Annotated in this window: 115 protein-coding genes, 4 tRNA genes and 2 pseudogenes (2 of these 121 only partly in view); 22 read left to right on the top strand and 99 right to left on the bottom strand. The window is 70.3% G+C overall.

What is annotated here, in order from left to right; genetic code table 11:
* Positions 1-2 carry a 2-nt sliver of an AraC family transcriptional regulator gene (locus ACWC94_RS17270; protein WP_450797366.1) on the top strand. 919 nt of this gene lie to the left of the window's left edge, so just 2 of its 921 coding nucleotides fall inside the window; its start codon lies off the left edge, out of view; only part of the stop codon is in view: it crosses the left edge, with 2 bases visible at positions 1-2.
* Here ACWC94_RS17270 and ACWC94_RS17265 read toward each other — a convergent pair.
* The 6 genes from ACWC94_RS17265 to ACWC94_RS17240 all read right to left on the bottom strand — a co-directional run.
* On the bottom strand, positions 1-1,626 hold the 5' portion of the coding sequence (locus ACWC94_RS17265; protein ID WP_450797365.1) for a serine/threonine-protein kinase. The gene continues 12 nt to the left of window position 1, outside the view; only the first 1,626 of its 1,638 coding nucleotides appear in the window; its start codon is at positions 1,624-1,626; the stop codon falls past the left edge of the window. The two genes, ACWC94_RS17270 and ACWC94_RS17265, sit on opposite strands and share 14 nt — an antisense overlap.
* Before the next feature lie 79 nt (positions 1,627-1,705).
* Complete coding sequence (locus tag ACWC94_RS17260; protein ID WP_450797364.1) at positions 1,706-3,487, bottom strand: protein kinase domain-containing protein; 1,782 nt, start codon at positions 3,485-3,487, stop codon at positions 1,706-1,708.
* Between the two features lie 315 nt (positions 3,488-3,802).
* Positions 3,803-5,485, bottom strand: a complete 1,683-nt coding sequence (locus ACWC94_RS17255) for a protein kinase domain-containing protein (RefSeq protein WP_450797471.1) — start codon at positions 5,483-5,485, stop codon at positions 3,803-3,805.
* A gap of 127 nt (positions 5,486-5,612) precedes the next feature.
* Positions 5,613-8,561, bottom strand: a complete 2,949-nt coding sequence (locus ACWC94_RS17250; protein ID WP_450797363.1) for a protein kinase — start codon at positions 8,559-8,561, stop codon at positions 5,613-5,615.
* 133 nt (positions 8,562-8,694) lie between these two features.
* Entirely contained in the window at positions 8,695-10,800 is a 2,106-nt protein-coding gene (locus ACWC94_RS17245) for a serine/threonine-protein kinase (RefSeq protein ID WP_450797362.1), read from the bottom strand.
* 182 nt (positions 10,801-10,982) lie between these two features.
* Entirely contained in the window at positions 10,983-12,692 is a 1,710-nt protein-coding gene (locus ACWC94_RS17240; protein WP_450797361.1) for an FAD-dependent oxidoreductase, read from the bottom strand.
* 279 nt (positions 12,693-12,971) lie between these two features.
* On the opposite strand from ACWC94_RS17240, the gene ACWC94_RS17235 reads away from it, so the two are divergent.
* Entirely contained in the window at positions 12,972-14,180 is a 1,209-nt protein-coding gene (locus ACWC94_RS17235; RefSeq protein WP_450797360.1) for a nucleotide sugar dehydrogenase, read from the top strand.
* Between the two features lie 138 nt (positions 14,181-14,318).
* Complete coding sequence (locus ACWC94_RS17230; RefSeq protein WP_450797359.1) at positions 14,319-14,861, top strand: hypothetical protein; 543 nt, start codon at positions 14,319-14,321, stop codon at positions 14,859-14,861.
* Positions 14,862-14,930: 69 nt separating this feature from the next.
* Here ACWC94_RS17230 and ACWC94_RS17225 read toward each other — a convergent pair whose 3' ends face one another.
* The 4 genes from ACWC94_RS17225 to ACWC94_RS17210 form a co-directional block, all read right to left on the bottom strand.
* Positions 14,931-16,055 carry a GuaB3 family IMP dehydrogenase-related protein gene (locus tag ACWC94_RS17225; protein ID WP_351238991.1) on the bottom strand — a complete coding sequence of 375 codons (1,125 nt, stop codon included), beginning with the start codon at positions 16,053-16,055 and terminating at the stop codon, positions 14,931-14,933.
* A gap of 131 nt (positions 16,056-16,186) precedes the next feature.
* The gene (gene guaB / locus ACWC94_RS17220; RefSeq protein ID WP_450797358.1) at positions 16,187-17,695 is read right to left on the bottom strand and encodes an IMP dehydrogenase; all 1,509 of its coding nucleotides are present in this window, start codon (positions 17,693-17,695) and stop codon (positions 16,187-16,189) included.
* 163 nt (positions 17,696-17,858) lie between these two features.
* On the bottom strand, positions 17,859-18,446 hold the full coding sequence (locus ACWC94_RS17215; RefSeq protein WP_030641278.1) for a sigma-70 family RNA polymerase sigma factor: 588 nt from the start codon (positions 18,444-18,446) through the stop codon (positions 17,859-17,861).
* Positions 18,447-19,578: 1,132 nt separating this feature from the next.
* The gene (locus ACWC94_RS17210; RefSeq protein WP_003948568.1) at positions 19,579-20,190 is read right to left on the bottom strand and encodes a response regulator transcription factor; all 612 of its coding nucleotides are present in this window, start codon (positions 20,188-20,190) and stop codon (positions 19,579-19,581) included.
* 380 nt (positions 20,191-20,570) lie between these two features.
* Here ACWC94_RS17210 and ACWC94_RS17205 point away from each other — a divergent pair, with 380 nt between their 5' ends.
* Positions 20,571-20,900 (top strand): WhiB family transcriptional regulator, encoded by a 330-nt coding sequence (locus tag ACWC94_RS17205; RefSeq protein WP_191871889.1) that lies wholly within the window; start codon positions 20,571-20,573, stop codon positions 20,898-20,900.
* Positions 20,901-21,084: 184 nt separating this feature from the next.
* Here the strand turns inward: ACWC94_RS17205 and ACWC94_RS17200 are convergent, their stop codons facing one another.
* A complete protein-coding gene (locus ACWC94_RS17200) occupies positions 21,085-21,984 on the bottom strand; it encodes a LysR family transcriptional regulator (RefSeq protein ID WP_450797357.1) in 900 nt (299 codons plus the stop codon).
* 80 nt (positions 21,985-22,064) lie between these two features.
* On the opposite strand from ACWC94_RS17200, the gene ACWC94_RS17195 reads away from it, so the two are divergent.
* The 3 genes from ACWC94_RS17195 to ACWC94_RS17185 all read left to right on the top strand — a co-directional run bounded on the left by ACWC94_RS17195 (position 22,065) and on the right by ACWC94_RS17185 (position 24,363).
* Positions 22,065-22,733, top strand: coding sequence for an MOSC domain-containing protein (locus tag ACWC94_RS17195; RefSeq protein WP_450797356.1), 669 nt, complete (start codon positions 22,065-22,067; stop codon positions 22,731-22,733).
* Positions 22,734-22,806: 73 nt separating this feature from the next.
* Positions 22,807-23,580 carry an SDR family NAD(P)-dependent oxidoreductase gene (locus ACWC94_RS17190; protein WP_450797355.1) on the top strand — a complete coding sequence of 258 codons (774 nt, stop codon included), beginning with the start codon at positions 22,807-22,809 and terminating at the stop codon, positions 23,578-23,580.
* Between the two features lie 75 nt (positions 23,581-23,655).
* Positions 23,656-24,363 (top strand): ester cyclase, encoded by a 708-nt coding sequence (locus tag ACWC94_RS17185; protein WP_450797354.1) that lies wholly within the window; start codon positions 23,656-23,658, stop codon positions 24,361-24,363.
* Between the two features lie 57 nt (positions 24,364-24,420).
* Here the strand turns inward: ACWC94_RS17185 and groL are convergent, their stop codons facing one another.
* From groL to ACWC94_RS17165, 4 genes are all read right to left on the bottom strand, one after another.
* Positions 24,421-26,046, bottom strand: a complete 1,626-nt coding sequence (groL, locus tag ACWC94_RS17180; protein WP_363214327.1) for a chaperonin GroEL — start codon at positions 26,044-26,046, stop codon at positions 24,421-24,423.
* Positions 26,047-26,167: 121 nt separating this feature from the next.
* On the bottom strand, positions 26,168-26,476 hold the full coding sequence (gene groES / locus ACWC94_RS17175; RefSeq protein WP_020132158.1) for a co-chaperone GroES: 309 nt from the start codon (positions 26,474-26,476) through the stop codon (positions 26,168-26,170).
* Between the two features lie 283 nt (positions 26,477-26,759).
* The gene (locus tag ACWC94_RS17170; protein ID WP_450797353.1) at positions 26,760-27,566 is read right to left on the bottom strand and encodes a polysaccharide deacetylase family protein; all 807 of its coding nucleotides are present in this window, start codon (positions 27,564-27,566) and stop codon (positions 26,760-26,762) included.
* A gap of 635 nt (positions 27,567-28,201) precedes the next feature.
* Positions 28,202-29,113 carry a polysaccharide deacetylase family protein gene (locus ACWC94_RS17165; RefSeq protein ID WP_450797352.1) on the bottom strand — a complete coding sequence of 304 codons (912 nt, stop codon included), beginning with the start codon at positions 29,111-29,113 and terminating at the stop codon, positions 28,202-28,204.
* A gap of 90 nt (positions 29,114-29,203) precedes the next feature.
* On the opposite strand from ACWC94_RS17165, the gene ACWC94_RS17160 reads away from it, so the two are divergent.
* The gene (locus tag ACWC94_RS17160; RefSeq protein ID WP_450797351.1) at positions 29,204-30,409 is read left to right on the top strand and encodes a THUMP-like domain-containing protein; all 1,206 of its coding nucleotides are present in this window, start codon (positions 29,204-29,206) and stop codon (positions 30,407-30,409) included.
* On the opposite strand, the gene ACWC94_RS17155 is transcribed toward ACWC94_RS17160, so the two are convergent.
* From ACWC94_RS17155 to ACWC94_RS17140, 4 genes and pseudogenes are all read right to left on the bottom strand, one after another.
* Positions 30,406-31,689 carry an RNA polymerase sigma factor gene (locus ACWC94_RS17155; protein WP_450797350.1) on the bottom strand — a complete coding sequence of 428 codons (1,284 nt, stop codon included), beginning with the start codon at positions 31,687-31,689 and terminating at the stop codon, positions 30,406-30,408. The genes ACWC94_RS17160 and ACWC94_RS17155 overlap by 4 nt on opposite strands.
* Positions 31,690-31,735: 46 nt before the next feature.
* On the bottom strand, positions 31,736-32,092 hold the full coding sequence (locus tag ACWC94_RS17150; protein WP_450797349.1) for a YciI family protein: 357 nt from the start codon (positions 32,090-32,092) through the stop codon (positions 31,736-31,738).
* A gap of 122 nt (positions 32,093-32,214) precedes the next feature.
* Positions 32,215-33,261, bottom strand: a complete 1,047-nt coding sequence (locus ACWC94_RS17145; RefSeq protein WP_450797470.1) for an LCP family protein — start codon at positions 33,259-33,261, stop codon at positions 32,215-32,217.
* Between the two features lie 264 nt (positions 33,262-33,525).
* Positions 33,526-33,660, bottom strand: a pseudogene (locus ACWC94_RS17140) (LacI family transcriptional regulator); the annotation flags it as partial.
* Here ACWC94_RS17140 and ACWC94_RS17135 point away from each other — a divergent pair.
* Both ACWC94_RS17135 and ACWC94_RS17130 read left to right on the top strand, forming a co-directional pair.
* Positions 33,657-33,848 (top strand): annotated as a pseudogene (locus tag ACWC94_RS17135) (fibronectin type III-like domain-contianing protein); the annotation flags it as partial. The pseudogenes ACWC94_RS17140 and ACWC94_RS17135 overlap by 4 nt on opposite strands.
* Positions 33,849-34,010: 162 nt before the next feature.
* Entirely contained in the window at positions 34,011-34,892 is an 882-nt protein-coding gene (locus tag ACWC94_RS17130) for a COG4705 family protein (protein ID WP_450797348.1), read from the top strand.
* A gap of 42 nt (positions 34,893-34,934) precedes the next feature.
* Here the strand turns inward: ACWC94_RS17130 and ACWC94_RS17125 are convergent.
* The 5 genes from ACWC94_RS17125 to tsaB all read right to left on the bottom strand — a co-directional run bounded on the left by ACWC94_RS17125 (position 34,935) and on the right by tsaB (position 37,590).
* Positions 34,935-35,007 (bottom strand) — tRNA-Arg (locus ACWC94_RS17125).
* Between the two features lie 100 nt (positions 35,008-35,107).
* Entirely contained in the window at positions 35,108-35,365 is a 258-nt protein-coding gene (locus ACWC94_RS17120; RefSeq protein ID WP_450797347.1) for a hypothetical protein, read from the bottom strand.
* On the bottom strand, positions 35,362-36,450 hold the full coding sequence (tsaD, locus tag ACWC94_RS17115) for a tRNA (adenosine(37)-N6)-threonylcarbamoyltransferase complex transferase subunit TsaD (RefSeq protein ID WP_450797346.1): 1,089 nt from the start codon (positions 36,448-36,450) through the stop codon (positions 35,362-35,364). Before tsaD ends, ACWC94_RS17120 begins: the two co-directional genes overlap by 4 nt.
* Entirely contained in the window at positions 36,443-36,916 is a 474-nt protein-coding gene (gene rimI, locus ACWC94_RS17110; RefSeq protein ID WP_450797469.1) for a ribosomal protein S18-alanine N-acetyltransferase, read from the bottom strand. Before rimI ends, tsaD begins: the two co-directional genes overlap by 8 nt.
* A gap of 17 nt (positions 36,917-36,933) precedes the next feature.
* On the bottom strand, positions 36,934-37,590 hold the full coding sequence (gene tsaB, locus ACWC94_RS17105) for a tRNA (adenosine(37)-N6)-threonylcarbamoyltransferase complex dimerization subunit type 1 TsaB (protein ID WP_450797345.1): 657 nt from the start codon (positions 37,588-37,590) through the stop codon (positions 36,934-36,936).
* Positions 37,591-37,703: 113 nt separating this feature from the next.
* Here tsaB and ACWC94_RS17100 point away from each other — a divergent pair, with 113 nt between their 5' ends.
* The gene (locus tag ACWC94_RS17100; RefSeq protein ID WP_450797344.1) at positions 37,704-38,258 is read left to right on the top strand and encodes a hypothetical protein; all 555 of its coding nucleotides are present in this window, start codon (positions 37,704-37,706) and stop codon (positions 38,256-38,258) included.
* A gap of 329 nt (positions 38,259-38,587) precedes the next feature.
* On the opposite strand, the gene tsaE is transcribed toward ACWC94_RS17100, so the two are convergent.
* The 6 genes from tsaE to ACWC94_RS17070 all read right to left on the bottom strand — a co-directional run bounded on the left by tsaE (position 38,588) and on the right by ACWC94_RS17070 (position 44,821).
* Positions 38,588-39,100 carry a tRNA (adenosine(37)-N6)-threonylcarbamoyltransferase complex ATPase subunit type 1 TsaE gene (gene tsaE, locus ACWC94_RS17095; protein ID WP_450797343.1) on the bottom strand — a complete coding sequence of 171 codons (513 nt, stop codon included), beginning with the start codon at positions 39,098-39,100 and terminating at the stop codon, positions 38,588-38,590.
* A complete protein-coding gene (locus ACWC94_RS17090) occupies positions 39,066-40,325 on the bottom strand; it encodes an alpha/beta fold hydrolase (RefSeq protein ID WP_450797342.1) in 1,260 nt (419 codons plus the stop codon). The genes tsaE and ACWC94_RS17090 overlap by 35 nt, the downstream gene beginning before the upstream one ends.
* 132 nt (positions 40,326-40,457) lie before the next feature.
* The gene (gene alr / locus ACWC94_RS17085) at positions 40,458-41,624 is read right to left on the bottom strand and encodes an alanine racemase (protein WP_450797341.1); all 1,167 of its coding nucleotides are present in this window, start codon (positions 41,622-41,624) and stop codon (positions 40,458-40,460) included.
* 47 nt (positions 41,625-41,671) lie between these two features.
* Positions 41,672-42,586, bottom strand: coding sequence for a L,D-transpeptidase family protein (locus ACWC94_RS17080; protein WP_450797340.1), 915 nt, complete (start codon positions 42,584-42,586; stop codon positions 41,672-41,674).
* Between the two features lie 387 nt (positions 42,587-42,973).
* On the bottom strand, positions 42,974-44,404 hold the full coding sequence (locus ACWC94_RS17075; RefSeq protein ID WP_450797338.1) for an NAD(P)H-hydrate dehydratase: 1,431 nt from the start codon (positions 44,402-44,404) through the stop codon (positions 42,974-42,976).
* Between the two features lie 45 nt (positions 44,405-44,449).
* Positions 44,450-44,821 (bottom strand): holo-ACP synthase, encoded by a 372-nt coding sequence (locus tag ACWC94_RS17070; protein ID WP_450797336.1) that lies wholly within the window; start codon positions 44,819-44,821, stop codon positions 44,450-44,452.
* A 92-nt stretch (positions 44,822-44,913) separates the two neighbouring features.
* Here ACWC94_RS17070 and ACWC94_RS17065 point away from each other — a divergent pair, with 92 nt between their 5' ends.
* Entirely contained in the window at positions 44,914-45,693 is a 780-nt protein-coding gene (locus ACWC94_RS17065) for an SDR family NAD(P)-dependent oxidoreductase (protein ID WP_450797335.1), read from the top strand.
* Positions 45,694-45,702: 9 nt separating this feature from the next.
* Here ACWC94_RS17065 and glmS read toward each other — a convergent pair whose 3' ends face one another.
* Positions 45,703-47,550, bottom strand: a complete 1,848-nt coding sequence (gene glmS / locus ACWC94_RS17060; RefSeq protein ID WP_450797333.1) for a glutamine--fructose-6-phosphate transaminase (isomerizing) — start codon at positions 47,548-47,550, stop codon at positions 45,703-45,705.
* Between the two features lie 221 nt (positions 47,551-47,771).
* Between glmS and coaA the strand changes: the two genes are divergently transcribed.
* On the top strand, positions 47,772-48,740 hold the full coding sequence (gene coaA, locus ACWC94_RS17055; RefSeq protein ID WP_450797467.1) for a type I pantothenate kinase: 969 nt from the start codon (positions 47,772-47,774) through the stop codon (positions 48,738-48,740).
* A 91-nt stretch (positions 48,741-48,831) separates the two neighbouring features.
* On the opposite strand, the gene ACWC94_RS17050 is transcribed toward coaA, so the two are convergent.
* The 4 genes from ACWC94_RS17050 to rplM form a co-directional block, all read right to left on the bottom strand.
* Complete coding sequence (locus ACWC94_RS17050; protein ID WP_450797331.1) at positions 48,832-49,362, bottom strand: hypothetical protein; 531 nt, start codon at positions 49,360-49,362, stop codon at positions 48,832-48,834.
* Between the two features lie 110 nt (positions 49,363-49,472).
* On the bottom strand, positions 49,473-50,831 hold the full coding sequence (gene glmM, locus ACWC94_RS17045) for a phosphoglucosamine mutase (protein WP_450797330.1): 1,359 nt from the start codon (positions 50,829-50,831) through the stop codon (positions 49,473-49,475).
* A gap of 179 nt (positions 50,832-51,010) precedes the next feature.
* Positions 51,011-51,523, bottom strand: a complete 513-nt coding sequence (gene rpsI, locus ACWC94_RS17040) for a 30S ribosomal protein S9 (RefSeq protein ID WP_359047574.1) — start codon at positions 51,521-51,523, stop codon at positions 51,011-51,013.
* Between the two features lie 42 nt (positions 51,524-51,565).
* Positions 51,566-52,009: a 50S ribosomal protein L13 gene (gene rplM, locus ACWC94_RS17035; RefSeq protein WP_143627871.1), complete on the bottom strand. Its 444-nt coding sequence runs from the start codon at positions 52,007-52,009 to the stop codon at positions 51,566-51,568.
* Positions 52,010-52,307: 298 nt separating this feature from the next.
* Between rplM and ACWC94_RS17030 the strand changes: the two genes are divergently transcribed.
* Positions 52,308-53,183 (top strand): hypothetical protein, encoded by an 876-nt coding sequence (locus ACWC94_RS17030; protein WP_450797327.1) that lies wholly within the window; start codon positions 52,308-52,310, stop codon positions 53,181-53,183.
* A 1-nt stretch (position 53,184) separates the two neighbouring features.
* On the opposite strand, the gene truA is transcribed toward ACWC94_RS17030, so the two are convergent.
* The 31 genes from truA to rpsJ form a co-directional block, all read right to left on the bottom strand.
* A complete protein-coding gene (truA, locus tag ACWC94_RS17025) occupies positions 53,185-54,039 on the bottom strand; it encodes a tRNA pseudouridine(38-40) synthase TruA (RefSeq protein ID WP_450797325.1) in 855 nt (284 codons plus the stop codon).
* A 90-nt stretch (positions 54,040-54,129) separates the two neighbouring features.
* Complete coding sequence (gene rplQ, locus ACWC94_RS17020; protein ID WP_363214351.1) at positions 54,130-54,624, bottom strand: 50S ribosomal protein L17; 495 nt, start codon at positions 54,622-54,624, stop codon at positions 54,130-54,132.
* A 172-nt stretch (positions 54,625-54,796) separates the two neighbouring features.
* A complete protein-coding gene (locus tag ACWC94_RS17015; RefSeq protein ID WP_003966937.1) occupies positions 54,797-55,819 on the bottom strand; it encodes a DNA-directed RNA polymerase subunit alpha in 1,023 nt (340 codons plus the stop codon).
* A gap of 149 nt (positions 55,820-55,968) precedes the next feature.
* Positions 55,969-56,373, bottom strand: a complete 405-nt coding sequence (gene rpsK / locus ACWC94_RS17010; protein ID WP_003956432.1) for a 30S ribosomal protein S11 — start codon at positions 56,371-56,373, stop codon at positions 55,969-55,971.
* 66 nt (positions 56,374-56,439) lie between these two features.
* A complete protein-coding gene (rpsM, locus tag ACWC94_RS17005; protein WP_031167100.1) occupies positions 56,440-56,820 on the bottom strand; it encodes a 30S ribosomal protein S13 in 381 nt (126 codons plus the stop codon).
* A 194-nt stretch (positions 56,821-57,014) separates the two neighbouring features.
* A complete protein-coding gene (rpmJ, locus tag ACWC94_RS17000) occupies positions 57,015-57,128 on the bottom strand; it encodes a 50S ribosomal protein L36 (RefSeq protein WP_003998809.1) in 114 nt (37 codons plus the stop codon).
* A 59-nt stretch (positions 57,129-57,187) separates the two neighbouring features.
* Positions 57,188-57,409, bottom strand: a complete 222-nt coding sequence (gene infA, locus ACWC94_RS16995) for a translation initiation factor IF-1 (RefSeq protein ID WP_003948620.1) — start codon at positions 57,407-57,409, stop codon at positions 57,188-57,190.
* A 141-nt stretch (positions 57,410-57,550) separates the two neighbouring features.
* A complete protein-coding gene (gene map, locus ACWC94_RS16990; protein WP_351246458.1) occupies positions 57,551-58,387 on the bottom strand; it encodes a type I methionyl aminopeptidase in 837 nt (278 codons plus the stop codon).
* A 99-nt stretch (positions 58,388-58,486) separates the two neighbouring features.
* Positions 58,487-59,137 (bottom strand): adenylate kinase, encoded by a 651-nt coding sequence (locus ACWC94_RS16985; protein ID WP_450797323.1) that lies wholly within the window; start codon positions 59,135-59,137, stop codon positions 58,487-58,489.
* Entirely contained in the window at positions 59,137-60,450 is a 1,314-nt protein-coding gene (gene secY / locus ACWC94_RS16980) for a preprotein translocase subunit SecY (RefSeq protein ID WP_450797321.1), read from the bottom strand. Before secY ends, ACWC94_RS16985 begins: the two co-directional genes overlap by 1 nt.
* Positions 60,451-60,695: 245 nt before the next feature.
* The gene (rplO, locus tag ACWC94_RS16975; RefSeq protein WP_014674382.1) at positions 60,696-61,151 is read right to left on the bottom strand and encodes a 50S ribosomal protein L15; all 456 of its coding nucleotides are present in this window, start codon (positions 61,149-61,151) and stop codon (positions 60,696-60,698) included.
* A gap of 2 nt (positions 61,152-61,153) precedes the next feature.
* Positions 61,154-61,336 (bottom strand): 50S ribosomal protein L30, encoded by a 183-nt coding sequence (gene rpmD, locus ACWC94_RS16970; RefSeq protein ID WP_003998814.1) that lies wholly within the window; start codon positions 61,334-61,336, stop codon positions 61,154-61,156.
* 2 nt (positions 61,337-61,338) lie between these two features.
* Positions 61,339-61,944: a 30S ribosomal protein S5 gene (rpsE, locus tag ACWC94_RS16965; RefSeq protein ID WP_019753099.1), complete on the bottom strand. Its 606-nt coding sequence runs from the start codon at positions 61,942-61,944 to the stop codon at positions 61,339-61,341.
* 36 nt (positions 61,945-61,980) lie between these two features.
* Positions 61,981-62,364 (bottom strand): 50S ribosomal protein L18, encoded by a 384-nt coding sequence (gene rplR / locus ACWC94_RS16960; protein ID WP_014674380.1) that lies wholly within the window; start codon positions 62,362-62,364, stop codon positions 61,981-61,983.
* Between the two features lie 3 nt (positions 62,365-62,367).
* Complete coding sequence (rplF, locus tag ACWC94_RS16955; RefSeq protein WP_450797318.1) at positions 62,368-62,907, bottom strand: 50S ribosomal protein L6; 540 nt, start codon at positions 62,905-62,907, stop codon at positions 62,368-62,370.
* 24 nt (positions 62,908-62,931) lie between these two features.
* Positions 62,932-63,330, bottom strand: a complete 399-nt coding sequence (gene rpsH, locus ACWC94_RS16950; protein WP_116148541.1) for a 30S ribosomal protein S8 — start codon at positions 63,328-63,330, stop codon at positions 62,932-62,934.
* A 214-nt stretch (positions 63,331-63,544) separates the two neighbouring features.
* Positions 63,545-63,730, bottom strand: a complete 186-nt coding sequence (locus tag ACWC94_RS16945; RefSeq protein ID WP_003948630.1) for a type Z 30S ribosomal protein S14 — start codon at positions 63,728-63,730, stop codon at positions 63,545-63,547.
* A 5-nt stretch (positions 63,731-63,735) separates the two neighbouring features.
* Entirely contained in the window at positions 63,736-64,293 is a 558-nt protein-coding gene (rplE, locus tag ACWC94_RS16940; RefSeq protein ID WP_053661885.1) for a 50S ribosomal protein L5, read from the bottom strand.
* On the bottom strand, positions 64,293-64,616 hold the full coding sequence (rplX, locus tag ACWC94_RS16935) for a 50S ribosomal protein L24 (protein ID WP_055706473.1): 324 nt from the start codon (positions 64,614-64,616) through the stop codon (positions 64,293-64,295). The genes rplE and rplX overlap by 1 nt, the downstream gene beginning before the upstream one ends.
* A gap of 2 nt (positions 64,617-64,618) precedes the next feature.
* Positions 64,619-64,987, bottom strand: coding sequence for a 50S ribosomal protein L14 (gene rplN, locus ACWC94_RS16930; RefSeq protein WP_003998823.1), 369 nt, complete (start codon positions 64,985-64,987; stop codon positions 64,619-64,621).
* Positions 64,988-65,125: 138 nt separating this feature from the next.
* Positions 65,126-65,410 (bottom strand): 30S ribosomal protein S17, encoded by a 285-nt coding sequence (gene rpsQ, locus ACWC94_RS16925; protein ID WP_018543912.1) that lies wholly within the window; start codon positions 65,408-65,410, stop codon positions 65,126-65,128.
* Complete coding sequence (gene rpmC, locus ACWC94_RS16920; RefSeq protein ID WP_007494763.1) at positions 65,410-65,634, bottom strand: 50S ribosomal protein L29; 225 nt, start codon at positions 65,632-65,634, stop codon at positions 65,410-65,412. Before rpmC ends, rpsQ begins: the two co-directional genes overlap by 1 nt.
* The gene (gene rplP / locus ACWC94_RS16915) at positions 65,634-66,053 is read right to left on the bottom strand and encodes a 50S ribosomal protein L16 (RefSeq protein ID WP_009190136.1); all 420 of its coding nucleotides are present in this window, start codon (positions 66,051-66,053) and stop codon (positions 65,634-65,636) included. Before rplP ends, rpmC begins: the two co-directional genes overlap by 1 nt.
* A 5-nt stretch (positions 66,054-66,058) precedes the next feature.
* Positions 66,059-66,880: a 30S ribosomal protein S3 gene (gene rpsC / locus ACWC94_RS16910; protein WP_003998826.1), complete on the bottom strand. Its 822-nt coding sequence runs from the start codon at positions 66,878-66,880 to the stop codon at positions 66,059-66,061.
* Positions 66,880-67,227 carry a 50S ribosomal protein L22 gene (gene rplV / locus ACWC94_RS16905; protein ID WP_019329637.1) on the bottom strand — a complete coding sequence of 116 codons (348 nt, stop codon included), beginning with the start codon at positions 67,225-67,227 and terminating at the stop codon, positions 66,880-66,882. Before rplV ends, rpsC begins: the two co-directional genes overlap by 1 nt.
* A 43-nt stretch (positions 67,228-67,270) precedes the next feature.
* A complete protein-coding gene (rpsS, locus tag ACWC94_RS16900) occupies positions 67,271-67,552 on the bottom strand; it encodes a 30S ribosomal protein S19 (protein ID WP_023547380.1) in 282 nt (93 codons plus the stop codon).
* Between the two features lie 12 nt (positions 67,553-67,564).
* Complete coding sequence (rplB, locus tag ACWC94_RS16895) at positions 67,565-68,401, bottom strand: 50S ribosomal protein L2 (protein WP_069779215.1); 837 nt, start codon at positions 68,399-68,401, stop codon at positions 67,565-67,567.
* Between the two features lie 40 nt (positions 68,402-68,441).
* Positions 68,442-68,861: a 50S ribosomal protein L23 gene (rplW, locus tag ACWC94_RS16890; RefSeq protein WP_399412052.1), complete on the bottom strand. Its 420-nt coding sequence runs from the start codon at positions 68,859-68,861 to the stop codon at positions 68,442-68,444.
* The gene (gene rplD, locus ACWC94_RS16885; protein WP_450797315.1) at positions 68,861-69,511 is read right to left on the bottom strand and encodes a 50S ribosomal protein L4; all 651 of its coding nucleotides are present in this window, start codon (positions 69,509-69,511) and stop codon (positions 68,861-68,863) included. Before rplD ends, rplW begins: the two co-directional genes overlap by 1 nt.
* Before the next feature lie 8 nt (positions 69,512-69,519).
* Positions 69,520-70,164 (bottom strand): 50S ribosomal protein L3, encoded by a 645-nt coding sequence (rplC, locus tag ACWC94_RS16880; RefSeq protein WP_103781446.1) that lies wholly within the window; start codon positions 70,162-70,164, stop codon positions 69,520-69,522.
* A 16-nt stretch (positions 70,165-70,180) separates the two neighbouring features.
* On the bottom strand, positions 70,181-70,489 hold the full coding sequence (rpsJ, locus tag ACWC94_RS16875) for a 30S ribosomal protein S10 (RefSeq protein WP_003948644.1): 309 nt from the start codon (positions 70,487-70,489) through the stop codon (positions 70,181-70,183).
* Positions 70,490-71,938: 1,449 nt separating this feature from the next.
* On the opposite strand from rpsJ, the gene ACWC94_RS16870 reads away from it, so the two are divergent.
* Positions 71,939-72,313 (top strand): hypothetical protein, encoded by a 375-nt coding sequence (locus ACWC94_RS16870; RefSeq protein WP_450797313.1) that lies wholly within the window; start codon positions 71,939-71,941, stop codon positions 72,311-72,313.
* A gap of 98 nt (positions 72,314-72,411) precedes the next feature.
* On the opposite strand, the gene ACWC94_RS16865 is transcribed toward ACWC94_RS16870, so the two are convergent.
* The 9 genes from ACWC94_RS16865 to rpsL form a co-directional block, all read right to left on the bottom strand.
* Positions 72,412-73,062, bottom strand: coding sequence for a serine/arginine repetitive matrix protein 2 (locus ACWC94_RS16865; RefSeq protein WP_450797311.1), 651 nt, complete (start codon positions 73,060-73,062; stop codon positions 72,412-72,414).
* A 34-nt stretch (positions 73,063-73,096) separates the two neighbouring features.
* Entirely contained in the window at positions 73,097-73,618 is a 522-nt protein-coding gene (locus ACWC94_RS16860) for a hypothetical protein (protein WP_450797309.1), read from the bottom strand.
* Positions 73,618-74,112: a hypothetical protein gene (locus ACWC94_RS16855; protein ID WP_450797307.1), complete on the bottom strand. Its 495-nt coding sequence runs from the start codon at positions 74,110-74,112 to the stop codon at positions 73,618-73,620. The genes ACWC94_RS16860 and ACWC94_RS16855 overlap by 1 nt, the downstream gene beginning before the upstream one ends.
* Before the next feature lie 28 nt (positions 74,113-74,140).
* Positions 74,141-75,448, bottom strand: a complete 1,308-nt coding sequence (locus ACWC94_RS16850) for a hypothetical protein (protein ID WP_450797306.1) — start codon at positions 75,446-75,448, stop codon at positions 74,141-74,143.
* A 28-nt stretch (positions 75,449-75,476) separates the two neighbouring features.
* The gene (locus ACWC94_RS16845) at positions 75,477-75,863 is read right to left on the bottom strand and encodes a hypothetical protein (RefSeq protein WP_450797304.1); all 387 of its coding nucleotides are present in this window, start codon (positions 75,861-75,863) and stop codon (positions 75,477-75,479) included.
* 303 nt (positions 75,864-76,166) lie between these two features.
* Positions 76,167-77,360 (bottom strand): elongation factor Tu, encoded by a 1,194-nt coding sequence (gene tuf / locus ACWC94_RS16840; RefSeq protein WP_031167057.1) that lies wholly within the window; start codon positions 77,358-77,360, stop codon positions 76,167-76,169.
* 155 nt (positions 77,361-77,515) lie between these two features.
* Complete coding sequence (gene fusA, locus ACWC94_RS16835; protein ID WP_450797302.1) at positions 77,516-79,642, bottom strand: elongation factor G; 2,127 nt, start codon at positions 79,640-79,642, stop codon at positions 77,516-77,518.
* A 39-nt stretch (positions 79,643-79,681) separates the two neighbouring features.
* Positions 79,682-80,152, bottom strand: a complete 471-nt coding sequence (rpsG, locus tag ACWC94_RS16830) for a 30S ribosomal protein S7 (RefSeq protein ID WP_003998848.1) — start codon at positions 80,150-80,152, stop codon at positions 79,682-79,684.
* Positions 80,153-80,154: 2 nt separating this feature from the next.
* A complete protein-coding gene (rpsL, locus tag ACWC94_RS16825) occupies positions 80,155-80,526 on the bottom strand; it encodes a 30S ribosomal protein S12 (protein WP_003948652.1) in 372 nt (123 codons plus the stop codon).
* Between the two features lie 319 nt (positions 80,527-80,845).
* On the opposite strand from rpsL, the gene ACWC94_RS16820 reads away from it, so the two are divergent.
* Positions 80,846-81,292 (top strand): cold-shock protein, encoded by a 447-nt coding sequence (locus tag ACWC94_RS16820; RefSeq protein WP_450797301.1) that lies wholly within the window; start codon positions 80,846-80,848, stop codon positions 81,290-81,292.
* A 110-nt stretch (positions 81,293-81,402) separates the two neighbouring features.
* On the opposite strand, the gene ACWC94_RS16815 is transcribed toward ACWC94_RS16820, so the two are convergent.
* From ACWC94_RS16815 to ACWC94_RS16770, 10 genes are all read right to left on the bottom strand, one after another.
* The gene (locus ACWC94_RS16815) at positions 81,403-85,302 is read right to left on the bottom strand and encodes a DNA-directed RNA polymerase subunit beta' (RefSeq protein WP_450797300.1); all 3,900 of its coding nucleotides are present in this window, start codon (positions 85,300-85,302) and stop codon (positions 81,403-81,405) included.
* 97 nt (positions 85,303-85,399) lie between these two features.
* Positions 85,400-88,885 carry a DNA-directed RNA polymerase subunit beta gene (gene rpoB / locus ACWC94_RS16810; RefSeq protein WP_450797299.1) on the bottom strand — a complete coding sequence of 1,162 codons (3,486 nt, stop codon included), beginning with the start codon at positions 88,883-88,885 and terminating at the stop codon, positions 85,400-85,402.
* Between the two features lie 592 nt (positions 88,886-89,477).
* Positions 89,478-89,861 carry a 50S ribosomal protein L7/L12 gene (gene rplL / locus ACWC94_RS16805; RefSeq protein WP_388619578.1) on the bottom strand — a complete coding sequence of 128 codons (384 nt, stop codon included), beginning with the start codon at positions 89,859-89,861 and terminating at the stop codon, positions 89,478-89,480.
* Between the two features lie 111 nt (positions 89,862-89,972).
* Positions 89,973-90,503 carry a 50S ribosomal protein L10 gene (gene rplJ / locus ACWC94_RS16800; protein WP_069779227.1) on the bottom strand — a complete coding sequence of 177 codons (531 nt, stop codon included), beginning with the start codon at positions 90,501-90,503 and terminating at the stop codon, positions 89,973-89,975.
* A gap of 906 nt (positions 90,504-91,409) precedes the next feature.
* Positions 91,410-92,345 carry a hypothetical protein gene (locus tag ACWC94_RS16795; protein ID WP_450797296.1) on the bottom strand — a complete coding sequence of 312 codons (936 nt, stop codon included), beginning with the start codon at positions 92,343-92,345 and terminating at the stop codon, positions 91,410-91,412.
* Positions 92,346-92,523: 178 nt separating this feature from the next.
* Complete coding sequence (gene rplA / locus ACWC94_RS16790) at positions 92,524-93,249, bottom strand: 50S ribosomal protein L1 (protein WP_023547414.1); 726 nt, start codon at positions 93,247-93,249, stop codon at positions 92,524-92,526.
* 99 nt (positions 93,250-93,348) lie between these two features.
* Complete coding sequence (gene rplK / locus ACWC94_RS16785; protein ID WP_030345386.1) at positions 93,349-93,783, bottom strand: 50S ribosomal protein L11; 435 nt, start codon at positions 93,781-93,783, stop codon at positions 93,349-93,351.
* A gap of 170 nt (positions 93,784-93,953) precedes the next feature.
* Entirely contained in the window at positions 93,954-94,808 is an 855-nt protein-coding gene (nusG, locus tag ACWC94_RS16780) for a transcription termination/antitermination protein NusG (RefSeq protein ID WP_450797295.1), read from the bottom strand.
* An 80-nt stretch (positions 94,809-94,888) separates the two neighbouring features.
* The gene (gene secE, locus ACWC94_RS16775) at positions 94,889-95,176 is read right to left on the bottom strand and encodes a preprotein translocase subunit SecE (RefSeq protein ID WP_360093898.1); all 288 of its coding nucleotides are present in this window, start codon (positions 95,174-95,176) and stop codon (positions 94,889-94,891) included.
* A gap of 107 nt (positions 95,177-95,283) precedes the next feature.
* Positions 95,284-95,356: transfer RNA gene (locus ACWC94_RS16770), tRNA-Trp, on the bottom strand.
* Between the two features lie 501 nt (positions 95,357-95,857).
* Here ACWC94_RS16770 and ACWC94_RS16765 point away from each other — a divergent pair.
* Positions 95,858-97,084: a pyridoxal phosphate-dependent aminotransferase gene (locus tag ACWC94_RS16765; protein WP_450797294.1), complete on the top strand. Its 1,227-nt coding sequence runs from the start codon at positions 95,858-95,860 to the stop codon at positions 97,082-97,084.
* 134 nt (positions 97,085-97,218) lie between these two features.
* Positions 97,219-98,256 carry an adenosine deaminase gene (locus ACWC94_RS16760; protein WP_450797293.1) on the top strand — a complete coding sequence of 346 codons (1,038 nt, stop codon included), beginning with the start codon at positions 97,219-97,221 and terminating at the stop codon, positions 98,254-98,256.
* A gap of 118 nt (positions 98,257-98,374) precedes the next feature.
* Here ACWC94_RS16760 and ACWC94_RS16755 read toward each other — a convergent pair whose 3' ends face one another.
* Positions 98,375-98,986, bottom strand: coding sequence for a TetR/AcrR family transcriptional regulator (locus ACWC94_RS16755; RefSeq protein ID WP_450797292.1), 612 nt, complete (start codon positions 98,984-98,986; stop codon positions 98,375-98,377).
* A gap of 104 nt (positions 98,987-99,090) precedes the next feature.
* Between ACWC94_RS16755 and ACWC94_RS16750 the strand changes: the two genes are divergently transcribed.
* Positions 99,091-99,723 (top strand): NAD(P)-dependent oxidoreductase, encoded by a 633-nt coding sequence (locus ACWC94_RS16750; protein ID WP_450797291.1) that lies wholly within the window; start codon positions 99,091-99,093, stop codon positions 99,721-99,723.
* Positions 99,724-99,729: 6 nt separating this feature from the next.
* On the opposite strand, the gene ACWC94_RS16745 is transcribed toward ACWC94_RS16750, so the two are convergent.
* From ACWC94_RS16745 to ACWC94_RS16705, 9 genes are all read right to left on the bottom strand, one after another.
* Positions 99,730-100,785, bottom strand: a complete 1,056-nt coding sequence (locus tag ACWC94_RS16745) for a UDP-N-acetylmuramate dehydrogenase (protein WP_450797290.1) — start codon at positions 100,783-100,785, stop codon at positions 99,730-99,732.
* Positions 100,786-100,938: 153 nt separating this feature from the next.
* A complete protein-coding gene (locus ACWC94_RS16740) occupies positions 100,939-101,328 on the bottom strand; it encodes a DUF3291 domain-containing protein (RefSeq protein ID WP_450797289.1) in 390 nt (129 codons plus the stop codon).
* 567 nt (positions 101,329-101,895) lie between these two features.
* Entirely contained in the window at positions 101,896-103,407 is a 1,512-nt protein-coding gene (locus ACWC94_RS16735) for a DHA2 family efflux MFS transporter permease subunit (RefSeq protein ID WP_450797288.1), read from the bottom strand.
* A gap of 84 nt (positions 103,408-103,491) precedes the next feature.
* The gene (locus ACWC94_RS16730; RefSeq protein WP_450797287.1) at positions 103,492-104,061 is read right to left on the bottom strand and encodes a TetR/AcrR family transcriptional regulator; all 570 of its coding nucleotides are present in this window, start codon (positions 104,059-104,061) and stop codon (positions 103,492-103,494) included.
* A 140-nt stretch (positions 104,062-104,201) separates the two neighbouring features.
* Positions 104,202-104,630, bottom strand: a complete 429-nt coding sequence (locus tag ACWC94_RS16725) for a MaoC family dehydratase (RefSeq protein WP_450797286.1) — start codon at positions 104,628-104,630, stop codon at positions 104,202-104,204.
* A 7-nt stretch (positions 104,631-104,637) separates the two neighbouring features.
* Positions 104,638-105,090, bottom strand: coding sequence for an FAS1-like dehydratase domain-containing protein (locus tag ACWC94_RS16720; protein ID WP_450797285.1), 453 nt, complete (start codon positions 105,088-105,090; stop codon positions 104,638-104,640).
* A gap of 277 nt (positions 105,091-105,367) precedes the next feature.
* Positions 105,368-105,532, bottom strand: coding sequence for a 50S ribosomal protein L33 (gene rpmG / locus ACWC94_RS16715; RefSeq protein WP_003948671.1), 165 nt, complete (start codon positions 105,530-105,532; stop codon positions 105,368-105,370).
* Positions 105,533-105,622: 90 nt separating this feature from the next.
* A tRNA-Met gene (locus ACWC94_RS16710) sits at positions 105,623-105,695 on the bottom strand.
* 46 nt (positions 105,696-105,741) lie between these two features.
* A tRNA-Thr gene (locus ACWC94_RS16705) sits at positions 105,742-105,814 on the bottom strand.
* Between the two features lie 319 nt (positions 105,815-106,133).
* Here ACWC94_RS16705 and ACWC94_RS16700 point away from each other — a divergent pair.
* Positions 106,134-107,399, top strand: coding sequence for an amidohydrolase family protein (locus ACWC94_RS16700; protein WP_450797284.1), 1,266 nt, complete (start codon positions 106,134-106,136; stop codon positions 107,397-107,399).
* 377 nt (positions 107,400-107,776) lie between these two features.
* Positions 107,777-108,433, top strand: a complete 657-nt coding sequence (locus tag ACWC94_RS16695) for an SDR family oxidoreductase (RefSeq protein ID WP_450797283.1) — start codon at positions 107,777-107,779, stop codon at positions 108,431-108,433.
* Between the two features lie 100 nt (positions 108,434-108,533).
* On the opposite strand, the gene ACWC94_RS16690 is transcribed toward ACWC94_RS16695, so the two are convergent.
* The 3 genes from ACWC94_RS16690 to ACWC94_RS16680 are packed head-to-tail and all read right to left on the bottom strand — an operon-like array spanning position 108,534 to position 109,410.
* A complete protein-coding gene (locus tag ACWC94_RS16690; RefSeq protein ID WP_450797282.1) occupies positions 108,534-108,746 on the bottom strand; it encodes a hypothetical protein in 213 nt (70 codons plus the stop codon).
* Between the two features lie 41 nt (positions 108,747-108,787).
* Entirely contained in the window at positions 108,788-109,012 is a 225-nt protein-coding gene (locus ACWC94_RS16685) for a hypothetical protein (protein WP_031167006.1), read from the bottom strand.
* Between the two features lie 44 nt (positions 109,013-109,056).
* Entirely contained in the window at positions 109,057-109,410 is a 354-nt protein-coding gene (locus ACWC94_RS16680) for a DUF6233 domain-containing protein (RefSeq protein WP_450797281.1), read from the bottom strand.
* A 104-nt stretch (positions 109,411-109,514) separates the two neighbouring features.
* On the opposite strand from ACWC94_RS16680, the gene ACWC94_RS16675 reads away from it, so the two are divergent.
* Entirely contained in the window at positions 109,515-109,763 is a 249-nt protein-coding gene (locus ACWC94_RS16675; RefSeq protein ID WP_450797280.1) for a hypothetical protein, read from the top strand.
* 197 nt (positions 109,764-109,960) lie between these two features.
* Here the strand turns inward: ACWC94_RS16675 and ACWC94_RS16670 are convergent, their stop codons facing one another.
* Positions 109,961-110,401 (bottom strand): hypothetical protein, encoded by a 441-nt coding sequence (locus ACWC94_RS16670; RefSeq protein ID WP_450797279.1) that lies wholly within the window; start codon positions 110,399-110,401, stop codon positions 109,961-109,963.
* Positions 110,402-110,720 lie beyond the last annotated feature (319 nt).

Raw genomic sequence — 110,720 nt, 5'->3', positions numbered from 1 at the left:
GAGGTCCAGGTTGGCGATCGCCGCCCTGGCCACCTCCCGGCCGCGGGCCGTGAAGTCTCCCTGGCCCGGGTAGCCGATGGTGAGCGTGTACATGTCTCCGGCGCCGGTGCGGTAGTAGAAGATCTGGACCTCCCGCGGGCGCGGGCCGTCGCTGTCGTCGGTCCGGTAGCCGACGGTGTTCTTCGCGGCCTGCCCGCCGTGGTAGGTGGCCGTGTCGTCCGGGTGGGTGCGGGCGCCCTTGGGCATGTTCAGGGTGTACTCGCCCTCGGTCCGGAACTTCTCGTCGTCGGCGTACATCTGGGACCGTGCGCTGGTCTTGATGTCGTGCGCGGAGTCGTCCGCCTTCCGGGCCAGATGCAGTTGGACCCAGACGCTGCCGCTCGCGTCCTCGTACGTCACCCAGTTCTTGTCGGTGGCGTCCTTGTCGGGCCTGATCGGCTGGTACCCCGCGGGCACGGCGACGGTGGCACCGAGCTTCGCCTCCGGCTTCTTCGCCCAGCCGTCGGGCAGCGGGCCCGCGAAGGGGTCGGCGAGGACGACGTACGCCGCCACCGCCGCCGCGACCAGCACCGCGCCCGCGCCCAGCCACACCGTGCGGCGAAGACCCCGGGAACGGCCGACGGGAGACATGACCCGGCCGGGCTGCGTCGGCGCCGGGGGCGCCGGGGGCGCCGGGGGCCGTACCGCCTCCTCCAGCAGCGCCCGGACCCGGTCGGCCGGCGGCCGGTGGGCGGGCTCCTTGCGCAGCAGCCCGTCGATGACCTCGGCCAGCGGGCCGGAGGCCGCCGCAGGGGCGGCCGGGGTGGAGTTGAGGACCGACTGCAGGGTGGCCGGGGTGTTGCTGCGGCGGAACGGCGAGACGCCCTCGGTGGCCGTGTACAGCAGTACGCCGAGGGACCACAGGTCGCTCGCCGGGCCGGGCCGCTGCCCGAGCACCCGCTCCGGCGCGATGTACTCGGGCGAGCCGACGAAACCGCCGGTGTCCGTGAGCCGCGTGTCGCCCTCGACCTGCGCGATGCCGAAGTCGGTGAGCACCACCCGGTCGTACCTGCCGAGCAGGACGTTGTCGGGTTTGACGTCCCGGTGCAGGACACCCGCCGCGTGCGCCGCCTCCAGCGCGCCGAGCACCTGGAGGCCGATCCGGGCCGCCTCGCGCGCGTCCAGCGTCCCCTCCTGGAGGACGTCGCCGAGGGTACGGCCGCGCACCAGCTCCATCACGATCCAGGGCCGGCCGTCGACGACCGCGACGTCGTGGACGTTCACCACCGCCGGGTGGTCGAGGCGGGCCGCCGCGCGGGCCTCACGGCGCATGCGCTCGAAGGCGTTGGCGCGTTCCCGTTCGGGAAGGTCGTCCGGGAGCCGGGGCTCCTTGACGGCGACCTCCCGGTCCACCGTCTCGTCCTTGGCCCGCCACACCGTCCCCATCCCGCCGTGGCCCAGCTTGCCGAGGAGCCGGTACCGGCCGGCGATCAGGCGCCCGGCACCGGCCTCCTGCCGGGGCGGGACGGGGTGCGGCGGTACGTGCGGCGGTATGTGCGACTGCGGTGCTTGCGGCTGCTGCGGCGGTTGCAGAACAAAACTCGTTGTGTCGTCGGTACCGTGACCGACTCCCCCGTCACTGCTCATGAACCATCCATATCGCGCCACCGGCGCCCGCAGCCAGCGGGAACGCGAACCGGTCACACACCCGTGACCCAGCGGCCGGTCACGCACCCGCCCGGAAGGTGTCGACCGCCACGTCGAAGTACTCCCGCGCCTCCCGCACCTTGCCGACCGGCGCCGACACCCACACGTCGTACATCCGCCCGGCCTCCTCCCAGCACAGGTCGTAGGTGTGGCGCGGGCCCTCCGCCGCGCTGAAGCCGTCCCAGGTGAACTCCCACAGCGCGGCGGGGTGTCCGTTGTGCGCGGTGGGGGTGATCCGGCCGTCGCGGTAACCCGGGTTGGTGGCGGAGCCCTTGGCGGCCGACCGCTCCATCGCACCCTGGGGACCGCCCGGTTGGGGGACGGTCGCCTTGACGCCGAGGCGGAAGACCTGACCGGGCGAGAGGTAGAAGACGCGCTCGCCCTGCGGGCTGCGGGTGAAGTCCTGCGGTACGGCGAGGGAGAAGCCGGCCGGGTCCCGGGCGGTGCGGTAACCGGAGGGCGCGGTGTGCGAGGCGGGTCCGGTGGGTGCCGGGCGTGTTGTGGTGGGTGCCGGGCCGGCGGTGGAGGCCGGGGGCGTGTCCGGGCGTGTACCGGTCCCGGTCGCCGGGGACGTCGCCGTACCGCCGGGGCTGCCGCCCCCGCCGCCGTCCCGGTGCAGCAGCAGCGCCGCCGCCGACACACCGGCCCCGGCCAGCGCGGCGACCAGCAGGGCCGCGATCAGCACCCCGCGCGTGGACGTGCGGGGTGCGGGCTCGGCCGCCGCCCCGGACGCGGTGGGCGGCTGCGGTCCGTGGTGCGCGAGGGCCGGCTCGGTGGGCGAGTACGGGGCGGCGTCCTGCGGCGTACGGCCGCTGCCCGTGCCCCCGGACCTCGGCGCGCCGCCCCCCGTGACCCCGGGTCCCGGTGTACGGCTTCCCGTCGCGCCGGGCCACGGTGTCCGGCCCCCGCCGATCCGGTGGCCGCGCCCGGTGGCCGGGGTGCCGGACGGTCCCGGGGCCTCCGGGGTCCGGCCCGTCTCCAGGAACGTCCGCAGCATCCGCTCGGCCGCGGCGGCGCCGAGCCGCCGGTCGGGGTCGCGTTCCAGCAGCCCCCGTACGACCGGCAGCAGCGGCTCGGCCTCGGCGGGAGGCCGGATCTCGGCGGCGACGACGGCGTGCAGGATGCCGCCGAGCGAGTCGCGCCGGAACGGCGACTCGCCGCTGAGCACCGTGCACAGCAGCGCGCCCACCGACCACAGGTCGGACTCCGGCCCGGTGCGCACCCCCGACATCCGCTCCGGCGCGGTGTATTCGGGCGAGCCGACGAAGGAACCGGTCTCGGTGAGCGTGGTGGCGCCCTCGACCTGCGCGATCCCGAAGTCGGTCAGGACGACCCGCCCGGTGCCGGACTCGATCAGGACGTTCGCGGGCTTGATGTCCCGGTGCAGCACCCCTGCCTCGTGCGCGGTGTGCACCGCGCTGAGCAGGGCGATGCCGATCCGCGCGGCTTCCGCGGCGTCGACCGGGCCCTGGCGCGAGATCCGGTCGGCGAGCGATCCGCCGTCGACCAACTCCATGACCAGGTAGGGGCGTTCGTCCTGCTCGACCACGTCGTGCACGACGATGATGTGCGGATGCCGCAACTGGGCGACCGCCCGCGCCTCGCGGAAGGTACGCTCCCGGCGGCGCCGTGCGTCGTCCTCGGCGAGGGAGTCGTCCGGGAGGAGTTCCTTGACCGCGACACGCCGTCCCAGCACCTGGTCGACGGCCCGCCACACGACGCCCATGCCGCCACGCCCGATGCGTGCCTCCAGGCGGTAACGGTCCGCGATCACGCGGAAGACGTCCCCCTCGGTCCCCATGCGCCCCATCATGCCGCATCGGACGGACGCCTTCCGGGACGGTGATCGGCCAAGTATGCCGCCACCCCGGGACGGCCGGTGGCACAACGCCCGTATCGAGGAACACATTCGGCCGTTCCCACGGCAGGCCGGGCTCACTGGACGGCAGCGTTCACCAACTGGTCAGCCAGGCACGTGGACATCAGCGGTTGGGTCAAGGACACCGCTGCCGACGGTCACCATGTGGCCATTCGTCGGAATGCCAGGGCCACTCCCCGGATGGGCCGATACGCGACCGTGACCACAGTGACAGCGGAACCTTCTGTTCCACCCCGATCACCCCTCCTGGAACCCCCGCAGGATCCAGTCGAACTGCTTTCTGGTGGTGGCCCAGTCGTCGGCCGGCGAGGCCGCGTAGATGGCGTACTCGGTGCCGTCACTCTCCATGTACCCGACGTCGATCGCGTGGTAGGGCCCCGGGAAGTAGTGCGGCGGGTCCTTCGCCAGCGCGTCCCACGTGTACTCCCAGCGGGCGCCCGGCAGGTCGCGGAAAAGCTCCTCCTTGAAGCTCAGCCGCTTGTAGTCCACCAGGCGCCGTGAGACCCGCTGGTCCAGGTTGCTCATGTGCTCGTACGAGGTGCGGAAGTCCGGCGCGGTGTCGACGGCGACCCGCACGAGGTGCTTGCCCTTGTCGGGCGAGTAGTCGACCTGCCGGAGGCCGTCCTGGTCGATGGAGACGGACCGCTTCCACCCCTTGGGCAGGGAGACGCTGAAGCCCAGCGGGTCGTTGCGCCGCTCCCAACCGGCGGGTACGGCCCCCTGACCGCCCTTGCCGCTCGGCGTGGCACTGGCCCTGCCACTGTCACTCGGAGTCGACGCTGCGGAGGCGGAGTCGCCGGGGCCGCCCGTGCCGAACTGCTGCAGCGCGACCGCGACACCTCCGCCGACGATCGCGGCGAGGACGACCACCAGGGCGAGCGTGCGCAGCCTGCCGCGCTTGGGCGGCCGTACCGGCTGCGCCGGCTGCCCCTGCGGGGCGGGCGGGGATCCCGTGTCGTACGGACCGGCGACCCGCGTCGGCCCGGTCACCGGCGGATACGGCGTTCCGGTGGCCCTCTCCGCGCCGGTGCGCGTGGGGCCCGTCCGCGCCTCCGGCTGGAAGCGGCCGTGCTGCGTGGGCACGTACGCCTGCGCCGCGTTCGGCCGCCGCCCCTCCGCCGCCTCGGCGAGCATCTGCTCCGCCTCTTCCGCGCTCGGCCGCAGTTCCTGTTCCTTGCGCAGCAGGGAGGATATGACGGGGCCGAGCACACCGGCGTGGCGCGTCTCGTCGGCCTCCTCCTCGACGACCGCCTGCATGGTGCTCAGCGGTGAGGTGCGGCGGAACGGCGACCGGCCCTCGACCGCCGTGTACAGCGTCGCGCCGAGCGCCCACAGGTCCGAGGCCGGGCCGGGGTCGTGGCCGCGCACCCGCTCGGGCGCGAGATAGTCGACCGAGCCGACGACCTCTCCGGTGCGGGTGATGGTGGAGTCGCCCTCGATCTGGGCGATGCCGAAGTCGGTGAGCAGCACCCTGCCGTCACGGCCGAGGAGGACGTTGCCGGGCTTGACGTCCCGGTGCAGTACGCCGGCGGAGTGCGCGGCGCGCAGCGCCCGCAGCACCCACAGGCCGATGCGCGCGGCCTCCGGGGGGTCGAGGCGCCCCCGTTCCTTGACCGCGTCGGCCAGCGAGTTGCCCTCGACGAGCTCCATGACGATCCAGGGGCGGCCGTCGTGTTCGAGGACGTCGTGCACGGTGACGACCGCGGAGTGGTTGATGCGCGCGGCCGCGCGGGCCTCGGCCCGGGTACGGGCGAGCAGGACGGCCCGGTCGCCGTCCGAGACGTAGAGCGCGGCGGTCAACTCCTTGATGGCGACCGTCCGGTTCAGTACCTCGTCGTGGGCGCGCCACACCCGGCCCATGCCGCCGCTGCCGATGGAATCGGCAAGCCGGTAGCGGCCCGCTATGAGCAGGCCCTGCATCTGATTCACGTTGCCCCGCAATGCTCTTGACAGGGTCAGGTTAAGGACCGGCCCTCCGACAGGGAACCGGCGGGGTACCAAGGTGACAGCACTGTGACGGTTGCCGCCGCCCCCGTGTACAGGGCGCTCAACGCGTGTAGCGGTACGTCGCCGTGGCCTGCTCGTAGAACCGCGTCACCTCGTCCCGGTCGGCCTCCGGACCGCGGACCTGGACGAGGTGGTAGCGGCCGTTCAGCAGGATCGCCATGTTGCGCACGAACAGGTCGCGCCCCTGCCCGTCGGTCCAGGTGAACTGCCCCTCGGCCATGGCCCGTCCGCCCACCTCGATGGTGCGCAGCCCGGTGGCCGTGGCCCAGCTGGAGTCGCGGTACGGCTGGAGCTCGCTTTCCCTGTCCCGCTGGTAGCGCATCGGGTCACTGCCGTACGTGGCGGCGCTGTCCCGTCCGGGGACGACGATCAGCTCGAAGTTCCCGTGTGCGTAGACCACCTGGCCGCTGCCGTTCTTCGGGGTGCGGCCCCAGCCCTTGGCGACGGCCACCTGGAAGCCGTCGGGGTCCTTGCGCAGGGTGAAGCCGTCGGCGACGGCCGTGTCGCCGCCGGTCTGGGTCTCGGTGGCGGGCGCACTGCTCGTGGGCGTGCTCTGCCCGGAGGGGGGCTGCTGCCCGGAGGGGGGCTGCTGCCGGGTGTGCGACGGCGCGGGACCCGCCTCCCCCGCGGTCCCGGTGCGGTCGCTGCCCGCGGCTCCGTTCTCCCCCCGTCCGGGCATGAACAGCATCGCGTAGGCGATCGCCCCGGCCAGCAGGAGCAGGATCAGCAGGAGCAGCGTCCGGCCGAGGCCGCGCGGGGAACGCTCCGCCTCCCGGGCCCTGGCTCTCTTGTGCCGGCCGTGCGGATGGGGCTCGGGCAGTCCGGCGCGGCGTCGTCGCATCCGCACCAGCTCGCCGCGGCGCCTCACGATCGGCAGCCGGCTCGGATCGGCGGACGGTACGGGTACGACGTGGGTGCCGGCGTCCGGCTCGGGCGCGGAGCGCACCAGCGAGCGCAGCCAGCCGTTCAGATCCTCGAAGTCCAGCCGGTCGGTGGGGTCCTGGCGCAGCAGCGACTCCACGACCGGCCGCAGCGGACCGCACTCCTCGGCGAAGGCGGGCGGCTCGGCGCACACCAGCTGCACCAGCTCGGCCGTCGACTCCTCCGGGTAGGGGGCGTGTCCCTGCACGGCCCGGAACAACAACGCGCCCAGCGCCCACAGATCGGTCGCCGGCCCGATCGGCGCCGCCAGCTGCCAGTTCTCGTGCACGGGACCGGCCTGCTCCGGCGCCCACCGCTCGGTCACCGGCCCCACGACGGTCATCCGCACCTGCCGGGCCCGCTCGGCCGCCAACGCGGTGCCGGGCCCGCGCCGGACACCGGTCACGGCCGCCCCGGTGTCGTCCCAGCGGGGGCCGGCCTGGGCCTGCTGGGGAAGGAGCTGGTGGCCGGGCCCGGTGTCCCGGGAGGGCAGGTCGCCGGCCTGGCGTCCGGGAGTGGCGCCGGTCCACTGCTCCGGAACGGACATCTGCCCGGGGGCGGCCGGGCGCACGGGACCCTGATCAGCCGCGGTACGCCCGGCCCACTGCGGGCCGCCGCCCAGGCCCGTGGGGCCACCGGCGGCACCGGGGCGCCGACCGCCACCCGGATCCACGGAACCCCCGCCCTCGGCACCGGCGCGCGGTGAGACACCGGAGTCCGGGCGCTGCGAGCCGCCATGCGGGGCCGGGAAGCCGTCGGCACCGGCACGCGGTGACACGCCGGAACCCGGACGCTGCGAGCCGCCACCCGGGCCCGGGGAGCCGTCGGCGGTGACCGGGCGGGGTGCGGTGCCGGGCCAGGGTCCGCCCTGTACTCCGTAGGGGTCGGCGATGCGGCCGGGCGGTGTCGGGCCGCCGGGGTACTGCGCCTGCGCCGTGCCGTCGGTCCGGTCGGCACCGGCGCCGGCCTCGGCGGGCGGCCGGGCCCCGGGCAGGGCGGGGTGCCCGCTGTGCCGGGCCTCCTGCACCCGGGCGGCGGCACGGGCGCCCGCACGGTACGCGGCGATGGCACCGGCACGGGCCGCCCGGATGTCCGCGCCGTTCTCCAGCGGCCGTTGCCCCGCCGGGCCGGTCGCACCGGTGCCGCCGGTCCCCGCAGGAGCGCCGGGCACGCCGGTGCCGCCGGACATCCCGTTCGCCCCGGGCACCGGCAGCCCTCCGGCCGCCCGCGCCCGGATCGCGGCCCGGCGTGCGGCTTCGGGGTCGACGTCCGCGGCAGGAACCGCTCCCGCTCCGGCCGGACCACCACCCGGCCCGCCGCCGGGACCGGAGGAAGCGTCCGGCCCGGCGCCCGCCGCCCCGGCTCCGCCCACCGCCCCCGCCGCGCCCGGGGATCCCTCCGCCATGCCGTCCGGGGCGGGCACGGGGTCGTACCCGCACAACGCCTCCTCCGCGGCGCCGACGGCGAGGCCGGTCAGCATCACACGGCCGTCCTCGCAGACCAGTACCGTCCGCGCGGTGATGTTGCGGTGCACCCAGCCGTGGGCGTGCAGCACCCGCAGCGCCATGAGCACGTCGGCGGCGACCTCGGCCGCCCGGTACGGGGACAGCGGCTGCTCGGCGAGCAGCGCGGCCAGCGGGCGCGCGGCCACCAACTCGCTGACTATCCACAGCGACCCGCCCTCGGCGAACACGTCGAAGACCTGGTCGAGGCGCGGGTGGTCGGGGATGCGGGCCGCCGCCTGCACGGCCTCGACGGCGCGCCGTACGGCCGGGTCGGCGGGCCGCCGGGTGGCGGTCCGTGCGTCCGCCGTCCGACGGGCCCCGGCCCCGCGCTCCCGCGCGGTGAAGCCTTCGGGCAGTCCCTCCGCGTCGAGCACCTCGGCCTCGACGACCTCCGGCAACGGCACCTGCCTGACCAGCACTTCCTGACCGCTGTAGGTGTCGAAGGCGCGGGTCTCGGTGAGTTCGTACGCGTCGGCGGGCGGCAACGGCAGGCGGTAGCGGTCGGCGAGCACCCGACCCGCGTAGTCCTCCACTGCGCCTCCCCCGCCCGCCCGGCTGGTCATGTCCGTTCGCCTCGCGACCCGTTTCGCACACGCATCCGGCCGCATACGGTCCGCGACCATTCACGATACGTGCCGGAGGCAACCCGCACGGAGTGGATGACGGATTCTCACGCCGCAAAACGGCGCCCGGTGTCTACGACTTGGGCTCGAAGGACGACGTCAGCGTCTTCCACGTGTCCTTGCGCAGCGCGCTGTCCCACTGCGCGGCCTTCGCCGTGTACATCAGTCCGTAACCGAGATGGCCGTTGACCACGAACCCGCGGTCGATGGTGCGGTACTCGGTGCCGTCCTCGACGTAGGTGAACTCCCAGTCGGCCGTGTTCCAGCCGCGGTAGTCCACCTTCTCGATGCGGATCCGGTGGTACCGGGAGCGCTCCATGCCGCCTTCCTGGTTCCTCCAGTCGGCCACCGGGTCGTCCTTGGGGCTGCCGGTCCAGCCGACGAGCAGCTTCTGCCCGTCGGGACCGGTGTAGCGGTCACCGGCGTCACCGGTGGACTGGTACGACCATCCCTTGGGCAGGCCGATCGAGTACCCCTGACCGCCCTTGCGGGTCGACACGACCGGCGCGCTCCCGCCGCCCTTGGCACCGGACGAGCCGGACGCGTCGGCGGACGCGCTCGCGTCGACCGCGCGGTCCGACGCGGCACCGCCCGGCGACGGGGCCGCCCCGTCTGACCGCGGCCCGCGGTCCGTGCTCCCGCCGCTCTTGTCCTGCTTGGTGGACGCGCCGGCGCTTGCCGCCGCCCGGGCTCCACTGCTCTTGCCGCCCTTGCCGTCGTCGCCGGTCAGGGCGAAGGCCAGGACGGTGCCGAGCACCGCGAGGACGACCACCACGGCGATGATCACCAGCGTGCGCTTGGGCACCACGTCGGTCAGCGGCGCCCTCGGCACCGGCCGCGGCGGCAGGTCCAGGTCCGGCGGCGGCATCACGGGCCAGCCCGAACTCGGCTTGTTCGTGCTGGAGTTCGGTACACCGGTGGCACCCGAGGCGGGGCCGCCCTGCCGTCCGGCGGATCCGGCACCGGGCCCGGTGGAGCCGGGCCGCGCCCCGCCGGAGGACGCCGGACGCGCCCCGCCGGAGGACGCCGGTCGCGCCCCGCCGGGGGCGGCCGGGCGGGTCCCGCCGGCTGTGGCACCGCCCGCGCCCGCCGCCTCACCGGCACCCGGCGCGGCCGTGTCGCCGTCGCTCCTCGTCCGGCCCGACGCCGCGGCGGTGGCCGCCGCGCCGGCCGCCTTGCGGACCGACCGCAGCGCGCCGCGCAGCTTCTCCGCGGCCTCCTCGCCCCGCTTGCCCCCGCCCCGCCCGTCCTCGGCCGGGCCGGGCTGGGCCGGCAGCGGAACCACCCGCGTAGCGTCCATGGGCTCCGGCTCGGGCGCGTGGATCACCTTGTTGAGCATCGCCCGGGCGCCCGCGTCGTCGAGCCGCTTGGCCGGGTCCTTGACGAGCAGGCCGTAGAGGACGTCCCTGAGCGGGCCCGCGTTCTTGGGCTCCTCCAGGGGCTCGGTCATCACCGCGGTGAGCGTGGCGATCGCCGAGCCCTTGTCGTACGGGGGGACGCCCTCGACCGCCGCGTACAGCAGCCCGCCGAGCGACCACAGGTCGGCCGCCGGGCCCGGCTTGTGCCCGCGGGCGCGCTCCGGGGAGATGTAGGAGGGGGCGCCGACGAGCATGCCGGTGGAGGTGATGGACGGGTCACCCTCGACCTGCGCGATGCCGAAGTCGGTGAGGACCACCCGGCCGTCCTCGGCGATGAGCACGTTGGACGGCTTCACGTCCCGGTGCAGGATGCCCTCGCGGTGCGCGGAACGCAGCACGTCGAGGATGGCGAGGCCCACTTCGGCGGCGCGCTTCGGCTCCAGCAGGCCGTCCTCGCGGATGACCTCGGCGAGGGACTTGCCCTCCACCAACTCCATCACGATCCAGGGCCGGTCGTCCTCGTCGACCACGTCGTAGACCGTCACCGCGCTGTTGTTGCGGATCCGGGCGATCGCCTTGGCCTCGCGCAGGGTGCGCGTGATCAGGCGCCGCTTCTCCTCCTCGTCGATGTTCGACGGGAACCGCAGCTCCTTGACGGCGACCGTCCGGCCCAGGGTCTCGTCCTCGGCGCGCCACACCGTGCCCATGCCGCCCCGGCCCAGCACGTCTCCCAGCCGGTACCGCCCGGCGAGAAGACGACGCTCGCTCTTGTCCTGACGAGTCCCCTGACGAGATGTACCCGCCCGCTCCGCCTCCGACATGCGTCCCCTCATACAACCCGCCCTGACAGAGCCTCCATTGTCTCTCACTCGACAAGTGCTCCACGCCCAGGGGCCCCTTCGCCCAGGCGGGGCCAACGTGCCGGAAGCCGGGCGAAGTGCGCGTTCCCCCCACGGGAGTGACGGCCGTTCGGCTGTCGGCGGCACGGCTGACCGGCGTCTCCTCAGCCGAGCGGCACGATGTCGGGGGCTCCCAGCCTCGCCGCGTCCGCCGTCTGGTCGTCGGGCTGGAGCTGGGACTCCCGCTCGGCCTCCACCCGCTTGTCGTAGTGCTCGACCTCGCGCTCGATCTGGTCCTTGTCCCAGCCGAGGACCGGTGCCATCAGCTCGGCCGCCTCACGGGCGCTGCGGGTGCCCCGGTCGAAGGTCTCGATGGAGATGCGGGTGCGGCGGGTGAGGACGTCGTCCAGGTGCCGGGCGCCCTCGTGCGAGGCCGCGTACACCACCTCGGCGCGCAGATAGTCGTCGGCGGCGGCCAGGGGCTCGCCCAGGGCGGGGTCGGCGGCGATGAGGTCCAGGACCTCCTCGGCCAGGGAGCCGTACCGGTTCAGCAGGTGCTCCACGCGGGCCACGTGCAGTCCGGCGCGGGCGGCGATCCGTGCGCGCGCGTTCCACAGCGCGTAGTACCCCTCCGCGCCGAGGAGCGGGGTCTCCTCCGTCACACAGTCGGCGACCCGCATGTCCAGACCGTGCACGGCCTCGTCGACCGCGTCCTTCGCCATCACCCGGTAGGTGGTGTACTTGCCGCCCGCCACGACCACGAGTCCCGGCACCGGATGGGCGACCGTGTGCTCGCGGGACAGCTTGCTGGTGGCGTCGGACTCACCGGCGAGCAGCGGGCGCAGACCGGCGTACACGCCCTGTACGTCGTCGCGGCCGAGCGGCACCGCGAGGACCGAGTTGACGTGTTCCAGCAGGTAGTCGATGTCGGCGCTGGACGCCGCCGGGTGGGCCTTGTCGAGGTCCCAGTCGGTGTCGGTGGTGCCGATGATCCAGTGCCGGCCCCAGGGGATGACGAACAGGACGGACTTCTCGGTGCGCAGGATCAGGCCGGTGGTGGAGTGGATGCGGTCCTTGGGTACGACCAGGTGGATGCCCTTGGAGGCGCGGACGTGGAACTGGCCGCGCTCGCCCACCATGGCCTGCGTGTCGTCGGTCCACACCCCGGTCGCGTTGACGATCTGCTTGGCGCGGATCTCGTACTCCCCGCCGCCCTCCACGTCCTGCACCCGGGCGCCGACGACACGCTCGCCCTCGCGCAGGAACCCGGTGACGCGCGCGCGGTTGGCCGCCTTGGCGCCGTAGGCCGCCGCCGTGCGCACCAGGGTGGCCACGAAGCGGGCGTCGTCCATCTGGGCGTCGTAGTACTGCAGGGCGCCGACCAGGGCGTCCTTCTTCAGGCAGGGGGCGACGCGCAGGGCGTGACGGTGCGACAGATGGCGGTGCAGGGGCAGGCCCCGGCCGTGGCCGCGGGCCATGGACATCGCGTCGTACAGGGCCACGCCCGAGCCCGCGTACAGCCGCTCCCAGCCCTTGTGCTGCAGCGGATACAGGAACGGCACCGGTTTGACCAGGTGGGGGGCGAGCCGCTCCAGGAGCAGTCCGCGCTCCTTCAGGGCCTCGCGGACGAGCGCGAAGTCGAGCATCTCCAGATAGCGCAGTCCGCCGTGGATGAGTTTGCTGGACCGGCTGGAGGTCCCGGACGCCCAGTCGCGGGCCTCGACCAGACCGGTGGACAGGCCGCGCGTGACGGCGTCCAGCGCGGTCCCCGCGCCCACGACTCCGCTGCCTATCACCAGGACGTCCAGCTCGCGCTCCGCCATCGCCGCCAGGGCCTCGGCGCGCTGCGCCGGCCCCAGAGTCGCTGTCCTCACCGCTGCCTCCCGCTGTCGCACACTCGCTCGCGTCGGCCGCACCCGGTGGGCGAAGCCCGGTTCATCCCCTCCTCATGCCCAAATTCTGACCGGGTTGCCCTACTTCAGCCACCACGGGCTCCCAACCTGTGGACAACTTGCGCACAACCCTGGAAGACACACGGACACAATCAGACATAACGGTCATATATGTACCTAGTCTGACAGAGCACTCGCTCATCCTGTCGGCAGCGGTTGCGTACCTGTTCCGCTTCGGCTACTGGGAAGGACGGCCCACGCATGCCCTCAGACCTCGCCGTCATCGGACTCGGCCCCTACGGTTTGCCGCTCGCCCAGGCCGCCGTCGCCGCAGGCATCGCCACCATCGGCTACACGACCGGCCCCGAGGCGGGCTCGCTCAGCCCCGCCGAGCTGCGCCGGATGCACGCGGCGGGCTTCCGGCCCGGCACCGACCCGGCCCAGCTCGGCCGGGTGCGCACCGCGGTGATCTGTGCGTCGACCCCGCGCGGCACCGACGGCGGGCTCGATCTCGGCCAGGTGGAGGCGTCCGCCCGCACGCTCGCCGAACGGCTCCGCCCGCACACCACGGTCATCCTGGAGTCGCCCGTGCTGCCCGGAACGACGGAGGAGTTCCTGCGGCCCCTGCTGGAGAAGGGCTCCGGGCTGCGCGCCGGCCGCGACTTCCACCTCGCCTACTCCCCCAGCCGGGTCGAGCCCGGCAACCGCGAGCACACCCCCGCCAACACCCCCAAGGTCATCGGCGGCCTCACCCCCGCGTGCACCGAGTCGGCCGCCGCCTTCTACGGCCGGATCACCGACAAGGTGGTACGCGCGCGTGGGCTGCGCGAGGCCGAGACGGTGCAGCTGCTGGAGACCAATTTCCGGCACGTCAACATCGCGCTGGTCAACGAGATGGCCGTGCTCTGCCACGAGCTGGGCGTCGACCTGTGGGACGTGATCCGCTGCGCGGAGACCAAGCCGTTCGGTTTCCAGGCCTTCCGGCCCGGACCGGGCGTCGGCGGACACGGCGTCCCGCAGGACCTCACCGGCCACGCCACCCGCACCCTGCGCATGGTGGAGCTGGCCCAGCAGGTCAACAGCCGGATGCCGCGGTACGTCGTCCAGCGCGCCGCCACCCTCCTCAACGAGCACGGCAAGTCCGCCCGCGCCGCGCGCGTGCTGCTGCTCGGTGTCACCTACAAGCCCGATCTCGCCGACCAGCAGGGCACCCCGGCCCAGGAGATCGCGGTCCGGCTGATGGAGCTGGGCGCCTCCGTGAGCTACCACGACCCCTACGTGGCCTCCTGGAACGTCCTGGACCGCCCGGTCCCGCGCGCGGACGCGCTCTACGAAGCCGCCGCCGAGGCCGACCTGACGATCCTGCTGCAGCACCACCGGACGTACGACCTGCAGGGGCTGTCGGTGAAGGCCCAACTGCTGCTGGACACGCGCGGGGCCACGCCCACGGGCACGGCGCACCGGCTCTGAGCCTGGTCACGAACGGAAAACGGCCGGGGGCGCTGTCGTCCCCGGCTGTTAGTCTCCCCCGGACTCGGCGCACACGGATGCGCGAGGGTCTTCCGTTCCCATTCTTCAGTCGTGCTCCATCTCGGGGGGATTTCTGTCATGAGCCAGTCAGCTCCGCCGCCTCAGCCGCCGCAGTCCGGTCCGGTGGACGGCAACCCGTACGCCCAGACGGCACCGGCCGGTGCGCCGTACCCGCCCCAGCCGGGCGCCTTCGCGCCGCCGGCACCGCCCGCGCCGGGCCGGAACAACCTCGTCCTGGGCCTCGCCGCCGCGGTCGTCGCCGCGGTGGCCGCCGCCGCGCTCTACGGCGTCGTCATCGGCGCCACCAAGCACGAGATCGGCTACGCGGCCGTCGGCGTCGGGTTCGTCATCGGTCTCGCGGCCGGCAAGGCGGGCGGCCGCAACCCGGTCCTGCCCATCGCCGCCGTCGTCCTGGCCCTGGCCTCCGTGTACCTCGGCCAGCTGGTGGGCGAGGCCATGATCGGCGCCAAGCAGACCGGCCTGAGCTTCTCCCAGATCTTCTTCGACCACTTCGACGTGGTGCAGAAGGCCTGGAAGGAGGAGGCCGATCCGCTGACCTTCCTCTTCTTCGCCATCGCCGGCTTCGCCGCGTTCTCGGGTACCAAGAAGGCCGCCGCGTAACGCTCGCACGCAAAGCCGAAGGGCCCGTCCACCGGTGCGGTGGACGGGCCCTTCGGGTACGACGACGGGTCAGCGGCGGTGCTGGCTGTCCGCCACCGTCACCTCGACCCGCTGGAACTCCTTCAGCTCGCTGTAGCCGGTGGTGGCCATCGCGCGGCGCAGGGCACCGAAGAAGTTCATCGAGCCGTCGGGGGTGTGGGACGGGCCGGTGAGGATCTCCTCGATCGTGCCGACCGTGCCCAGGTCGACCTTCTTGCCGCGGGGCAGCTCCTCGTTGACCGCCTCCATGCCCCAGTGGTGGCCCTTGCCGGGCGCGTCCGTGCCGCGGGCCAGCGGGGAGCCCATCATCACCGCGTCGGCGCCGCAGGCGATCGCCTTGGGCAGGTCGCCGGACCAGCCGACACCGCCGTCCGCGATCACGTGCACGTACCGGCCGCCGGACTCGTCCATGTAGTCACGGCGGGCCGCGGCCACGTCGGCGACGGCGGTGGCCATCGGGACCTGGATGCCCAGGACGTTGCGCGTGGTGTGGGCGGCGCCGCCGCCGAAGCCGACCAGGACACCGGCCGCGCCGGTGCGCATCAGGTGCAGGGCGGCGGTGTAGGTGGCGCAGCCACCGACGATCACCGGGACGTCCAGCTCGTAGATGAACTGCTTCAGGTTCAGCGGCTCGCTCGAGTGGGAGACGTGCTCCGCCGAGACCGTCGTACCGCGGATGACGAAGATGTCCACGCCCGCGTCCACGACCGCCTTGGAGAACTGGGCGGTGCGCTGCGGGGAGAGCGCGGCAGCGGTGACCACGCCCGAGTCGCGCACCTCCTTGATGCGCGCGCCGATCAGCTCCTCCTTGATGGGCGCCGCGTAGATCTCCTGGAGGCGGCGGGTCGCCTGCTCGGCGGGCAGCCCGGCGATCTCGTCCAGCAGCGGCTGCGGGTCCTCGTGGCGCGTCCACAGGCCCTCGAGGTTGAGGACGCCGAGGCCGCCCAGCTCGCCGATGCGGATCGCGGTGGCCGGGGAGACGACGGAGTCCATGGGGGCAGCCAGGAAGGGCAGCTCGAAGCGGTAGGCGTCGATCTGCCAGGCGATCGAGACCTCCTTCGGGTCCCGCGTACGGCGGCTGGGGACGACGGCGATGTCGTCGAAGGCGTACGCCCGGCGGCCGCGCTTGCCGCGCCCGATCTCGATCTCAGTCACGTCTGTGGCCTTTCCCTGATGCGTTTCAGCGCCTTCCAGTATCGCCGACGGGTACGACAACGGCGGCCCCGGATACTCCGGGACCGCCGTTGCGTGACCTTCACGCGCGCGTGGGCGTCACTTTTCGCCGGTCACCTCTTGCTGCTGTAGTTCGGCGCCTCGACCGTCATCTGGATGTCGTGCGGGTGGCTCTCCTTCAGGCCCGCCGAGGTGATCCGCACGAAGCGGCCGTTCGCCTGCAGGTCGGGAACGGTCCTGCCGCCGACGTAGAACATCGACTGGCGCAGGCCGCCGACCAGCTGGTGGACGACGGAGGACAGCGGGCCGCGGTAGGGCACCTGGCCCTCGATGCCCTCGGGGATCAGCTGCTCGTCGGAGGCGACACCCTCCTGGAAGTAGCGGTCCTTGGAGAAGGACCTGCGCTCGCCGCGGGTCTGCATGGCGCCGAGCGAGCCCATGCCGCGGTACGACTTGAACTGCTTGCCGTTGATGAACAGCAGCTCGCCCGGGGACTCCTCGCAGCCCGCGAGCAGCGAGCCGAGCATCACCGTGTCGGCGCCCGCGACCAGCGCCTTGGCGATGTCGCCGGAGTACTGCAGACCGCCGTCGCCGATCACCGGGACACCGGCGTCCTTGGCGGCGAGCGAGGCCTCGTAGATCGCGGTGACCTGCGGGACGCCGACACCGGCGACCACGCGCGTGGTGCAGATGGAGCCCGGTCCGACACCGACCTTGATGCCGTCGGCACCCGCGTCGACGAGGGCCTGGGCGCCGTCGCGCGTGGCGACGTTGCCGCCGATGACGTCGACGCCGGAGGAGTTCGACTTGATCTTGGCGATCATGTCGCCGACCAGCCGGGAGTGGCCGTGCGCGGTGTCCACGACGATGAAGTCGACGCCGGCCTCGATCAGGGCCTGGGCGCGCTCGAAGGCGTCACCGGCCACGCCGACCGCCGCGCCGACCAGCAGCCGGCCCTCGGCGTCCTTGGCCGCGTTCGGGTACTGCTCGGCCTTGACGAAGTCCTTGACGGTGATCAGGCCCTTGAGGACGCCCTCGCCGTCGACCAGCGGCAGCTTCTCGATCTTGTGCTTGCGCAGCAGCTCCATGGCCTCCGGGCCGGAGATGCCGACCTTGCCGGTGACCAGCGGCATCGGGGTCATGACCTCGTGCACACGGCGGCTTCGGTCGCTCTCGAAGGCCATGTCACGGTTGGTGACGATGCCGAGGAGCTTCTTGTCGCCGTCGGTCACCGGGACGCCGCTGATGCGGAACCTCGCGCACAGCGCGTCGGCCTCGGCGAGGGTGGCGTCCGGGTGGATGGTGATGGGGTCGGTGACCATGCCGGACTCGGAGCGCTTCACCAGGTCGACCTGGTTGGCCTGGTCCTCGATGGAGAGGTTGCGGTGCAGCACGCCGACGCCGCCCTGGCGGGCCATCGCGATGGCCATGCGGGACTCGGTCACCTTGTCCATGGCGGCGGACAGCAGCGGGATGTTGACCCGCACGTTCTTGGAGACGTACGAGGCGGTGTCGATCTCGTCGGGTGCCATGTCCGACGGGCCCGGCAGCAGCAGCACGTCGTCGTAGGTCAGCCCGAGTGTCGCGAATTTACCGGGCACTCCGTCGACGTTGGCAGTCATGACACCTTCCCCAAATGGCCTTGATCGGTGCGGATGTCCATGCTAACGGGAAGCATCGCTAGCAAATTCCACGGTACGGGGTCACTTCAGGCTTCGTATGTTCGTACGGAAACGGCGGCGCACCTGTTCAGCGACGGAGCTGGGGGCGCTGCGCGCCAGGGGGTTACTGTTCGGCGAGCGCGCGGAGGCGGCTCAGCGCCCTGTGCTGGGCGACCCGGACCGCGCCGGGTGACATTCCCAACATCTGCCCCGTCTCCTCCGCGGTCAAGCCCACGGCGATGCGCAGCAGGAGCAGTTCACGCTGGTTCTCGGGGAGGTTGGCCAGCAGCTTCTTCGCCCACTCGGCGTCACTGCTGAGCAGGGCGCGCTCCTCGGGGCCGAGGGAGTCGTCGGGGCGTTCCGGCATCTCGTCGGAGGGCACGGCCGTGGAGCCCGGGTGGCGCATCGCGGCGCGCTGGAGGTCGGCGACCTTGTGGGAGGCGATGGCGAAGACGAACGCCTCGAAGGGGCGGCCGGTGTCGCGGTAGCGGGGCAGCGCGAGCAGGACCGCGACGCAGACCTCCTGGGCGAGGTCCTCGACGAAGTGGCGCGCGTCGCCGGGCAGCCGGGACAGCCGGGTGCGGCAGTAGCGCAGCGCCAAGGGGTGCACGTGCGCGAGCAGATCGTGCGTGGCCTGCTCGTCCCCGTCGACGGCGCGATGCACGAGCGCACCGATCGCCCCGTGGGCCGTGCCCGCCTCGTCGTCGCGCATCGGTCCATGGTGCCTTGCGGCCGTCCGGTCCGTCGCATCGTGCTCGTGGTTGTGCACCGAAGCGTTATGAGCAGGTGCGCCGGCACTCATTCCCTGCGCCCTCCCCTTCCGCTCGACCGACTCGTCCCCGAGAGACTCCACATCTCAAGGATGCGGCATCCGCGCCGAAACGAGCAGCGCTCGTCCGGCGGGCCTCCTTGCGCAGCGCCCGCCGAGGCGTCCGACGGAGTCGTCCGCCCGGGGCGCGAACAGCTCGACCACGGGTGCCGCGATCCTCGTCCAGCGGCGCCGACCACGGGTGTTCCCGAAGTGGATCTCCGTTCCCGCGTACGACCCGCCACCCGGCCAGCAGTCCGCCGCACGCCTCCTCGGGTGTGACCGGGTCCACCCCCCGGCGACGCGTCACGGCCGCTTCCACGGGCAACCGGAACGCCGGCCGGGGCGTTTCACCGCACCACGTCCGCATCCCGCCCGGGCGGGCGAGCCGGGACGCGGCGGTCGTGCACCGGAGCCGGGGGTGCCGTCGCGGGGCACCCATGTCCGTTGCCGCGGGTGGCCAGGGCGCGGCGGTGCGCCCCACGGCCGGGGGTCCCGCAGAAACACGCACGCGCGCGTCCCCGTGCACACCCGGGGCAGACCGATACGCCCCCGGAACCCTTCGTCCGGCGCCCCGCACGGCCGAGGCACGGCATTCCGGACCCGGGGCCGGGCGTGACGCCGTGAACACGTCGCGGTGGGGTTCGGTTCGGCGCACGGCCGGGACACGCGGAAACCGCCACACGGCCCGGACACCCGAAAGCCGGCAGACGACCCGGACACCGGCGCACGGCCCGGCCGTCCGAAAGCCGGCACACGACCCGGACACCCCGACGCCGCCCGACCCGGGCACCCGGAAACCGCTGCACGGCTGGGGCACCCCGATGCCGGCACACGCCCCGGACATCCGGAACCCCGGTTTTCGCCCGGACCTCTCGAGGAGCGAACCGAGTTCCCTTCCGCGTCCCCTTCCCCGGGCGGTTCCGGCGCCGGCAGGGCGCCCGGCTGCGGCCAGGGGAGGCGGATACGTGTCCGGCTCCGGGAGCGGTGCCCCGGTGGCGGCCGGCCCCGCCCGCCCCGCAGGGCTGGGCACTTCCTACCGGACCAGTCCCCAGCGGAAGCCGAGCGCCACGGCGTGGGCCCGGTCGGAGGCGCCGAGCTTCTTGAACAGGCGCCGCGCGTGCGTCTTGACGGTGTCCTCGGAGAGGAACAGCTCGCGCCCGATCTCGGCGTTGGAACGGCCGTGGCTCATGCCTTCCAGGACCTGGATCTCACGCGCGGTGAGCGTGGGCGCCGCCCCCATCTCGGCCGAGCGGAGCCGGCGCGGGGCCAGCCGCCAGGTCGGGTCCGCCAGGGCCTGCGTCACCGTGGCGCGCAGTTCCGCGCGCGAGGCGTCCTTGTGCAGGTAGCCGCGGGCACCGGCGGCGACCGCGAGGGCCACGCCGTCGAGGTCCTCGGCGACGGTGAGCATGATGATGCGCGCGCCGGGGTCGGCCGACAGCAGGCGGCGCACGGTCTCCACGCCGCCCAGGCCGGGCATGCGCACGTCCATCAGGATGAGGTCGGAGCGGTCGGCGCCCCAGCGGCGGAGGACTTCCTCGCCGTTGGCCGCCGTCGTCACGCGCTCGACGCCGGGCACGGTCGCGACCGCGCGGCGGAGCGCTTCTCGGGCAAGCGGGGAGTCGTCGCAGACGAGGACGGATGTCATGACCGCCCTCCGCAGCTGATGCGCGTCACCTTGAGCCTCCAGGCTGGTACGGAATCGTCACCTGTGCGGTCGACCGCCTCGGACGCTTGCCCGAGCGCTTTTCTTTTCAACCGCCTCCGCACTCTCAACGACGGTCACTCGAAAGAGTTACGGGGCCGCGTGCCGTCTTCGGCACTCTACGTGAGGGGCTCGACACGGAGCAGACATGGCCAACAGACCCTCAACTTTTCATCACAACTATGCCCCATTTGGCCCCTTTTCTTCCCGTTTCGTGGTGTCCGAGGCTAGATTCGCAATGAGTCATATTTTCATCTCCTTAGACCGGAGATGTACGGTCGTTGGCACCGTATCCGCTCAGAACGGCTACAAGGGGTCACGTAATGGCAGATTTCTCCCGCCTTCCCGGACCGAACGCGGACCTGTGGGACTGGCAGCTGCTGGCTGCCTGCCGCGGCGTGGACAGCTCGCTCTTCTTCCACCCGGAGGGCGAGCGCGGGGCGGCTCGGAGCGCTCGCGAGAACTCGGCCAAGGAGGTCTGCATGAGGTGCCCTGTGCGCGCGGAGTGCGCGGCGCATGCGCTGGCGGTGCGCGAGCCGTACGGCGTGTGGGGCGGCCTGACCGAGGACGAGCGCGAGGAGCTGATGGGGCGCGCGCGCAACCGCCTGGTGACGGCCTCGGCCGTCGGCGCGGACACGGCACCCAACCACTGAAGGAACGTTTCTGCACCCACAGCCCTCCGGGTGCTCCCTTTCCCTTCCACCAGGGCACGCCGCACGCGTGCCCTTGATTCTGCCCGCGGACTCCCAGGCCCTCTCGTTTGGATCACCCCGGCGTCACGGGGCTCGGGTCGGCTGAAAAGCCCCCTCCCAGCCGCCCTGATCCGAACGAGGGGGCCTAGCCGCGCCCGGCCGCCCGGGCCAGCTGTTCCAGCGTCGCCGCCACGGCCGGCACCTGTGCCAGGTCGGGCAGGGTGAGGGCGACGATCTCGCGTCGCACCGCCGGTTCCAGCCGCACCGTGCGCACGCCCCTGGGCCGTACCGATTCCACCGCCAGTTGCGGCAGTACGGCGACCCCGAGGCCGGCGCCGACCAGGCCGAACACAGCCGGGTAGTCGTCCGTGGCGAAGTCGATGCGCGGGGTGAAACCGGCTCCCTCGCAGACCTCGACCAGCTGGCCGCGGCAGCGCGGGCAGCCCGCGATCCACGGCTCCTGGGCCAGCTCGCCGATGGCGACGGACTGCGCGCGCGCCAGGCGGTGCCGCTCCGGGACCAGGGCGACCAGACGGTCCGTCAGCAGGGGCCGGACGACCAGGTCGTCCCAGTCCTCGGCGACCGCCGCCCCCTCGTAGCGGAAGGCCAGGGCGAGGTCGCAGTCACCCTCGCGCAGCAGCTCGACGGAGTTCGGGGGCTCGGCCTCCTCCAGGGAGACACGGGTGCCGGGGTGGGCGGCGCGCAGGGCGGCGAGGGCGGTGGGGACCAGGGTGGACGTACTGCTCGGGAAGGAGACCAGCCGGACCCGGCCGGCGCGCAGGCCCGCGATGGCGGCGACCTCCTCCTCGGCCGCGGTGAGCCCGGCGAGGATGCCGGAGGCGTGCCTGACCAGGGCTTCCCCCGCCTGGGTCAGTCGCATCTCGCGACCGCTGCGGACCAGCAGCGGGGTGCCGACCGAGGTCTCCAGGGCCTTCATCTGCTGGCTGACGGCGGGCTGGGTGCAGCCCAGTTCGCGCCCCGCCGCCGAGAAGGAACCGGTGGTGGCGACGGCGCGCAGGACGCGGAGATGACGGGCCTCGATCACCCTTCGAGCATAAGGGGTGCTTGGGGATGATGCGCGATATTCGCTCGACGCTTTGAGATGTGGTGACGTACCGTGCGGACATGAGGGTTCTCACGGTCAATCTGGGCCGCCCGCAGCCGGTGCCGTACACGGACCAGCCGGAGGGTGTGACGGGCATCGACAAGCAGCCGGCCGACGGGCCGGTGCGGGTGGCAGCGCCGGGTCCCAAGGGGGTCGGCGGCAGCGGGCTGGCCGGGGACGCGGTGTGCGAGCTGCGCCATCACGGCGGGGACGACCAGGCGGTGTACGCCTACGCGCGCGAGGATCTCGACGACTGGGAGCGCGAGCTGGGCCGGTCCTTGGCCAACGGCTGTTTCGGGGAGAACCTGACGACGGACGGGCTGGACGTCTCCGGGGCGCTGATCGGCGAACGCTGGCGGATCGGGGCCGGGCCGGTTCTGGAGGTGACGTCGGGCCGGATCCCGTGTCGTACGTTCCAGGGCCATCTGGGCGAGCGCGGCTGGGTCAAGAGATTCACGCAGAAGGGCGCAACGGGTGCCTACCTCCGGGTGATCGAGCCGGGCGAGATACGCGCGGGCGATCCCATCGAGATCGTGCACCGGCCGGACCACGGGGTGACGGCGGCCCTGCAGTTCCGCGCGGTCACCACCGAGCGGGAACTGCTGCCGCGGGTGCTCGCGGCGGGCGAGGCACTGCACGCGGAGACACTGGCCGCGGCGCGCAAGTACGTGACGCTGCAACAGTGCTGAGTGACCGTGGGCCGGACCGCCGTCCGGTCCCGCGCCAGCGGACCCGTGCGCTCCGGGTCACTACCCTTGGGTCATGACAACGGCTCTGATTACGGGATCGACCGCGGGGATCGGTGCCGCCTTCGCGCGGCGGCTGGCGGCTGACGGGCACGACCTCGTCCTGGTGGCACGCGACACCAAACGGCTGCGCGAACAGGCGACCGAACTCCACGACCGGCACGGCATCGAGGTGGAGGTGCTGACCGCCGACCTGTCCGAGGACAAGGGCATCGAGTCGGTGGCCGACCGCCTCGGCGACCGGAGGAACCCGGTCGACCTGCTGGTCAACAACGCCGGCTTCGGCAACAAGGGCCGCTATCTCGAGGTGCCCATGGCCGACGAGCTACGGATGCTCAAGGTGCACTGCGAGGCGGTGCTCCGGCTGACGTCGGCGGCGGCCGAGGCGATGCGCGAGCGCGGGCGGGGCGGGATCCTCAACGTCGCCTCCGTGGCCGCCTTCGTGCCGCGCGGCACCTACGGCGCCTCCAAGGCGTGGGTCGTGCAGTTCACGCAGGGCGCGGCCAAGGACCTGGCCGGCAGCGGCGTACGCCTGATGGCCCTGTGCCCCGGCTTCGTGCGCACCGAGTTCCACCAGCGGGCCGGGATGGGCACGGACAACATCCCGGGCTGGATGTGGCTGGACGCCGACAAGCTGGTCGGGGCGGCCCTGGCCGACCTGGCGCGCGGGAAGTCGCTGTCGATCCCCGACCCGCGCTACAAGGCGCTGATGGGCCTGGTGAAGGTCACCCCGCGCGGGCTGATGGGCGGGATCTCCTCCCGGACGGGACGCAGGTACGGGCCCCGGTAGCGGACGGGTGGCGCTGCCGTCGCGGTGCGAAAATGAGCGTGACACACCGGGCCAGGGGGGCCGGGAGGCGGCGTCATGACCTTCGTACAGCTCATCGAGTGCAGGACGAGCCGGCTGGACGAGATGAACCGGCTGATGGACGACTGGGTCGCGCAGACCAGGGGAAAGCGGACGGCGAGGCACGCGCTGGTCGGCAAGGACCGATCGGACGCGTCCCACGTCGTCGAAGTGGTGGAGTTCCCGTCGTACGCGGAGGCGATGCGGAACTCGAACCTCCCGGAGACCGAGAAGATCTTCCAGGACATGGTCGCGCTGTGCGACGAGACGCCGACGTTCACCGATCTGGACGTCGTGCGGGACGAGCGGCTGGCCGAGGACACCGTGCACAGGTTCTTCGAGGAGCTCCAGACCCCGGGTGAGCTGGCGCCGCTCAACAACCTGCTGGACGAGGACATCCACAGCCACGACCCGGTGAACCCGCAGGACACCATCGGCCTGGACAACGCCCGCGCCGAGTACCGGATGTGGCGCGGCGCCTTCGACTTCACGTTCACGGTCGAGGACGTGCTCGCCGAGGGAGGCCGGGCCTGCGCGCGGTGGATCTGGAACGCCACGCACAAAGGGGACTTCCTGGGGATCGCGCCCACGGGCAGGCGGGTCTCCATGACCGGAATGACGCTCTTCCGCTTCACGGACAACGGCAAGATCGCCGAAACCTGGTGGCAGCACGACCAACTGGGGCTGATGCAGCAGCTGGGCGCACTGGACGAGCTGGAGCAGTAGACAGGGCGAAGGCCCGGCACCGTGACGGTGCCGGGCCTTCGCTCGGGAGCGCTCGGCTCAGTGGGCGTGGCCGTGGCCGTGGCCCGCGGCGGCCGGCTCTTCCTCTTCCTTCTTCTCGACGACCAGGGTCTCGGTCGTGAGCAGCAGGGAGGCGATGGAGGCGGCGTTCTCCAGGGCGGAGCGGGTGACCTTCACCGGGTCGATGACGCCGGCCTTGACCAGGTCGCCGTACTCGCCGGTGGCGGCGTTGTAGCCCTGCCCCTTCTCCAGGTCCTTGACCTTGGAGACGATGACGTAGCCCTCCTGGCCGGCGTTCTCGCCGATCCAGCGCAGCGGCTCGACCACGGCGTTGCGGACGACCGCGACACCGGTGGCCTCGTCGCCGGTCTTGTCGAGGTTGCCCTCGAGGACCTTGGAGGAGTGGACCAGGGCGGAGCCACCACCGGAGACGATGCCCTCCTCGACCGCGGCGCGGGTCGCGGAGATGGCGTCCTCCAGACGGTGCTTCTTCTCCTTCAGCTCCACCTCGGTGGCGGCGCCGACCTTGATCACGCACACGCCGCCGGCCAGCTTCGCGAGGCGCTCCTGGAGCTTCTCGCGGTCCCAGTCGGAGTCGGTGTTCTCGATCTCGGCCTTGATCTGCGCGACGCGGCCCGTCAGGTCCTCCTGCTTGCCGGCACCCTCGACGATCGTGGTGTCGTCCTTGGTGACCGTCACGCGGCGGGCGGAGCCGAGCACGTCCAGGCCGACCTGGTCGAGCTTGAGGCCGACCTCCTCGGAGATGACGGTGGCGCCGGTGAGGATCGCCATGTCCTGCAGCATCGCCTTGCGGCGGTCGCCGAAGCCGGGGGCCTTCACCGCGACGGCGTTGAAGGTACCGCGGATCTTGTTGACGACCAGGGTCGACAGGGCCTCGCCCTCGACGTCCTCGGCGATGATCAGCAGCGGCTTGGAGGCGCCCGCCTGGATGACCTTCTCCAGCAGCGGCAGCAGGTCCTGGATGGAGCTGATCTTGCCCTGGTTGATGAGGATGTACGGGTCGTCGAGGACGGCCTCCATGCGCTCCTGGTCCGTCACGAAGTACGGCGACAGGTAACCCTTGTCGAAGGCCATGCCCTCGGTGAAGTCCAGCTCCAGGCCGAAGGTGTTGGACTCCTCGACGGTGATGACACCGTCCTTGCCGACCTTGTCCATCGCCTCGGCGATCAGCTCGCCGACCTGCTGGTCCTGGGCGGACAGCGCGGCGACGGCGGCGATGTCGGACTTCTCGTCGATCGGGCGGGCGGAAGCCAGCAGGTCGTCGGAGACGGCCTTGACGGCGGCGTCGATGCCCTTCTTCAGGGCGGCCGGGGAGGCACCGGCGGCGACGTTCTTCAGGCCCTCGCGCACCAGCGCCTGGGCGAGCACGGTGGCGGTGGTGGTGCCGTCACCCGCGATGTCGTTGGTCTTGGTCGCCACCTCCTTCACCAGCTGCGCGCCGAGGTTCTCGTACGGGTCCTCGATCTCGACCTCGCGGGCGATCGTGACACCGTCGTTGGTGATGGTGGGGGCGCCGAACTTCTTGTCGATGACGACGTTGCGGCCGCGGGGGCCGATCGTCACCTTCACCGTGTCGGCCAGCTTGTTGACGCCGCGCTCAAGGGCGCGACGGGCGTCCTCGTCGAACTTCAGAATCTTCGCCATGACAGCGGAAGCCCTCTCGGAAATCTGTGGGTGAAAAGACGGCTGCGCCCCGGGCGCCCGGCTTCGTTATCGGTCGCGGGGGCCAGGGGCGCAGCTCAAGAGCAAAATGTGCTCGCGGTGACTACTTCTCGATGATCGCGAGGACGTCGCGAGCCGAGAGGACGAGGTACTCCTCGCCGTTGTACTTCACCTCGGTGCCGCCGTACTTGCTGTACAGGACGACGTCGCCGACCTTGACGTCGAGCGGAAGGCGCTCGCCGTTCTCGAAGCGGCCCGGACCCACGGCGAGGACGGCGCCCTCCTGGGGCTTCTCCTTCGCGGTGTCCGGGATGACCAGGCCAGAGGCGGTGGTCTGCTCGGCGTCGAGCGGCTGGACCACGATGCGGTCCTCGAGCGGCTTGATGGCAACCTTGGAGCTGGTGGTCGTCACGATCCGACCTCCCCCTTCGGAGATCTCACGGGGTTAACTGTCTGAGGTGGCGACCAGGTCGATCCGTCGTCGCGGGTGCCGGACCTGCCCGTCGCTTTGTTGGCACTCTCCAGGGGGGAGTGCCAGAGCCGAGACTATGACTGCGATTAGCACTCGGTCAAGCGGAGTGCCAATGCCGTGCGGCGCGTCGGCCGAAGAACCGTTCAGCGCCGGGTCCCCCGGTGGCCGGTGCTGCTCCGCCGTCCCCGGGGCTGCCGCCCCCCGCCGGGCTGCTTCTCCCCGCCTACAGGTAGTCCTCCAGCCGGCCCACCGTCAGCCCCCGTTGCTGGACCCTGCGCAGTGCCCGGGCGGTCCGGTCGCGCAGATCGGGGCCCGTCGTCTCGTCCGGGCCGATCAAGATGATGTCGCCCGGGCGGAGGTGGTGTGCGCCGTGGGTGTACACGAGGTCGGCCGGGGTCATGGCGGCACGCCACAGGACGAGCGTGGAGATGCCGCAGTCGGACGCCGCGCGCAGGGTGGTGGTGTCGTACGAGCCGTACGGCGGACGGAAGAGGCGGGGGTGCACCCCGAGCCGGGAGACGAGCCTGTCCTGCTGGCCGCAGATCTCGGCGCGCTGGCCGGAGTAGGGCAGTCCGGCCAGCGCGCGGTGGTCGAGGGTGTGGTTCTGGATGCCGGCGCCCAGCCGGTGCAGGCGGGCGAAGTGGCCGTAGCCGGGGCCGGCGACGCTGTCGGTGAGGAACAGGCTGAGCGGCAGCCGGAGTTCGCGGACCATGTCGACGAAGCGGGGGTCCTTGTCGGCGCCGTCGTCGTAGGTGAGGAAGACGACCCGGTCGCGGGTGGGGACGTGGTCCATGACGCGGGGCAGGGCGCGGCCGGCGGTGTGCGGGGTGAGGGCGAGCGGGCGGGCGGCGGGGCGCGGCGGGCGGGCGAGGGGCTCGGTCAGACCCCAGCGGCGGTAGGCCCGGTCGGGGGCGGGGCCGGGCGGGTGTACGCCCTCGGCGGCCTTCATACCGAGGCGCTCGATGGGGTCGACGGACTGGGCACAGCCGGTGAGGAGGAGGACCGAGGCGAGAACCGCCACGATCAGCACCCGCCCGGACCTCCCTCTCCCGCACACCACCCCCAGACCACCGGAACCCACCCTCCCGGGCACCACCCGTGGGTCACCGGGCCCCGCCTCCCCGGACACCGCCCCCGGACCGCCGGCGGCCACCCTCCCGCACACCACCCCCGCGTCGCCGGGCCCCGCCACCCCGTAGACCACCCCCGGACCGCCGGTGGCCACCCTCCCGCGCACCACCCCTGCATCACCAGGCCCCGCCACCCCGGACACCGCCCCCGGACCGCCCGAACCCGCCCTCCCGGGCACCACCCCTGCATCACCAGGCCCCGCCACCCCGGACACCGCCCCCGGGCCGCCGGCGGCCACCCTCCCGCACACCACCCCTGCACCACCGGGCCCCGCCACCCCGTAGACCACCCCCGGACCGCCCGAACCCGCCCTCCCGGGCACCACCCCTCCATCACCAGGCCCCGCCACCCCGGACACCGCCCCCGGGCCGCCGGCGGCCACCCTCCCGCACACCACCGCCGGGCCACCCCAGCCCGTGCCCCCGCTCACCGCCCGCGAATCGCCGCGGTCGAGCTCCCCGCACACAGACCCCGGACCATCCGAACCCGCCCCGCCGGGCACCGTGCGCGGGTTCTCGCCGGTCCGCCCGCAGCTCACAGGTAGTCCTCCAGGCGGGCCACGGCGTAGCCCTCGCGGGTGACCTTGTTCAGGAAGCGGCGCATGTCGTCGACCATCGTGCCGTTCCAGTCGGAGCGGCCGCGGAAGTGGGTGAGGACGATGTCGCCGCGGCGCATCTTCTGGTCGTCCTCGCGGTACTCCCAGTGGTCGACGAAGACCTCCTCGTTCCAGATCGGCGCGTAGCGGATGCCGCAGGCCTTGGCGGCGCGCAGGGTGTCCTGGTTGTAGTCGCCGTAGGGCGGGCGGAAGACCGTCGGGCGCTTGCCGAACTGCTTCTCCATGACGTCCTGCATGCCGCAGATCTCGTCCCGCTGCTCCTCGTAGGACAGGCCCGGCAGATAGGGGTGGTGCAGGGTGTGGTTGTTGAGGGTGTGGCCGTAGGACTGCATCTTGCGGAAGTACCCGTAGTCGTCCTCGACCAGGTAGTTGCTGAGGAAGGCGGTGTACGGGATCTTCAGCTCCCGCATCATCCGCAGGAAGTCCGGGTCCTTCTCCGAACCGTCGTCGACCGTGAGGAAGACGATCTTCTGCCGGGTGGGGACCGTGGTGAAGACCGGGGGCAGCTCCCAGTCCTCCTGGTGGTCGACCTCGAAGCCGGCCCGGGCGGTGATGCGCGGCTTCTTCGCGGGCGGGGGCGGCGGGGTCAGCGGGGCCTCGTCGAGCCCCCAGCGCCGGGCGGCGGCGACCAGGCGGGCGTGTTCCGCGGCCTGGCGGGCCTGGGGACTCAGGGTGTGCGCGGGACCGCCCTGGCCGGGCGTGGGGCGGGTCGCGCCGGGTCCGGCACAGCCGGCGAGAAGGGCGGCACAGACCAGCGCGGCGGCTCCACGGGCGAGGACGGGACGCCCGATGCGGATCTGATTTTTATAGTTTTGTACGATTAGTCGCATGGTGCCGGATCCTCCCAGGCCACGGTCCGGATCCCGGGCCGACACCGCCGCCGGAGGCGCACGATCCACCGACTGGCCCACAATGACCCGGTGAACGACCTCGCTCTGCTCCTCACCCCCGAAGGCCGTGCCCTCCTCGACGAGGTCCGCGATACCGCCCCGGCGGACGAACTCGCCGTCGCCACCCGGCTGCGCCGCGACCATCCCGCCGAGCTGGTGTCGGCCGCGCTCGGCCAGGCCCGGCTGCGGCAGCGGGCGGCGGCGAAGTTCGGGCCGGCGGACGCGGGGCGGATGTTCTTCACACCCAACGGGGTCGAGCAGTCGACGCGGACGAGCGTGGCGACGTACCGCGCGGAACGCTTCAAGGGCCTCGGTGTGACGTCCGTGGCCGACCTGTGCTGCGGGATCGGCGGGGACGCGATCGCGTTGGCCCGGGCCGGGATCCGGGTGCTCGCCGTGGACCGGGATCCGGTGACGGCCGCCGTGGCCCGGGCGAACGCCGAGGCGCTCGGGCTGGGCGAGCTGATCGAGGTGCGCGAGGCGGACGTCACGGAAGTCGACACCGCCGGGTACGACGCGGTCTTCGTGGATCCGGCGCGCCGCGGGGGCCGCGGCAGGATCTTCGACCCGGAGGCCTACTCACCGCCGCTGTCGTGGGCGGTGACAGCCGCCTCGGCCGCCGGGACGGCCGCGCTGAAGATCGCCCCGGGCATTCCCCACGAGGCGGTCCCCGCCGAGGCCGAGGCGGAGTGGATCTCCGACAGCGGTGATGTGAAGGAGGCGGTGCTGTGGTTCGGGACGGGGGCGCCGGGGGCGGTGCGCGCCACGCTGCTGCCCGGCCCGCGGACGCTGCTCGGCCGGGGCCTGCCCGATCCCGGGGTGCGCCCGGTGGGTCGGTACCTGTACGAGCCGGACGGTGCCGTGATCCGCTCCCACCTGGTCGCCGAGGTGGCCGACCACCTGGACGGCGGGCTGATCGACCCGACGATCGCCTACGTCACCGCCGACGAACCGCGGCACACGCCGTATGCCTCCGCCTACGAGATCACCGATCAACTCCCCTTCAATGTCAAGAAGTTGAAGGCCCTGTTGCGTGAACGCGAGGTCGGCACGCTGACCGTGAAGAAGCGCGGGTCGGCGGTCGAGCCGGAGGAGCTGCGCAGGAAGGTCAAGCCGCAGGGGCCGAACGCGGCGACGGTGTTCCTCACCCGGGTCGCCGGGGCGCCGGCCATGCTCGTGGGCAGACCCGCCCAGCTCGTCGGCGGGCCCGCTCAGGACGTGGCCGGGCCCGCCTAGGACGGCATCTCGCCGGCCCGGCGCAGCAGCAGCTCCCGTTCCCTGTCGTTGCGTGCCAGGCCGGCCGCACGCTCGAACTCCGCGCGGGCATCGGCCGTACGGCCGAGCCGGGCCAGCAGGTCGCCGCGGACGCTGGGCAGCAGGTGGTAGTCGCGCAGGGCGGGCTCGGCCGCCAGGGCGTCCACCAGTTCCAGGCCCTCGGCCGGCCCGTCGGCCATCGACACGGCGACCGCGCGGTTCAGCTCGACCACCGGGGACGGGGCACGGGCGGCCAGCAGGCCGTACAGGGTGGTGATGGTCCGCCAGTCGGTCTCCTCGTAGGTGTACGCGTGGGCGTGGCACGCGGCGATGGCCGCCTGGAGGGCGTAGGGGCCCGGGGCACCGGTCGCCGTGGCGCCGGCCCGGTCGAGGGCCTGGACGCCGCGGGCGATGAGCATGCGGTTCCAGCGGCGGCGGTTCTGGTCCTTGAGCAGGACCGGCTCGCCGTCCGGACCCGTGCGGGCGGCCGTGCGGGACGCCTGGAACTCCAGCAGCGCGGTCAGCCCGTGCACCTCCGGCTCCTTGGGCATCAGCGAGGACAGGACGCGGGCCAGGCGCAGCGCGTCCTCGCACAGGCCGGGGCGCAGCAGGTCGTCACCGGCGGTGGCCGCGTACCCCTCGTTGAAGATCAGGTAGATGACGTCCAGGACGGAGCCGAGGCGGCCCTCGCGGTCGGGGCCCGAGGGCACCTCGAAGGCGATGTCCTTCTTCGCCAGGGTGCGCTTGGCGCGGACGACGCGCTGGGCGATCGTCGGCTCCGGGACGAGGTAGGCGCGGGCGATCTCGGCCGTGCTCAGGCCGCCGAGCAGGCGCAGGGTGAGCGCGGTGCGGGCCTCGGGGGACAGGACCGGGTGGCAGGCGGTGAAGACGAGCCGGAGCAGGTCGTCGTCGATGTCGTCCGGGTCGGCGGGCTCGTCGTACGGCGGCGGGGACGACAGCGTGCGGTCCCGGCCGATCTCCCGCAGCTTGCGGGCGTAGGTCTCGCGGCGCCGGATCAGGTCGACGGCCCGGTGCCGGGCGGTGGCCATGAGCCAGGCGCCGGGGTTGTCGGGCACACCGTCGCGGGGCCACTGCTCCAGGGCGGCGACCAGGGCGTCCTGCGCCAGTTCCTCGGCGATGCCCACGTCACGGACGATCCGGGCCACGCCGGCGATGACACGCGGCGACTCCAGGCGGAAGACGGTCTCGATGGCGTGGGCGGCGGGCGCGGTGGGGTGCGGCTCGGTGGGCTGTGGTTCCACAGCCCACCATGCAACACCCCCGGACGCCCCCGGGGCCAGGACCGGCTCAGCCCTCGGCGATCTCCCGGACCTCACAGGTCACGGTCCAGTACTCCTCGTGGGTCTGCAGGAACCGCTTGGTCCACTCGATCGCCTCGTCCATGTCCTTGCACTGCATGAGCGCATAGCCGCCGACGACCTCCTTGGACTCGGTGAACGGCCCGTCCGTGACGGTGAGCCTGCCGCCCTCCCAGTGGACCCGCTTGCCCTGGCTGTGCGGGGTGAGCCCGGCGGTGTCGAGCATGACGCCGGCCTTGGTGATCTCCTCGATCAGCTCGCCCATCCGCTGCATCAGCTCGGGGCTGGGGCCCTCGGGCGGCGCGGTGGACTCGTCGACGCGTACGAGCGAGAGATAGCGGGGCATGGTGCCTCCTTCGGTCGGGCGGCGGGGCCCGTCCCCACCGCTCACCCATGCGTCGAACGGGAGACACCCGGATCGACACGCTCGCCGGGGATTTTTTCCACGACGCCGACGCGGTGTACCGCTCAGCGCAGGGACGCCCACAGCTCGCTCGCCGCCGGCTCCTTCGCGATCACCCGGTTGTGGTCGGAGGGTGCCGTGACGACCGGCATCATCACCGTCTTCACATGGTCGGCGGTCAGGCCCTTCAGGCTCTGGCCGAGCCGCATCAGCTCGCTCAGGGAGTCCAGGCCGGTGTCGGTGGTGAGGCCGGCGGTGACCGCGTCGGCGGCCCGGTACAGCCCGGCCGGGTCGGTGAGCAGGTTCGTGGCGGCCATCTGCGTCAGCAGGGCTTTCACCAGCCGCTGCTGCAGCCCTATGCGGCCGAGGTCGCTGCCGTCGCCTATGCCGTACCGGGTGCGGGCGAGCGCCAGGGCCTGCTTGCCGTCGAGGTGATGGGGGCCGGCCGTCAGGTGCAGATGGCTCTCGTCGTCGTCGATGTCCCGCGTGGTGGTGACGTCGACCCCGCCGAGCGCGTCCACCAGCTTCGCGAAGCCGGAGAAGTCGATCTCGATGTAGTGGTCCATGCGGACGTTCGTGATCGACTCGACCGTCTTGACGGCGCACACCGCGCCGCCCACCTCGTAGGCGGTGTTGAACATCGCGCCGTGGGCCACCGCCGTCGAACCTCCGGAGGCGAGCGGGCAGGACGGGCGGGTGACGAGGGTGTCGCGCGGGATGCTGACGACGGTCGCCCGGGTACGGCCCGCGTCGAGGTGCACGACCATCGCCGTGTCGGAGCGGGCGCCGGAGCTGTCACCGCCGCCGAGTTCCCTGTTGGCCTTGCCGCTGCGCGAGTCCGAGCCGAGGACCAGGATGTTCAGGGAGCCGGCCGGCAGCGGGGCGTCGGCGGACGGGGCCGGGGTGACCAGGGCCTTGGCGGGCCGGTCGTCGCCGAGTGCGCTGTTGATGTCGACGCTTGTGATGTTGTGGTCCAGGTGCCGGTAGGCCCAGCCCACCGCGCCCGCGCCCAGCAGCAGGGTGCCCGTCAGGGTCAGGCCGACGATCTTCAGCGCTCCCGACCGCCGGCCCGCCCGTCTGCCCGCGTCGCCTTGCTCCTCGTGTTGCTCCACGTGTCGCGTCACGGCAGGAACGTAAGTCCGAATTATTAGGGGGCTGTTAGCGGAAGCCGTCAGAACCGGATTTCTTCGGTGATTCTCGTGCCGTGTCTCAGCCCGGTGTCATCGTGGGTGCCGGATTGCTCCCGCTCCAGGAGGCGTCGAAGCCGAACGCCACCGAACCGGGCCGGCCGCCGCCGCCGAGGGCCTCGGAGATCCCGTGGTACGCCGGTTTGTGGTGGCCCCCGGCGCCCGTCCATACGCGAGCCGCCGGGGCGCCCCCGGCACATCCGTACTCGACCGCACCACCAGGCTCGTCGCCAGCTCCACCCGCGTGGCGGCCCGCTCCTCCGGTGCGCGCCCCGGTTCCAGCACCAGCCGGGCCGCCGCCTCGGCCATCTCGGTCAGCGGCTTCGGTGACCCGTCCGGACGTACGGCTGATCGGCTACCGGCGGGTGGAGCTGGATCCCGGCGCGTCCCGCCGGCTGACCTTCCGTTTCCACGCGGACCTGTCCTGCTTCACGGGCCGGGCGGGGGCGCGGGTGGTGGAGCCGGAACGGCGGTTGCGGTGCGAGGTGGAGGTGTCCGGCGGAACGGATTGAGCGAACGGATTGAGTCGAGCGTATGGAGGGGAACGGATCGAGCCACAGCGACACCACAGCGAACCCGGTTCCGCAAGACCTCGGACGCGAGGCGTTCAGGACGCGTTCAGGTGACCCTTGGGAGGGTCGGGTCGCAGGTGACACCCCCTCACAGGAGCTCCCTTGACGACGACGAAGTCCGTGATGAAGAAACTGCCCGAGGTCACCCTGGCCTTCTGGGTCATGAAGATCGCGGCGACCACCCTGGGCGAGACGGCCGGCGATCTGTTCTCGCAGACGCTGAAGCTCGGCTACTTCCTCACCACCATCGCCCTGTTCCTGGTCTTCGTGGTGACGCTGGTGATCCAGCTGCGCTCGTCGCGCTACAACCCGTTCTTCTACTGGACCGTGATCCTGTCGACCTCCATGGCCGGCACCACCATGTCCGACTTCATGAACCGCGACGCCAGCGCCAAGTACCTGTCGAACGGCGCCACGAAGCTGGGCTGGGGCCCGCAGGGCCTGGGCCTCGGCTACCCGGAGGGCGCGGCGATCCTCGTCTCCCTCCTCCTGGCGATCTTCCTGGCCTGGAAGCTGAGCGGGATGACCTTCCAGATCCGCGACATCGTCACCTTCAGGGGTGAGGCCCTGTTCTGGTCGGCCATCCTGGTCTCCAACACCCTGGGTACCTCGATGGGCGACTTCCTGTCCGACAGCTCGGGCCTGGGCTACCTGGGCGGCGCGGCCCTGGTGGCCGGCGCGCTGCTGGTCCTGATCGCGCTGATGAAGGTCCCGGCCGTGCCGAACGTGCTGCTCTTCTGGATCGCGTTCGTGCTGACCCGCCCGCTCGGCGCCACGGCCGGCGACTTCCTGACCAAGCCGGTCGCGAAGGGCGGCCTCGACCTCGGTACGGCCGGTTCGTCGGCGGTGCTGCTCGCGGTGCTGTTCGGGCTGATGGCGTATGCGCAGTTCAACGAGCGGCGGGCCGCCGCGGCAGGACCGGACCCGGAGAAGGAGGGCCCCGAGGCGGAGGCGGTCCGGCCGCAGAGGGCCGGCCGCAGGTAACGAGAACACCCCGCCCCCGGGAAACCGGGGGCGGGGTGTGTGTGGAGCGCCGGGCAGGCCTTGCACCTGCATCTCCCCGCAGGAAGCGGGACGTCTTTCCTTGGACCACCAACGCACTGCGTCCGGGGCGGAGTTCCGATGTCGATGTCTCGATCTCGGCGTTCCGGCCGTTCGCTGTGTGATGATCATAGCGCAGTCCGGCCGGACCGCCAAACTCAGCCGTCCGTGACCGACTCGAACCGCCAGCGGTGCACGGCCCGGGTCACCAACTCCGAGGAGGGTTCGGGCAGTTCGGGCAGCTCGGCGTCGTACGACGCGTCCCACCACGTGATGACCAGCACCCGGTCCTGCGGCGCCCGGAAGGTCTCGCGCCTGAGCGGCTCTTCCGTCAGGCGCTGTTCCCGTGCCCAGGCGAGGAGTTCCGCCCCCCGCCCGTCGGCCGCCCGGGCCTCCCACATCAGCGCGACGGTCACGAGTACAGGTTCTCCTTGCTGACCTCGTGCACATGGTCGTGGTCGCCCGGGACGTGCGGGTCCGTGACCGGCAGGGAGGAGTCGGCCGACAGGTCCCAGCTGGAGGCGGCCCGGTTGCGGGCGACCATCTCGGCGCCGAGCGCGGCGACCATCGCGCCGTTGTCCGTGCACAGCTTGGGGCGCGGCACACGCAGCCGGATTCCGGCCGCCTCGCAGCGCTCCTGGGCGAGCGCGCGCAGCCGGGAGTTGGCCGCGACGCCGCCGCCGATCATCAGGTGGTCGACGCCCTCGTCCTTGCAGGCGCGCACGGCCTTGCGGGTCAGCACGTCGACGACGGCCTCCTGGAAGGACGCGGCCACATCGCGGACCGGGACCTCCTCTCCGGCCGCGCGCTTCGCCTCGATCCAGCGGGCCACGGCCGTCTTCAGGCCGGAGAAGGAGAAGTCGTAGGCGGGGTCGCGCGGACCGGTCAGGCCGCGCGGGAAGGCGATCGCCTCCGGGTCGCCCTCGCGCGCGTACCGGTCGATGACCGGGCCGCCGGGGAAGCCCAGGTTCAGCACGCGGGCGATCTTGTCGAAGGCCTCGCCCGCCGCGTCGTCGATGGTCGAGCCCATCGGGCGGACGTCCGAGGTGATGTCCTCGGACAGCAGCAGGGACGAGTGCCCGCCGCTGACCAGCAGGGCCATCGTCGGCTCGGGCAGCGGGCCGTGCTCCAGCTGGTCGACGCAGATGTGGGAGGCCAGGTGGTTGACGCCGTACAGGGGCTTGCCGAGGGCGTAGGCGTACGCCTTGGCCGCCGAGACGCCGACGAGCAGGGCGCCCGCGAGTCCGGGGCCGGCGGTCACCGCGATGCCGTCCAGGTCCCTCGCGCCGACCCCCGCCTCCTTCAGGGCACGGTCGATGGTCGGCACCATCGCCTCCAGGTGCGCGCGGGACGCCACCTCCGGTACCACACCGCCGAAGCGGGCGTGCTCGTCCACGCTGGAGGCGACGGCGTCCGCCAGCAGGGTGGTGCCGCGGACGATGCCGACGCCGGTCTCGTCGCAGGAGGTCTCGATGCCGAGGACGAGGGGTTCGTCAGCCATTGATCTCGGTTCCTTGTACTGATGAGGAAGGGTCGGTCAGGCGCATGACCAGGGCGTCCACGTTGCCCGGCTGGTAGTAGCCGCGCCGGAAGCCGATCGGCTCGAACCCGAAGCGCTCGTAGAGCTTCTGGGCGCGGACGTTGTCGACCCGGCACTCGAGCATCACCTCGTGGCACTCGAACTCGGTCGCCGCGCGCAGCAGCTCGGTCAGCAGGCGGGCGCCGAGACCGGTGCCCTGGAGGTCGCGGGCCACGGCGATGGTCTGGACGTCGCCCTGCTCACCGGCGGCGACCAGACCGGCGTAGCCGACGATACGGCCGCCGGTCTCGGCGACGAGGTAACGACGGGTCGCCCCCGGTCCCCGGGAGTGGGCCAGCTCGGACCAGAACATGCCCCGGGACCAGGTGTCCTCGGGGAACAGGTCCTTCTCCAGCTCCAGGACCGGGTCGATGTCCCACCAGCGCATCTCGCGCAGTTGTACGGTCACTTCGGGGTGACCACCTTGTAGTTCTTGGGGACCTGGGCGTCCGGGCGGCGCAGGTACAGCGGGCGGGGGGCCGGGAGTTCCTCGCCGGCGGCCAGCCTCCCGGCCGCGAGCGAGGCGAGGGCGGCGGCGGAGACGTGCTCGGGCTCGTGGGCGCTCGGGAACGTGTCCGGGTAGAGCAGGGCGCCGGCGCCGACCGCCGGCAGACCCGAGACCTGCTCGGCGATGTCGGCCGGCCGGTCCACGGCCGGGTCGGTCAGCCGGGTCCGGGAGTCGGCGTACTTCGCCCAGTAGACCTCCTTGCGCCGGGCGTCGGTCGCCACGACGAAGGGGCCCTTCTCGATGTCGGCGGCGTAGGCGAGGCCGTCCAGGGTGCACACGCCGTGCACCGGGACGCCGAGGGCGAGGCCGAAGGTGTCGGCGGTCATCAGGCCGACGCGCAGACCGGTGTAGGGGCCGGGCCCGATGCCGACGACGACGCCGGTGACGGCGTCCAGCGTGAGCCCGGCCTCGGCGAGCACACGGTCGACGGCCGGCAGCAGCAGCTCACCGTGCCGGCGCGCGTCCACCTGACTCGACGAGGCGATGACGTCCGTGCCGTCGTGCAGCGCGACGGTGACGGCGGGTGTGGCGGTATCCAGAGCGAGCAAGAGCACGCAAACAGCCTACGGCGCCCACGGCTCACGCATGGCCGTCCGGGTCGAACGGTCACCCGGTGCTACGGTCTGTACGAAGTACGACATATGACCCGAGGTGGAGGTGGGCGCACGTGGCAGGGACCAGCTCGGGGATCGTGGCCGCCCTCACCGCGGCGGCCCTCGGAGCCGTCGGCTTCCTCGCCTACCAGGCCCACGCGACCGCACCGGCGAGCCTGGGCGTCAGGCCCGCGGCGGGCGCACCTCCCCTGACGGCCGCCGGCAGGACGCCCCGCGACCGCGGCAACCCGACGGCCCTGCCGCGCGGTTCCGGCCTGGGCGAACGGGTCGTGTACTCGGTGGACGACGACCGGGTCTGGCTGGTCGACGGGGCGAACCGGGTGCAGCGCACGTTCAAGGTGAGCCCGGGCAGCATCGACCCGCCGGTCGGCACGTACTGGGTCACGTCCCGTTCGAGTGCGGTCACCGGCTCCGACGGCGTTCCCGTCGAGCACGTCGTGCGGTTCACCAGCGTGGAAGGGCTGGCGATCGGGTTCAGCGCGGCGACCGCTCCGCGGGCGGCGGCCGACCCGAGCGCACGGACGGGGGGTATCCGGGAGAGCCGGGCGGACGGTGAGGCGATGTGGGACTTCGCGACGATCGGGGTGCGGGTCGTGGTGATCCGCTAAGCGCTCCGCGGGAGGTGCCGCGTTGTGCCGTCGTGCGGCTGCGGGTCCACCGTGGCTGGTCGCGCCGTACCCCGCGCCCCTTTCGCCCCTTCGGGGCGCTCGGGGGCCCGCGGCGGCCGGGAGACCGCCTTCGCCGCCGCGCACGACGCCAGCAGGTCGCGCATGGACACCCCTGTGGCCGTGGTGGACCCGGGTTCGGACATGGGCGCCTCCTGACGTGCGGGGGCGGGTAGTTAGGTACACCTAACTACGGGCTGGGTACCATGTGACCACGCCCGGGACGTCCTGCGCAATATGTTGCCGACGGCTTGTCGGAAAGTCCGTGCCGGTCAGGCCGTGAGCGTGTCCAGGCCCGCGCCGGCCCAGCGCTCCCCCAGCCCGGTCAGCGTCACATGCCGCACCTCGTCGGTCGTGTCCCCGACGGCGCGGTGGATGACGACCTGGAGGCGGTCCTCGGTCAGGTCCTCGACCTTGCCCTCGCCCCATTCCACGACGATCACCGAGCCGGGCAGCGAGACGTCGAGGTCCAGGTCCTCCATCTCGTCCAGGCCGCCGCCGAGCCGGTAGGCGTCGACGTGGACGAGGGGCGGGCCGTCGCCGAGGGAGGGGTGCACCCGGGCGATCACGAAGGTCGGTGAGGTGACCGCGCCGCGCACGCCGAGGCCCTCGCCGAGCCCGCGGGTCAGCGTGGTCTTGCCCGCGCCCAGCTCGCCGCTGAGCATCACCAGGTCACCCGCGCGCAGCAGCTTGGCCAGTCGGCGGCCCAGCTCCCGCATCTGCTCGGGCGCGGTGATCGTCAGCCGGGTCTCAGCGGGGTTGTGCGGTGCTGCTGGTGCTTCCATAGCCAGTAACGGTAGCCCCTGCGGGCACCGCGCCCGCACGGGTGAGGAGGTCGGCGAGGCGGTCGGTGACCACTTCCGGGTGCTCCAGCATCACCAGGTGCCCGGCGTCCGGGACGAGGACCAGCTCGGCGTCGGGCAGCAGGTCGGCGATGGCCTCGCTGTGCTCGCTGGGCGTGACCAGGTCCTGGACGCCGGCCAGCACGAGCACCGGCATGTCCTGGAAGCAGGAGAGCGCCTCGGTCTTGTCGTGGTCGGTGAAGGCCGGGTAGAACTCGGCGACCACGTCGATCGGTGTGGACTCGATCATCCGCTCCGCGAACCGCTCGACGGCCGGGTCGACGTCCCGCCCGGCGAACGAGTACCGCTTGATGATCCCGGCGAACAGGTCGGCGGTGGCCCGGCGCCCCTTCTCCACCAGCTCCGCCTGCTGCCCGAGCGCCTTCAGCACCCCGGGCAGGATCCGGCGCACCGCGTTGACGCCGGCGAGGGGCAGCCCGAAGTTGACCTCGCCGAGCCGCCCGGACGACGTGCCGACGAAGGCGGTGGCGACGACCCGGTCCCGGATCAGCTCGGGGAACTGGGCGGCGAGGGCCATCATGGTCATGCCGCCCATCGAGTGGCCGACCAGCACGATCGGCCCCTCCGGTACGGCGGCGTCGAGGACCGCCTTCAGGTCGCGGCCGAGCTGGTCGATGGTGACCGGCACCCGGTCCCGGGTCTGGGCCGTGCCCCGCCCGGACCGGCCGTGGCTGCGCTGGTCCCAGTGCACGGTCCGGACGACCCCGCGCAGGGCCGCCCGCTGGAAGTGCCAGGAGTCCTGGCTGAGGCAGTAGCCGTGGCAGAAGACGACGGTGACCGGGGCGGGCGCCTTGCGGCCGAACAGCCTTCGCCGGCGCGGGGAGACGTTCGGCCCGGGATCGGGCTCAACCTCGTCGACCTCGTAGTACAGCTCGGTGCCGTCGTCGGCGTGCGCCTTGCCGGGGGTGCCGCGCAGGGTGCCGTAGGGGCCCGCGGAGTCCAGCGCCAGCCGGGCCTTCCTGCGCATGCCGCGGCCCACGGTCATCCGCTCGATGGCGACGCCGGCCGCCGCGCCCGCGGCGAGCACGCCTATCGCGGCACCGGCGATGCCGGTCGCCCTGCGCCAGCTGCCGGCCGCCCCCGCGGCGGAGGCGGCGGCCGCCGAGGCGACGACGTCCGCCACGGCCTCCGCACTGCTCTCGCTCACGTACCGCTCCTCTTCGCCGTACTGCAGTTCGCTGGGTGGGGTGAAACGGATGAAACCTGTGGTGCTGGTGTGGTGTGTGTGGTGCTGGATCGCTGCTGTTGCCGCTGTGTCGGTGCCGCTCGTGCGGACGGGTTACCCGAGTTCTTCCCCGTTCACATAGACGCGGGGAACCCGGGTTCCGATGCGTGTGACGATTTCGTACGCGATCGTGCCGCAGGCCTGCGCCCAGTCCTCGGCGGTGGGCTCACCGCGGTCGCCGGGCCCGAAGAGGACCGCCTCCGCGCCCACCTCCGGCTCGTCCCCGCCGAGGTCCACCACGAACTGGTCCATGGCGACCCGGCCGGCGACCGTCCGCCACTTGCCGTCGACCAGCACCGGACCGGTGCCGGAGGCGTGCCGCGGGATGCCGTCCGCGTAGCCCACCGGCACCAGGCCGAGGGTGGTCTCTCCGGGGGTGACGTAGTGGTGGCCGTAGCTGATGCCGTGCCCGCCGGGCGCACGCTTGACCAGGGCCAGCGAGGCGCTGAGCGTCATGACCGGACGCAGCCCGAAATCGGCCGGGGTGCCCAGCTCGGGGCTGGGCGAGATGCCGTACAGGGCGATGCCCGTGCGGACCAGGTCGAAATGGGTCTCGGGCAGCGTGAGCGTGGCGGGCGAGTTGGCGATGTGCCGCACCTCGGGCCGTACGCCCTGCTCCTCGGCGTACGCCAGCATCTCCCGGAAACGGTCCAGTTGGGCGGCGATGGACGGATGCCCGGGCTCGTCGGCGCAGGCGAAGTGCGACCACAGACCGGTGATGCGGACCAGCCCCTCGGCCTCGGCGCGCAGGGCCTCCGCGACCAGTTCGGGCCAGTCGGCCGGCTGGCAGCCGTTGCGGCCGAGCCCGGTGTCGGCCTTGAGCTGCACGCGCGCGTGCCGCCCGGCCTCCCTGGCCGCCGCGACGACCTCCCGCAGCGCCCACGTCCCGCTCAGGGACACGTCGATGTCGGCCTCCACCGCCTGCCGCCAGGGTCCGCCCGGCACCCACAGCCAGCACAGGATCCGGCCCGGCAGCCCGGCCGCGCGCAGCGCGAGGGCCTCCTCGGGCGTGGCCGTACCGAGCCAGCTCGCGCCCGCCGCGAGGGCCGCGCGGGCACACGGCAGCGCCCCGTGGCCGTAGCCGTCGGACTTGACGACGGCCATCAGGGCCGCGCTCTTCGCCCGGGCACGCAGGGCACGCACATTGGCCCGCAGGGCACCCAGATCGATCTCGGCGCGGGCGCGCAGGGGGGCGGTCGGCACAGTCGCAGTCTCACTCATCGCGCCCCCAGTCTCTCAGAGGGCCGTACGGGCCCCGGCGTGCAGTGTCAGGTACCCGACCGCCGCCCCCATACGTAGACGTGGTCGCCCTTCTTCAGTACGCCCCACAGCTTGCGCGCGTCACCGAGCTTCAGATTGACGCAGCCCCAGGAGCCGACGGTGGTGTAGATGCTGCCGTAGACGGCGTGGAAGGCCTCGCCGCCGTCGAAGAACTGGGCGTACGGCATGGGTTCGTTGTACAGGGTCGACACATGGTTCTTGTGCCGCCAGTAGACGGTGTGCCAGCCCTTGCGGGTGACGTGCCCCTTGCGTCCGCTGCGCATCGGCACCGGCCCGAACACCACCTTCGAGCCCTTCTGCACCCAGGTGAGCTGCCGGGTCAGGTCGACGCAGGCGACCCTGTACGACCGGACGGGGCACTTCTTGGCGGCGTTGGGGTTCTTCTTCGCCGAGATGAGCATCATGGCCGACCAGGTGACGGGCCCGGCGAACCCGATGGCCGGCTTGATCTTGTGCTTGGTCTGGAAGGCGCGGATGGCCCTGCAGTCGGCGGCGGACTGCCTGCCGTCCGCCTTCCGCTTCAGCCACCGCTCCACCTGCCGCTGGTAGGGCCCGGCCTGCTTGCTGCACGTCACCTTGCCGACGGCGTCGGCGAGCGGCACGTACTCGATGAGGTCGTACGTCCCCGGCGCCGCGGCCTTGGGTTCGACGGCGTCCTCCGCCGCGCTCGGTGTGTACACCTTCGGCGGCAGCGCCTGGTCGGGCGTGTCGATCTGCCAGGGCTGAGCGGGCCCGGGGGCGACGCCGGGGACCAGCTCGGGGGCGGGGGCCGGGGCGGGGGGTGCGGGTTTGACCGCCGAGCGGGCGGCCACCGCGGCTTCGGCGGTTCCGGCCGCCGGGAGTGCCGTGATGAGGGCGAGCAGCGCCGCGACACCCCGGGACGCGATTCGTCTGCTGATCATGCGATCAGCCAAACGCGCGGCCCTCACGGATCGGGGATGCCGCGCGGCGGAGTCACCCGAGGAGTGCACCTGGGTACACCCGGTCCGGTATCCAGGTGCGGTCCGCGCGGGCCACCCGGGCCGCCACCCGTCCGACGGCGGCCCTCCCGGCGGCGGACGCGCTCGGGGCCGTACAGCCCGAGACCCCGCCGTACAGCCGGCACCCGGGGTGGCGGCGGCGCGGCGCGGCCGGTCCGGCCGGGCGGTTCTGATCCTCTCCCGGTTCGTCGCGGTGGCCGGGCACAGCGCGTCCGTCTTCGCCAGGCGCCGTGGCCCCGGCCGGAGCGGTCACCGGACTCCCCCGGCGGGTGCCGGCGTACGGGAAGGGGTGAGGGCCTGCCGGCCCGGTCAGCCCCGGACGTCCCGCCACGCCTCCGGGATCAGCGCCGCGACGTCATGCGCCCCCACCGGTGCCCCGTCCGAGGCGAACCGCCCGGCCAGTCCGTGCAGATACGCCGCCGCACTGCCCGCGTCCACCGCCGGCAACCCCGCCGCCAGCAGCGACCCGGCCAGCCCTGACAACACGTCACCACTGCCCGCCGTCGCCAGCCACGGGGTCCCCGTGGCGTTCACCCGCACGGCTCCTCCCCCCGGGTCGGCCACCAGCGTCGTCGAGCCCTTCAGCAGCACGGTCGCCCGGTACACCGCCGCCAGCTCACGCACCGCGGCCAGCCGAGCCCCCTCGACCTCCTCCCGCCGCACCCCCAGCAGCGCGGCGGCCTCTCCCGCGTGCGGGGTCATCAGGGTCGGCGCGGTACGCCCGCGCACCGCGTCCCGCTCGGCCAGCCGCAGCCCGTCCGCGTCGACCAGGACCGGCACGTCCGCGCCCAGCACCTCGGCCACGGTCGCCGCGTCGTCGCCCGCCCCCGGCCCGACCACCCAGGCCTGCACCCGCCCGGCCCCGGCCGGCCCGGCGTCGGACACCAACGTCTCCGGGAAGCGTGCGATGACCGCCTCGCCCGCGGGCCCGACGTACCGTACGGCGCCCGCCCCGCCCCGCAGCGCCCCGGACACGGCGAGCACGGCGGCCCCCGGATACCGCGCGGACCCGGCGGCGATGCCCACGACCCCCCGCCGGTACTTGTCGCTCTCCGCCGCGGGGACCGGCAGCAGCCGCGCGACCTCGGCATGCTGCAGGGCCTCCAGCTCGGCCTCGCCCGGCAGTTCCAGCCCGATGCCGACCAGCCGCACGACCCCGGCGTACTCCCGTGCCGGGTCGATCAGCAGGCCGGGTTTGCAGGTGCCGAAGGTGACCGTGAGGTCGGCCCGGATCGCGGCGCCGCGCACTTCCCCGGTGTCGGCCTCGACCCCGCTGGGCAGGTCCACGGCCACCACGGCGGCCCGGGACCGTTCCGCCAGCCGCGCGAGTTTCTCGGCGTCGGGCCGCAGCCCGCCCTTGCCGCCGATCCCCACGATGCCGTCGACGACGAGATCGGCCCGCTCGATCAGCGCGTCGACGGCATCGGACGCGGCGACGGCTCCCCCGGCCCTGCGCAGAGCGGCGAGCCCCCCGGCGTGCGCCCGTTCGGGCGAGAGCAGTACGGCCGTGACGCCGGCTCCCCGCCGGGCCAGCCGTGCCCCCGCGTACAAGGCGTCCCCGCCGTTGTCGCCGCTGCCCACCAGCAGCACCACCCGGCTGCCGTACACCCGCCCGAGCAACTCGGCGCAGGCAGCGGCCAGCCCCGCGGCGGCCCGCTGCATCAGCGCACCCTCCGGCAGCCGTGCCATCAGTGCGCGTTCGGCCGCCCTTACCGTCTCCACGCTGTACGCAGTACGCATGGCACCGAGTCTGCCCCGGAACCGCGGCCGTCCACACCCGGGCACTCACCCCTCGGCGATCACCACGGCCGAGGCGACCCCCGCGTCGTGGCTGAGCGACACATGCCAGGAGCGCACGCCCAGTTCCGCGGCCCGCGCCGCCACGGTCCCCGTCACCCGCAACCGGGGCTGCCCGCTGTCCTCGACGTACACCTCGGCGTCGGTCCAGTGCAGCCCGGGCGGTGCGCCGAGGGCCTTCGCCAGCGCCTCCTTGGCGGCGAACCGGACCGCGAGCGAAGCGATCCCGCGCCGCTCCCCGCTGGGCAGCAGCAACTCGCCTTCCACGAACAGCCGGTCGGCCAGGCCCGGGGTCCGCTCCAGCGAGGCACGGAACCGGTCGATCTCGGCGACGTCGATCCCCACTCCGATGATGCTCATGCCGGGCAGCCTACGATCGCCGGCCCCGCCACACCCGCCCACCTGCCGAAATCCCCTGCCGAGCCACGCGTCCGCCGTCTACGCTGCGCCCCATGACGTCCCAGGGCTACCTCTTCGACCTGTTCTCGCTGGACGGCCGTGTCGCCGTGGTGACCGGAGGCAGTTCCGGCATCGGCCGGGCCATCGCCGGGGCGCTGGCACGGGCCGGCGCGAGCGTGGTGGTCGTGGCCCGCGGCAAGGAACAACTGGCCGAGACCGTCAGCGGGTTGACGGCCGCGGGCTGCCGGGCCGCCTGGGTCGCGGCCGATCTGAGCACCCGGGACGGTGTGCGCGCGGCGGCCGAGGAGGCGGCCGGGGTCTTCGGCGAGCCCGACATCCTCGTCAACTCGGCCGGGATCAACCTGCGGCCACCGATGAGCGAGCTGGGCGAGGACGTGTGGGACACCACCATGGCCGTCAACCTTCAGGCGCCGTTCCTGCTGGGGCAGCGGTTCGGGCCCGGCATGGCGGAGCGGGGCTTCGGCCGGATCATCCACATCACCTCCCAGCAGGCCCACCGCGCCTTCGTGCAGAGCGGGGCGTACGGCGTCTCGAAGGGGGCGCTGGAGTCGCTGGCCCGCTCACAGGCCGAGGCCTGGTCGCCGTACGGCGTCACCGTCAACACCCTGGTCCCGGGGTTCGTGATGACACCGCTGAACGAACGGCTGTCCTCCGACCCGGAGAAGGTGGCGGCGCTGGCCGCGCGCACGATGACCGGCCGCAACGGTCTCGCCGAGGACTTCGAAGGCGCGGCCGTCTTCCTCGCGAGCCGCGCCTCCGCCTATGTCACCGGCCAGTCGGTCTTCGTGGACGGCGGCCTGTCGGTGCACTGAAGCGCGCGCTCACTCCACCGTCACCGACTTCGCCAGATTCCGCGGCTGGTCCACGTCGTTGCCGCGGGCGGTGGCCAACTCGCACGCGAAGACCTGCAGGGGGACGGTGGCGACCAGGGGCTGCAGCAGGGTCGGGGTGGCCGGGATGCGGATCAGGTGGTCGGCGTAGGGGACCACCGCCTCGTCGCCCTCCTCCGCGATCACGATCGTGCGCGCCCCACGGGCCCGGATCTCCTGGATGTTGGAGACGATCTTGTCGTGCAGGACCGAGCGGCCACGCGGGGAGGGGACGACCACGACCACCGGCACGTCCTCCTCGATCAGTGCGATCGGCCCGTGCTTCAGCTCGCCCGCCGCGAAGCCCTCGGCGTGCATATAGGCGAGTTCCTTGAGCTTGAGGGCGCCTTCGAGGGCCGCCGGGTAGCCCACGTGGCGGCCCAGGAACAGCACCGTGTCCTTCGACGCCAGCGTCCGTGCCAGCGCCCGCACCGGCTCCATGGTCTCCAGGACCCGCTCGACGTCCTCCGAGATCCGGGAGAGGTCCTTGATCACCGCCTGGACCTCGTCGCCCCACTTGGTGCCGCGCACCTGGCCCAGATACAGGGCGACCAGATAGCAGGCCACCAGCTGGGTCAGGAAGCACTTGGTGGAGGCGACCGCGACCTCCGGGCCCGCGTGGGTGTACAGCACCGCGTCCGACTCGCGCGGGATGGTCGAGCCGTTGGTGTTGCAGATGGCCAGCACCTTGGAGCCCTGCTCGCGGGCGTGCCGCAGGGCCATCAGGGTGTCCATGGTCTCGCCGGACTGGGAGATGGCGATGACCAGGGAGCGGCCGTCCAGGATCGGGTCCCGGTAGCGGAACTCGCTGGCCAGCTCCACCTCGCACGGGATCCGCGTCCAGTGCTCGATGGCGTACTTGGCGATCAGGCCGGCGTGGAAGGCCGTACCGCAGGCGACGATGACGACCTTGTCGATCTCGCGCAGCTCGGACGGGGTGATCCGGACCTCGTCCAGCGTCAGCGAGCCGGACGGGTCGATCCGGCCGAGCAGCGTATCGGCGACCGCCTTGGGCTGTTCGGCGATCTCCTTGAGCATGAAGTAGTCATACCCCCCCTTTTCGGCAGCGGAGGCGTCCCAGTCCACGTGGTAGGAGCGGACCTCGGCCGGGCGGCCGTCGAAGCCCGTGACCGTGACGCCGTCGCGGCGCAGCTCCACCACCTGGTCCTGGCCCAGCTCGACCGCCGAGCGCGTGTGGGCGATGAACGCCGCGACGTCGGAGGCCAGGAACGCCTCACCCTCTCCAACGCCCACCACCAGCGGGGAGTTCCGCCGCGCGCCCACGACCACGTCCGGCTCGTCGGCGTGCACCGCGACCAGCGTGAACGCGCCCTCCAACCGCCGGCACACCAGCCGCATGGACTCCGCGAGGTCGGCGCAGGAGGAGAACTCCTCGGCCAGCAGGTGGGCGACCACCTCGGTGTCCGTCTCGGAGTTCAGCTCGTGGCCGCGCTCGGCCAACTCGGCGCGCAGCACCGCGAAGTTCTCGATGATCCCGTTGTGGACGACGGCGACCCGGCCCGCGTTGTCCAGATGCGGATGGGCGTTGCCGTCCGTGGGTCCGCCGTGCGTGGCCCAGCGGGTGTGCCCGATGCCCGTCGAGCCCGTCGGCAGCGGCCGTTCGGCCAGCTCCTTCTCCAGATTGACCAGCTTCCCGGCCTTCTTCGCCGCGGCCAGCCCGCCGTCCGCCAGCACGGCGACACCGGCCGAGTCGTACCCCCGGTACTCCAGTCGCTTCAGCCCGGCCATCACGACATCGAGCGCCGACTGCGACCCTACGTATCCCACGATTCCGCACATGAGCCGCAGCCTACGGTCCACGCGGCGCCGAAATCCGCTTCCGCCTGCCCGAATTCGGAAATTCCCACCGCCATACGAACACCCGCAACACGGGCCCAGGGACGTCGGCCTCGACACGACCGGCACCTCCGGTTCGGCAGCGTGCTCGGGCGTGACGGACCCCACCCGCCGTCCCGTTCAAACTCCGTTAACAATGGACTGTGATCTCACCGGTCTCCTCGATGCCCCGGAGCGCCCACCGGCACAGGCCGGAGGCGACTCCCTACGTCGACCTCACCCGCGCCGAGTGGAGCGCGCTGCGCGACAAGACGCCGCTGCCGCTGACCGCCGAGGAGGTGGAGAGGCTGCGCGGTCTGGGCGATGTGATCGACCTGGACGAGGTGCGGGACATCTACCTCCCGCTCTCCCGGCTCCTCAATCTGTACGTGGGTGCCACCGACGGACTCAGAGGCGCCCTGAACACGTTCCTCGGGGAGCAGGGCTCCCAGTCCGGCACCCCGTTCGTGATAGGGGTCGCCGGCTCCGTGGCCTGCGGCAAGTCCACCGTCTCCCGGCTCCTGCAGGCCCTCCTGTCCCGCTGGCCCGAGCACCCGCGCGTCGAGCTGGTCACCACCGACGGCTTCCTGCTGCCCACCAAGGAGCTCCAGGCCCGCGGTCTGATGTCGCGGAAAGGATTCCCCGAGTCCTACGACCGCCGGGCCCTCACCCGGTTCGTCGCCGACATCAAGGCGGGCAAGGACGAGGTCACGGCTCCCGTCTACTCCCACCTCATCTACGACATCGTCCCGGGCCAGCGGCTCACGGTCCGCCGGCCCGACATCCTGATCGTCGAGGGACTGAACGTCCTGCAGCCCGCCCTCCCCGGCAAGGACGGCCGTACCCGGGTCGGGCTCGCCGACTACTTCGACTTCAGCGTGTACGTCGACGCGAGCACCGAGGACATCGAGCGCTGGTACCTCAACCGCTTCAAGAAGCTGCGCCAGACCGCCTTCCAGAACCCGTCCTCGTACTTCCGCAAGTACACCCAGGTCTCCGAGGAGGAGGCCGTCGACTACGCCCGCACGCTGTGGCGGACGATCAACAAGCCCAACCTGGTGGAGAACATCGCCCCCACCCGCGGCCGGGCCACCCTCATCCTGCGCAAGGGCCCGGACCACACGGTGCAGCGGCTGAGGCTGCGCAAGCTGTAGCCCCGCCTGCTGGATGGGCGCCATGCGCTGACGCCGCTGGCCCAGAAGTGACTGTGGGCCAGACAGCGCGAGCGTACGGGGCCGGCGGCCTCTAGAACCGCCTTTCGCAGTTCCCGTTGACGGTGTCGCCGGGGTCGGCGAACACCGTGTCGGTGCCGTCGCCGCAGTTCACCGTGTCACCACCGGCGTTGTCCTGGACGCCGATCGTGTCATTGCCGCCATTGGTGGTCACGGTGTCGGTACCCGTACCGGCGTCGACGGTGGTGTTGACATGAACCGCGGAGCCGTCGAAGGAGTCGTTCCCGTCGCCCAGCGCGACGGCGAGCCGGGTCAGCGTGCCGACGGGGCCGCAGTCGGCACTGTTGGGGTTGCTGTCCACCCGGGTGCAGCCCGGGCCGATCGCGATACCCGTGGTGTCGGTGAGAATCAGATGGTTGGCGGAGTTGAGGGTGGCCGTGACCATGTTGTTCACACCGGCGCGCGCCTGGAGCCCGGCGAGGCCGCCGAAAATGCGGAACGCCGTGGAGCCCGGTGTCTGGGCGGCGGCGGGGGTGGCGGCCGAGGCGACGAGAAGACCCGCCGCCAGGACCGGACCGACCGCCCGCTTCAGGGTGCTGCTCACGATCTTCATGCTGTACTTCTCTTTCGTCGAGGGGGACGCCGCTGTCAGCGGCCTCGACGCCAGAGAAACAGTCAGTGACGGATCGTGCACTTTTTGCTACGCCTCGGGGATCACCCCAGGGCGGACTTCACCGCGTCGGCCAGCCGCCCGGCCACCGACCGCGCCTGGTCGATGTCGGCCGCCTCGACCATCACCCGCACCAGCGGCTCGGTACCGGACGGCCGCAGCAACACACGCCCGGTCTCGCCGAGTTCCCGCTCGGCCTCGGCCACAGCGGCGGCGAGGTCCGCGGAGGTCCGCACCCGCGACTTGTCCACGTCCGGCACGTTGATCAGAACCTGCGGCAACCGCTCCATCACGGCGGCCAGCTCGCGCAGGCTGCGCCCGGTCTCGGCGACCCGCGCCGCCAGCAGCAGCCCGGTCAGGGTGCCGTCGCCGGTCGTCGCGTGATCGAGGATGATCACGTGCCCGGACTGCTCGCCGCCGAGGGCGTAGCCGTGCTCCTTCATCTCCTCGAGCACGTACCGGTCACCCACGGCCGTCTGCACGAGCCGGATCCCGGCCCTCTCCATCGCGAGCTTGAAGCCCAGGTTGGACATCACCGTGGCGACCACCGTGTCGGCCCGCAGCTCGGAACGCTCCCGCATGGCCAGCGCCAGCACGGAGAGGATCTGGTCGCCGTCGACCTCCTCGCCGGTGTGGTCCACGGCCAGGCAGCGGTCGGCGTCGCCGTCGTGCGCGACACCGAGGTCCGCGCGGTGCTCCAGGACCGCGGCCTTCAGCTTGTCGAGGTGGGTCGAGCCGCAGCCGTCGTTGATGTTGAGCCCGTCCGGCTCCGCGCCGATCGTGACGATCTCGGCGCCCGCCCGGGAGAACACCTCCGGCGAGACCCCCGAGGCCGCGCCGTGCGCTTCGTCCAGGACGATCCTCAGCCCGTCGAGCCGGTTGGGCAGCACCGACAGCAGATGGCCGACGTACTGCTCGAAACCCTCGTCGTACGAACGCACCCGTCCGACCCCGGCACCCGTCGGCCGCTGCCACGGCTCGCCGTGCCGGTGCGACTCGTACACCGCCTCGATCCGGTCCTCCAGCTCGTCGGCGAGTTTGTGGCCGCCGCGGGCGAAGAACTTGATGCCGTTGTCCGGCATGGCGTTGTGGCTGGCGGAGAGCATCACACCGAGGTCGGCGCCGAGCGCGCCGGTCAGATACGCCACCGCGGGCGTCGGCAGCACACCGACGCACAGGACGTCCACGCCCGCGCTCGCGAGGCCCGCGACCACGGCCGCTTCCAGGAACTCCCCGGACGCCCGCGGGTCCCGTCCGACCACCGCCTTCGGCCGGTGGCCCTCGAAGGTGCCCGCCTCGGCCAGCACGTGCGCCGCCGCTACGGACAGGCCGAGCGCCATCTCGGCGGTCAGGTCCGCGTTGGCGACACCGCGCACGCCGTCCGTGCCGAAGAGTCGTCCCACTTGTCCTCCTGAGGAAGCGTCCTTGCTGCCATGAATGGTGGCAGACGCCGGGTCATCCGATCACACCAGCCTTTGAACGTCTTGTGTCGTTATACGCCCTTGGCCGGGATAAACGAACGCCCCGACGGCACATGTGGCGTGCCGCCGGGGCGTTCGGAGTACGAGCAGGCAGCTGCTGGTTAGCGCTTGCTGTACTGCGGAGCCTTGCGGGCCTTCTTCAGACCGGCCTTCTTGCGCTCGACCGCACGGTCGTCGCGCTTGAGGAAGCCGGCCTTCTTCAGCGGGCCGCGGTTGTTGTCGACGTCGGCCTCGTTCAGGGCGCGGGCGACACCGAGACGGAGCGCACCGGCCTGACCGGAGACACCGCCACCGGCGATGCGGGCGACGACGTCGTAACGGCCGTCCAGCTCGAGCACCTTGAAGGGCTCGTTGACTTCCTGCTGGTGCACCTTGTTCGGGAAGTAGTCCTCGAGGGTGCGGCCGTTGATCTTCCACTTGCCGGTGCCCGGAACGATCCGGACGCGGGCGATGGCGTTCTTGCGGCGACCCAGACCCGCGGCGGGCTGGGGCTCACCGAAGCGCGAGGCGAGGGACTCGGAGGTGTACTCACCCTCCACCGGAACCTCGGACTCGGTGGTGTAGCTGTCGATGTCAAGCTCTTCGAGCGGCTGCTCGGCAGTGGTCTCGGCCACGATTCTCCTCAGATTCTCTTCAGTCTTAGGGGGTGGCCGGACTTACTGCGCGACCTGGGTGATCTCGAACGGCACCGGCTGCTGGGCAGCGTGCGGGTGCTGGTCACCCTTGTAGACCTTCAGCTTCGAGAGCATCTGACGGCCCAGGGAGTTCTTGGGGAGCATGCCCTTGACGGCCTTCTCGATGGCCTTCTCGGGGTTCTTGTCGAGCAGCTCGTCGTAACGGACGGAGCGCAGACCACCCGGGTAGCCGGAGTGGCGGTACGCCATCTTCTGGGTCCGCTTGTTGCCGGACAGGTGCACCTTGTCGGCGTTGATGACGATGACGAAGTCACCAGCGTCGACGTGCGGCGCGTAGATCGGCTTGTGCTTGCCCCGGAGGAGGGTCGCTGCGGTGGTGGCGAGACGGCCCAGGACAACGTCCTGAGCGTCGATGACGTGCCACTGGCGCGTCACATCGCCGGGCTTGGGGCTGTACGTACGCACGGTTCGTAGCCTTCGCTTCGAGTGAATGGTCCTGAACAGGTCACCGAAACGATCACGACAGCCTTGACCGCACCGCGGTGACGCAAACCGCGTGCTGGTCGCTGGTCATCGGCCCGGTGGACCGGTGTAAGGGCCCGTCCCGTGAGAATGAGCAAGCCAATACACAACGAAGAAGCAGGTTACCTGCAGGGCCCCGGACGGGTCAAAACGAGGCTCTTCCCCCTCATGTCGGCGGACAAACACGGCATGCCGCCGCACCCGCCCCGGCACCTTGCGCACCCCGTCTAAGATGCGCCCCATGAGTTACGGGCAGGGGGGACCCCAGTCGCAGTGGGATCCCTGGAAACCGAATTCCCAGCAGCCCTGGAACAGCGGAGGTGACGACGGCACTCCCGACTGGGCCGCGCTCGCGGAGGCCTCGGAGACCCGCAACAAGCGCCGCAAGCTGCTGTTCATAGGCGGCGGCGCACTCGCCACGATCGCGATAGGCACCGTGGTCGCCATGGCGGTCGTCTCCGCGGGCGGCGACGACGGACCAGAGGCCGGCCCCAGCAACCTGCCCGCCAGCGCCTCCCTGCCCAGCGGCTCGGCCACGCCGTCCTTCGCGCCCACCAGCGCCCCGCCGCCGCTGGACCCGAAGGACTTCATCGCCAGCGCCAAGAAGGACACCGCCCCGCTCAGCGCCGACACGCTCTTCCCCGGCACCCAGCTGACCATGAACGGCACGGTGTACAAGAAGGGCGCCACGGCCGACACCACCAACTGCGCCTCCGCCGCCGGCGCCGACCTTCCGAAGATCCTCACCGCCAACGGCTGCACCCGCCTGATCCGCGTCACCTACAGCAAGGGCGGCATCGCGGCCACCGTCGGCGTCGCCCTCTTCGACGACCAGGCGAAGGCCGCGCAGGTCAAGAAGCAGGCCAAGAAGAACGCCATGGTGCGCTCCCTGTCCGGCAAGGGTGTCAAGGACTTCTGCAACGCCGCGGTCTGCCTGACGACCACGAACGCCGCCGGCCGCTACGCCTACTTCACGACCGTCGGCTTCCTCGACGGCAAGAACGTGACCAAGAAGGACACGAAGATCTTCTCCGTCGGCAACGACCTGCAGCAGTTCACCTTCGACCAGATCTACCGCCGCGGCCAGGCCCAGGCGTCCGCGGCGGCGAACCGGTAGCTCAGCAGCACCCCGCCGACGGAAGCGAGCGCTTGTTCCGCGCCTCCTTGCTGCGCGCGGCCAGCAGCTCGTCGGCGGGGTAGCCCACCTCCTCCAGGGTCAGCCCGTGCGGTCGTACGACATGCACGGCGGAGTCCCGCACACCCGCGGCCAGCACCTTCCCGGGCCACTCCGGCCCGCGGTGCCCGTCCCCGACGAACAGCAGCGCGCCGATCAGCGAGCGCACCATGTTGTGGCAGAACGCGTCGGCGCGCACGGTGGCGGTGATGATCCCGTCGGCGCCCTTTTCGAGGCTCAGCTCCTGAAGGGTGCGAATCGTGGTCGCCCCTTCCCTCTTCTTGCAGTACGCGGCGAAGTCGTGCTCGCCCAGCAGACGCCGGGCGGCCTCGTTCATGGCGTCGACGTCGAGCGGCCAGTCGTGCCACAGGACGTGGCCCCGCAGGAGGGGGTCCACTCCCCCGGGATTGTCGGTGACCCGGTACGCGTACCGGCGCCAGACCGCGGAGAAGCGGGCGTTGAAGCCGCTGGGCGCCGGCCTGAGGGCCCACACCCGCACGTCCCTCGCCAGCCGCCCGGCGAGCCGCTTGAGCAGCTTCTGGTTGTGCTCCCGCCAGACCTCCTCGGGCAGGTCCACGTGCGCCACCTGCCCGCGCGCGTGCACCCCGGCGTCGGTCCGCCCGGCGACGGTCAGCTCGTACGTCTCCCGGGACCGCGTCACCGTGCGCAGGGCGTCCTCGATCTCGCCCTGCACGGTCCGCCTGCCGCCGGCCTGCTTGGCCCAGCCGTGGAAGTCGCTGCCGTCGTAGGAGATGTCGAGGCGGACACGGACGTACCCGGGCTGTACTTCATCACTCACGTGGAAATCCTCTCAGGGCGGTGCCCCGTGAAAGAACGCGAAAGCGGGCCCGCCCGGAAAGGGCGGACCCGCTCAGCGCGAGGTGTTGCCTCAGGCGTCCTTCGACTCCTCGGCAGCGGCCTCCTCGGCCGGAGCCTCGGTGGTCTCCGCGGCCTTGGCCTCGTCGGCCTCCTTGACCGCACGCTTGGTGGCGGCCTCGGCCTCACCCACGGCCTTCTGCTGCACCGTCAGCGCCTCGACCAGCTCGATGACGGCCATGGGCGCGTTGTCGCCACGGCGGTTACCGATCTTGGTGATGCGGGTGTAGCCACCGGGACGGTTCTCGTACCGCGGGCCGATCTCGGTGAAGAGCGTGTGGACGACGCCCTTGTCCGTGATGACCTGGAGCACCTGACGGCGGTTGTGAAGGTCGCCCTTCTTCGCCTTGGTGATCAGACGCTCGGCGTACGGGCGCAGGCGGCGGGCCTTCGCCTCGGTGGTGGTGATACGGCCGTGCTCGAAGAGGCTCTTCGCGAGGTTCGCGAGGAGCAGCTTCTCGTGCGCGGCGCTGCCGCCCAGACGGGCACCCTTGGTGGGCTTCGGCATGGTTCTTCTCCTGTGTGTCTGCCCTGGCCGTGTCAGGTACCGGGGTCAGTATCCGAGCGGGCGGTCGCCCGTCGAAGATCCAGGCCCCCGAAGGGGCCTGGAAGGGGCGCGGGGAACTGCGCGGCCGGCCACGGCCGGCGCGCAGACGCAGTACGGCCTCCCCGCGGAGCGCTCAGTACTGCTCGGTCTCCACGAAACCCGCGTCCGCGTCGTCGTCGGCGCCGAAGGCGTCGGCAGCGGCCGTGGGGTCGAATCCGGGCGGGCTGTCCTTCAGGGCCAGGCCCATGCCGGCCAGCTTCGCCTTGACCTCGTCGATGGACTTCGCACCGAAGTTGCGGATGTCCAGGAGGTCGGCCTCGGAGCGGGCGACGAGCTCACCCACGGAGTGGATGCCCTCGCGCTTGAGGCAGTTGTAGGAGCGGACCGTGAGCTCCAGCTCCTCGATCGGCAGCGCCAGGTCGGCGGCAAGGGCGGCGTCCGTGGGGGACGGGCCCATGTCGATGCCCTCGGCGTCGATGTTCAGCTCGCGGGCGAGACCGAACAGCTCGACCAGGGTCTTACCGGCGGAAGCCATGGCGTCACGCGGACGCATCGCCTGCTTGGTCTCGACGTCGACGATCAGCTTGTCGAAGTCGGTGCGCTGCTCGACACGCGTGGCCTCGACCTTGTACGTGACCTTGAGAACCGGCGAGTAGATGGAGTCGACCGGGATACGGCCGATCTCCTGGCCCACCTGCTTGTTCTGCACGGCGGAGACGTAACCGCGGCCACGCTCGACCGTCAGCTCCATCTCCAGCTTGCCCTTGCCGTTGAGCGTGGCGAGGACCAGGTCGGGGTTGTGCACCTCGACACCGGCCGGGGGCGCGATGTCGGCGGCGGTGACCAGACCCGGGCCCTGCTTGCGCAGGTACATCACGACCGGCTCGTCGTGCTCCGAGGAGACGACCAGCTGCTTGATGTTGAGGATCAGGTCGGTGACGTCCTCCTTGACGCCCGGCACGGTGGTGAACTCGTGCAGCACGCCGTCGATCCGGATGCTGGTGACAGCGGCGCCGGGGATCGAGGACAGGAGGGTACGGCGGAGGGAGTTGCCGAGGGTGTAGCCGAAGCCCGGCTCCAGCGGCTCGATCACGAACCGGGAGCGGAACTCGTCGACGACCTCTTCGGTCAACGAGGGACGCTGAGCGATCAGCATGTGTGGATCAGATCCTTCATTCGTGGACGCCCGCTATTTGACGCCCGACGGAAACCGCGCCCGTGAGAAGCGCGGGTACTGCAAGGGTACGGGCGATACGGCCCTTTTACGGAGCCGTACCGCCCGAAAAGCCCTGAAGCAGCCGTGCGTCAGACGCGGCGGCGCTTCGGCGGGCGGCAGCCGTTGTGCGGGGTCGGGGTGACGTCCTGGATGGAGCCGACCTCGAGGCCCGTGGCCTGCAGGGAGCGGATCGCGGTCTCACGACCGGAACCCGGGCCCTTCACGAACACGTCGACCTTGCGCATGCCGTGCTCCTGGGCGCGGCGGGCGGCCGACTCGGCAGCCATCTGCGCGGCGAACGGCGTGGACTTCCGGGAGCCCTTGAAGCCGACGTGGCCGGCGGAGGCCCAGGAGATCACGTTGCCGGACGGGTCCGTGATCGAGACGATCGTGTTGTTGAACGTGCTCTTGATGTGCGCGTGGCCGTGAGCGACGTTCTTCTTTTCCTTGCGGCGCACCTTCTTGGCAGCGCCCTGACGACCCTTGGGGGGCATCTATAACTCCTACGGGAGGTGGTCGGTCCTACAGCGAAGACCGCTGGACGGCGAGTCCGCTGCGGACTACTTCTTGCCCGGCTTCTTCTTACCGGCGATGGCGCGACGCGGGCCCTTGCGGGTGCGGGCGTTGGTGCTGGTGCGCTGACCGCGGACGGGCAGACCGCGACGGTGACGGAGACCCTGGTAGCAACCGATCTCGACCTTGCGGCGGATGTCGGCCTGGATCTCGCGACGGAGGTCACCCTCGGTCTTGATGTTGTTGTCGACGTACTCGCGGATCGCGACCAGCTGCTCTTCGGTCAGGTCACGAACGCGGGTGTTCGGGTCGATGCCGGTCTCAGCCAGCGTCTGCTGCGAGAGCGTCCGGCCGATGCCGAACACATAGGTGAGGGCGACCTCCACGCGCTTTTCGCGCGGGATGTCAACACCGGAAACGCGTGCCATTCAATGGCTCCTGGTGATCTTCGGAGGTCTTCCGCAGAACCGGCTCCCGGCCGCCGTACGAGGTACGAACCGGGTCCCCGGCCTCCGACCGGGGGTGTCAAGCCGCTCGCGACGGCTTGGGTCCTGCGTATGAACAAATTCAGCTCGCGTCGCGCGAATCTCTGCGATAGAGGTGCAGAGGGTGAGGTCGTGCGTCAGCCCTGGCGCTGCTTGTGGCGCGGGTTCTCGCAGATGACCATGACCCGACCGTGACGGCGGATCACCCTGCACTTGTCGCAGATCTTCTTGACGCTCGGCTTGACCTTCATGGGATTGAGGTTCTCCGGGTCAGTGCCACCACCCCGCCGAGACGGGATGCGGGCAAGATCTACTTGTACCGGTAGACGATCCGGCCACGCGTCAGGTCGTACGGAGACAGCTCCACCACGACCCGGTCGTCAGGGAGGATGCGGATGTAGTGCATACGCATCTTGCCGCTGATGTGTGCCAGGACCTGGTGGCCGTTCTGGAGCTCGACCTTGAACATGGCGTTCGGCAGAGACTCGACGACAGTGCCCTCGATCTCGATGGCACCTTGCTTCTTGGCCACGCTTCGCCCTTCGAATCGACTACCTTGATCGACTCCGCACGAGCGCATGCAGACATGCGGGTGCACGAGAGCCGACGAGTCAGTCTACGTCGGCGCATCCTGAAACGCGAATCGAGGAAGTCTGCCCCATGGGGGTGATCGTCATGCGAGGGGGTCGGGGGCGGCGGTGATGCCGTACTCGGCCAGCTTGGCCTTGCCCCCGTCGGGAGCGGTGAGCACCAGTGGGCCCTCCGCCGTCAGGGCCACCGAGTGCTCCCAGTGGGACGACCACGTGCCGTCCGTCGTGATGACCGTCCAGTCGTCCGACAGGACCTCCGTGCGCGGGGTGCCGAGGGACACCATCGGCTCGATCGCGAGGCAGAAGCCGGGCACCAGCTTGGGTCCCTTGCCGCGACGCCGGTCGACGTAGTTCAGCAGGTGCGGGTCCATGTGCATCTCGGTGCCGATGCCGTGGCCGCCGTAGTCCTCGATGATCCCGTACTTGCCGCCGCCGGGCTTGGGCTGGCGGCGGATGTAGGTCTCGATGGCCCGCGAGACGTCGACCAGGCGGTTGCCCTGCTTCATGGCCGCGATGCCGGCCCACATCGACTCCTCGGTCACCCGGGAGAGCTCGACCAGCTCCGGGGCGTGACCGGAGCCCACGAAGGCCGTGTAGGCGGCGTCGCCGTGCCAGCCGTCGATGATCGCGCCGCAGTCGATGGAGATGATGTCCCCGTCCTTGAGGACGACGTCGTCGGAGGGGATGCCGTGGACGACGACGTCGTTCACGGAGGTGCAGATGGTCGCGGGGAAGCCGCCGTAACCCAGGAAGTTCGACTTGGCGCCGTGCTCGGCGAGGACCTTGCGGGCGACCTCGTCCAGGTCCTTGGTGGAGGCACCCGGCACCGCGGCCTCACGGGTGGCCGCGTGGATGGCGGCTACGACCAGGCCCGCCGCACGCATCTTCGCGATCTGCTCGGGCGTCTTGATCTGCACCATGGGGCCTGCGCTCTCCCTCACTCACATCGACTGGGTTACGTACACAACACTACGGCCGCGGCGCCCGGTGAAGGGCACCGCGGCCGGAAGGACCGCGAGCTACTTGCTCTTGAGTGCCGCCAGCGCCCGCTGCGTGATCTCGTCCACCGGGCCCAGGGCGGAGATCGTGACGACCAGACCCTGCGCCTTGTAGTAGTCGATGATCGGCTCGGTCTGCGTGTGGTAGACCTCGAGCCGCTTGCGGACGGTGTCCTCGGAGTCGTCGTCGCGCTGGTACAGCTCGCCGCCGCAGACGTCGCAGACGCCCTCCTTCTTCGGCGGGCTGTACGTCACGTGGAAGACGTGCGAGGAGTCGTTACGGCAGATGCGCCGGCCGGCGATCCGCTTGACGACCTCGTCCTCCGGGACCTCCAGGTCCAGGACCGCGTCCAGCGTGATGCCCTCGGTGCGCAGCAGCTCGTCCAGCGCCTCGGCCTGCGAGACGTTCCGCGGGAAGCCGTCCAGCAGGAAGCCGCCCTCGGCGTCCGGCTGCTCCATACGGTCCTTGGCCATCGCGATGGTCACCTCGTCCGGGACGAGGTTTCCGGCGTCCATGTAGGACTTCGCGAGCTTGCCCAGCTCCGTCTGCTGGCTGATGTTGGCCCGGAACAGGTCACCCGTGGAGATGTGCGGGATCGCCAGCTTCTCAGCGAGACGGACGGCTTGCGTTCCCTTACCGGCACCCGGCGGCCCGACGAGGACGATACGCATCAGCGGAGGAACCCTTCGTAATTGCGCTGCTGGAGCTGGCTCTCGATCTGCTTCACCGTCTCGAGGCCGACACCCACGATGATCAGGATGCTGGTCCCGCCGAAGGGGAAGTTCTGGCTTGCCCCGAAGCCGACCAACGCCATTGTCGGTACGAGAGCGATCAGACCCAGATACAGCGAACCCGGCCAGGTGATCCGGTTGAGCACATAGCTGAGGTACTCAGCGGTCGGTCGGCCAGCCCGGATGCCCGGGATGAAGCCACCATACTTCTTCATGTTGTCGGCGACTTCCTCGGGGTTGAAGGAGATCGCCACGTAGAAGAACGCGAAGAACACGATGAGCAAGAAGTACATCGTGATGTAAATCGGGTGGTCGCCCTTGGTGAGGTTCTGCTGGATCCACTGCTTCCAGTGCGAATTGCCCCCCGCGAACTGCGCCACGAGTGCCGGGATGTAGAGCAGCGAGGAGGCGAAGATGACGGGAATCACACCCGCCTGGTTCACCTTGAGCGGGATGTACGTGGACGTACCGCCGTAGGAACGGCGGCCGATCATGCGCTTGGCGTACTGGACCGGGATGCGGCGCTGGGCCTGCTCGACGAAGACGACCAGGCCGACCATGACCAGGCCGACCAGGATCACGGTGCCGAACTCGATCCAGCCACCGGCCAGGGTGCCCTGCTTCTTGATCGCCCACAGCGCGGACGGGAAGGTGGCGGCGATCGAGATGAACATCAGGATCGACATGCCGTTGCCGATGCCGCGGTCGGTGATCAGCTCACCGAGCCACATCACGACGGCCGTGCCGGCGGTCATGCAGATGACCATGGTGATCGTCGTGAAGATCGCCTGGTCGGGAACGATGCTCGACGCGACCGAGCAGCCGTTGAAGAGGGCGCCGCTGCGGGCGGTGGCCACCAGGCCGGTGCCCTGCAGGATGGCGAGCGCAACGGTGAGATAGCGGGTGTACTGCGTGATCTTCGCCGTGCCGGCCTGGCCCTCCTTCTTGAGGGCCTCCAGGCGCGGGATGACCACGGTCAGCAGCTGAAGAATGATGCTGGCCGTGATGTACGGCATGATGCCGAGCGCGAAGACCGTGATCTGCAGCAGCGCACCGCCGCTGAACATGTTCACGAGGCCGAACAGGCCCTGGTTGCCCTGTGCCTCGGTCACACACCGCTGGACGGCCTGGTAGTTGACGCCGGGGATCGGAATGTGGGTACCGACCCGGTAGACCACGATGATGGCCAGCGTGAAGAGCAGCTTCTTGCGCAGGTCGGGCGTCCTGAACGCCCGGGCGAACGCGGTGAGCACGGTGCCTCCTGCGACCCCCGCGCAACTGCGTCAAGGGTGACGGTCTTGAGGTTCGACGGATACAGACGAATAGCTAACGGTCAACTGCCGCTCAGGGTGCCCCATGGGAGACACCCGGTGAAAGTAGGCAGTGCTGGCCACCTTACCGGCGAGAGCCCCGCCCTAGGAACGACCGACCGGGGATACCCCTTTTGTGGGGTATCCCCGGTCGGGATCGTTCACGTCATCGAGTGGACCTGAGGGACTCAGACCAGCTCGGTGACCGTACCGCCGGCGGCGGTGATCTTCTCCTTGGCGGAGCCGGAGACGGCGTCGACCGTCACCTGCAGCGCCACGGAGATCTCGCCCTGGCCGAGGACCTTGACGAGGCTGTTCTTGCGAACGGCGCCCTTGGCCACCAGGCCCTCGACGGTGACCTCGCCACCCTCGGGGTACAGCGCGGCCAGCTTGTCGAGGTTCACGACCTGGTACTCGGTCTTGAACGGGTTCTTGAAGCCCTTCAGCTTCGGGAGGCGCATGTGGAGCGGCATCTGGCCACCCTCGAAGCGCTCCGGAACCTGGTAGCGGGCCTTGGTGCCCTTGGTACCACGACCGGCCGTCTTACCCTTCGACGCCTCACCACGACCCACACGGGTCTTGGCGGTCTTGGCGCCCGGGGCGGGACGGAGGTTGTGGATCTTCAGCGGGTTCTGCTCCGCCATGATCAGTCGACCTCCTCGACCGTCACGAGGTGGCGGACGGTGTGCACCATGCCGCGGAACTCGGGGCGGTCCTCCTTGACGACCACGGTGTTGATCCCCTTGAGACCAAGCGACCGCAGGGTGTCACGGTGGTTCTGCTTGCTGCCGATGTAGGACTTGACCTGCGTGATCTTGAGCTGCGCCATGATTACGCACCCGCCCCGGCACGCGCACGGAGAAGAGCCGCGGGAGCGACGTCCTCGAGCGGCAGACCACGGCGGGCCGCGATCTCCTCGGGGCGCTGCAGACCCTTCAGGGCCTCCACGGTCGCGTGCACGATGTTGATCGCGTTGTCGGAGCCGAGCGACTTCGACAGCACGTCGTGGATACCGGCGCACTCGAGCACGGCACGCACCGGACCACCGGCGATAACACCGGTACCGGGGGACGCGGGCTTGAGCAGCACGACGCCGGCAGCCTTCTCACCCTGGATCGGGTGCGGGATGGTGCCCTGGATCCGGGGGACCTTGAAGAAGTGCTTCTTGGCCTCCTCAACGCCCTTGGCGATGGCGGCCGGCACCTCCTTGGCCTTGCCGTAACCGACACCCACGGTGCCGTCACCGTCGCCCACCACGACCAGCGCGGTGAAGCTGAAGCGACGACCACCCTTCACAACCTTGGCGACGCGGTTGATCGCGACGACGCGCTCAACGTACGCGGTCTTCTCGGCGGCAGCAGCGCCGCCGTCACGGCCCTTCCGGTCCCGCCGCTCGCCGCCACCGGCACCGCTTCCGCGGCGCTGGGGTCCAGCCATTGGATTACCTCTCTCTTTCCGCTAGCTACAAGCGGCTCAGAACTTGAGCCCGGCCTCGCGGGCGGCGTCCGCCAGGGCGGCGATGCGCCCGGCGTACTGGTTGCCACCACGGTCGAACACGACGGCCTCGACACCGGCGGCCTTGGCACGCTCGGCAACCAGGGCGCCGACCTGCTTGGCCTGCGCGGACTTGTCGGCCTCGCCGCCACGGATCGACGCGTCCAGGGTGGACGCCGACGCCAGGGTGTGGCCCTTCAGGTCGTCGATCACCTGCGCCACGATGTGGCGGTTGGAGCGGGTCACGACCAGACGGGGACGCTCCGCCGTACCGGAGATCCGCTTGCGGATCCGGATGTGACGGCGCTTGATCGCGGCGCGCTTGTAGGCGTCGCCCTTGAGGATCTTCTGCCCGTATGCCATGGCTTACTTACCCGCCTTTCCGACCTTGCGGCGGATGACTTCACCCTCGTACTTGACGCCCTTGGCCTTGTACGGGTCGGGCTTGCGCAGCTTGCGGATGTTGGCCGCAACCTCGCCGACCTTCTGCTTGTCGATGCCCTCGACCTGGAAGCGGGTCGGGGTCTCCACCTTGAAGGTGATGCCCTCGGGCGCCTCGACGGTGATCGGGTGGCTGTAGCCGAGCGCGAACTCGAGGTTCGAGCCCTTGGCGGTCACGCGGTAACCGACACCGCTGATCTCGAGCTTCTTCACGTAACCCTGGGTCACGCCGGTGATCATGTTCGCCACCAGCGTGCGGGACAGGCCGTGCAGGGCCTTGTTCTGACGCTCGTCGTTGGGGCGGGTCACCTGCAGGGTGCCGTCCTCGCCCTTGGCGACCTCGATCGGCGCCGAGACGGTGTGGGTCAGCTCGCCCTTGGGGCCCTTGACCGAGACCGTACGGCCGTCGATGGTGACGTCCACGCCGGCGGGAACCGCGATGGGGAGCTTGCCGATGCGCGACATAGCTGTTTCCTCCGTTCCCTTCTGCTACCAGACGTAGGCGAGGACTTCCCCACCCACGCCCTTCTTGCCGGCCTGCTTGTCGGTGAGGAGCCCGTGCGACGTGGAGATGATCGCCACGCCGAGGCCACCCAGCACCTTCGGCAGGTTGGTGGACTTCGCGTACACCCGGAGACCGGGCTTGGAGATCCGCTTGATGCCCGCGATGGAGCGCTCACGGTTCGGGCCGAACTTCAGCTCGAGGGTGAGGTTCTTGCCCACCTCGGCGTCCTCGACGCGCCAGCCCGTGATGAAGCCCTCCTGCTGGAGGATCTCCGCGATGTGCGACTTGATCTTGGACGCCGGCATCGTCACGGAGTCGTGGTACGCCGAGTTCGCGTTCCGCAGACGAGTCAGCATGTCTGCGATCGGATCAGTCATGGTCATGAATTGGCCTGTGGCCTTTCTCGCCGGGGTTTCCTATATGCGCCATCCCTCTCCCCGTACTTCTGCAGACGGGACGGGTGCGGCGCGGGGACCTACGGCGTAGTAAGTCGTTCAGGGCGGCAGAGGCCCAACCCTCCTAGCCTAAGCCATGAGGGCGGGGTCCCCTGCCGTCCCGGTTGCTTACCGAGAGGTCCAGGAATCCCTAATAAGGGGATTACCAGGAGCTCTTGGTCACGCCCGGCAGCTCGCCACGGTGAGCCATCTCACGAAGGCACACGCGGCACAGGCCGAACTTGCGGTAGACGGAGTGCGGACGGCCGCAGCGCTGGCAGCGGGTGTAGCCACGCACACCGAACTTGGGCTTGCGAGCAGCCTTAGCGATCAGAGCCTTCTTCGCCATCTCGCTCACGCCTCCTTGAACGGGAAGCCGAGGTGACGAAGGAGCGCGCGGCCCTCAGCGTCGTTGGTCGCCGTGGTGACCACGGTGATGTCCATACCCCGGACACGGTCGATCTTGTCCTGGTCGATCTCGTGGAACATGACCTGCTCCGTGAGACCGAAGGTGTAGTTGCCACGGCCGTCGAACTGCTTGGGGGACAGACCGCGGAAGTCGCGGATGCGCGGCAGCGCGAGCGACAGGGTGCGGTCCAGGAACTCCCACATGCGGTCGCCACGGAGCGTGACGTGGGCACCGATCGGCTGACCCTCGCGCAGCTTGAACTGCGCGATGGACTTGCGGGCCTTGGTGACGGCCGGCTTCTGACCGGTGATGGTGGTCAGGTCGCGGATCGCGCCCTCGATCAGCTTCGAGTCACGGGCGGCGTCGCCGACACCCATGTTGACCACGATCTTGACGAGGCCGGGAACCTGCATGACGTTCTCGTACTTGAACTCGTCACGCAGCTTGCCCGCGATCTCCTCGCGGTACTTCGTCTTCAGACGCGGAGTGGTGGTGGTAGCCATCAGATGTCCTCACCCGTCCGCTTGGCAACGCGGATCTTGTTGCCCTCTTCGTCGAAGCGGTAACCGACACGCGTGACGACCTTCTGACCGTCCTTCTCCACGACCAGCTGAACGTTGGACACGTGGATCGGGGCCTCGGTGGTCACGATGCCGCCGGCCTGGGAACCGCGAGCGGTCGGACCGGCCTTGGTGTGCTTCTTGACCCGGTTGACACCCTCGACCAGGACACGCTCCTCGCGCGGGTAAGCGGCAATGACCTTGCCCTGCTTGCCCTTGTCCTTGCCGGTGATGACCTGGACCAGGTCGCCCTTCTTGATCTTCATGCTTACAGCACCTCCGGCGCGAGCGAGATGATCTTCATGAACTTCTTCTCGCGCAGCTCACGGCCGACCGGGCCGAAGATGCGGGTGCCGCGAGGGTCGCCGTCGTTCTTCAGAATGACGGCGGCGTTCTCGTCGAAGCGGATGTACGAGCCGTCCGGACGGCGGCGCTCCTTGACGGTGCGAACGATGACCGCCTTGACGACGTCACCCTTCTTCACGTTGCCACCGGGGATCGCGTCCTTGACGGTGGCGACGATGACGTCACCGATGCCCGCGTAGCGGCGACCGGAGCCACCGAGCACACGGATGCAAAGGATTTCCTTCGCACCAGTGTTGTCGGCGACGCGCAGTCGCGACTCCTGCTGGATCACGTCTATCTCCTGTTTGTCTGCCGGTTCCCGGCAGGGGCCGCCTCTTTACGAGGGGAGCCCCTGCCGAGCCTGGCGGAACTGTCCTGCGAGGGATGCCCCGCAGGAACGTACTTTTTGGAATTCCCTTGCGGGAATTACCTACTTGGCCTTCTCGAGGATCTCGACGACGCGCCAGCGCTTCGTCGCGGACAGCGGCCGGGTCTCCATGAGGAGGACACGGTCGCCGACACCGGCGGCGTTCTGCTCGTCGTGCGCCTTGAGCTTGTTGGTGCGGCGGATGACCTTGCCGTACAGCGCGTGCTTGACACGGTCCTCGACGGCGACGACGACGGTCTTGTCCATCTTGTCGCTGACGACGAGACCCTCACGGGTCTTGCGGAAGCCGCGGGCCTCTGCGTTCTCAGTCACGTTCTTCTCGCTCATCAGGCGTTCTCCACCGTTTCGATGCCCAGCTCACGCTCGCGCATCAGGGTGTAGATCCGCGCGATGTCCTTGCGGACCGCCTTCAGACGGCCGTGGTTCTCGAGCTGACCCGTCGCCGCCTGGAAGCGGAGGTTGAACAGCTCTTCCTTGGCCTCGCGGAGCTTCGCCAGAAGCTCCTCGTTGCCCAGCTCGCGCAGCTCGGACGCCTTGGTACCGGCCGACATCACGCTTCACCTGCCTCGCGCTTGACGATCCGGCACTTCATCGGCAGCTTGTGGGCCGCACGAGTCAGCGCCTCACGGGCGATCTTCTCGTTGGGGTACGACAGCTCGAACATCACACGTCCGGGCTTGACGTTCGCGATCCACCACTCCGGAGAACCCTTACCGGAACCCATGCGGGTCTCGGCAGGCTTCTTGGTGAGGGGACGGTCCGGGTAGATGTTGATCCAGACCTTGCCGCCACGCTTGATGTGACGGGTCATCGCGATACGGGCCGCCTCGATCTGGCGGTTCGTCACGTAGGCCGGAGTCAGCGCCTGGATGCCGTACTCGCCGAACGCAACCTGCGTTCCACCCTTGGACATACCGTTGCGCTTCGGGTGGTGCTGCTTGCGGTGCTTGACCCTACGGGGGATCAGCATGTCGGTCAGGCCTCCGTTCCGGTGCTCTCAGCCGGAGCGGACGCGGGAGCCTCGGCCTTGGGGGCCTCGGCGCCAGCAGCCTGCTGCGGCTTGCGACCGCGCCGCTCGCCACCACGGCCACCACGGGCCGGGCGGTCGGCACCGCCACGGGCCGGGCGGTTACCCGCACGGGCCGCAGCGTTCTCGGCGCGGACCTCGGCGATGTTCTTGACGTCGCCCTTGTAGATCCAGACCTTCACACCGATGCGGCCGAAGGTCGTCTTGGCCTCGAAGAAGCCGTAGTCCACGTTCGCACGGAGCGTGTGCAGGGGCACGCGGCCCTCGCGGTAGAACTCCGAGCGGGACATCTCGGCGCCGCCGAGGCGGCCACCGCACTGGATCTTGATGCCCTTGGCGCCGGCCTTCATCGCCGACTGCATGCTCTTACGCATGGCGCGGCGGAAGGAGACGCGGGAGGAGAGCTGCTCGGCGACGGCCTGGGCAACCAGCTGAGCGTCGGTCTCGGGGTTCTTGACCTCGAGGATGTTCAGCTGGACCTGCTTGCCCGTGAGCTTCTCGAGGTCACCGCGGATGCGGTCGGCCTCGGCGCCACGGCGGCCGATGACGATGCCCGGACGGGCGGTGTGGATGTCCACCCGCACGCGGTCACGGGTGCGCTCGATCTCAACCTTCGAGATACCGGCGCGCTCCATGCCGGACGTCATCATCCGACGGATGGCGACGTCTTCCTTGACGTAGTCCTTGTACAGCTTGTCGGCGTACCAACGCGACTTGAAGTCGGTCGTGACACCGAGCCGGAACCCATGCGGGTTAACCTTCTGGCCCATTACCGGGTTCCTTCCTTGCTGCTGACGACCACGGTGATGTGGCTGGTCCGCTTGCGGATCCGGTAGGCACGGCCCTGGGCACGCGGACGGAACCGCTTCAGGGTCGGGCCCTCGTCGACGTACGCCTCGGAGATGTAGAGGCTGTCGGCGTCGGTGTGGTCGTAGTTGTGCGCGGCGTTGGCGATGGCGCTGTCGAGCACCTTGCCGACCGGCACGGAGGCTGCCTGCGGAGCGAATCGCAGAACAGCCTGGGCCTCCGTGGCGTCCATGCCACGGATGAGGTCCACCACGCGGCGGGCCTTCATGGGCGTGACGCGGATGTACCGCGCCTGGGCCCTGGCTTCCATGGTTGTCCCTTCAGTTACTTACGTGTCTGAATGCGATCCGCTACTAGCGGCGCTTCGACTTCCGGTCTTCCTTGACGTGGCCCCGGAAGGTGCGCGTCGGCGAGAACTCGCCGAGCTTGTGGCCGACCATCGACTCGGTGACGAACACCGGGATGTGGGTCTTGCCGTTGTGCACCGCGAGCGTGTGGCCCAGCATGGCCGGGACGATCATCGAGCGGCGGGACCAGGTCTTGATGACGTTCTTGGTGCCGGCTTCGTTCTGGGCGTCCACCTTCTTGATCAGGTGGTCGTCGACGAAGGGCCCCTTCTTCAGGCTACGAGGCATCTCAACCCGTCCTTAGCGCTTCTTGTTCGTCTTGCGGCGGCGGACGATGTACTTGTTCGACGCCTTCTTGGGCGAACGAGTACGGCCTTCCTTCTTGCCCCACGGGGACACAGGGTGGCGACCACCGGAGGTCCGGCCCTCACCACCACCGTGCGGGTGGTCAACCGGGTTCATCACGACACCACGGACGGTCGGGCGAACGCCCAGCCACCGCTTACGGCCGGCCTTACCCCAGTTGATGTTGCTCTGCTCGGCGTTGCCGACCTCACCGATGGTGGCGCGGCAGCGGACGTCGACCAGGCGGACCTCACCGGACGGCATGCGCAGGTGGGCGTAGGCGCCCTCCTTCGCGAGCAGCTGCACGGAGGCACCGGCGGAGCGGGCGAACTTGGCACCGCCACCGGGACGGAGCTCGATCGCGTGGATCGTGGTACCGACCGGGATGTTGCGGAGGGCCAGGTTGTTGCCCGGCTTGATGTCGGCCCCGGGACCGTTCTCGACGCGGTCACCCTGCTGCAGGTTGCGCGGGGCGAGGATGTAGCGCTTCTCGCCGTCGGCGTAGTGCAGCAGCGCGATGCGCGCGGTGCGGTTGGGGTCGTACTCGATGTGCGCGACCTTCGCCGGCACGCCGTCCTTGTCGTGACGACGGAAGTCGATCACGCGGTAGGCGCGCTTGTGTCCGCCACCCTGGTGGCGAACGGTCACACGACCGGCGTTGTTACGGCCGCCCTTGCTGTGCAGGGGGCGGACCAGCGACTTCTCCGGCGTGGACCGCGTGACCTCGACGAAGTCGGCGACGCTGGCGCCACGACGGCCCGGCGTAGTCGGCTTGTACTTGCGGATTCCCATTTCTCAGTCCTCGTCCGATATCGGACGATCCGGACCGCCCTTAGGCGGTCGGACCGCCGAAGATGTCGATACGGTCGCCCTCGGCGAGGGTCACGATCGCGCGCTTGCTGCCGGCACGCTGACCGAAGCCGGTCTTCGTGCGCTTGCGCTTGCCCTGGCGGTTGATCGTGTTGACCCCGGTGACCTTGACCGAGAAGACCGCCTGGACGGCCTGCTTGATCTGGGTCTTGTTGGCGTTCGGGTCGACGATGAACGTGTACTTGTTCTCGTCGAGGAGCGCGTAGCTCTTCTCGGAGACGACCGGCTTCAGCAGGACGTCACGGGGGTCCGTGTACGACTTGCTCAGCGGGGTCTCGACGGTGTTCTTGCCCTCGGTGGCGTGGCGCTTCGCCTTGGCGACGCGCGCGGCCTTGGCGGCCTTGGCGGCCTTCGAGGCGATAGCGGGGTGACGGATAGCCATCAGGCCTCGCTCCCTTCGGTGTCATTGGCCTTCGGGCCGGACACGAAGGACTCGAACGCGGACTGGGTGAAGACCACGTCGTCCGAGACGAGAACGTCGTACGTGTTCAGCTGGCCCGGCTCCAGGATGTGGACCTGGGGCAGGTTGCGGGCGGACAGCCACGCGGCCTCGTCGGAGCGCTCGGCGACCAGGAGCAGGTTCTTGCGCTCGCTGATCTTGCCGAACAGGCTCTTGGCGGCCTTGGTGGAGATCGCACCCTCGACCACGCCGGAGACGACGTGGATGCGGTTGTGACGCGCCCGGTCGGTGAGGGCACCGCGCAGGGCGGCGGCCTTCATCTTCTTCGGGGTCCGCTGCGAGTAGTCACGCGGCACGGGACCGTGCACGACGCCACCACCGGCGAACTGCGGCGCGCGGGTCGAACCCTGACGGGCGCGACCGGTGCCCTTCTGGCGGTACGGCTTCTTGCCACCACCACGGACTTCACCGCGGGTCTTGGTCTTGTGCGTGCCCTGGCGGGCAGCGGCCAGCTGCGCGACGACGACCTGGTGGATCAGCGGAACGCTGACCTTGGCGTCGAAGATCTCCGCGGGGAGCTCGACGGAACCGGCCTTCTCGCCCGCCGGCGAAAGGATGTCAACAGTGCTCATCGGTTACCTCAGGCCCCCTTGGCCGCGGTGCGGACCAGGACGAGGCCGCCGTTCGGACCGGGAACCGCGCCCTTGATGAGCAGCAGACCCTTCTCCGCGTCAACGGCGTGGACGGTCAGGTTCTGGGTGGTGACCCGCTCGTTGCCCATGCGACCCGCCATGCGGAGGCCCTTGAACACACGGCCCGGGGTGGCGCAGCCACCGATGGAACCGGGGGAGCGGTGCTTGCGCTGGGTGCCGTGACCGGCGCCGAGGCCACCGAAGTTGTGGCGCTTCATGACACCGGCGAAGCCCTTGCCCTTGCTCTTGCCGGTGACGTCGACCTTCACGCCGGCCTCGAACACCTCGGCGGTGATCTCCTGGCCCAGCGTGTACTCGGAGGCGTCCGCGGTGCGGATCTCGACGAGGTGACGACGGGGGGTGACGTCGGCCTTGGCGAAGTGGCCCTTGAGGGGCTTGTTCACCTTGCGCGGGTCGATCTCGCCGAAGGCGATCTGGACCGACTCGTAGCCGTCGACGTCGTTCGTACGAACCTGGGTCACGACGTTGGGGCCGGCCTTGACGACGGTGACCGGAACAACACGGTTGTTCTCGTCCCACACCTGCGTCATGCCGAGCTTCTCGCCCAGGATGCCCTTGATCTGCTTAGCCATTCTCAGCCCACCAGCCTCAGAGCTTGATCTCGATGTCGACACCGGCCGGCAGGTCGAGTCGCATCAGAGAGTCAACGGTCTTGGGGGTCGGGTCGAGGATGTCGATCAGGCGCTTGTGCGTGCGCATCTCGAAGTGCTCGCGCGAGTCCTTGTACTTGTGCGGCGACTTGATGACGCAGTACACGTTCTTCTCAGTGGGCAGCGGCACCGGGCCCGCGACCGACGCACCAGTGCGGGTCACCGTCTCGACGATCTTCTTCGCCGAGGAGTCGATGACCTCGTGGTCGTAGGCCTTGAGCCGGATGCGGATCTTCTGTCCCGCCATGGCTACTCAGTAGTCCTGTCTCTCTTACGCTCTGGAACCCGGCGGATTCCTTCTGCTGCCTTCGTTCCTCCGACCCACGCGGTCGGGCGTGTCGCGCTTCCGCTGACACAGATGCCCCTTGTTCGAACATCCCTGCGGGGAATGCGACGGCCCTTCCGGAACCGCGGACCGGGGACCTCGGGCCCACCGGGCGCCTGGCCGGTGCCGCGCCCACACTTCCCGGAAGATTCCCGTACGTCCGCCCCAGTGCTGCCGTAGTGGCAGTTAGGGCGACGAGTACTGTGGGACTCGCTTCCGGTCCTCCCGGCGGGAGGCGCGCAGCATCAACACTCGACCGAGCAACTCGGACAGTCTGCCATATGGGGCGGGGGCAGTGCCAATCGGGCCGAAGAGATTACCCCCGAGGTGACGTAGGTCAAACCGGGGGCGGGTCAGGGAGGGCTGTGAAGCCTCCGGGGCGACTGGCTGCTGCGAGGTCGAGTTCGAGGCGGACGCGCACCTCACCGCGGCGGGTATCGCGGAGACCCTCGACAGGGCCGCGGGGAACGCTCGCATGATGCAGCTGCGTCAGGACGACCCGCTGTGGATCGGGCCGTACGCAGTTCTGGCGGGGGTGGACGAGGAGACCGAGCGGCGTCGGACACCCGATCGACGGTACGTCGCCCGTAGCGCGGACGGCCGGCGTACGGTCCTCGCCCGTGTTCCGCACCCCGGGAGCGCCCCCGCCCGCTGGGTCGCCGAGGCCGAGGACGCCCGGCGGCTTTCACTGCCCGGCTTCGCACCCGTGACGGAGGTGGCCGACGCCTCCGGTCCGGCCTGGCACGCGGCGCCGTACACCCCCGTACTGCCCCTGGCCGCCCCGCAGCGCTTGTCACGCACGGCGGACCGCTGCCGGAGGCCGTGGTGTGCGCCCGGGGCGCGGCCCTCGCGGGCACGCCGGCCTCTCCCCCGCCGCCGTGCCGCTCGCTGTCGACGGACCGCTGCTGACGTGCTTCGGCGCGGTGCACGCCGCAGCTGAGGACGGCGGGCAGCGACTGGGGGCGGCCCGGACTCGACCCCGGGCGTCCGGCACCGGAACAGGCTCGGGCCGGCCGACCCCGGCCGCTCGGTGACGTGTACGCGCTGGACGCCGTGCGGTCGTACGCGAGCACCGGCTACGCCGTTGCGGAGCGGGAGGGGCTCCCGGCGTCGCTGCGCGACGCGATCACGGCCTGCCTGGCCCGGGACGCGGCCCGGCGGCCGTCGGCGGCCGGCCTCGCGGCCCTCTTGGCGGCGGCCCTTTCCCCGCTCCAGGCGCCCCCGCTCCCACCGTCACCGTCACCGTCACCGTCACCGGCACCGGCACCGGCACCCACGGTTCTCGACGGGCGCCCGTTCTGGCCTTCTGATCTGGTCGACCGGGGGCGCGAGGTGTGCTGGACTGGTCGTGGATCAAGATTGGGGGGAGACATGACAGCCGAGGAAACGGCCGTCCCCGCCGAGGGGCGCTCCGCGGAGGTGCGCCGAGCCGGCGACCGCGTCGAGAAGTGGTCGATCGGGTGGACGCTGTTGGCACTGGTGATGTGGGGGTGGTTCGCCTACCTGCTGCTCGCGGACTACGGCCCCGAGAACTCGGCGTACGGCGAGACCCGCAGCGCGTGCCGGGGCCCGCTGATCGAGCCCGCCTCGGCGGACACCGTCTGCGGCGAGGACCACCTGCGCCAGTGGCCGGCGCTGCTCGGCTTCCTCGCGCTCGCCGTTCTGCCCACCGTCCTGGCGGCGGCGACCACGGTGTACGCCAAGGTCCTGTCCCGGCTGACCGACCAGGCAGAAGCCCGGTCCTAGGCCCAGGGCCCCAGCCGGTGCCGCAGGTCCGTGCCGCGGCGCCACAGCGTCCGCAGTCACTCGCCGAACAGCGACCGCTGGGGCGCCGGGACCTGGGCTCAGTACGCCCGGCCGGGCGGCTGTGGGCCCCACTGCGGCGGAGGGGTCCACGCGGCGGCGAGCCGTCGGCGGTGGCGGCTGCGGCGGACGGCGGTGACGACGACGATGGTCACGGTTGTGGCGAACGCGGCGAGGAAGCAGCCGATCGCCGCGGCGATGCCGCCGATCGTGGCCCCCACCCGGGGCTTGTCCCCCAGCGCGAACTCGGCCGGCAGCTCCGAGGTGCAGGTGAGCGTGTAGTCGCCGCTGCTGCCGGGCTTGACCTCGAAGACGCGCTCCCAGGTGCGGGACCCGGCGGTGATGCGGAAGGTGCTGTCCGGCTGCGTCATCGACCCGGACCGCATCTCCGGGATCCGGCAGTCGACGTGCCCCTTCCCGGACTGGGAGACGTAGATCGCCTTGGTCTCTCCCTGGACGAAGCCGAACGTCCGCGACTCGCCGCTGGAGAAGCTGTGGGCGGTGTCGACCGAGCGCACCGTGTCCTTCACCGTCACCACGATGAACGCGGTACCGACACCGGCCAGTACGAGCCCCAGCAGCGCGGCCACCAGGTACCAGACACGCCGGGGCCGCAAGTCCTTGGCCGGGATGGCCGGCGGCGGGGTCGGCGGGCCGCCGTACGGGGCTCCCCAGGGATGCTGTATCGCCATAGCGCCGCATGGTAGGGCAAGGCGCCTCACGCCATCAGAGGTGGCGTGTGTGCACCCCCCGCCAAGTCCATCCGGCCCCGAGCACCGTTGACTGCACGGGGTTCCTCATCTCCGAGCTGTCGAAGCGGAAGGTCTCCGTCATCTCGAATCCTCCCTTGGCTCCCCGTCCGATGGTCCATTGCCGGGAGACCTTCTGCACCGGCCCGCGGCGCCATGACGCCGACGCCGGAACGCTGAGCGCGTCCCCGACCCACGTGACTTCCCGCTGCTCCTCGCTCACATGGACCTCGTGGGCCGCCGGGACGAGGCGCATCCGGATCCGATAGAGCCGGTCCAGTTGGGACCTGGCGAAGAAGGTCCGCCAGGCCGGCTCCATGACCCGGTATTCCGCCACCAGGTCGGCGCCGTCCTCCGCAGTGCCGGGGCGCACGACGTAGGGTGCGCCCGGCTGGTTGAGCCCGAGCAGACCGGCCCACAGCTCCTCGGCGGAACGCGCCACCACCTCCTTGCCGGGGTACCTCGTGTCCGTGTCCCGTCGCCTGTGGAAGAGCCCCATCAGTAAGTCCCGTTCTTCGGGCGGACCGTGCGCACGAATTCCTGGAAGTCGCCCAGGAGGGAGTCGTGTCGTGCAGCGGTGGTGGTCAAAGCCATCCTGATGAAGGCCCACTTACGAGGGTCGGTGGCGTCCGGCAAGGACAGATAGACCTGGGACTGGACGAGGTCGCGGCGCACGGCGTCGACGACGACCGAGAAGGCCAGGTTCTGCGTCAGGCCGGGCACGGCCGCGGAACCGACCTCGCGGCGGTCGATGACCACCACCTGCCCGGCGAGCTCGACCATGTGCCGCACCGACACGTCGGCGATCTCGGCCAGCGTCGCCGCGTCCGGCCGGTGTTCGCCGTCCATGGTGATGTTGGGGGTGAACCCGTTGTCGGGCTGCGGACAGAACGCCACGAAGGCCACGTCCGGAGCACCGACCTCGTCCGGTGGAGCCGTGTGCCAGCCCGGCGGCAGTCGGTATTCCACCGCCACCGGCAGCGTGTGGGGCATCTCGGCCCGTCCTTCCGCGTGGAGCGAGTCAGAAAACGCTGGTGATTCCGTGTATGGCCGAGCCGGCGACGTCACCGGCCTTGTGGAGACCGTCTCCCACCGCGTCGGCCGCACGCCCCAGGGTGTGGGAGACCTCGCCCGGATCGACGGTGACCTCGAAGCCCACGTCACCACCGAGGCCGGGGCAGGCCCCCGCCTCAGCGCCGAACTTCCACGTTCCGTCGTCCTGCTTGCCGAAGGTCAGTTTGGCCTCGGCCCCCTCACCGGCCTCGCCGTCGGCGGTGAAGCCGGCGGTGATCCCGCCGGCCTTCACGCCGCCGGCCACACCGGCCTTGAAGCCGGTGAACTCCTTCGCGCTGAGGGTGAGGCCCTCCTGGCTGACCTTGCCCTTGACGCCGGCCTCGTATCCTCCGAATCCGCTGGCGCGACCGTAGACACCGACGCCGTTGTCCTCGATGGACCCCTTGAGCATCAGCCGTTCGGCCGCGGACATCTCGGCGCCGACCGAAACGGAGTTCTTCGTCAATGCCGCGTTCGCACTGATCCGCGCTCCCGCGCTGAGATCGGCCGACCCCTCCAGCTTCAAGTCGCCATGGGTCAGGGTCCCTTCCGCCTTCACCTCGGCGAGGGTGAGATACGCCTTGGCGAAGAACTCGTAGCCGTCACCGGGACCCGCGAAGGAGAGGCCGCCGTCGAACGCCGTTGTCTTGGTCGTTCCGTGCGCTTCCCATCCGCCGGACTTCTTGCCGTTGTACTTGTCGATATCGCCCACGGCGTCGCCGTTGAATCCCCGGCCGCCCGTGGCGTCGCCGCTTGAGTCGATCACGACCTTGCCCAGCGCGGTCCGCACGCTGACGTCCGCGTCCCGCACGGCCTTCACGGCACTGTCGATGCGGTCCTGCCAGGCCTTCACGACTTCCATGGAGAACAGGTCGTCGTGCTTGACGGGGCGCCCGAGGACATCCTTCTGCCCGTTGTCGTCCCAGGAGACAACACCCTGTTCCGAGACCTTCATACCCGCGTCGATGGCATCCTGCCGCACCGACAGGACCTCGCCGACGAGCTTGCCGATCCTGGCCGCCGCTTCACGCAGCAGCGATGCCACCGCCTTGGCTTCCGTCTGCGCGTTCTGGAACTCCTGGAGGGTGATCGCGAAGCGCGCGTTGGCCATGAGGGCGGCCAGCCCCGCCGAGTTCTCACCCGTGGTGACGCTGTAGACGTCCCGTCGGTACGCCTCTTCCTGCTTCTTGAACTCGCCGGCCATGCCCTCCCAGGCGGTGGCGGCGGTGGTCAGGCCGGACAGATCAGTGTTTATGACATCGAAATAGGACGGCATTCTTCCCCCGGAGAAGTACTGACGACTGTCACAGCAGGTCCAGCGGGGAGGCGCGCCGGACGTCGGCACCCACAGCGGTGTCCGTGGTCTGGATCGTGTTGCTGCTGGCGCGCAGGGCCTTGCTCTCCGAAATCAGCCGTTCCCGCATGTAGGCCGACTGCTCCCGCCACTTCGCCAGGGCCTGCTTCAGGCCGGTGGCGAGTTCCCAGGGCTCCTGGCAGTTCGCTTCGAAGGACCTGACGGTGGACTCACTGTCCCCGTCCGCGTAGTCCCCCGCCGCCCTCGTGCCCGGCTCGATGTGCTGATCGATGGCGTTTGCCGCGGCCCGCTTCTCGGCAGGCGAGGACGCCAGATCCGGCCGACCGCTCGCGGGTCCGCCGCCACCCGGATCGGCCGGTAACTGGTTCAGCCTCATGTTCACGGACTGCCCGGCTGCGTGTCCGTGGTGCTGGCCTTGAGCGGCGTCGCCCATGTCCCTTACCCCCGCGAGGTTCCTGGCGTGTCCGCTTCACGCTAGCAACGACGGCCGGAGCAGGGGCAGTTGAGTGAAAACTGACCCCTGCCTTTGACATCGCATGACGGACGGTTGGGTCAGCTTTGACCGGTGGCCGTGACGTGATCGCATCACCGGCTGCGCGGGAAAAGCGAAGAGGCCCGTACGACCGAAGTCGTACGGGCCTCCCCTTGGGTCAAGCAGTGACCCTCAAGCAAGCGGAACTTACTTGACGATCTTGGTGACCTGGCCGGCGCCCACGGTGCGGCCACCCTCACGGATGGCGAACTTCAGGCCCTCTTCCATGGCGACGGGCTGGATGAGCGACACCGTCATCTCGGTGTTGTCACCCGGCATGACCATCTCGGTGCCCTCGGGGAGGGTCACCACGCCGGTCACGTCCGTCGTACGGAAGTAGAACTGCGGGCGGTAGTTGTTGAAGAACGGCGTGTGGCGGCCACCCTCGTCCTTGGACAGGATGTAGGCCTGGGCCTCGAACTCCGTGTGCGGGGTGACCGAGCCCGGCTTGATGATGACCTGGCCGCGCTCGACGTCCTCGCGCTTGATGCCACGGAGCAGCAGACCGACGTTCTCACCGGCCTGGCCCTCGTCGAGCAGCTTGCGGAACATCTCGATACCGGTGACCGTGGTGGTGGTCTTCTCGGTCTTGATGCCGATGATGTCGACGGTCTCGTTGACCTTCAGGACACCACGCTCGATACGGCCGGTGACGACCGTACCGCGACCGGTGATCGTGAAGACGTCCTCGATCGGCATGAGGAACGGCTTGTCGACGTCGCGCTCCGGCTGCGGGATCGACTCGTCGACGGCGTTCATCAGGTTGAGGACGGAGTCCACCCACTCCTTCTCGCCCTCGAGGGCCTTGAGAGCGGAGACCTTGACGACCGGAACGTCGTCGCCGGGGAACTCGTACTCGGAGAGGAGCTCACGGACCTCGAGCTCGACGAGCTCCAGGATCTCCTCGTCGTCCACCATGTCGGCCTTGTTCAGGGCGACGACGATGTACGGAACGCCGACCTGGCGGGCCAGGAGCACGTGCTCCTTGGTCTGCGGCATCGGGCCGTCGGTGGCGGCGACCACCAGGATCGCGCCGTCCATCTGGGCGGCACCGGTGATCATGTTCTTGATGTAGTCCGCGTGACCCGGGCAGTCGACGTGGGCGTAGTGACGCGCCTCGGTCTGGTACTCGACGTGCGCGATGGAGATGGTGATACCGCGCTGACGCTCCTCGGGCGCCTTGTCGATGTTGTCGAACGGGGTGGCCTCGTTCAGGTCCGGGTACGCGTCGTGCAGCACCTTGGTAATGGCGGCCGTGAGGGTCGTCTTACCGTGGTCGATGTGACCGATGGTGCCGATGTTGACGTGCGGCTTAGTCCGCTCGAACTTCGCCTTCGCCACTGGGGTCCTCCTGTGGAGTGGTTCTGTACGCCTTACTTCATCGGCGCCAGGTGATCTTTGCTGGGAAGCCCGGAACCCGGGGCATTCATCCGGGATTGCGACTGAATGCCCCTTGAGGCTCCGGAGTCAAGCCTAAAGCGTGTGAACGCGGTGCGTTACTCGCCCTTGGCCTTCGCGATGATCTCCTCGGCGACGTTCCGCGGAACCTCGGCGTAGGAGTCGAACTGCATCGAGTAGCTTGCGCGACCCGACGTCTTGCTGCGGAGGTCGCCGACGTAGCCGAACATCTCCGACAGGGGCACGAGGCCCTTCACGACGCGGGCACCAGCCCGCTCCTCCATGGCCTGGATCTGGCCACGGCGGGAGTTGATGTCGCCGATGACCTCACCCATGTAGTCCTCGGGCGTGGTGACCTCGACGGCCATCATCGGCTCGAGCAGCACGGGCGAAGCCTTGCGCGCGGCCTCCTTGAAGGCCTGCGAACCGGCGATCTTGAAGGCGAGCTCGGAGGAGTCGACCTCGTGGTAGCCACCGTCGATCAGGATGACGCGCACGCCGGTCATCTCGTAACCGGCCAGGATGCCGAACTGCATGGCCTCCTGCGCACCGGCGTCGACCGAAGGGATGTACTCCTTCGGGATGCGACCACCGGTCACCTTGTTCACGAACTCGTACGAGGCGTCGCCGCCCTCGATGGGCTCGATCGCGATCTGCACCTTGGCGAACTGACCGGTACCACCGGTCTGCTTCTTGTGGGTGTAGTCCACGCGCTCGACGGCCTTGCGGATCGTCTCGCGGTACGCGACCTGCGGCTTGCCGACGTTGGCCTCGACCTTGAACTCACGGCGCATACGGTCGACCAGCACCTCGAGGTGCAGCTCGCCCATACCACCGATGATGGTCTGGCCGGTCTCCTCGTCCGAGTGGACCTGGAAGGACGGGTCCTCCTCGGCCAGGCGCTGGATCGCGACGCCCAGCTTCTCCTGGTCACCCTTCGACTTGGGCTCGATGGCGACCTGGATGACCGGCGCCGGGAAGTCCATGGACTCCAGGATGACCGGGTTCTTGTCGTCGGACAGCGTCTCACCGGTGGTGGTCTGCTTCAGGCCCATGACGGCGACGATGTCGCCGGCGCCCACCGACTCGATCTCCTCACGCTTGTTGGCGTGCATGCGGTAGATCTTGCCGATGCGCTCCTTCTTGCCCTTGACGGAGTTCAGCACGGCGGTGCCGGACTCCAGGCGGCCCGAGTAGACCCGGACGAAGGTGAGCTTGCCGAGGTGCGGGTCGCTCATGATCTTGAACGCCAGCGCCGACAGCGGCTCGTCGTCGGACGGCTTGCGCTTGACGATCTCCTCCGCGTCGTTGACCGCGTGGCCCTCGATGGCCTCGATGTCAACGGGCGAGGGGAGGTAGCGCACGACCGCGTCGAGCAGGGGCTGGACACCCTTGTTCTTGAACGCGGTACCGCAGAACACCGGGGTGATGGTGGTGCCGGTGCCCTTGCCGGAGGCGATGGTGATACGACGGATCGCGGCGTACAGCTGCTCCTCGGTGGGCTCCTGGCCCTCCAGGAACAGCTCCATGATCTCTTCGTCGTTCTCGGCGACGGCCTCGACCAGCTTGCCGCGCCACTCCTCGGCGGCCTCGGCGTGGGTGTCCGGGATGTCGACGACGTCGTACATCTCACCCTTGGTGGCCTCGGCGGACCACACGAGCGCCTTCATGCGGACCAGGTCCACGACGCCCTTGAAGTCGGCCTCGGCACCGATCGGGAGCTGCATGACGATCGGCTGCGCGCCCAGGCGGTCGACGATCATGTCGACACAACGGTGGAACTCGGCACCGGTGCGGTCGAGCTTGTTGACGAAGCAGATACGCGGAACGCCGTAGCGGTCCGCCTGACGCCACACCGTCTCGGACTGGGGCTCAACGCCGGCGACGCCGTCGAACACCGTCACGGCACCGTCGAGCACGCGCAGGGAGCGCTCCACCTCGACGGTGAAGTCGACGTGACCCGGCGTGTCGATGATGTTGATGGTGTGGTCGACGTTCTCCAGCGGCCAGTGACAGGTGGTGGCAGCAGAGGTGATCGTGATGCCACGCTCCTGCTCCTGCTCCATCCAGTCCATGGTGGCAGCGCCGTCGTGGACCTCACCGATCTTGTAGGACACACCGGTGTAGAACAGGATCCGCTCGGTGGTGGTCGTCTTGCCCGCGTCGATGTGGGCCATGATGCCGATGTTGCGCACCTTGGCCAGGTCAAGCGAAGTGGTAGCCATAAGGCTTCAGTCTTCTCTCGGTCTCGATGTGGACTGCGACTACCAGCGGTAGTGCGCGAAGGCCTTGTTGGACTCGGCCATCTTGTGCGTGTCCTCGCGCTTCTTCACAGCGGCACCGAGGCCGTTGGACGCGTCGAGGAGCTCGTTGAGCAGACGCTCGGTCATGGTCTTCTCGCGACGGGCGCGGGAGTAACCGACCAGCCAGCGCAGCGCCAGGGTGTTGGCACGGCCGGGCTTGACCTCGACCGGGACCTGGTAGGTGGCGCCACCGACACGGCGGGACTTGACCTCGAGGGTCGGCTTGATGTTCTCGAGAGCGCGCTTGAGCGTGATGACCGGGTCGTTGCCGGTCTTCTCGCGCAGGCCCTCCATGGCGCCGTAAACGATCCGCTCGGCAGTCGAGCGCTTGCCGTTCAGCAGCACCTTGTTGATCAGGGAGGTCACCAGAGGAGAGCCGTAGACCGGGTCGATGATGACCGGGCGCTTCGGGGCGGGGCCCTTACGAGGCATTCTTACTTCTCCTTCTTGGCGCCGTAGCGGCTGCGGGCCTGCTTGCGGTTCTTGACACCCTGGGTGTCGAGCGAACCGCGGATGATCTTGTAGCGAACACCCGGCAGGTCCTTCACACGGCCGCCGCGCACGAGCACGATGGAGTGCTCCTGCAGGTTGTGTCCCTCACCCGGAATGTAAGCGGTGACCTCGATGCCGCTGGTCAGACGCACACGCGCGACCTTGCGGAGGGCCGAGTTCGGCTTCTTCGGGGTGGTCGTGAACACACGCGTGCAGACGCCGCGACGCTGAGGGGAACCCTCGAGTGCGGGCGTCTTGTTCTTCTCGACCTTGTCCTGCCGGCCCTTACGGACCAGCTGCTGGATCGTAGGCACTACTTCTCCGGTTTCTGTGTGCCGATGGGTACAGCTAACCTGGAACTTCGCCGACCCACGCGGTCGGGTGTGTCGAATCCCGCGGATTCTCGCCGCAAGGCGAAAGGGCGCAGATTACGGTGGCCGGTCGCGGCTCGCCATGCGGTCTGAAGGCACGCACGCGAGCCAGGGCACACCCCAGGCACAAGGTCTGAGCGTACCTACCTCATCCAGCTGGGTCAAAATGAATAGGCCAACCACGTAACCCGGGCGAGCCGCGAGACTAGGATCACCGCAGGTGTTCGGGCGAGGGGCCCGAGAAGGTGGTAACGGGGTTCGGATGGCTGTCGGTAAGGTTCTGCGGTTCGACGGGGTGCGGGGCTACGGGTTCATCGCCCCCGAGCACGGCGGGGAGGACGTCTTCCTGCACGCGAACGATCTCCTGATACCGGAGTCCTCCCTGCGGTCCGGGACGTGGGTCGAGTTCGAGATCGAGGAGGGCGACCGCGGGCCCAAGGCGTCTTCCGTGCGGCTTGCCGACCGGGCGCAACCGCCCATGATGCCTCCGCCGGCGCGGCTCCAGGTACCTCCGTCCGTGCAGGCTTTCACCGGCGGACCCGAGGACGCCGAAGATCCCACGTGCGATGTGCTCAGCGTCGCGGAGTACAGCTTCGAGGTGACGGAACTCCTGCTGACGTCGGCCCCATGGCTGACCGGGGAACAGATCACCCAGCTCCGCCGGCAGCTGGTGCAGCTCGGCAAGAGCCACGGCTGGGTCGAGGGCTGACACCCCCTGATCGCACCGCGAGCACGTACGCCTGATCGCACCGCGCGCACGTACGCCGAAGGGCGGCCACTCCCACCGGGAGTGGTCGCCCTTCAACTCATGCTGCCCGCTTACTGGTTGTACGGACCGTAGTCGTAGTCCTCCAGCGGAACGGCCTGGCCGGAGCCGGTGCCGAACGGCGAGTAGTCGATGTCGTCGTAGCCGACGGCCGAGTACATCGCGGCCTTGGCCTCCTCGGTCGGCTCGACCCGGATGTTGCGGTAGCGGGACAGGCCCGTACCGGCCGGGATGAGCTTACCGATGATGACGTTCTCCTTGAGGCCGATGAGGCTGTCGGACTTGGCGTTGATCGCCGCGTCCGTCAGAACTCGGGTCGTCTCCTGGAAGGAGGCGGCCGACAGCCAGGACTCCGTCGCCAGCGAGGCCTTGGTGATACCCATCAGCTGCGGACGACCGGAGGCCGGGTGACCGCCCTCCTGGACCACACGACGGTTCTCGGTCTCGAACTTCGAGCGCTCGACCAGCTCGCCGGGCAGCAGCTCGGCGTCGCCGGACTCGATGATCGTCACACGGCGGAGCATCTGCCGGATGATGATCTCGATGTGCTTGTCGTGGATCGACACACCCTGCGAGTTGTAGACCTTCTGGACCTCGCCGACCAGGTGGACCTGGACGGCACGCTGACCCAGGATGCGCAGCACGTCGTGCGGGTTGGTGGCACCCACGGTGAGCTGCTGGCCCACCTCGACGTGCTCGCCCTCGCTGACCAGGACCTTGGCGCGCTTGGAGATCGGGTAGGCCGTCTCGTCGCTGCCGTCGTCCGGGGTGACGACGAGCTTCTTGGTCTTCTCGGTCTCCTCGATCCGCACGCGGCCGGAGGCCTCGGAGATCGGGGCGACACCCTTCGGGGTACGGGCCTCGAAGAGCTCGACGACACGCGGCAGACCCTGGGTGATGTCGTCACCGGCCACACCACCGGTGTGGAAGGTACGCATCGTCAGCTGGGTACCGGGCTCACCGATGGACTGGGCGGCGATGATGCCGACCGCCTCACCGATGTCGACCAGCTTGCCGGTGGCCAGCGAACGGCCGTAGCACATCGCGCAGGTGCCGACGGCGGACTCACAGGTCAGGACCGAGCGGGTCTTGACCTCCGCGACACCGTTCTTGACCAGCTCGTCGATGAGCACGTCGCCGAGGTCGGTACCGGCCGGGGCCAGCACCCTGCCGTCGACCACGATGTCCTCGGCGAGGCAGCGCGCGTACACGGACGTCTCGACGTTGTCCGTCTTGCGCAGGACACCGCCCTCGCCACGCTCGGCGATCGCCAGCTTGAGGCCGCGCTCGGTGCCGCAGTCCTCCTCGCGGATGATGACGTCCTGCGAGACGTCCACCAGACGACGGGTCAGGTAACCCGAGTCGGCGGTACGCAGGGCGGTGTCCGCCAGACCCTTACGGGCACCGTGCGTGGAGATGAAGTACTCCAGCACGGACAGGCCCTCACGGAAGGACGCCTTGATCGGACGCGGGATGGTCTCGTTCTTCGCGTTCGACACCAGACCACGCATACCGGCGATCTGCCGCATCTGCATCATGTTTCCTCGGGCACCCGAGTCAACCATCATGAAGATGGGGTTGGTCTTGGGGAAGTTCTCGTTCATCGCCTCGGCGACCTCGTTGGTCGCCTTGGTCCAGATCGCGATGAGCTCCTGAGTGCGCTCTTCCTTGGTGATCAGACCGCGCTCGTACTGCTTCTGGACCTTCTCGTCCTGCGCCTCGTAGCCGCGGACGATCTCCTTCTTCGCCTCGGGAACGACGACGTCGGAGATGGCGACGGTGACACCGGAACGGGTGGCCCAGTAGAAGCCGGCCGCCTTCAGGTTGTCGAGCGTCGCCGCCACGATGACCTTCGGGTAGCGCTCGGCGAGGTCGTTGACGATCTCGGAGAGCTGCTTCTTGCCCACCGAGTAGTCCACGAACGGGTAGTCCTCAGGCAGCAGCTCGTTGAAGAGCGCACGGCCCAGGGTCGTCCGCAGGCGGAAGGTGTCACCCTGCTGCCACTCGGGCTCGCCCTCCTCGCGCGCCGGCGGGGTCCAGCCGCGCGGCGGGATGGTACCCACCGGGAAGCGGATGTCGATCGCCGACTGCAGGGCCAGCTCGCCGGCGTCGAACGCCATGATCGCCTCGGCCGTGGAGCCGAACGACCGGCCCTCGCCCTTGGTGTCACGCAGCTCGCCGTCGGTGGTGAGGAAGAACAGACCGAGGACCATGTCCTGGGTCGGCATCGTCACCGGACGGCCGTCGGCCGGCTTGAGGATGTTGTTCGAGGACAGCATCAGGATGCGGGCCTCGGCCTGCGCCTCCGCGGACAGCGGCAGGTGCACGGCCATCTGGTCACCGTCGAAGTCCGCGTTGAACGCGGTGCAGACGAGCGGGTGGATCTGGATGGCCTTGCCCTCGACCAGCTGCGGCTCGAAGGCCTGGATGCCGAGGCGGTGCAGGGTGGGAGCACGGTTCAGCAGCACCGGGTGCTCGGCGATGACCTCTTCGAGGACGTCGTACACGACCGTACGGCCGCGCTCCACCATGCGCTTGGCGCTCTTGATGTTCTGCGCGTGGTTCAGGTCGACCAGGCGCTTCATCACGAACGGCTTGAACAGCTCCAGCGCCATGGCCTTGGGCAGACCGCACTGGTGCAGCTTCAGCTGCGGACCGACGACGATGACGGAACGCGCGGAGTAGTCGACTCGCTTACCGAGCAGGTTCTGACGGAATCGCCCCTGCTTGCCCTTCAGCATGTCGCTGAGGGACTTCAGCGGACGGTTGCCGGGGCCCGTCACCGGGCGGCCACGACGGCCGTTGTCGAACAGGGCGTCGACGGCCTCCTGGAGCATGCGCTTCTCGTTGTTCACGATGATCTCGGGCGCGCCGAGGTCGAGAAGCCGCTTCAGGCGGTTGTTGCGGTTGATCACACGGCGGTACAGGTCGTTCAGGTCGGAGGTCGCGAAGCGGCCACCGTCCAGCTGCACCATCGGACGCAGGTCCGGCGGGATGACCGGGACGCAGTCCAGGACCATGCCCTTGGGGCTGTTGGAGGTCTGCAGGAACGCGGAGACGACCTTCAGCCGCTTCAGGGCGCGGGTCTTCTTCTGGCCCTTGCCGGTGCGGATGATCTCGCGGAGGCGCTCGGCCTCCTCCTCCAGGTCGAAGGACTCCAGGCGCTTCTGCAGCGCCGCGGCACCCATCGAGCCGTCGAAGTACGTGCCGAAGCGGTCACGCAGCTCGCGGTAGAGCAGCTCGTCGCCCTCGAGGTCCTGGACCTTGAGGTTCTTGAACCGGGTCCACACCTCGTCGAGGCGGTCGATCTCGCGCTGCGCACGGTCGCGCAGCTGCTTCATCTCGCGCTCGGCACCCTCGCGCACCTTGCGGCGCACGTCGGCCTTGGCGCCCTCGGCCTCCAGCTCGGCCAGGTCGGTCTCGAGCTTCTTGGCGCGGGCCTCCAGGTCGGCGTCCCGGCGGTTCTCGATCTGCTGGCGCTCGACGGAGACGTGCGCCTCCAGGGAGGGCAGGTCGCGGGTACGACGCTCCTCGTCGACGTACGTGATCATGTACGCGGCGAAGTAGATGACCTTCTCGAGGTCCTTCGGCGCCAGGTCCAGCAGGTAGCCGAGGCGCGACGGGACACCCTTGAAGTACCAGATGTGCGTGACGGGCGCGGCCAGCTCGATGTGGCCCATCCGCTCACGGCGCACCTTGGCGCGCGTGACCTCGACGCCACAGCGCTCGCAGATGATGCCCTTGAAGCGGACGCGCTTGTACTTGCCGCAGTAGCACTCCCAGTCCCGGGTCGGACCGAAGATCTTCTCGCAGAAGAGTCCGTCCTTTTCGGGCTTGAGGGTGCGGTAGTTGATGGTCTCGGGCTTCTTGACCTCGCCGTGGCTCCACTGACGGATGTCGTCAGCGGTGGCCAGGCCGATCCGGAGCTCGTCGAAGAAGTTGACGTCGAGCACTATGCGTCAATCCCTCTCAGGGTCGAAAGTCTTTGGTCTGAAACGGGGGCCTGGGGGTCGGCGGGGCCCTGTGGGTGAGGGCCCCGCCGGACTCCCGTCAGACCTCTTCGACGCTGCTCGGCTCGCGCCGGGACAGGTCGATACCGAGCTCCTCCGCAGCGCGGAAGACGTCCTCGTCGGTGTCGCGCATCTCGATGGACATACCGTCGCTGGACAGCACCTCCACGTTCAGGCAGAGCGACTGCATCTCCTTGATGAGCACCTTGAAGGACTCGGGGATGCCGGGCTCGGGGATGTTCTCGCCCTTGACGATGGCCTCGTAGACCTTCACGCGGCCGGTGACGTCGTCGGACTTGATGGTCAGCAGCTCCTGGAGGGCGTACGCGGCGCCGTAGGCCTCGAGGGCCCACACCTCCATCTCACCGAACCGCTGGCCACCGAACTGCGCCTTACCACCCAGCGGCTGCTGGGTGATCATCGAGTACGGACCGGTCGAGCGGGCGTGCAGCTTGTCGTCGACCAGGTGGTGCAGCTTCAGGATGTACATGTAGCCGACCGAGATCGGGTCCGGGAACGGCTCACCGCTGCGGCCGTCGAACAGCCGCGCCTTGCCGGACGGGAGGACCATGCGCTCGCCGTCGCGGTTCGGGATGGTGTGCTGCAGCAGACCCGCCAGCTCGTCCTCGCGGGCACCGTCGAAGACCGGGGTCGCGACGTTGGTGCGCGGGGCGACCTGGTCGGCGCCGATGGCCTGCAGGCGCTGGGCCCACTCGTCCGCGAGGCCGGAGACGTCCCAGCCGCGGCTGGCGAGCCAGCCGAGGTGGATCTCCAGGACCTGTCCCGGGTTCATTCGGGACGGCACACCCAGCGGGTTGAGGATGATGTCGACCGGGGTGCCGTCCTCCAGGAACGGCATGTCCTCGATCGGCAGGATCTTCGAGATGACACCCTTGTTGCCGTGGCGGCCGGCGAGCTTGTCACCGTCGGTGATCTTGCGCTTCTGCGCGACGTAGACGCGGACCAGCTGGTTCACGCCCGGCGGCAGCTCGTCGCCCTCCTCGCGGTCGAAGACGCGCACACCGATGACCTTGCCGGTCTCGCCGTGCGGCACCTTCAGCGAGGTGTCACGGACCTCACGGGCCTTCTCACCGAAGATCGCGCGCAGCAGGCGCTCCTCCGGGGTCAGCTCGGTCTCACCCTTCGGGGTCACCTTGCCGACGAGGATGTCACCGGCGATGACCTCGGCACCGATGCGGATGATGCCGCGCTCGTCGAGGTCGGCGAGGACCTCCTCGGAGACGTTCGGGATGTCCCGGGTGATCTCCTCGGGGCCGAGCTTGGTGTCACGGGCGTCGACCTCGTGCTCCTCGATGTGGATCGAGGAGAGGACGTCGTCCTGCACGAGGCGCTGCGACAGGATGATCGCGTCCTCGTAGTTGTGACCCTCCCACGGCATGAACGCCACGAGCAGGTTCTTGCCGAGGGCCATCTCGCCGTTCTGGGTGGCCGGGCCGTCGGCCAGGACCTGGCCGGTGATGACGCGGTCGCCCTCGTTGACGATGACCTTCTGGTTGACCGAGGTGCCCTGGTTGGACCGGGAGAACTTGGCCAGGCGGTACGTGATGTACGTGCCGTCGTCGTTGGCGGTGGTGATGTAGTCCGCGGAGACCTCCTGGACCACACCGTCCTTCTCGGCCTTGACCACGTCGCCGGCGTCGACCGCGGAGCGGTACTCCATGCCGGTGCCGACGAGCGGCGCCTCGGACTTAATCAGCGGCACGGCCTGACGCATCATGTTCGCGCCCATGAGGGCACGGTTGGCGTCGTCGTGCTCGAGGAAGGGGATCATGGCGGTCGCGACCGACACCATCTGGCGCGGCGAGACGTCCATGTAGTCCACGTCCTCGGGGCCGACGTAGTCGACCTCGCCGCCACGGCGGCGGACCAGCACGCGGGCCTCGGCGAACCGCATCTCGTCGTTCAGCGGCGCGTTGGCCTGCGCGATGACGAAGCGGTCCTCCTCGTCGGCGGTCAGGTAGTCGACCTCGTCGGTGACCTGGCCGTCGACGACCTTGCGGTACGGCGTCTCGATGAAACCGAACGCGTTGACCCGGCCGTAGGAGGCGAGCGAGCCGATCAGACCGATGTTCGGGCCTTCGGGCGTCTCGATCGGGCACATGCGGCCGTAGTGCGAGGGGTGCACGTCACGGACCTCGAAGCCGGCCCGCTCACGGGAGAGACCACCCGGGCCGAGGGCGTTCAGACGACGCTTGTGCGTCAGCCCCGACAGCGGGTTGTTCTGGTCCATGAACTGGGACAGCTGGCTGGTGCCGAAGAACTCCTTGATGGAGGCGACGACCGGCCGGATGTTGATCAGGGTCTGCGGCGTGATCGCCTCGACGTCCTGCGTGGTCATGCGCTCGCGCACGACACGCTCCATACGGGCGAGACCCGTACGGACCTGGTTCTGGATCAGCTCGCCGACGCTGCGGATACGACGGTTGCCGAAGTGGTCGATGTCGTCGGTCTCGACCATGATCGAGCGGCCGGACTCGCCGATCGTCTCGGTCTCGCCGGCGTGCAGCTTCACCAGGTACTTGATGGTGGCGATGACGTCGTCGGTGGTGAGCACACCGGCGTCCAGCGGCTCGTCCGCACCGAGCTTCTTGTTCACCTTGTAGCGGCCGACCTTGGCGAGGTCGTAGCGCTTGGGGTTGAAGTAGAGGTTCTCCAGCAGCGTCTGCGCGGCCTCACGCGTGGGGGGCTCGCCCGGGCGCAGCTTGCGGTAGATGTCGAGCAGCGCGTCGTCCTGGCCCTGGGTGTGGTCCTTCTCCAGGGTGGCGCGCATGGACTCGTACTCGCCGAACTCCTCGAGGATCTGCTCGGTCGTCCAGCCGAGCGCCTTGAGCAGCACGGTGACCGACTGCTTGCGCTTGCGGTCGATGCGGACACCGACCATGTCGCGCTTGTCGATCTCCATCTCCAGCCAGGCACCCCGGGACGGGATGATCTTGGCGGAGAAGATGTCCTTGTCGGACGTCTTGTCGATGCTGGAGTCGAAGTAGACACCGGGGGAACGGACCAGCTGAGACACCACGACACGCTCGGTGCCGTTGATGACGAAGGTGCCCTTGTTCGTCATGAGCGGGAAGTCGCCCATGAAGACCGTCTGGGACTTGATCTCACCGGTCTCGTTGTTGGTGAACTCGGCGGTGACGAAGAGCGGGGCGGCGTACGTGAAGTCGCGCTCCTTGCACTCGTCAATGGAGTTCTTCGGCGGCTCGAAGCGGTGGTCCCGGAACGTCAGGGACATCGACCCGGAGAAGTCCTCGATCGGGGAGATCTCCTCGAAGATCTCCTCCAGACCGGACTTGGTGGGGACGTCCTGACCGTTCTCCAGAGCCTCCTCGACCCGACTCTGCCAGGCGGTGTTACCGAGCAGCCAGTCGAAGCTCTCGGTCTGCAGCGCGAGCAGGTTCGGAACCTCGAGAGGCTCCTTGATCTTTGCAAAGGAGATGCGCAGCGGGGCGGTGCTGGCGCCGTTGTTCGTATTCGCGGTCGAGGCATTGCGCGAGGCGGCCAAGAGGGGGTCCTTCCGAGGGCTCGGACTCACTACGCGCGTACCGGCCCCTCCCCCGCACACAGAGACAGAAACCCCAGGTCAAGGAAGCTTTTGTCGTCGATGCTCGAGTGAGGGCAGACCCCTGGTGACGGGCAGGGGACAGCTAACAGGCAGCGCAAAGGGTCAGTGTAGCCACTTGGCACACTGATGTCCAGTGCGGGTTTGTCGAGACCCTCGCTGTGCTCACCGCTCTTGTCAACGCCCTCGGCATGCCTGCCCTCAACGCACGTTGATACTGCCCTCTTCGCCGTCGATCCATGCCTCGGATTCGGATCCTTGTGACGACGCGTCCTGAGAATTGCGCGCTGCGTGCGGTTCGTCAAGGCCCCTCAGTCCAAACGAGACTGGCCGGAGACACGACGAAGATCACCATACCCCTCGCCGTCGCGAGTGCAAGGCAACCGTGGTCGGTCCTCCGGATACGCCGAAGAGCGACCACCCGGATGGATGATCGCTCTTCGGTGCGTTCGCGTTACAGCCCTGCGGGGCACTCTTCAGGGTGCCACGGGGCTGCGCTCAGCGCGCGTTCGAGTCCTGGTGGACCCGAAAGGTCTTACTTGACCTCGACGGAGGCGCCGGCGCCCTTGAGGGCCTCGGCGGCCTTGTCGGCGGCTTCCTTGTTGACCTTCTCGAGGACCGGCTTCGGGGTGCCGTCGACGAGGTCCTTGGCCTCCTTCAGACCCAGGGAGGTCAGCTCACGCACGACCTTGATGACCTGGATCTTCTTGTCGCCGGCGCCGGTGAGGATGACGTCGAACTCGTCCTTCTCCTCCTCGGCCTCGGCCGGGGCGGCCGGGCCGGCCGGGCCGGCGACGGCGACGGCAGCGGCGGCGGTGACGTCGAACTTCTCCTCGAAGGCCTTCACGAACTCGGAGAGCTCGATGAGGGTCATCTCCTCGAACTGGGCGAGCAGGTCTTCCTGGCTGAGCTTCGCCATGATGGCGGTCCTTCCACTCAAATCGGCAGGTGCCGGATGTACTGGGTAAGGCGGGCGTACGTCGGCCCGCTGCGACCCGCGCCGTTGGTGCGGGTCAGAAAGCGAGCCGAATTACTCGGCACCGCCCTGCTCGGCCTGCTTGGCGCGCAGCGCGTCCACGGTGCGGACGAGCTTCGACGGCAGCGCCTGGAAGAGCTGAGCAGCCTGGGACTGCTTGCCCTTGAAGGCACCGGCCAGCTTGCTGAGCAGAACCTCGCGGGACTCGAGGTCCGCAAGCTTCTTGATCTCGTCGGCGGAGAGGGCCTTGCCCTCGAGAACACCGCCCTTGATGACGAGATTGGGGTTGTCCTTGGCGAAGTCACGCAGACCCTTCGCCGACTCCACCGGGTCACCGGTGACGAAGGCGACGGCCGTCGGGCCAGCGAAGAGCTGGTCCTCCAGCGTGATCCCGGCCTCCTTGGCCGCAATCTTGGTCAGCGTGTTCTTCACCACGGCGTACTGGGCGTTCTCACCGAGCGACCGGCGCAGCGTCTTGAGCTGCGCCACGGTGAGACCGCGGTACTCGGTCAGCACAGCGGCGTTGGAGCTGCGGAACTTGTCCGTCAGCTCCGCAACCGCGGCAGCCTTGTCGGGCCTCGCCATAGAGCCTCGGCCTCCTTCCGGGTGATTCGGACCGCGCGGACCCGAAGGAGGACTGGGGAAAACGAAACGCCCCGGCGCAGGCGCACGGGGCGGACTCGACCGGCCGCACACGCGCTCGGCGCGCGCACTCCGGGAGTTCTTCCACTGTCACCTGCGCGGGTCGCCCACTTTTCAGCGGATCCTTCGGCCACCGCGCCCTCGTTCGAGCGCACGGTAACGACCAGCGGTCTTTGGCTTCTGCAAGAGAGTAAGGGACCGGAGCGCCGTCGAGCAAATCGACCCGTAACCGACCCGACCGGCGGACCTCCGCGCCGGCCACCGCACCCGACCGAGCCACAGCTCCGCACCACGGGCTGCCGTACGGGGCCGAGCCGCGAGTTCTGCACCACGGGCTGCCACACGGGGCCGAGCCGTGAGTCCTGCGCCATGGGGTGCCGCACGCGGCCGGGCCGCATGTACTGCGACACGGGCTGCCGCACGCGGCCGGGCCACACGCGCTGCGACACGGGCAGCCGTACATGCGGGCGAGCCGCGAGTTCTGCGGCATGGGCCACACACACTGCCCCATGGGCCGCTCTGCACGGCGCAGCCGCGGCTTCCGCGACACGGGCTGCTCTCCACGGCTCGGCCGTAGGGCTCCGGGGCGACCGCGGCACGAGGCTTCAGTGGAAGATGATCACCGCCCGGCCCGCCGGAGGCCCGGCGGCGACCCGGCCGTCGGCCCGGATCCGGCTCCGGATCCGGGCCTGCCCAGTCGCGCGCCGCGCGGGCCACGGACACCGCTGCCGGCCCCCTGGCCTCGCCGGCCGCGCGGACGCCGGTGCGGGGTCGGCGCGCCGGCGAGTTCGCGGGCGTGTCCCGGGCGGTCTGCGTCCGCCTCTGGATGGCGGAGAGGGTGCCGGTGGTTCAGGAGGAGGTGCCGGTGGCGGAACCGCTCGACGTCGTCCCCGAGCCGTGGGTCCCGAGGGACTTCATCAGGTCCTTGAAGTCCTTGGTGTCGCTGGCCGACGGCGCCTCGGCGGAGACCGGCACGCCGTAGTCGCTGTAGGACGCGCTGCTGGTCAGCGTGCCCTTGGCCGTGTCCGCCTTCTCGGTCTTCTTCACCAGCAGGTTCTGGTCGTTGATCCAGATGTCGATGGTGTCGGTGGTGACGCCCGCCTGGTCGAGCTGCTTCTTCAGGGCCGCCAGCTGGTCCGCGCTGAGGTTGCTGCTCCGGCCCGCGAGGTCGGCGACGTTCACCGTGCCCGCGTAGTGCCGGGTGTGGACGCCGGAGACCGTCTCCTCGCCGACCTTCTTCACGTCACCCGAGGCCAGCAGCATCTTCACGGCCTGGTTCGGCGACGACGTCTGGGCCTGGTCCTTCAGGTACGAACCGGAGGCGCCGGCGAACTTGGCGAGGTCGTCGTACGCGTACCTGACCCAGTGCTTGCCGCCCGTCTGCCGGGCGAACGCCTCGCTCATCTTCACGTAGTAGGCGTCCGGCAGATAGCGGGCCTGCATCGACGCGGTACCGGTCTTGCGCATCATCTGGGCCAGCTGCCCGCCGGTGTACGTCATGGTGAGGTCGCCCTTGATGCCGTGGCCCCAGGCGAGGGCGCCGTCCCCGGTCGCCGACATCAGGTTGCCCAGGGACATGGTGGAGTGCACCTTGGCCGAGTCCGCCTTGTCGGTGGACTGCTCGGCGGTGCGCAGAACGGCGGCGACGGGGCTGAGGTGGATCGCGCCGCCGCCGGCCGCCTTGCCGCCCTTCCCGGAGTCCGAGGAACCGCACGCGGCCACCCCGGTCAGCGCGGCCACCACCGCCACGGAAAGGGTCATCCGGCGCGCCGTCGTGCTCTTCATCTTGTCCTACCCCCATGCAAGTCGAGTGCCTGCACCGTAGCCCAGGCCACTGACAGCCGTTCGAAAGGCCCAGCAAAGAAAGCTCGTACGAAGAAAGGACGGGCCCCGCACCTGGAAGGTTGCAGGGCCCGCCCTTACTCACGCGTACCTGACGCGGCTACCGGGCTGAGCGGAGGGCTCAGACGGCGGCCGGGTCCTCCTCGACGAGGAGGTTGCGGGTGCGGTTCGGGTCGACCGGGATGCCGGGGCCCATCGTGGTGGTGATGGCGGCCTTCTTGATGTAGCGACCCTTGGCGGCGGACGGCTTCAGACGGAGGATCTCCTCCAGCGCGGCGCCGTAGTTCTCCACCAGCTTGGCGTCGTCGAAGGACGCCTTGCCGATGATGAAGTGCAGGTTCGAGTGCTTGTCGACGCGGAACTCGATCTTGCCGCCCTTGATCTCGGTCACGGCCTTGGCGGTGTCCGGGGTCACGGTGCCGGTCTTCGGGTTCGGCATCAGACCACGCGGGCCGAGGACGCGGCCGAGGCGGCCGACCTTGCCCATGAGGTCCGGGGTGGCGACGACGGCGTCGAAGTCCAGACGGCCCTTCGCCACCTCGTCGATCAGCTCGTCGGCGCCGACGATGTCGGCGCCCGCGGCACGCGCGGCCTCGGCACGGTCACCGGTCGCGAAGACCAGGACCCGGGCGGTCTTACCGGTGCCGTGCGGAAGGTTCACGGTGCCACGGACCATCTGGTCGGCCTTGCGCGGGTCGACACCCAGACGGAAGGCGACCTCGACGGTGCCGTCGAACTTGGTCGTGGAGGTCTCCTTGGCGAGACGGACGGCCTCGAGCGGGGCGTACAGCTTCTCCCGGTCGACCTTGGCGTCCGCAGCGCGGAGAGCCTTGCTGCGCTTGCTCACAACTTGCTCCTGTGTGTTCTGAAAGGAGTCGTGGTCTCTGGGCCGAGCAGGCCCTGCCACGTGCGACCGGCTACGGCCGCATGACTACTGGGGTGGGGTTCAGCCCTCGACCGTGACGCCCATGGAACGCGCGGTGCCGGCGATGATCTTCGCCGCGGCGTCCAGGTCGTTCGCGTTCAGGTCGGGCATCTTGGTCTGGGCGATCTCGCGGACCTGCGCCTCGGTGATCTTGGCGACCTTGGTCTTGTGCGGCTCGCCGGAGCCCTTCTCGATGCCCGCGGCCTTGAGGATCATCTTCGCGGCCGGCGGCGTCTTGGTGATGAAGGTGAAGGAACGGTCCTCGTAGACCGTGATCTCCACCGGGATGACCCAACCGCGCTGCGACTCGGTCGCGGCGTTGTAGGCCTTGCAGAACTCCATGATGTTGACACCGTGCTGACCCAGCGCGGGGCCGACCGGCGGAGCCGGGTTGGCGGCACCGGCCTGGATCTGGAGCTTGATGAGCCCCGTGACCTTCTTCTTCTTGGGAGGCATAGCTCTCCGGGTCCTTTCATTCGGGTCCATGCCCGCGCGAGGATCGCGATCCTGACGCAGGCATACCGCACAACGATAACGGGTATAGATGCGCGGCTAAAAACCGAGCAGGTCAGACCGGCTGAGACAGCCCGCCTGACCTGCGCGGAAGAGCGACGTCCAGAAATGGACTAGTTCTTCTGGATCTGGTCGAAGGACAGCTCGACCGGCGTCTCGCGGCCGAAGATCTCGACCAGGCCCTTGACCTTCTTCGAGTCGGGGTTGATCTCGTTGATGGTCGCCTGCAGCGTGGCGAACGGACCGTCGGTGACGGTGACCGAGTCGCCGACCTCGAAGTCCAGCACCTGGACCTCGACCTTGCGCTGCGGAGCGGGCTTGCCCTCGGCCTCGGCGGCCTCGCGAGCCGCCTTCTCCTCGGCCTCCGGGGCGAGCATCTTGACGATCTCGTCCAGGGTCAGCGGGTACGGGTCGTAGGCGTTGCCGACGAAGCCGGTGACGCCCGGGGTGTTGCGGACGACGCCCCAGGACTCGTTGGTCAGGTCCATGCGGACCAGGACGTAACCCGGCAGCTTGTTCTGCTTGATCGTCTTGCGGTCGCCGTTCTTGATCTGGACGACCTCTTCCTGCGGCACCTCGGCCTGGAAGATGTAGTCCTCGACGTTCAGCGAGACGGCGCGCTGCTCCAGGTTGGTCTTCACGCGGTTCTCGTAACCGGCGTAGGTGTGGATGACGTACCACTCGCCGGGCAGGGTGCGCAGTTCCTCGCGCAGGGCCTGGACGGGGTCGACGGGGGCGGCCGGCTCCTCCTCTGCAGCCTCTTCGGCGGCCTCCTCGCCGGCTTCCTCGTCCTCTTCGTCCTCGACGTTCAGGGCAGCCTCTTCGGCCGGCTCCCCCGCCTCGGCCTCGGCAGCCTCGAACTCGTCCTGCTCGTCCGCGCCCTCGACGATATCGAGCTCGTCGTCCACCACCTCGGCAGCGGTCCCGCGAGACTCGATGGCGTCGTCGTTCAGGTTCGGGTCAGACACGATGGCTGCTTCTTCCTGGATACATAGGGGTGGAACATGCGAAAACGGGCGCCGGTGCCACGGCGCCCTTCGCTCTTGACTCAGCCGAAGACGTACTTGGCCGCGTGGTTGAGCCCATAGTCAATCACGGTCACCAGCGCGATCATGATGGCGACAAAGAAGATCACCACGGTGGTGTACGACGTCAGCTGGTTACGCGTCGGCCAGACGACCTTGCGGAGCTCCGCGATGATCTGGCGGTAGAAGGTGGCCAGGCGCTTCAGCGGGCCCTTCTTGGCGCGCTTGCCGCCCTTGCGGGCCTTCTTCTTGGACTCCGGCAGCTCGTCCTGGGCGTCAGGCGTGTCGATGGAGCCCACGGCGTCCGTCATTCGTCCTCACCTGGTCCCGGGTCGTGGCCGTGCCGCGCCCGGTTTCTGAGCCGCACGGCGGTGCATTGCTGTACGTACATGCGCACACATCCTGGCGGTGTGTGTAGCAGGGCCGGAGGGACTTGAACCCCCAACCGCCGGTTTTGGAGACCGGTGCTCTACCAATTGAGCTACGACCCTTTGTGTGTCCCCCAACGTACCGCATCCGGCCGGGTGCGCGGTGTGCACCGGTTGTGGCGGCGGCTGTTGAAGGCCAACGAGGTGAGAGTGTACGTGGTCCGCGGCCCGGCGTCGAACAGAAAGCGCCCGTCCGGAGCCACCTGGCCAAAGATCGTCCTGGCCGGGGACCGGATTCGGATCCTTGTTCACGCCCGCCCCCCAGCTGTCCGGTCTGCCGCCTTCTCAGCCGTGAACGACCGGGCCGCGCGCTCGTCCGATCACGCTTCGTCGCGCTCCGCGCCACCGCCGGCCGCGCCGTCGAGGGTCGCATCCACCCTGGCGGGCTGGGGTCCGACGGCCGCCCCCACCGGGAATCCCGGTGACGCCGGCCCGGTCGACGCCCACCGCCGCCGTGTCCCCGGACGAGCCGGTCCGTGCCTTCAAGGGCTCGCGGACCGGCTGTGTCAACCTACAAGTGAAACCGGCATGCCGCGGGGGTTTCCGATCTGAAACGATGGCCTCATGAGCGCTGCAACCCCACCCACCGAGCGCCGGGTCTCCGCCCGAGTCGGCGCGATCTCCGAGTCCGCCACCCTCGCCGTGGACGCCAAGGCCAAGGCCCTGAAGGCCGCCGGGCGTCCGGTGATCGGCTTCGGCGCCGGTGAGCCCGACTTCCCGACCCCGGACTACATCGTCGAGGCGGCCGTCGAGGCCTGCAAGAACCCCAAGTTCCACCGCTACACCCCGGCCGGCGGCCTGCCCGAGCTGAAGGCCGCGATCGCCGCGAAGACGCTGCGCGACTCCGGCTGGGAACCCGACGTCTCGCAGATCCTCGTCACCAACGGCGGCAAGCAGGCCATCTACGAGGCGTTCGCCGCGATCCTCGACCCGGGCGACGAGGTCATCGTCCCGGCGCCGTACTGGACGACGTACCCGGAGTCGATCCGCCTCGCGGGCGGTGTCCCGGTCGAGGTCGTGGCCGACGAGACGACCGGCTACCGCGTCTCCGTCGAGCAGCTGGAGGCGGCGCGCACGGAGAAGACGAAGGTCGTCCTGTTCGTCTCCCCGTCCAACCCGACCGGCGCGGTGTACTCCGAGGCCGAGACCGAGGCGATCGGCCGCTGGGCCGCCGAGCACGGCCTGTGGGTGCTCACCGACGAGATCTACGAGCACCTGGTCTACGGCGGCGCCGCCGCGGTGTCCCTGCCCGCGCTGCTGCCCGAGCTGCGCGACAAGTGCATCGTGGTCAACGGTGTGGCGAAGACGTACGCCATGACCGGCTGGCGCGTGGGCTGGGTCATCGGCCCGAAGGACGTGGTCAAGGCCGCGACGAACCTGCAGTCGCACGCCACCTCGAACGTCTCCAACGTGGCCCAGGTGGCCGCCCTGGCCGCCGTCTCCGGCGACCTGGACGCCGTCGCGACGATGCGCGAGGCCTTCGACCGGCGCCGCAAGACCATCGTGCGGATGCTCAACGAGATCGACGGCGTGCTCTGCCCGGAGCCGGAGGGCGCCTTCTACGCCTACCCGTCGGTGAAGGCCCTGCTCGGCAAGGAGATCCGCGGCAAGCGCCCGCAGGACACCGTCGAGCTGGCCGCGCTGATCCTGGAGGAGGCCGAGGTCGCCGTCGTCCCGGGTGAGGCCTTCGGCACGCCCGGCTATCTGCGCCTGTCGTACGCGCTCGGCGACGAGGACCTCGTCGAGGGCGTGAGCCGGATGCAGAAGCTGCTGGCGGAGGCGCGGGACTGAGGTCCTGTTTCTGCGCTCTACGCGCGTGTGCGGGCCGTTTCCCTGCGGGGAGACGGCCCGTTCGCATGTGCGAGCAAGACCACGTTCGGGGAAACGGCTACCGAGGCGGCGGGGACGTACGGCAGGATCTGGGAATGGAGCGTGTACGTGACCTCTCTGAGCTGCCGAAAGCCCATCTGCACCTGCACTTCACCGGTTCCATGCGGCCCGGGACCGTGCTGGAACTGGCCGACAAGTACGGCGTACGACTGCCCGAGGCCCTGACCGAAGCCCTGACCAGCGGTGAACCGCCGAAGCTGCGGGCCACCGACGAGCGGGGCTGGTTCCGTTTCCAGCGGCTGTACGACGCGGCGCGCTCCTGCCTGCGCGAACCGGAGGACATCCAGCGCCTGGTCCGCGAGGCGGCGGAGGAGGACCTGAGGGACGGCTCGGGCTGGCTGGAGATCCAGGTGGACCCGACGTCGTACGCGCCCCGGCTGGGCGGGCTGATCCCGGCGCTGGAGATCATCCTGGACGCGGTGGACACGGCGTCCCGGGAGACCGGGCTCGGGATGCGGGTCCTGGTGGCCGCGAACCGCATGAAGCACCCGCTGGACGCCCGTACGCTGGCCCGCCTCGCGGTGCGGTACGCGGAGCGGGGCGTGGTCGGTTTCGGGCTCTCCAACGACGAGCGGCGGGGCATGGCCCGGGACTTCGACCGGGCCTTCCACATCGCGCGCGAGGGCGGGCTGCTGTCGGCCCCGCACGGCGGCGAGCTGACCGGCCCGGCCTCGGTGCGCGACTGCCTGGACGACCTGCACGCCTCGCGGATCGGGCACGGGGTGCGCGCGGCGGAGGACCCGCGGCTGCTGAAGCGGCTGGCCGACCGTCAGGTGACCTGCGAGGTCTGCCCGGCCTCGAACGTGGCGCTCGGCGTGTACGAGAAGCCCGCGGACGTGCCGCTGAGGATGTTCTTCGAGGCCGGCGTCCCGATGGCGCTCGGTGCCGACGACCCGCTGCTGTTCGGCTCCCGGCTGGCCGCCCAGTACGAGATCGCCCGCCACGCCCACGGCTTCTCGGACGCCGAGATCGCGGAACTGGCGCGCCAGTCGGTACGGGGCTCGGCCGCCCCCGAGGACGTCAGGGCGCGGCTGCTGGCCGGCATCGACGACTGGCTGGCGCGCACTCCCTGAGGGCGAAGCCGCCCCTGACGACACGTTTCCGCCGCCGTACGGCCCGGGGCCGCGCGGTGATGTGCGGCGCAGGGCTGCCGGAGCCGGCCGGCGCGATGCCCCGGGCCCGGCGTGAACCTCAGGCGGAGGCCGGTGCGGCGGAGATTCCGCCCAGCAGCGTCTTCGCGATCCGTGCGGCGAAGTCGTCGACCGGCGGCCGCTCCCCCGTCTCCGTCGCGTCGTAGGCGAACGCGCGCTGCGCACACGCGCCCAGCAGCAGCGAGGCGGCGGCGAAGGTGTCGGCGTCGGCGCGGACGCGACCGGCGGCCTGTTCGGCACGGAGGTAGGCGTCCAGGTCCTGGATGGGCTTGTGCGGGCCGGAGCCGAGCTTGCGCAGCGCGTCGTAGTGGCGCTCCTTGAGCTGGGTCTCGGCGTACAGGGAGGCGGCGATCGGGAAGCTCTGCTCGTAGAAGAGGGCGGCTTGGCGGGCGATCTCGGTGAGGTTGCCTTCCAGGGTGCCCTGTCCCGGTTCGGCGGCGAGGCTGTCCAGCAGCGGGGTGAGCCGGGGGAGCCGCTCGGTGAGCACGCGCACGAACAGCTCTTCCTTGCTGTCGAAGTACTTGTAGAGGGCCGCTTCGGAGCAGCCGGCCGCGCGGGCGATCTCCTTGGTGGTGGCGCGGGAGAGTCCGACGGTGAGCATGAGCTCGTGGGCGGCGTCGAGGACGCGGACACGCGCCGGCTTCTGCTCCATGGGGGTCCAATCGGGCTTGACGAGTGGGCGAGTGCTTACTCACTCTAGAGGCGAGCAGTAGTAAGTGAACACTCACCCACCCATCCCGAGTACGGGAGCACTTCATGAACCTCACCGTTTTCGGCGCCACCGGCGGCATCGGCCGGGAGATCGTGCGCCAGGCGCTCGGCGCCGGCCACCGGGTGACCGCCGTGGTCCGCGATCCGGCCCGGCTGGACGTCAAGGGGGGCGCACTGGAGGTCTTCCGCGCCGATCTGACCGACCCCGGGGTACTGCGTGCCGCCGTCAGCGGCCGTGACGCGGTCCTCTCCGGCCTGGGCGCGCGCAGCCGCAAGGACGCCGGGGTCGCCACCCGCCTGACCCGTACGGTGCTGCGCGCCATGGAGGCGCAGGACGTACGACGGCTGCTCGTGGTCAGCGCCGGCCCCGTCGGCCCGGCTCCCGAGGACGACGGCGCCCTGGACCGTGCCCTGCGCGGCCTGGTGTCGGCCGTCCTCAAGGACGTCTACACCGACCTGCGCGAGATGGAGGACGAACTGGCCCGCAGCGGCACGGACTGGACGTCCGTACGACCGCCGCGCCTGCAGGACAAGCCGCTCACCGGTCGCTACCGCACCGTCGTCGGCGGCTTCCCGCGCAAGGGCCGCTTCATCGCACGCGCGGACGTCGCGCACGCGATGCTGGCGATGATCGACGACGCGGGGACGGTGAAGCAGGGGGTGGGGGTGGCGTACTGAGCGCCTCTACAGGCTGACGCCGACGGTCACCGGTTCGTTGACGAGCGTGACCCCGAAGGCCTCACGGACGCCTGCGACCACCTCACGGGCCAGCGCCAGCAGGTCCTCGGTGGTGGCCTCGCCCCGGTTGGTGAGGGCCAGGGTGTGCTTGGTGGAGATGCGGGCCGGGCCGGTGCCGTAGCCCTTGGTGAAGCCCGCCTTGTCGATCAGCCAGGCCGCGGAGGTCTTCGTACGGCCCTCCCCCGCCGGGTAGGCGGGCGGCTCGACCCCGTCCCCGAGCCGTTCGCGCACGCGCGCGTGGAACACGGCGAACTGTTCGCCGGTGAGGATCGGGTTGGTGAAGAAGGACCCGGCGGACCAGGTGTCGTGGTCCTGGGGGTCGAGGACCATGCCTTTCCCGGCACGCAGCTTCAGCACGGTCTCGCGGGCGTCGGCCAGCGGCACCCGGTCGCCGGGCTCGACGCCGAGCGCGCGCGCCGCCTCGGCGTACTTCACGGGCGCGGACAGCCCGTCCGCGTCCTCCAGCTCGAAGCGGACGCGCAGCACCACATAGCGCTCGGGGTCGGCCTTGAAACGGCTGTGGCGGTACGAGAAGGCGCACTCCTCGTTCGTCAGCGTGACGGTCTCGCCCGCGCGCCGGTCGTAGGCGATGACCTCGGTGATGGTGGAGGAGACCTCCTGCCCGTAGGCGCCCACGTTCTGGATCGGCGTGGCGCCCGCGGATCCGGGGATGCCGGCCAGGCACTCGATACCGGCGAGCCCGGCCTCGACCGTGCGGGCGACGGCGTCCGTCCACACCTCGCCGGCCGCCAGCTCCAGGGTCGTACCGCGCAGTTCGACACCGCGCGTGGCGATGCGCAGGGCGGTGCCGTCGAAGCCCTTGTCGCCGATGACCAGGTTCGAACCGCCGCCGATGACCAGCAGCGGCGTCCCGCTGTCGTCGGCCTCACGGACGGCGGCGATCACCTCGGCGTCGGTCACCGCGGTGACCAGCCGCGTCGCGGGACCGCCCAGCCGGAAGGTGGTCAGCGGGGCAAGAGGGGCGTCGTGGAGTACCTGCACGGGCCCAAGACTACGAGACGGCTCCGCCTGGATGGACGGGCGCGGTCGGCCACCCCGTCACGCCACGGGCGGGATCGGACGCACGGGTACGCGCGCGTGGTCTCCTTTTCGAAGCCCACGCGCGCGTACGCGACGTACTGTCCGGGCGGCGGTCTACGCGAGCCGCCGTTCCGCCTCCTCCCAGCTCAGGGGCAGTTGGTCGCTGGAGGCCTGCCAGGTGGCGAACGCGACGCCGCGCATCTCGGAGGCCAGGCCGCGCGAGGCGGGCCGGTGGGCGCCGGAGTGGGCGAAGGCCTTCAGTGCGTCGGCGGACTCCCAGGCGGACAGGGTCCAGAACGTCCGCCGCAGGGGCTGTGCCTTGAGGGAGGCCCCGTAGCCGCCGGGCGCCCGGCCGATCTGCCACCACACGCCCGGGGTGCGGGCGAGGAAGCGGAGGGCGCCCCACAGGGAGCGGGTCTCGAAGCGCGATGCGAAGACGTGCACCTGGGCGTCCCGGGGCGGAGTGTTCGGCACGATCCAGGGAAGAGCGGGAAGAGCGGGCATCGCGACCTCCGTGCGACGGGATTCCGGGTCGGGCTTCGATGGACGCCGACAGCCGGGGCAGGCTTCGGCGGGCGATGGTCGCCGGCGCGGACTTCAGCGGACGGCGGTCGCCGGGTCTGGCAGCAGCGGACGGCGTCCTCCTGGGGCACCGGTCTCCGGGCGAGGCCTGCCAAGGCGCCGGACTCCGGGCCAGCGGCCCCAGGACACCGGCTCTCGTGCCGCGGGCTACAGCGGACGGCGGTGCCGGGGGCGTCGGGCATCAGCGAAGAGCGCCGGGCTTCAGCGGGCGGCGGCCCCGGGGCGCCGGTCGCCCGGGGCGAGTACTTGGCGGGAGGCCGGACCCCGGCCTGCGACCGCCAGGACACCGGACTCAGGCGGACGGCGGTCCCCGGGCGTCGGACTTCAGGCCGGAGTCCCCAGGGCATCGGACCCCGGCCCGACTCCGGCGGACGGCGGCTCCCTGAGCGCCGGACTTCAGGTCGGCGGCTCCCAGCACCCCGGTCTCCGGCCGGGCTACAGCGGACGGCGGCCCCGGGGGCGCCGGACATCAGAGGAGAGCGCCGGGCTTCAGCGGGCGGCGGTCTCCAGTCCACTGGTCTCCGGGGCCCCGGGCTTCGGGTCGGCCGTCTCCAGGACGCCGGCCTTCAGGGCCGTCGCGGGCGTCTGGCCGTCCGCAGCGGCGAGCCGCGCGGCGCTCCTGCGGGACGGGATCACCAGGGCCGCGACGGCGGCGAGGGCGACCACCGCCGAGCCGGTCACCAGGGCGGGCCGCAGGCCGTCCACGAAGCTCTGCGCGCTCTCGTAGCCGCCCTGCGCGGAGAAGATCGACGACATCACCGCGATGCCGAGCGCACCGCCGACCTCGCGCAGCGCGTTGTTCGCGCCGGAGGCGATGCCCTGCTCCTGCGGGCGGACGCTGGACATCACCAGGTTGGCGGCCGGCGCGAAGTACAGGGCCATGCCGACGCCGCTGATGATCAGGGCGGGCAGCTGGGCGGCGTAGGAGGCGCCCGCGGTGGCCACGGCGGCCATGCAGCCGAGACCGACGGCCTGCAGGAACAGCCCCGCGGCGACGACCGGGCGGCCGCCGACGCGGTCCGAGAGGATGCCGGCGACGGGCGCGACGAGCATCGGCATGCCGGTCCACGGCAGCATCCTCAGGCCCGCCTCGGTGGGCGAGTAGCCGAGCACGCCCTGCATGTACTGGCTGAGCAGGAAGATCGAGCCGAACATGCCCAGGAACATCAGCAGGCTGGCCGCATTGATGCCGGCGAAGGCACGGGACCGGAACAGCCTCATCGGCAGCATGGGGCTGGCCGCACGCGAGCTGTAGAGGATGAACCCGGCCAGCAGCGCCCCGCCCGCGAACAGCGCGGTCAGTACCAGGCTGTCGGTCCAGCCGTCGGAGGGCCCGCGGACCAGGCCGTACACGATCCCGAAGAGGCCGCCGCTGGCGAGCAGGGTGCCGGGGACGTCGAGCCGGGCGCCGGCGCCGTAGGACTCGGCCAGACGCAGACGGGCGAGCGGCAGCGCGATCAGGCCGAGCGGGACGTTCAGCCAGAAGATCCAGTGCCAGGAGACATGCTCGGTGAGGCTGCCGCCGATCAGCGGTCCGGAGGCGACGGCGAGCCCGTTGACGGCACCCCAGATGCCGTACATCATTCCGCGCTTGGCGGCGGGTACGGCCGCTGTCAGCAGGGTCAGCGTCAGCGGCATCATCACGGCCGCGCCGACCCCCTGGACCGCGCGGGCGGCGATCAGGGAGCCGATGCCCGGTGCCATGGCCGCGGCGGCGGAGGCGCCGGTGAACACGGCGAGTCCGGCGATGAACAGCCGACGGCGCCCGAACCGGTCGCCGAGCGCCGCACCGAACATCAGCAGCACGGCGAAGGTGAGTGTGTAGGCGCTCACGGTCCACTCGAGGTCACCCAGCGCGCCGCCGAGGTCCCTGCGGATGGAGGGCAGGGCGGTGGTGACGACGAGGTTGTCGAGGGCCGCCATGAATCCGGCGACGCTGGTGATGCCGAGGGCCCACGCGGCGCGTCCGCGCGGTGCGCTCGGTGCGGTCTGCTGTGACATCTCTCCCCCTAGAGAGCGATCCAGTTAGTTATTGATGACTAACTTTCGCGGGCGCGAAAAAGGCAGGACGCCCGTCTCGTTCCGCTACTTCTCCAGCCGGCCCGTGATCCGTGCCGACGGATACATCCCCTGCCAGACGCGGTGCTCGGGCGGAAACCCCATGGCCGCGAGGGTGTTGATGAGCATTCCGTACGCCAGGAAGGACGTGGTCTCGCCGTCGTCCGCCCCCAGCGGCCGATGAACGGTGTCCCACAGCTTCATCCAGCCCGCCCGTACGGTCTCACCGAACTCGCGGTCACCCTCCGCCTCGGCCGCCGCGACGGTGATGTACGTCTGCATCTGCATCTGGAGCTTTTCGGGCTGTTCCGTGATCAGCCGCACATAGGCGTTCGCCATGGCATGCAGGGCCTCTTCCCCCTCCAGCCCCTTGGCCGCCTCCTCGAAGACCCGGCAGGTGTCGTCCACGCACCGGAGCGACGCGGCGGCGAAGATCGCCTTCTTCCCCGCGAAGAGCCGGAAGAGGTACGGCTGGGAGACACCGACGCGGGTCGCGATCGCCTCCGTGGACGTGCCGTAGTAGCCCTTCCGCGCGAACTCCGCGATCGCCGCGCGAATGACGCTCTCGCGTCGCTCCTGAGCACTCATCCTGGGCATGCAGCTAAGTTAGTGCTCAATCACTAACTTGGCAAGCCGTCCGCTCAGGATGTGCGTCCGGACGTGCGTAAGGGGCGCCCCGCCCGGGAGGACGCCCCTTACACCTCTACTGCTGCAGCCACCGCTTCCGGCCGGAACCGTCAGGCCAGACGTACGACCGCCCGGGACATGCCCAGCACCTTCTGGCCGCCGCTGGTCGCCGTCAGGTCGACGCGCACGGTGTTGTCGTCCAGCTTGGCCGCGACCTTGCCGCTGACCTCGATCACGGCGCCCTGGTCGTCGTTCGGCACGACGACGGGCTTGGTGAAGCGGACGCCGTACTCCACGACCGCGCCGGGGTCCCCGGTCCAGTCGGTGACCACGCGGATCGCCTCGGCCATCGTGAACATGCCGTGCGCGATGACGTCCGGCAGGCCGACCTCCTTGGCGAACTTCTCGTTCCAGTGGATCGGATTGAAGTCGCCGGAGGCGCCCGCGTAGCGCACGAGCGTGGCACGGGTCACGGGGAAGGTCTGCGCCGGCAGCTCGGTGCCGACCTCGACGTCCTCGTACGTGATCTTCGCCGTCATCAGGTCCTCACGCCTCCTCGGCCGCGCGGGCCACCAGCTTGGTCCAGGCGGTCACGACGTGCTCGCCCGCCTCGTCGTGCACCTCACCGCGGATGTCCAGGATGTCGTTGCCCGCGAGGGACTTGATCCCCTCGATGGTGGAGGTGACCGAGAGCCGGTCGCCGGCGCGGACCGGGCGGCGGTAGGCGAACTTCTGGTCGCCGTGCACCACGCGGCTGTAGTCGAGGCCGAGCTGCGGGTCCTCGACGACCTGTCCCGCGGCCCGGAAAGTGATGGAGAACACGAATGTCGGCGGGGCGATCACATCGGGGTGTCCGTAGGCCTTCGCGGCCTCGGGGTCCGTGTACACCGGGTTGGTCTCGCCCACCGCCTCGGCGAACTCGCGGATCTTCTCCCGGCCCACCTCGTAGGGCGCGGTGGGCGGGTAGGTCCGTCCTACGAAGGACTGGTCGAGCGCCATGGCCCGGCACCTCCTGATGTCTGCTGTGATGGCCCCAAATTAGCCGGAAACCAGCCGGGGAATGCGCGGGGACGGGCGGGCGCTCAGCTGGACGCAAAGCTTGGCACCCTGCCGGTGAGCCACTGGGCGCCGGCGGCCCGGTGAGCCCTCGGCCGTCAGCCCCTGACCGGTCGACCCCTGACTTGTGAGTCGTTGACCGGTGAGCCCTTGATCGGTGAGCCCTGAAACGACGCGAGGCCGCCCCCTCGGAAGGGGACGGCCTCGTGTACGAGCCTGTTTATCGCGTCTCGCGGTGCGCGGTGTGCGCGTTGCAACGCGGGCAGTGCTTCTTCATCTCAAGACGGTCCGGGTTGTTACGCCGGTTCTTCTTGGTGATGTAGTTCCGCTCCTTGCACTCCACGCAGGCCAGCGTGATCTTCGGGCGGACGTCGGTGGCAGCCACGTGAGTGCTCCTAAGACGAACGGATGGACTAGTTCAACGCAAGAAAGAGTAGCCGATCGAAGGACCGACCCCGCAATCGGCTACTGTCAGTAGCGGTGACCGGACTTGAACCGGTGACACAGCGATTATGAGCCGCTTGCTCTACCGACTGAGCTACACCGCTGTGATGCGATCGGATCCCGCCTTTCGACGGGAACCTCTCACACCAGAGCCCCAAAACGGAATCGAACCGTTGACCTTCTCCTTACCATGGAGACGCTCTGCCGACTGAGCTATTGGGGCGAGCGATGAAGACATTACACGGTCCGCCGCCGTTCACCCAAATCCGTATCCGGCCGCCCATGACCACCCGCATCCCCGCCCTCGCAGCGGCCTCCTGAGCCGCGTGGACGGGGGCCTCTGAGGGGAGCGGGCCGGGGCCACGCGAGCGGGCGAACGGGTACCGCCAGGGGGCGGACCACACCGGTACGACTATTGCGCTCCTGCGCGTCCCGAGCGGCTCACCACCCTAGGCTCGTCTCACTCTGCGTGATCTTGGGGTGCGCGAGCCCCGCATGCTCACGCGGCCCGCCCGATCCCCCGGCCCCGATCCTGGAGCGCGATGCCCGACAGCCAGCCGCAGCCCCACCCACCGTCGAACTCCTCGGGAGCCTCCGGCCAGTCCGACACGGCCGCCCTGCTGCTGTGCGGGGCACGGCTCACCGACGGCCGGACCGTGGACGTGCGGCTCGGCGGCGGACGCATCGAGGCGGTGGGCACGGCCGGCAGTCTGGCGCCGGGTCCGGCCCGGACGGGCGCCACACGCGTGGACCTGAACGGATACCTGCTCCTCCCGGCCCCGGCCGAACCGCACGCGCACAGCGACACCGCGCTGTCGGCCGAGCGCCCCGGGCCGGTGTCGTACGCCCCCGAGGAGGTCCAGCGCCGGGCGACGGAGGCGGCTCTGCTGCAGCTCGGGCACGGGGCGACGGCGGCACGCGCGCACGTACGCGTGGGCGACGTCCAGGGCCTCGGCGCACTGGGTGCCGTCCTGCAGGCGCGGCGCTCGCTGCACGGGCTCGCGGAGCTGACGGCGGTGGCGATGCCACGGCTGCTGACCGGGGTGGCCGGGGCCGACGGGCTGGCGATGCTGCGCGACGCGGTCAAGATGGGCGCCTCCGTGGTGGGCGGCTGTCCGGATCTGGACCCCGATCCCACGGGCTACGTGGAGACGGTCCTCGAGGTGGCCTCCGAGCACGGCTGCCCGGTGGACCTGCACACGGACGCCTCCGACCCGGCCCGGCTGTCCCGGCTCGCGGCCATGGCGGGAGGTTTGCGCCCCGGCGTGACGATCGGGCCGTGCGCCGGCCTCACGCGCCTGCCCGCCGAGGCCGCGTCACGTGCCGCCGATCAACTCGCGGCGGCCGGGGTGACGGTCGTGTGCCTGCCTCAGGGCGGTTGCTGCGGCGCCGACCGCCGGGGCGTCGCTCCGGTACGCCTGCTGCGCACGGCCGGGGTACGGGTGGCCGCCGGCAGCGGCGCCCTGCGCGACCTGTCCAACCCCGTCGGCCGCGGTGACCCCCTGGAGGCGGCCTACCTTCTCGCCTCCGCCCACAACCTGCGCTCACAAGACGCCTACGACGCCGTGAGCGCCTCGGCGCGCGCCGTGCTGGGACTGCCGGAGGTGCGCGTGGAAGCCGGTTTCCCCGCCGAGCTCCTGGCCGTGCGCGGCGACCGCCTGGCCGGCGCCCTGTCCCTGGCCTACAGCCGGATCGTGGTGCACCGGGGCCGGGTGGTGGCGCGCACGAGCGCGGTACGCGAGTACTGCAACTCGGCGGCCGCGGCGGAACTCGGGCTCCCGCGGCAGGGGCGGGGCGAACTGTCGTGAGGCCGGTCAGGGGCGCGCGGGTCGGAGGGCGCACGCCGGGGGCGGTGGGGACCTGGCGCCAGCGTGTGTTCGGCGCGTGCACGCCGGGCGCGCGGTGGATCGCCGCACGCCGACAGTGCGATCAGCCGGTGTGCGCCGGGCGCGTGACTGTGGCTGTCACGCGGGGCGCATGACTCAACTGTCGTGCCGGGCGCACGCGTGCGTCCGCACGCCGGGCGCATAGCCGCGGGCACACGCCGAGCGCGCGATCCTGAGCACACGCCGAGTGCGTGCCCGTGCGCGCTGGACGCGGGCCGGTACGCGTGAGCCCGGCGCGCTCCGGCCACGCCGGTCGACTCGTGCGGCAGATGCGCTCCCTCCGGCGTACGGTCGGATTCATGCGCATTGTCATCGCTGGTGGTCATGGTCAGATTGCGCTGCGGTTGGAGCGCCTGCTCTCCGCGCGCGGGGACGACGTCGCGGGGATCATCCGCAAGGCCGAGCAGGGCGACGATCTGCGGGCGGCCGGTGCCGAACCGGTCCTGCTCGACCTGGAGTCCGCCTCGGTCGAGGGGGTCGCGGCGCACCTGCAGGGCGCCGACGCGGCGGTCTTCGCGGCGGGCGCGGGCCCGGGCAGCGGCGCGGAACGCAAGCAGACGGTGGACAGGGGCGCGGCGGTGCTGTTCGCGGACGCGGCCGTCCGGGCGGGCGTGCGCCGCTTCCTGGTGGTGTCCTCGATGGGCGCCGATCCCGGGCACCGGGGCGACGACGTCTTCGACGCGTACCTGCGCGCCAAGGGCGAGGCGGACGCGTACGTCACCCGCCAGGAGGCCCTGGACTGGACGATCCTGCGCCCCGGCTCGCTGACGGACGACGCGGGCACCGGTCTGGTCCGGCTGGAGGCGCACACCGGGCGCGGCGCGATCCCGCGGGACGACGTGGCGGCCGTTCTCGCGGAGTTGGTGGACACCCCGGCGACAACCGGTCTGACGCTGGAGCTGATCAGCGGCTCGACGCCGGTGTCGGTCGCGGTGAAGTCGGTGGCCGGGAACTGAGGCCGGCCAGGGGCCGGTGACCGGTTGCCGTCCGCCACCAAGCCCTGGACCACCACTCCCTGTCACCCCGTCAGAGTCCGGGGCCCGTCCCCGTCCGCACTCAGAAGAGAGGCAGCTGCCCGGGAAAGTCCGGTACGGCGTACCCGTCCAACGTCGGCTGGAGAGGCCCTGGTTGCGCCTGCCGCCGTGACCCGGCGCAGGAGACCAGTGCCCCGCCCTGCCGCGACCCGGGCGGGTCGTGCCGCGCGAAGCGGCCGGCGACGACGGCGATGTCGCGGCGGCACACGGGACAGGTTCTGCGCGGGGAGGACATGCCGTCAGTGTGCCCACAGGAACGCGGAGGCGACACCGGCGTCAGGTGCGGGTCTCGGCTTCCCAGCGGTCGGGTCCCACCCCGCGCCAGTCGATCAGCGGCGAGTCGGCCACCTGCTCCGGCTCGATCTCCAGCCCCGCCCGGCGCAGGAACTCCACCAGGTCGCGCACGCTGTGCGCCAGGCCGAGGATCTCGCCGTCCACCCGGACCCGGCGACCGCCGGTCGGGGACGGCAGGTGCACGATGATGGGTCGCTTCCCGGCCATGGCTCCAGCATCGTCCGCACCGCCCGGGCCCGCACCCGGACCGGTCATTCCAGAATCCCCAGCGCGGTGTCAGGGCGGCACAGCGGGCACGCGGGGACACCTCCTTCGGCGAGCGCACGTACCGCCTGGTCCCGGCCGACTCCCTTGGCACGCCCGCCGGCGCCCGGACAGCCGCCGACATGGACGTACACCGCCCTGTGGCCGTTCAGACCGCGCTCGACCAGCCACTCCGGCGCGGCCTGCCGGGTCGTGAGGCGGCGCTGCCGTTCGGCCTCCCGGCGTTCTTCGTCCGCGATCCACCGGTCCATCAGGGCAAGCTGCCTCGCGGCCTGGTGTTCGACGACGCGGCGGGCGAAACGCAGCATGTCGAGACGCGTCAGCGGACGGTCATCGTTCACACGTTCGATTCTAGTGAAGAGTCCGGGAATCGCGACCAGCGGGCGCGACCCATTCCCGTGGATGCCGCAGGTGACGGCCGTACGATTCGGTCGTTGCACAGGTCATGAAGACCACCCCCCGCATCCTCGCCGCGACCGCCGCGAGCGGCGCCCTGCTGATGGCCGCCGCGCCCGCACACGCGGCCGCCGGCTCCGACGCACTCGACCCGGTCAGCGCCAGGTACGTCCCGGTCTCCGTCCTCCCCGGCCCGGTACCCCTGACCCTCGTCGAGTCCCTCCTCCGCCCCGACACGATCTACGACAACCAGTACAGCGGCTTCGTGATCGAAAACCTGAAGAGGAACGTCAACTAGCCGCGAAGGGGCGAACGACGAGAGCCCCGTGATCTGCTCTCGCAGATCACGGGGCTCTCGTTCCCGTGTGGCGGCGCCAGGATTCGAACCTGGGAAGGCTGAGCCGGCAGTTTTACAGCGGGCTCAGTTCGCACCCTCCGACCTGCATGTTTCCTTGATTCGGGAGTTATCGGGGGACGCCTGGGGGAATCAAGGGTCTAGGCCTGGCCCTGGTACTCCATCGAGCAGTCGACTATCCCGCCCTTGACCACACAGGCCTGGAGGTTGATGTACGTCCCCTCGGGCAGGTTCCCCGTCGTGTAGGGGCTGGTGTACGGCGCGCTGTGCCCGGCGGTGGTGGCAGAACGGGTGCCCCAGGGGGTGTACGCGTACGCCGTGATGCCGTAGCCGTCGGCGAGGGCGTCGGAGGCGCTGACGGCGTCACCGGGGCCGCCGGCGGTCGCGTCGGCATGCCAGTAGGCCATGCCAGCGTACTTACCGTTGTTGTAGACGGCGACGCCGAAGCTCTTGCCCGGGTCTTCCACGAGCTTGTACGTCCATTGGTCGGCCGCCGAAGCGGTGTTCACCCCGGTCGTCAGAGTGCCAATGGCCAGCGCGGCGGTACCCACCATGACAGCACAGCGGCGTGCGATGGACATGTTCCCCCTTGTTTAGAGCACTTGTTCGGACGGCGGAATCTAGCGGAGCCCCTGCGGCTTCGCAAGATCACCGGCTTCGGGGCGACTGGATCGGACGGCGGGCACAGGACCAGGCGCAGGACCAGGCGGACGAGCCTTAGACGCCGTTTCTTATGGCTCTGGTGAGGGCTGGGCGGCCTGGGGAAAGCCCAACTGGTCCAGCAGCACGCTGAAGAGGTCCTCCACAAAGGTGTCCCGCGCGCACAGTAGCTCTTCGATCCCGGACTGCTGCGCTGTGACTGGTATGCCAGCCGCTGCAGCCCAAACGAGGGCGCCTTCA

This window comes from Streptomyces sp. NPDC001135 (genome assembly GCF_053598395.1).
The sequence above is the reverse complement of the archived record's forward strand: the minus strand, read 5'-3'. Positions and strand labels throughout refer to the sequence as shown.

Excerpts from the sequence above, each read along its gene's own strand:
- ACWC94_RS17260 (WP_450797364.1), bottom strand. The coding sequence starts at position 3,487 with ATGGGGACCGAGGGGGACGTCTTCCGCGTGATCGCGGACCGTTACCGC.
- ACWC94_RS17255 (WP_450797471.1), bottom strand. The coding sequence starts at position 5,485 with ATGCAGGGCCTGCTCATAGCGGGCCGCTACCGGCTTGCCGATTCCATC.
- ACWC94_RS17250 (WP_450797363.1), bottom strand. The coding sequence starts at position 8,561 with ATGACCAGCCGGGCGGGCGGGGGAGGCGCAGTGGAGGACTACGCGGGT.
- ACWC94_RS17245 (WP_450797362.1), bottom strand. The coding sequence starts at position 10,800 with ATGTCGGAGGCGGAGCGGGCGGGTACATCTCGTCAGGGGACTCGTCAG.
- ACWC94_RS17235 (WP_450797360.1), top strand. The coding sequence starts at position 12,972 with ATGCCCTCAGACCTCGCCGTCATCGGACTCGGCCCCTACGGTTTGCCG.
- ACWC94_RS17230 (WP_450797359.1), top strand. The coding sequence starts at position 14,319 with ATGAGCCAGTCAGCTCCGCCGCCTCAGCCGCCGCAGTCCGGTCCGGTG.
- guaB (WP_450797358.1), bottom strand. The coding sequence starts at position 17,695 with ATGACTGCCAACGTCGACGGAGTGCCCGGTAAATTCGCGACACTCGGG.
- ACWC94_RS17215 (WP_030641278.1), bottom strand. The coding sequence starts at position 18,446 with ATGCGCGACGACGAGGCGGGCACGGCCCACGGGGCGATCGGTGCGCTC.
- ACWC94_RS17210 (WP_003948568.1), bottom strand. The coding sequence starts at position 20,190 with ATGACATCCGTCCTCGTCTGCGACGACTCCCCGCTTGCCCGAGAAGCG.
- ACWC94_RS17205 (WP_191871889.1), top strand. The coding sequence starts at position 20,571 with ATGGCAGATTTCTCCCGCCTTCCCGGACCGAACGCGGACCTGTGGGAC.
- ACWC94_RS17195 (WP_450797356.1), top strand. The coding sequence starts at position 22,065 with ATGAGGGTTCTCACGGTCAATCTGGGCCGCCCGCAGCCGGTGCCGTAC.
- ACWC94_RS17190 (WP_450797355.1), top strand. The coding sequence starts at position 22,807 with ATGACAACGGCTCTGATTACGGGATCGACCGCGGGGATCGGTGCCGCC.
- ACWC94_RS17185 (WP_450797354.1), top strand. The coding sequence starts at position 23,656 with ATGACCTTCGTACAGCTCATCGAGTGCAGGACGAGCCGGCTGGACGAG.
- groL (WP_363214327.1), bottom strand. The coding sequence starts at position 26,046 with ATGGCGAAGATTCTGAAGTTCGACGAGGACGCCCGTCGCGCCCTTGAG.
- ACWC94_RS17165 (WP_450797352.1), bottom strand. The coding sequence starts at position 29,113 with ATGCGACTAATCGTACAAAACTATAAAAATCAGATCCGCATCGGGCGT.
- ACWC94_RS17150 (WP_450797349.1), bottom strand. The coding sequence starts at position 32,092 with ATGCCCCGCTATCTCTCGCTCGTACGCGTCGACGAGTCCACCGCGCCG.
- tsaD (WP_450797346.1), bottom strand. The coding sequence starts at position 36,450 with ATGGCTGACGAACCCCTCGTCCTCGGCATCGAGACCTCCTGCGACGAG.
- rimI (WP_450797469.1), bottom strand. The coding sequence starts at position 36,916 with ATGCGCTGGTGGGACATCGACCCGGTCCTGGAGCTGGAGAAGGACCTG.
- tsaE (WP_450797343.1), bottom strand. The coding sequence starts at position 39,100 with ATGGAAGCACCAGCAGCACCGCACAACCCCGCTGAGACCCGGCTGACG.
- alr (WP_450797341.1), bottom strand. The coding sequence starts at position 41,624 with ATGAGTGAGACTGCGACTGTGCCGACCGCCCCCCTGCGCGCCCGCGCC.
- ACWC94_RS17080 (WP_450797340.1), bottom strand. The coding sequence starts at position 42,586 with ATGATCAGCAGACGAATCGCGTCCCGGGGTGTCGCGGCGCTGCTCGCC.
- ACWC94_RS17075 (WP_450797338.1), bottom strand. The coding sequence starts at position 44,404 with ATGCGTACTGCGTACAGCGTGGAGACGGTAAGGGCGGCCGAACGCGCA.
- ACWC94_RS17070 (WP_450797336.1), bottom strand. The coding sequence starts at position 44,821 with ATGAGCATCATCGGAGTGGGGATCGACGTCGCCGAGATCGACCGGTTC.
- ACWC94_RS17065 (WP_450797335.1), top strand. The coding sequence starts at position 44,914 with ATGACGTCCCAGGGCTACCTCTTCGACCTGTTCTCGCTGGACGGCCGT.
- glmS (WP_450797333.1), bottom strand. The coding sequence starts at position 47,550 with ATGTGCGGAATCGTGGGATACGTAGGGTCGCAGTCGGCGCTCGATGTC.
- coaA (WP_450797467.1), top strand. The coding sequence starts at position 47,772 with ATGCCCCGGAGCGCCCACCGGCACAGGCCGGAGGCGACTCCCTACGTC.
- ACWC94_RS17030 (WP_450797327.1), top strand. The coding sequence starts at position 52,308 with ATGAGTTACGGGCAGGGGGGACCCCAGTCGCAGTGGGATCCCTGGAAA.
- rplQ (WP_363214351.1), bottom strand. The coding sequence starts at position 54,624 with ATGCCGAAGCCCACCAAGGGTGCCCGTCTGGGCGGCAGCGCCGCGCAC.
- ACWC94_RS17015 (WP_003966937.1), bottom strand. The coding sequence starts at position 55,819 with ATGCTGATCGCTCAGCGTCCCTCGTTGACCGAAGAGGTCGTCGACGAG.
- rpsK (WP_003956432.1), bottom strand. The coding sequence starts at position 56,373 with ATGCCCCCCAAGGGTCGTCAGGGCGCTGCCAAGAAGGTGCGCCGCAAG.
- rpsM (WP_031167100.1), bottom strand. The coding sequence starts at position 56,820 with ATGGCACGCGTTTCCGGTGTTGACATCCCGCGCGAAAAGCGCGTGGAG.
- rpmJ (WP_003998809.1), bottom strand. The coding sequence starts at position 57,128 with ATGAAGGTCAAGCCGAGCGTCAAGAAGATCTGCGACAAGTGCAGGGTG.
- map (WP_351246458.1), bottom strand. The coding sequence starts at position 58,387 with ATGGTGCAGATCAAGACGCCCGAGCAGATCGCGAAGATGCGTGCGGCG.
- ACWC94_RS16985 (WP_450797323.1), bottom strand. The coding sequence starts at position 59,137 with ATGCGTATCGTCCTCGTCGGGCCGCCGGGTGCCGGTAAGGGAACGCAA.
- rplO (WP_014674382.1), bottom strand. The coding sequence starts at position 61,151 with ATGGCGGAGCAGAACCCGCTGAAGATCCACAACCTCCGTCCCGCCCCG.
- rpmD (WP_003998814.1), bottom strand. The coding sequence starts at position 61,336 with ATGGCGCAGCTCAAGATCACGCAGGTCAAGTCCTACATCGGCAGCAAG.
- rpsE (WP_019753099.1), bottom strand. The coding sequence starts at position 61,944 with ATGGCTGGACCCCAGCGCCGCGGAAGCGGTGCCGGTGGCGGCGAGCGG.
- rplR (WP_014674380.1), bottom strand. The coding sequence starts at position 62,364 with ATGGCATACGGGCAGAAGATCCTCAAGGGCGACGCCTACAAGCGCGCC.
- rplF (WP_450797318.1), bottom strand. The coding sequence starts at position 62,907 with ATGTCGCGCATCGGCAAGCTCCCCATCGCGGTTCCCGCCGGCGTGGAC.
- rpsH (WP_116148541.1), bottom strand. The coding sequence starts at position 63,330 with ATGACCATGACTGATCCGATCGCAGACATGCTGACTCGTCTGCGGAAC.
- ACWC94_RS16945 (WP_003948630.1), bottom strand. The coding sequence starts at position 63,730 with ATGGCGAAGAAGGCTCTGATCGCTAAGGCTGCTCGCAAGCCCAAGTTC.
- rplE (WP_053661885.1), bottom strand. The coding sequence starts at position 64,293 with ATGGCTACCACCACCACTCCGCGTCTGAAGACGAAGTACCGCGAGGAG.
- rplX (WP_055706473.1), bottom strand. The coding sequence starts at position 64,616 with ATGAAGATCAAGAAGGGCGACCTGGTCCAGGTCATCACCGGCAAGGAC.
- rpsQ (WP_018543912.1), bottom strand. The coding sequence starts at position 65,410 with ATGAGCGAGAAGAACGTGACTGAGAACGCAGAGGCCCGCGGCTTCCGC.
- rpmC (WP_007494763.1), bottom strand. The coding sequence starts at position 65,634 with ATGTCGGCCGGTACCAAGGCGTCCGAGCTGCGCGAGCTGGGCAACGAG.
- rplP (WP_009190136.1), bottom strand. The coding sequence starts at position 66,053 with ATGCTGATCCCCCGTAGGGTCAAGCACCGCAAGCAGCACCACCCGAAG.
- rpsC (WP_003998826.1), bottom strand. The coding sequence starts at position 66,880 with ATGGGCCAGAAGGTTAACCCGCATGGGTTCCGGCTCGGTGTCACGACC.
- rplV (WP_019329637.1), bottom strand. The coding sequence starts at position 67,227 with ATGGAAGCCAGGGCCCAGGCGCGGTACATCCGCGTCACGCCCATGAAG.
- rpsS (WP_023547380.1), bottom strand. The coding sequence starts at position 67,552 with ATGCCTCGTAGCCTGAAGAAGGGGCCCTTCGTCGACGACCACCTGATC.
- rplB (WP_069779215.1), bottom strand. The coding sequence starts at position 68,401 with ATGGGAATCCGCAAGTACAAGCCGACTACGCCGGGCCGTCGTGGCGCC.
- rplW (WP_399412052.1), bottom strand. The coding sequence starts at position 68,861 with ATGGCTATCCGTCACCCCGCTATCGCCTCGAAGGCCGCCAAGGCCGCC.
- rplD (WP_450797315.1), bottom strand. The coding sequence starts at position 69,511 with ATGAGCACTGTTGACATCCTTTCGCCGGCGGGCGAGAAGGCCGGTTCC.
- rplC (WP_103781446.1), bottom strand. The coding sequence starts at position 70,164 with ATGGCTAAGCAGATCAAGGGCATCCTGGGCGAGAAGCTCGGCATGACG.
- rpsJ (WP_003948644.1), bottom strand. The coding sequence starts at position 70,489 with ATGGCGGGACAGAAGATCCGCATCCGGCTCAAGGCCTACGACCACGAG.
- ACWC94_RS16870 (WP_450797313.1), top strand. The coding sequence starts at position 71,939 with ATGACAGCCGAGGAAACGGCCGTCCCCGCCGAGGGGCGCTCCGCGGAG.
- ACWC94_RS16865 (WP_450797311.1), bottom strand. The coding sequence starts at position 73,062 with ATGGCGATACAGCATCCCTGGGGAGCCCCGTACGGCGGCCCGCCGACC.
- ACWC94_RS16860 (WP_450797309.1), bottom strand. The coding sequence starts at position 73,618 with ATGGGGCTCTTCCACAGGCGACGGGACACGGACACGAGGTACCCCGGC.
- ACWC94_RS16855 (WP_450797307.1), bottom strand. The coding sequence starts at position 74,112 with ATGCCCCACACGCTGCCGGTGGCGGTGGAATACCGACTGCCGCCGGGC.
- ACWC94_RS16850 (WP_450797306.1), bottom strand. The coding sequence starts at position 75,448 with ATGCCGTCCTATTTCGATGTCATAAACACTGATCTGTCCGGCCTGACC.
- ACWC94_RS16845 (WP_450797304.1), bottom strand. The coding sequence starts at position 75,863 with ATGAGGCTGAACCAGTTACCGGCCGATCCGGGTGGCGGCGGACCCGCG.
- fusA (WP_450797302.1), bottom strand. The coding sequence starts at position 79,642 with ATGGCTACCACTTCGCTTGACCTGGCCAAGGTGCGCAACATCGGCATC.
- rpsG (WP_003998848.1), bottom strand. The coding sequence starts at position 80,152 with ATGCCTCGTAAGGGCCCCGCCCCGAAGCGCCCGGTCATCATCGACCCG.
- ACWC94_RS16820 (WP_450797301.1), top strand. The coding sequence starts at position 80,846 with ATGGCTGTCGGTAAGGTTCTGCGGTTCGACGGGGTGCGGGGCTACGGG.
- rplL (WP_388619578.1), bottom strand. The coding sequence starts at position 89,861 with ATGGCGAAGCTCAGCCAGGAAGACCTGCTCGCCCAGTTCGAGGAGATG.
- rplJ (WP_069779227.1), bottom strand. The coding sequence starts at position 90,503 with ATGGCGAGGCCCGACAAGGCTGCCGCGGTTGCGGAGCTGACGGACAAG.
- ACWC94_RS16795 (WP_450797296.1), bottom strand. The coding sequence starts at position 92,345 with ATGAAGAGCACGACGGCGCGCCGGATGACCCTTTCCGTGGCGGTGGTG.
- rplK (WP_030345386.1), bottom strand. The coding sequence starts at position 93,783 with ATGCCTCCCAAGAAGAAGAAGGTCACGGGGCTCATCAAGCTCCAGATC.
- secE (WP_360093898.1), bottom strand. The coding sequence starts at position 95,176 with ATGACGGACGCCGTGGGCTCCATCGACACGCCTGACGCCCAGGACGAG.
- ACWC94_RS16765 (WP_450797294.1), top strand. The coding sequence starts at position 95,858 with ATGAGCGCTGCAACCCCACCCACCGAGCGCCGGGTCTCCGCCCGAGTC.
- ACWC94_RS16760 (WP_450797293.1), top strand. The coding sequence starts at position 97,219 with ATGGAGCGTGTACGTGACCTCTCTGAGCTGCCGAAAGCCCATCTGCAC.
- ACWC94_RS16755 (WP_450797292.1), bottom strand. The coding sequence starts at position 98,986 with ATGGAGCAGAAGCCGGCGCGTGTCCGCGTCCTCGACGCCGCCCACGAG.
- ACWC94_RS16750 (WP_450797291.1), top strand. The coding sequence starts at position 99,091 with ATGAACCTCACCGTTTTCGGCGCCACCGGCGGCATCGGCCGGGAGATC.
- ACWC94_RS16740 (WP_450797289.1), bottom strand. The coding sequence starts at position 101,328 with ATGCCCGCTCTTCCCGCTCTTCCCTGGATCGTGCCGAACACTCCGCCC.
- ACWC94_RS16735 (WP_450797288.1), bottom strand. The coding sequence starts at position 103,407 with ATGTCACAGCAGACCGCACCGAGCGCACCGCGCGGACGCGCCGCGTGG.
- ACWC94_RS16730 (WP_450797287.1), bottom strand. The coding sequence starts at position 104,061 with ATGCCCAGGATGAGTGCTCAGGAGCGACGCGAGAGCGTCATTCGCGCG.
- ACWC94_RS16725 (WP_450797286.1), bottom strand. The coding sequence starts at position 104,630 with ATGACGGCGAAGATCACGTACGAGGACGTCGAGGTCGGCACCGAGCTG.
- ACWC94_RS16720 (WP_450797285.1), bottom strand. The coding sequence starts at position 105,090 with ATGGCGCTCGACCAGTCCTTCGTAGGACGGACCTACCCGCCCACCGCG.
- ACWC94_RS16700 (WP_450797284.1), top strand. The coding sequence starts at position 106,134 with ATGCCCGACAGCCAGCCGCAGCCCCACCCACCGTCGAACTCCTCGGGA.
- ACWC94_RS16695 (WP_450797283.1), top strand. The coding sequence starts at position 107,777 with ATGCGCATTGTCATCGCTGGTGGTCATGGTCAGATTGCGCTGCGGTTG.
- ACWC94_RS16690 (WP_450797282.1), bottom strand. The coding sequence starts at position 108,746 with ATGTCCTCCCCGCGCAGAACCTGTCCCGTGTGCCGCCGCGACATCGCC.
- ACWC94_RS16685 (WP_031167006.1), bottom strand. The coding sequence starts at position 109,012 with ATGGCCGGGAAGCGACCCATCATCGTGCACCTGCCGTCCCCGACCGGC.
- ACWC94_RS16675 (WP_450797280.1), top strand. The coding sequence starts at position 109,515 with ATGAAGACCACCCCCCGCATCCTCGCCGCGACCGCCGCGAGCGGCGCC.
- ACWC94_RS16670 (WP_450797279.1), bottom strand. The coding sequence starts at position 110,401 with ATGTCCATCGCACGCCGCTGTGCTGTCATGGTGGGTACCGCCGCGCTG.